This window comes from Alphaproteobacteria bacterium, from assembly GCA_025210155.1.
Classification (GTDB): Bacteria; Pseudomonadota; Alphaproteobacteria; order Rs-D84; family CASDRH01; genus JAOASE01.
The window spans coordinates 57,672-173,014 of sequence record JAOASE010000006.1; the positions used below are offsets into that span (position 1 = coordinate 57,672).

A 115,343-nucleotide genomic window follows, 5' to 3' on the forward strand; every position below is an offset into this window, starting at 1 on the left:
TAGATATCTGAATTACTTAAAACCGCATCTCTAAATATTGAAGAGTTGTTAAATGCTGTTGTTTCAAGGGCATTGTAAATTCTTAAATTTAACATATCATATCTATTAGCTAAATCTTCTTCATCACTAGCAAATACAACTCCATTTATAACTCCATTCATAGCCTTAGAAGGAGCTTGAGTTGATCTATTATTTTCCAGTCCTTGAATAAAGTTTCCTAATGTTAATTCATTTTCTGACATGGTTGCAGGAGCAATCATACTATCTGTATCTATCTCCACTCTGTAAGAAAGTTGAGTATTGTCTGCTGTATTTTTCTCTAGCGACACCAAGTAATAAGACTCTGTTATATTGTCGGAAATCTCTAAGTTTGTTGTATCTATTGCATTGTTAGAGTTCATTACCAATATATCATCTTTTCTATCTGATACTATAGAACTTTCTAGATTAAGCTGAACTGTAACGCCATTTCCATCTGCTGTAGCTCCGGAATCAGCCTTATCTTCAAATACTATTGTATCTGAATCTATTGCTCCTGTTGTGCCATGTTTTGTTTCATCATAATTAATTATAACTTTACCCTCATTATAGAATGTAGTTGTACTAGATATATTTTGAACAGATCCTGTTTTATCAACAACCATATCTCCTGAGTTACCAAAATCATCATTTAAAGTAAGTGTTCCATCTATATCTAATGAACTATCTTTAGTTGTAGTAGTATTTCCTCCAACAACATTTAGAGTGTCTCCCTCTGTTATTCTTATATCAGAGTCTATATTTGCTCCTGATGTCGATGTTAATGTTGAAGTTTTTCCTGTATCAAATGTTAAATTATGTTCAACATCACCACTAGCATCTACCACAACGTTTACAGTATCTGTTTCTGAGGTGAAAATAACATTTGCTTCTTCCCCAACAGTAATATCTCCAAATGAATTAAGGTCGAAGTTATCTGATCCTAACATTTTTCCATTTAAAATTAAATCTCCACCGGCCATATTTAGATTTCCATTTATTGCAAATTCTTCATTACTTGTGAAAGTCGCATTTTCTGATATGCTTAGAGTTGCTCCAGCTCCAATTTCAATTGCTTTGTTAGCTTCCACATAACCACTTTCTATATTCCAAGTAGCCGCTAAAGATGATATGCCTGAAATTTCTGTTGCCGAGGAAGATGTTGAACCTCCATACATGTTTATAGTACCTGCATTGGTAAATGTTCCTGTGTTATATACACTTCCATGTAAATTCAATTCTGCATTTAAAGCATTAGTAAAATCACCATCATCATTGTTATTAAAATTATTATTTATAGTAAGTATAGAGTGTGCATTATTATTAAAATCTGAATTATTATTTAATGTGCCAACTATAATTTCTGATTTATTTGCGGCGTCTACTCCCTCATTAACTATATTTCCTTCGTTATCTAAAGTACCTGAAAAAGTAATTTTATCATGATTTGTTAAATTATTATTATTGATAACTTTTCTTGAAGCAGAGCTAAATAATACATCATAAGAAATATCTCCAGAATTAGTGTTTCCAACAGTAACATCACCATCTAATTCTATATCTCCACTTTGATTTTTAACTTCATAATGAGCTGTTTTATTTGTTGTTGCAGTCGAGTCAAAATTCCAAGTTCCTTCAAATTTATTAATACCAGAAACCTCTATTCTATCATTTGCAGAAGTTACCTTAGATGTTTCACCAGTAAGAGTTACTGTTGCATCATCTCCAGATCCATATTCTTTTGTGAAATTGTTTGCTTCAGTTCCAACATAAATATTTCCTCCAACAAGTAATTCACCGTCATCTTTTAATGTAAATGTACCATATCTAAGATCTAAATCTTCTTTAACATACATTCTTCCGTCTTCTTCTATTATGAACGTTGAAGCATTAGATTGTTGTACGAAATCACCTAAAATATTTAAATAACTATCAACTCCAGATGAAGATAATGAATCATCAACACCATCACCTAATTCGAAATAAGACGAAGCGTAAGTTCCTTCTATTCCATTTATGAATTTGCCAGCTACATGCATAGATCCTTCTTCAATTATATTGTTATTAGAAACTTCTAATTGGATGCCATTTGTATAACCTATTGGAGTTAATGTTGTGCCGTCCCAATTATAACCTATTGCCATCATACCATTTTGATCTATAGTAATATTACTCTTAGATTCTACGGAATTTTTAACTATCATAGTACCTGAATTTACCCAAACTTTGTTTTTACTATTATCCGATGTTGTGCCACCCCATGTAGACGTTCCGTATGTTCCGTTAGATGTTAACTCTCCTCTTAAAGTTAAATTACCAGTTCCAACATTAAATATACCTACTCCAACATAACCATCTAAAATGTTATCACTATCAAGGTCTTCTCCTACACCAAGATTGCCGTCTTTATCAGAATCTTCTCCATATTGAGTTGTCTTTCCTATCGTAACTTTAGACCCTTTTTCAACATAGAATTCACTATCATCTTTTGTTGTAAGATTTACGAATCCTACAGGGTTATAATCCGGAGTATCATCAACTATAAAATCGAATTCAACATCTGTATTATCACCAACTCTTATAGATCCATTATTTGTAAATGTTTTAGATTTACTACTTCCTGAAATAGTCCAGTCTACACTTGCATTTTCAAATACAAGGTTTCCATTATTTTCACCGCCATTATTAGCTAGATTTAGATCAAAATAACCTCTTCCACTTGATTGGCTAGCGCTTCTTGTAAAGTTATAAGTACCATCTCCATCAAAGTTAGGAATACTTGCTATTGTAGTAACTTCATCAGCCGCATCAGAAGTTCCTCCTATAAAGTTAATTTCTCCATTATTTATGAATTTTTGTTTGTCAGGATTACCAAAACTAAGATTTCCTGAAAGATTTACTAGACCACCTGAAGCAATAAGAAAAGATCCATCTTCTATAAGCATATCTCCGCCTATGAAAACTTGTCCATCTGATGAAACGATTAGCTCAGATTCGCTTCCATGTTGAGTGAAATCTCCAGCAACATAAAGGAATGCATCTCCATATTCATCTTCAGCACCACCATCTCCTATGTATAAGTGAGATGATTTATAAGTACTTTCTCCATTAGAGTCATCTTTAAAATAGTTGTGGAAGTTTCCTGAAACGAAGATACCTCCATTATCAACTCTAACACCACCTTTTTCTATATTTTTAACATTTGTTTCTACACCATCAATGATTGTAGAAGTTTTTTCATTATATAGATCATTTGCAAAATATGCATCTTTAGGAGTTCCTGTAAAAGAAATGCTATTGTCCATCAAACCTTTATATGTATCTTCAGCACTTGTTGGAAGCCCTGAGCTTAATTGACCAACTAATATAACTGAATCGTATTTCATGTTTACTTCTGCAAATGAAGTAAGAGTTGAATTACTTATTAGTATACCAGCTATTTCTTCTTCTTCGTCAACATCTCCCTTACCTTCAACATCTGTAGTTTTTTCACCACCTAAAGACCCTAGAGATATAGATGGATCTTTTATTAAAGATTCCCCCTCTCCTGTATAAGTTGTATCAAAAAGACTTAAGTTTGCATAATCATCTTGATTTGTAACACCGATAATTGAAACGAATTGAAGCTTTCCATCTACTAATTGAACATCAATAAGCTCATCAAGAGTTATTTTACCATCAGAATTTAAGTCAAAGCCAGAGTCTGCTAATTCTGTTCCATCTATAACACCATTATCGTTAGCATCTGCCTCTGCTAAAATTATATTTTTATAATTAGAATCTGTTGATTCAACTTCTATAGTTGCCATTTCTGCTTCTATAGCATTAACAACTTGATTTCCGTTTGTATTTCCACTGAAATTTAAATCATCTACAACATATTGAATACCATTATAATTTATACCAAAAGAACCATCTGTTATATCTTCCACTTCAGATTTGATAACCCCTCCATCTTCAATAGTTGTTCCAGATTCTATTTGAACTAACCATTCGGCATCAGAGTTAATATTATGTTTTTGATTGTCATCACCTGTGTCTCTACCAAAAACACCATAATCACTAGATTCATTTTTAATTAAAGATTCTGATGAACCACTTATAGTATCAATTAGTGATATATAATAACCTTCCCCAACTTCAGTAGAGAATTTGATTTTATTATCATTTGTTAATACTGCAGTTACCGCAACATTTTGATCTATGAAGGCCTGATTTAAAATATCCACAACATCTTGAGAAGTCGATATACCTTGGAAATTTAAATCTTTAACTTGAACTAAGTCTCCATTTACGTTCATACCAAGAACCCCATCGGAAATACTAGACATACTTGATACGTTGACAGCTTCTTCAGTTACAACATATCCACTTCTTCCTTCTATAGTAGTATATTCTACTTCACCCAAGTTTATAACTGGAGCCCTATCTTCACCTCCACTTACAACTGTCACCCTAGTTCCGTTTGTAGCTGAAGCTTGATTGAAATCATCGGCATCTGTCTTTTTACCATTAATATATAAAACATCATCTGTTGGATTATTATTAAAATTATCTAATGTACCTAGATATAGTCCATTTTCATTTTCAACATTAAGATTACCTGCTATCTTAACTTCTCCAAGACCTATAACTGTAGTTCCACCATATGCATTAACTGTACCATTATTTTTAATATAAAGGGAGGCGTCATTATCTTTATTTGTAGATGTAAGATAAATTATATCATCTTTATCAGAACTGTAATCTGCTTGAATATCTGTAGTTAATGGATTATTAATAGGATCTGGATCCGATATATCTACCCCTGTTTCGTTATTAGCTTTCAAATTATCAGCATTACCTATAAAGATATTTAGTGTACCTGAATCTTTAACTAAAATGTTAGAAGTATTTTCAAAATATCTTTCTCGTTTATTTGATGGAGCACCTGTTTCTGTATCTACTATTATAGATGTTACAGAATCATTAACTTTGAAATCTATATTGTTATAAAAAGTGTAATCCGAGTCTGATGAACCATTATAATCTTGAAGATAATTTAGTGTTGCTGAATTACCATCATCCGCCTTAACATCAAGACTTATAACTATTTCATCTTTATCACTAAATACGTAACTTGATACTCCACCAAGGTATATTGCTCCATCACCTGTGATAGAATTTCCCGTTCCTATTGTTATATCATCATTAAGATATAGAGAACCATTTACTACTAAATTTTGTTGTAGATCAAAATCTCCATCAACATATAGGAAGCCGTCTTCATTTATCTCCAATGTGGATCCTTCTTCAACCGTTAAACCTCCAACATATGCAAATGAATCTTTTTTGTAAAACATTCCTGAGTATGAACTTAAATTGCTATCTAAGTCATCATCACCTAATATAAAACTAGTATCGTCTGCTAATGTTAGAGTGCCTGATAAATAAAACTGACCTTCTGTAATTTCAATCTGTTGGTTTTTATCTTCATTCAGTGTTAAATCAACTGGAGTTACATTATAATCTTCTCCTCCAATTAACTTATCTGTATCATTATCATCATCAGCATCGCCAACAAATTTATCAAATTCAAATGATGAGCTATTTATAGTTCCGTCTTTAACATCTTCAAATATTTTTTTCCCATCAAAACCAATCATTATAACGCCTCCGTCAGAATTTGTTATAGTTTTTTGATCCAATTTATTATCTGTATCAGAACCTGTATTAGTATTATCTATTAAGATTAATCCACCTTTATTATTTATTTCTGTTATATCTGTGTTTCCTGCTACATGGAATACAGGGAATGATTCTCCAACATAATTTCCATCTTCATCGTAGATCAAACCTTTTTCATTGTTTAATAAAGTGTCATCATCTCCGCTACCTAATTCTAAATCACCGTTGATTTGTACGTAACCTCTATTTCTTAAAATTTCTTGCTCTATTATTAACTTAGATGTTTCTGAATCTCCGTCTTCATCAACTAAATATAATTCAGCTTCACTTCCTATTAGGACTTCTTCACTGCTGTCTAATTTAATTCTATGCTCTTCATCTGATGCAAATAAATCAGTATCATTACTATCTTTGAATGTAGATGTAAAATACCATTTTCCTTCATTAAAGTTTTCTACATCGGCATCTCCAAATATATGAGTTTCACTGTTAGAACCACTATTAATATAGCTTCCTCCATCTAATTTTAGATCACCTGCAATATAAGTAGAACCTTTATTTTTATAAATTCCTGTATTAGATAATATTAAATCATTCTCCAAAGAATCTATGAAGTAAACCTTACCCTCATTATCAATTGTCCCCTCTATTCCAGTACTTGGACTTCTTCCTAGTGCAACACCTGTTTCCTCTATATACCAAGTTCCAGTTCCTATGAACCCACCTTCAAACTCAGAGGCAATAACCATTGTTCCATTGTTTGTAACGTCTCCCTTAATAATGTTGAATTTAAGAGATGTGTTATCTGCTGTTATAAGCTGTCCTGATTCATCCACATCTGTTGTTGCAGCATCATCTCTTCTTACAATAAGCTGCTCACCAGTTATTGCAACTTCACTAACAGTTAAAACAGCTCCATTTTCAATAGTTAAATTTTGAGCATCTCCACCATCAGTTCTTAAAGTTAAGTCAGAATTTAAAGTAACATCAACACCCTCTCCCGATAAAGTTAGATGGCTACCTAATTCAAATCTTTGACTTCCATTTTCTTTTCCAAAAACCCAAGTTCCATTTATTTTTGCACCAAGGTCAGAATCTCCTAAATCTATAATTGTAGGAAGATTAAAATCTGGAGAGCCTTCTGGAACAGTTCCTACATACACAGTTCCATTGTTATTAATTTCATCTATTGTATCAAAAGTAGCACCTCTACCTAAATACAATGAAGACCCTGAGTTTTCGATAGAACCAACATTAATTACATTTTTAGCATCTGTTGCCGTAGCATCTTCAAAAGAAACTACATCATAAAAAATAGCATCTATTCCATTTTCAACATCTAAAGTTTTACTTGCACCATCACTACTGCCAAATTTAACAGCCTCTTTAAATATAAAGTTTCCTCCAACAAGATTTAAATTTGAGGAGAAATTATTAGTCGTTGTATTAGAATACTTAATATCTGCTATTTTTGTACTTGCACCACTATTTTCAAGAGTTAGATCCGTTAGTAATGTATCATTGTGATAAAGTTCGAAACCATCTTGAGCAAAAACGTCTACTAGTGTTACGTTCCCCTCTGCAGAAACATCTCCTGAATAAGTTATCTCATCTTTTATATTTAAAGTTCCATTGCTTATGGCTATATTTCCAGTAACTTTTGAGTCATCTGCAAAAGAATTAAAAGTCATATCTCCACCTGCTGCAACAGTAAGAGTGCCAAAAGATAAATCTATTAAATTATTGTTTGAAGTTATTGTGTTGGCATTACTATTTAATGTTATATCTCCAAAATTAATATCAACATGACTTGAAGTTGGATTCACTCCTGTGAAACTTATATTTCCTGTAGTCAAATCTGGTGAAGATGTCCAGCCATCTATATTGGCATTCATGTTCATGGTAAAAGAATCTGATACTATACTACTTCCTGCAAAGGTAATAATTGCTGAACTTCCTATATTTACAGCACCACCTGTAGCATCTATACTAGCGCTTCCACCATCAAATGTTCCGTTGATAGTCACATTATCAGCTTTTAACTCACTTCCAGTAAATTTAAAATTACCAGTAGAACCAACTAAAAAATCACCTGAAATATCTATATCTGTATTTGTTCCTGTGTAATCCCCATTTATAGTAAAATTATCAACATATCCCTTATCGAAATCACCACCATAACTTCCGCCATCATTTATTGTTAAATCACCTGTAATCCTTGTTGTTCCAGTTATATGACTATAACTACCTCCACTATCTATAGTTAGATCCCCTGTAATTCTTGTATATCCAGATGTATTTGTAAAACTTGCAGCTGTCCCACCAATAGTTAAATTTCCATGAATATCTACCCCAGGATTGGAAATCCATGGAAAAGAACTTCCATCATTACCACCTGTGTTTGTAAAAGATGCATCTCCTGAGATATTCATATCAACATGAGAATCAGAATCTCCAATATTAAAAGCACTTGAACTATTTGCAAGAGTAGTGTTTCCTGAAATATCAAAAGTATTTGAAGAACCAACTGTACCAATTTCAACGCCACCATTACTTGTGAATACAACATTGTCTAGAGTTAAATCACTTTGAAACTCTGTTGTAGACCCAGAATTACCTGTAAAAGTTCCACCTGTAAAACTACTATCACCAACAACTCTAAAACTATCTCCTTGAGTAAGAGTTCCAGATCCTTGAGTATAATTTCCATTAACAACAATTTGACCTTGAGTATTAGTCAAAGTTCCTCCTGATAAACTCAAATCGTTAAAAGATACGTCCGTACCGGCATATGCTGAATCACTTGCGAAAGAAGTGCCTGATGCTATATCAAAAGTACCCCCTGAGGTAAAGAGACCGTTGTTAATAAGACTAGATGTATCAATCAAGCTACCCGAACCAACAGTTACAGTTGAATCCGCTGAATTAGTAAAAACTGTGTCACCTGTCATATTAAAGGCACCATCAATGGATAATGTAAGATTGTTTGTGAAATCGTATCCATTACTTAGCATATCTCCTGTAGCAGTAGTATTATCATTATTTATAACATCTTCCGTTAAGTCTATATCGGGGCCCCCGTTACATGAGCCAGAATCCAAAGCACAAGTAGTAGCTGAAAAAGAATTTGAAGGAAGTAAAAATAGCAAAATAGCACTAGAAAATAGCGCTGTAAAAGACAAACCTCTAAATTTTATAGGAATTTTATTATAACTCTTCCTCATAACATCCCTTCTTATTGTTTTTTTATTATACTATATTATGAGGTTCTTATCAAGTTTTTTAAGAAAAAATTTTAAGAAAAATTTATACAAGAATCAAAACGCCCCCTCGTATAAATACAAAGGGGCGTCATATAGATGAATCTTCCATTTTTAATTGTTTTTGTAAGGGTCGTAATTCGTCCCTTGTTTTTCAACAATATACTTTATTTTTCCTTCCTTATCCTTGAAGGTCAACTGAACCTTCTTGTCATCAAGAAAGGAGGCTGGAAAATGCTTAACTGCAAATTCCCAGGCTGTTTTTTCAAAGTCTTCTTCAATGACTTCTGGCAACTTATCGGCTTCCTTTTGCAAATCAAGGAACATGATACCTTTCCCCGGGATCACCTCCCAGTCATCTCCTTCGAAATGAATTTTTTCATTACCCCATTCCCTGGCGTCGGTCAATACCATCTTATATAATTCTGGTTCTTCCGGCTTCGGATCGTCGTCCTTAGAACAAGAGGTTAAAGTTACTACTATTAAAACAACAAATAAAAACGATTTTTCTAATAAATTTTTCATGACTTTACATTTTATAAATTTTACATAAGTATTATTTTTTTATAATTAAAATATACTGAAGAAAAAACATTTGTCAAGAAAAAATATTAAAAAAAGATAAAAAGTCAAGAAATCCGCTAGTTTCACGCGTATATTTTTTTTGCGATTTATTTAAAAATAATAAAAAATCTTGCGTTATAGTAAGTAATTTTGCTATAATATATCTATTAAGTAATTTTGATTAAAAAGGTTAATAAAAAAGTGATTTTATTCTACAAAACTTTTTCTAAAACGCAACGAACATTCATGCTTGTATCCTAGTGCAAAATCGCCTATTCGGATGCGAGCTTTCTAACATCAAAAATTCACATTAAAAAATAAATTTAATCTAGTTGCAACTTGCATTTAATAAACTATTGATTTTTACATATCAATTTGCAACAATTGTTAAAAATTAGTATTGGAGAAAATAAATGATTAAAGTAAAATTTCCTGATGGAAATGTAAAAGAATTTGAAAAAGGAATTAATGGATTAGAAATTGCTAAATCTATATCACCTTCCCTAGCAAAAGCGTCTTTACTTGTTGAAGTTAACGGTGAAGTTTGTGATTTAACAAGACCTATTGAAGAAGATTGTTCTTTTAGCCTACTTACAAATAAAAATATAAAAGAAGAAAAAGTTCTTGAAGTTTTAAGACATTCTACTGCACACCTTTTTGCTAACGCAATTAAGGAGCTTTACCCAGAGGCAAAAATAGCAATAGGACCTTCTATAGACAATGGATTTTACTATGATTTTGAAATGCCAGAAGGGCAAAAAATCTCTGATAAAGACTTCCCTAAAATTGAAAAAAGAATGGGAGAAATTATCAAAAGAAATCTTCCTATTGAAAGAAAAGAAATTTCTAGAAACGAAGCTATGGAAATGTATGCTGAACTTAATGAACACTATAAAATTGAGTTAATTAATGACCTTCCTCACGATGAAAAGATAACTACTTATAAACAAGGTTATTTTTCTGATTTATGTAGAGGCCCGCACCTTCCTTCTACTGGTAAAATTTCTAAGTTCTTTAAGTTGCATAAAATAGCCGGTGCTTACTGGAGAGGTGATTCAAAGAACACTATGTTAACTAGAATTTATGGTGCTTGCTTTGCATCTCAAGAAGATCTTGATAATTATTTTAAAATGCTTGAAGAAGCTGAAAAAAGAGATCATAGAAAAATTATAACTGCTATGGATTTATGCCACTTTGAACATGATTTTGCTCCTGGAGCTGTATTCTGGCATCCAAAAGGGTTAGTTCTTTATAGAACACTTGTTGAATTCATGAGAGAAGAACAAGAAAAGGCTGGATATATCGAAATTGATACTCCTAGAATTATGGATAGATCTCTTTGGGAAACTTCAGGACACTGGCAAAAATATGGAGAACATAATTTCTCCGGTAAAACAGAAGATGATAGAACTTTCTGTGTTAAGCCAATGAACTGCCCTGGAGGTATGCTTGTATTTGGAAAAGGAATTAAAACTTATAAAGACCTTCCTTTGAAAGTTGCTGAGTTCGGAAAAGTAAATAGATATGAACCATCTGGATCACTACATGGTTTATTGAGAGTTAGAGAATTCACTCAAGACGATGCACATATATTCTGCAGAGAAGATCAAATAAAAGATCAAGTATTAGAAGCTACTGAATTCTTGATGAGAATTTATCAAATATTTGGTTTTGAAAATGTTAGAATTAAACTATCTACTAGACCAGATAATAGAATTGGATCTGATGAAATTTGGGATATATCTGAAAAAGCATTATCAGATGTTTTAAATGAAAATGGATATAATTTTGAAATATTTGAAGGCGAAGGAGCTTTTTACGGACCTAAATTAGAGTTTGTTATGAAAGATTGTATAGGTAGAGATTGGCAAATGGGTACTATTCAATTAGATATGAGTTTACCTGAAAGATTTGACCTTCACTACGTTGATGAACATGGCGAAAAACAAAGACCTATTATGCTTCATAGAGCGATGCTTGGATCTGTTGAAAGATTCTTAGGAATTCTTGTTGAAAACTATGCTGGACATTTACCTCTACGGTTAGCTCCTGTTCAAGCCGTTGTTATGCCTATCGCAGATAGACATCATGAATATGCACAAAAAGTTTGTGATGCATTAGAAGATGGATTGAAGAAGGAGAACGTAGTTGGAAAATTCAGACTTGAAAAGAATTTCAAGGTTGAAAGCGTTCAAAAGAAAATTAGAGATGCACAGCTTTCTAAGGCTCCATACATGATAATAATAGGAGATAATGAAGTTGAAACTGAAACTGTATCCCTTAGACATTTTGATGGAAAGCAAGATAATGGATTGAGCATTAAAGATCTTGTTGAAAAACTTGAAAAAGAAATTAACAAAAAGAAAAAATAATTTACAATATCATTAGACAAATAAAACTTGATTTTAATAACCTATAATGGTATAAATTATTTATAAAACTTAAAAAATGGAGATTTAAAATGAAAATATTAAAAACTTTATCTGTTGCTTCTTTGGTTCTAGCAATCACTGCATGTGACAAAAACAATGAATTTGATTCAATGAATGGCGATGCTTATTCTCAAGAAATGATGAACGTTTCTCTTAAAGCTTTACCTGCTGGTGTTGAAGAAGGTTCTGTTAAAGATTTCGTTGCTAGAGCTGGTGAAAAAGTTCATTTTGACTATGACCAATACTCTCTATCAATGGATTCAAAAAGAACTATTCAAAGACAAGCTCTTTGGTTAAAAATGTTCCCAGAAGTTGCAATCACTGTTGAAGGTCACTGTGACGAAAGAGGTACTAGAAAATACAACTTCGCTTTAGGTGAAAGAAGAGCCAACGCTGTTAAAAGATACCTAGTTGCTAACGGAATTTCTTCTTCAAGAATCGATACTGTTTCTTACGGAAAAGAAAAACCTGCAGTTGCTGGTCACAACAAAGCATCTTGGGCTAAAAACAGAAGAGCAGTTTCTGTTCTAGTAAAATAAGCTTTTAGATATAGCTAATATAAAGTGTCTCGAATGAGGCACTTTTTTATTTTCCTCTTGATAGTTCTAGCAAAATTCTTTTTAGGTTGTTTTTTTTCGGCTTACTTGATATAATTTTTCTATATAAAATAGGAGATAGTTTTATGAAATTTTTAAAAGTTTTTACATTAATTTTTTCAATTATAATGTCAGTATCATCTAGTTCTTTTGCAATGAACAGAGAATTATATAATGAAATGGAAGAGCAAATAAAAGAGATGGAAACATCACTTCAAAATAATACAAATTTCATGGAAACATTTAAAAGAACTACTGAAAGCTATCTAAAGAAAAGAAAGATTGTTGTTGATGATTTAAAAAAACAATTATCTAACAACAAGATGGAACTTTATAAACTTAAAAAAGAAATGGAAATTTTAAGAAAAGAAGTTGCGGAATTTAAAAAGTTAAAGGCTCAAAATATACAGAATCCTGCAATGGATAGTAAAACTACATCACCAGTGCAATTGGATGCTAAAAACTCTGACGATGCTGTTGTATTACCTATATTGAATAACAATTCAAGCAAGCCTAAGAAAATAGATATTTTGTATATAAGAAAGAATAAAAACTCTATAAACAATGAATTTAAAGAGGATGTTAAAAAATTTAGTAAAGATCCTGCTAACTCAAAGAATGATAGAATAGAAGCGTCATTTGTTTTGGGAAATATTTATTTAACTGAAAAAGATTACGAGAGCGCATCTGTATTTTTCTCAGAAGCTTTTAAAATGGATAGCAAATCTATTTGGGCTGGGAAATCTATGTTAAACATAGGAGATTCTTTAAAAGAGCTTAAAAAGACTCCTAGTGCTTGCAATGCTTATTCTCAAATAATTTCAAAGCAGATAACTGCAGATGAAGAAACTATTAAATTAGCTAATAAAAAATATGCTGAAAATAAATGTAAATAAGGTGTTGAACTTATAATTATATGATTAAAAATTTATTGAAATTTTATATTAAAGAAGGGATAGGTTTTTCTTTTTCGGAAAAGCCTATATCCTACTTAAAAGGTGATAAAGAAGATAGTCCTTCTTATGAGATTGATGACAACTCAAATGAAATTAAAGCACAATCTAAACAAAAAAATAGTAATTTAAAATCACTTCAACAGAGACAAAACTTTGCAACCAATAGAAATATTCAAGAAGCTGAGAAATTAGCTATTAAATCTGCTTCTGTAGAAGAGCTTTCTAATTCAATTAAATCATTTGATGGATGCGACCTTAAGGTTTTAGCCTCTAAGCCTGTTGTAGGTGATGGTATTATGTCTAATCCAACTGTTATGGTTATAGGAGAAGCTCCTTCAAGGGATGATGATAGAACTGGCATTCCATTTTCTGGTGCAGAAGGAACATTATTAGATAAAATGCTTAAAAGCATTGGTTTAAGCAGAAAAGAAAATGCATACCTTAGTAACATTATTAATTGGTGGCCTCCTGGCAATAGACCTACTACTCAAGAAGAAATAGATGTTTCTATTCCCTTTATTAAAAAACATATAGAACTTGTTAATCCTAAGATGATTATCTTGCTTGGTGGAAAAACTACTCAACAAATTTTAAATACAAGAGATACTATAAACAAAACTCACGGTAAGGAATTTGATTATAAGTTTAAAGATGCAGATGGTAATGAAAAAAATATAAAATGCGTTCCTATTTTCACGCCTAATTTTATTATGAATAATGCTAAGATGAAGCCTGTTGTGTGGAAAGATCTGCTATTTATTAAAGACGTGATTGATGAGTTAAAATAAAAAAGGCATCACGACCCACATTTAAATGTTCTGGCTGCTTTCTTCCGAACCTGACCAACTAAACAATAAACATGTCCGTAATGCCTCCTACATTATATAGGAGTTAATAACTTTAATTCAAGCTTTATTTTTTCTTTTTATGGGTTTTTGCTTTAGTAAATACAATTTTATATGCTGGCTTAATAAAGAATATTAAAGCAAAGATAAGATAATAAGTATTATGAATATTTTGTAAAGGTATTATACTTAGACTTAAATATCCCCCTAAAAATATAAATCCCCAAGCGAATAACTTCAAATCTTCTTTGTTTAGATTTTTTAATTTTTCATCTGGAAATTCGCAAAATCTTTTTAACATTTTAATTCTCCCCTTTTTTATTTATGGTAATATTATTACATCTTTTAAGTTCTTTTACAACTAATTTTTAATTTTGGAAAGATAGGACTATGTACCTATTGATTAAAAGTGATATGTCCTATATAATGCAGATATGAGTGGTGATGTTTTGAAGGATTTTCAAAATGGGGAATGTGATTTATCTAAACAATAATTCTTATAAAGAAGCTTTTATTGAACTTGTTAATTCAATTATATCTGAAAAGAGTAATCTATTTATAAACTCTAAAGATTTAATATGTATTACTGATATGGTTTTTGATCAATATAAAGATTCTTATCTTAAAGATGAAATTAAAAATATATATTCAGATGAGTTTAAAAAGAATTTAGACAGATACATTGAGTTTATATTTTCGTCTGAATTTTTAAAGTTTGATGAACTTTTACTTACCAAGTCTGAGGTTAAATTGAAAGAAGTTATAAGAAAAATAAAGTTTTATAATAGAAATCCTTTAAACAAAATTAAATTACTTATATCTAAAAGATCTTTTGTTGAAATAACAATCTTAACTTCTTTACTATTGCTTATATTTACCTTAGGAAATGCGGTACCAAACAAAATGGATAATAAATTTCCTTTACAAATTCAGGTAAATAATAAAATCTCTAAAGAACAAGGGAATATTATTAAATCCATTGTTAAGGCTAAAACTGTAGAAAAAAACATACACTATTCTCTTATATATTCTGACTTAAAAAAGTTTTTAAAAAAAAGATTTAACATTTCTGTTAAATCTTATAAACAAATTCCACAGGAACATTTTGAAGCCTCTGTTGAATTTTTAAATTCTTATTAATTATTTAATCAATTCTGCTTCTAGAGAATATTTACCATTAATACATCCTGCTGAATTCCATTTTCCTGCTAGCATCCCGTTATGATCTTCTAGGCAAATAAGATTATCACTTGTGTTAAGTTTTATAATAATTTCTTCTCTGTCAGTTGATATGTTTATTTCTTTTTCTATGTTAAATAATGCGTAGAATTCTCCATCAACGTATTCGTTAACACCTGAAAGATCTTTTTCAACATGACATTTATAAACAGTATAGCTATCTCTTTTATATTTTTTATAGTCACACATAGCTTCGTACTTATCTGTTTTGATCTTTATAAAATTTTCACCAAGACTTGGAGATATAGATATATTTGAAGGATTATATCTAATTGTTGCTTTTCTTATATTATAAAACAAATCAAATGATCCCTTAGATGTCTTTTGAGGGAAACTGTACTTGTCCTTTGTTAAATTTCTGAAAGTATTTTGAATTTCAACCCTATAGAAAAATCCACCAACTATTAATAATAAAAATATTAATTTTTTCATAATTATTTTCTCCTAAAAATTATTTTTTAGATAAATTGATATTTTGAAAAAAAATGAGAGATATCCGACATTATAAGATAATGGCGGAGGGACCGGGACTCGAACCCGGGGACCAAATAAATCCGGTCACAGATTAGCAATCTGCTGCATTACCACTCTGCCACCCCTCCTTCACTATTTTGATATGCTAATGGTAGCTATTTTTTTTCAAAATGCAAGAAATATATTTGCTATTTCTTCAATTTCTCCTTTGTTTTTGTAGTCTTCGATTTATTTGAAGATTTTTTTGATGTTTTAATATCATTTTTCTTTGAAGAACTTACTGGTAGAGATGGCTTAACCTCCACGTCTTCAACTTTCTTTTCTTTAGTTCTTCTAAGAGTTTTGCCACTAACTATGGCTTCAACCTCTTTTCCACTAAGAGTTTCATACTTGATCAAAGCCTCGGCGATATTTATAAGCTTATCCTTATTTTTAGTTATAAGAGTTTTAGCTGTTTTGTAACCTTCATCTATGAAAGACTTAACTTCATTGTCTATTGCTTCAGCAGTCTTATCTGAAATATTCTTTCTAGCATCTGCTTCGTGATATCCTAAAGATGCTTCTTCATAATATACTTTACCAAGCTTTTCTGATAATCCCCACTTAACAACTGCGTTTCTGGCATAATAAGTAGCGCCTTTTATATCAGAAGATGCTCCCGTAGTAACACTTTCTTTTCCAAACATAGTTTCTTCAGCAACTCTACCCGCAAGATATATTGCTATATGAGCTTTTATTTCTTTTAGGCTCTCAGATACCTTATCACTTTCTGGAAGTTGTTGAACCATTCCTAGAGCCATACCCCTTGGAATTATAGTTACTTTATGTATTGGATCTGTATGAGGTAGTAACGCCGACACTAGAGCATGACCAGCTTCATGGTAAGCTGTATTTTTAACCACATCTTTTGTCATAGACATACTTCTTCTTTCAGAGCCCATTAGTATTTTATCTCTTGCCATATCGAAATCTTTTTGCTCCACCTTTAATTGATTATTTCTAGCTGCAAGTAAAGCGGCTTCGTTAACCAGGTTTTCCAGTTCAGCACCTGAAAAGCCTGGAGTTCCTTTTGCTATAACCCTAATGTCAATTCCCTCAACTGTTTTTACTTTTTTCATGTGAACTGAGATAATGTCCTCTCTTCCTTTTAAATCTGGTAAAGGAACATATACTTGTCTGTCGAAACGACCAGGTCTTAGAAGCGCTTTATCTAACACATCGGCTCTGTTAGTTGCTGCGATAAGTATTACACCTTCATTTCCTGCAAACCCGTCCATTTCAACAAGTAATTGATTTAATGTTTGTTCTCTCTCATCACTTCCACCACCATAACCGGCTCCTCTGTGACGACCAACAGCATCTATTTCATCTATGAAGATAATGCATGGTGCATTCTTAAGACCTTGAGCGAATAGATTTCTAACTCTTGATGCTCCAACACCCACGAACATTTCAACAAAGTCTGAACCTGAGATTGAGAAGAATGGTACATTTGCTTCACCAGCTATTGCCCTAGCAAGTAAAGTTTTACCAGTTCCTGGAGGTCCTACTAAAAGTATACCTTTTGGAACTCTACCTCCGATTCTAGTGAATTTTTTTGGATCTTTTAAAAATTCAACTATCTCTTGAACATCTTCTTTTGCCTGTTCAACACCTTTAACATCTGCAAATGTCTTTTTAATTTTACTTTCAGATGCTTCCTTAACTCTTGGCTTATCTATAGACATTTTTCCAGCACCTTTCATAGATTTAAATATGAAAAGTATTAGAGCTATCCAAAGAATTGTTGAAAAAATATTTAATCCACTTGCCCAACTTAAAGCCTTAGCAGATTCTTTCTTAACATTTGTTTCTACATTATTAGAAGCTAATAGCTCTAGAAAACCATCATAGTATATTACTTCTGTTTTAAAACTTGTTCCATCTTTAAAAATTCCTTCGGCTGTATTATCTTTTAATATAAGAGATTTTACTTTACCTGATTTAACCTCTGAGATTAGTTTTGAAAATGATATTTCTGTTTCTTTTGATGAAGTATTTAAAACTGCATCCCTTATATCTTTTCCTTCTGCTTTAGTTGTAGAAGCCTCTATTTCATTTTTAACTTCATTCAAAGGTAGTTCGACCTGGAACGAATACATAGTTAAAAAAACTAGAGGTATTATTGCTAATAAAAATTTATTACTAAAAGGATTCTTAGGTTTTTTGTTATTCTTTTTTACCATATTTTTGCAACTTTCTTTTATTCATTATTTGTTTGTATAATATAGTTTTAATAGAGGTCTTTTTCAAGTTAATTTTTCTTTTCAAGATCTATTAAAATTTTTTCTTTTGTTTTCTTTGTGAACTTACACCCTGATAGTGTCATAGCCTTTTTGTTTTTAAAATTATTTAAAATTTCAACATGAAGATTTTCTATTTTTTTAATTCTAGGAGCATAATCTTTTTTGCTAAATTCAGTTAAAACTTTTGATAAAAATCTAAGCTGAATTTCCTCAGGATATTTTTTATATTCTTCCGCATCTAAGAATGTAATTCCATTATCTTTTTTTATAATTTTTTTAAAGGCTTCTTCGGTGTAAAATTCGATAGCAGATCTTACCTTTTGAAGAGACGAAATTGTATTACTTAACCTTTCATCTTCTAAGCCCAATTTAGAAAAAATCTTTTTTAAATTTCTAACTTTAACCCTTAGATATTTTTCATCTTTATTAGAAGGGTCTTCTATCCACTTTTGCCTTTGATCTTTTAAATATTTTTTTATTTCCAATTTGGAAACATCCATTAAGGGCCTTACAATATTTAAATCATTTCTTTTAGAATACTCTTTAATACCTGAAAGACCATAAAGACCACTACCCCTTATTAGATTTAGATAAAAAGTTTCTGTTTTTTCGTTTAAATTATGACCAACAAAAATAGTTTTAATACCATGTTCATCGCAATATTTTTTTATTAAATCATATCTATATTCTCTAGCAACAGCTTCTATATTTGATGTAGGAATTTTACCATTATATTTTAAAATAACATTTTTAATTCCAAGTTTATCCATCCAAGAGGACACCCTCCTAGACTCTTTTGCAGAAGATTTCCTAAGGCTGTGATCAACATTAATAACAGATAGATTTACGCTATTTTTATCTGCCCATTTTTTAGAAAGCAAAGCAAGAGCCATAGAATCTGACCCACCTGAAACAGCTATAGCAACAGTATCTTTTTTTGATAAATTATTTTCAGAAAAGATACCTTCAAGCCTTTTAGAAAATGTTGAATAAATTGTCATTAGACCAAACCTTTCTGGATTTTACCTGCCGAATCCACTCTTTTTACCCCATTATAAATCTCTACCACTGGATTATAAGATCCTCTCACCTCTGTCTGCACAGACATCCTATCTGAAGATAACCCCATCTCAGATAACATAATTATTAAATCAGAGGCCCTATCCATAGCATCAACATTATTAGATGATATAACTTTAATTCTAAAAACTGAATTCTTTTGAGTTTTTAAAACACCATTCATTGAATTAAAAATTTCTTTTCTGTTTATTTTATTTTTAGAACTAAAATTTTCAACCTTTATTATTGGTGAAGATGTGGCTTTAGAATTGGAAATTTTCTTTTTATTTATTTTTTTAGATTTATTAAGTTGATTTTTTTTGAAAACAACCACCTCTGTTTTTATCTCGTGTCTTGGCAATTCATAGTAGCCACCTTTTGACATTCTACTATTTAGTTTTTGATATAAAATATTTTCTTTTTCCAATAGCGAAATATACCTAACGATATCTCTTTTCATCTTTGCTGAAATCATAAAATTGGAAGTTTTTATTCTTCTAAAATTAATTTCTGAGTTTTTTATTTTAGATAAATTTTCATCTGAAATATTTTCAAATGACTTAACCTGATCAATAGAAGAATCTAGATAATTAAAATATAATTTATTCTTATCCAGATCAGATAAAATACCTTTCATGTTATCAACATAACCCTCTAATTTTTTTCTTTCAATATTACCCTCAGATAAATAAGATTTTAATTCTTCAAAAACACCTTCTTCTGGTGAAATCCCCATATATAAATCCGCGTTAATTTTTGATGTTATTGCAAGATAATTTTCTAATGAGTTTTTAAACTTATTTTTTTCACTTATAAAATCATTTTTACTACTAATTATTTTAGAGTTAACTTCTTCTATAATATTAGAATGATCAGCAATTTTAGATTCAACAATTCTGTTATCTTTCTCAATCATAGCATCAATACCATTAATATTATTTGACGCACAAGAAGTTAGTAGAAATGCAAATAATATAACTAAATAATTTTTCATAACATATATCCTTTGTTTATCTCCTCATACTTTAATATTATAAAAGCCCTTCATAAAATGAAAGGCTTTTTTAAGTTTTATTTAAAATATCTATATAGTCATATCAAGGAACTTATCAGCTCTCTTCTTAACTATCTTAGATCTAGATATTTTATTTAACTCTTTAAGATTACTCTCTAGAGACTTTCTTAGATTTTCTATAGTCTTTTGAGGATTTCTTTGAGCGCCTCCAATACCTTCAGAAACTATTTCATCTATTATTCCTAATTTCTTAAGATCTTTAGATGTAAACTTTAAAGCTTCTGCAGCAGTCTCTTTTTCATCTCTTGATTTCCAAAGGATTGCTGATGCGCCTTCTGCAGAGATAACTGAATATATAGAGTTTTCTAACATTATAACTCTATCAGCGGCTCCAATTGCTATTGCACCACCAGATCCACCTTCCCCGATTATAACAGAGATAACTGGCACTTCTATTGAAAGAGTTGTTTGAATACTTTTAGCTATAGCTTCGTGTATACCTCTTTCTTCAGATTCTTTACCTGGATATGCTCCTGTGATGTCTATAAGATTTATAACTGGCATATCAAACTTTTCAGCCATTTTCATAATTCTAACAGCTTTTCTGTAACCTTCTGGTTTTGCTTGACCAAAGTTTCTGTAAACACGACTTTGTATATCATTACCTCTTTCTTGAGCTATGATTGCAACAGATTCATTACCTAACTTACCAATACCAGATATAATTGCCTTATCATCACCATATCTTCTATCTCCAGCTAATTCTTGGAAATCTGCCACGAATGAATTAATATAGTCACTTGCAAGAGGTCTTTGAGGATGCCTTGCAATTGCAGAAATTTCAACTGGTTTTAAGTTTGAATATATTTCTTTAGTTTTAGCATTTAGTTCTTTTTCTAGAGCATTTAATTTTTCTAGATCTGGAGATTTTTGTGTTTTAATTTTTTCGATCTTACCAGATAATGCCTCTAATTCTTTTTCAAAGAAAAGAAATTCCATCATTTATCTCCTTAACTATTTTTTAGCCTTAAGCAATAAGCTCATTACGTTACTTAGAGTTGATTTCATATCTTGTCTATCTATAACGATATCAACCATTCCTTTTTCTTTTAAGAATTCTGCTGTTTGGAATTCTTTAGGTAGCTTTTCTCTATTAGTTTCTTCAATAACTCTTCTACCAGCGAAACCAATTCTTGCGCCTTTTTCGGCAATATGAATATCACCAACCATTGCGAAAGAAGCTGGAACTCCACCATATGTAGGATCTGTGAATACAACTATGTAAGGAAGTTTTGCTTCATCTAACATGTTTACACCAACAGTAGTTCTTACCATTTGCATTAGAGATAAAACAGATTCTTGCATTCTTGCTCCACCTGATGCTGTTAAAACAACGAATGGCACTTTTTTACTAACTGCTAATTTCATGGCTTGAACAAGAGCCTCTCCTGTTGCAACGCCCATAGATCCAGCCATAAATCTAAAATCGAATACTGAAATAACAGCTTCTTGACCATTAAGCTTTCCTATAGCAGATTTTATAACGTCTTTTTCACCTGTTTTTGCTCTTTGTTGAGCCAATCTATCTGAATATTTTTTTAAATCCGTAAATTTAAGAGGATCTTCTTTAACTTCTGGATGAGGTAAAGCTTTATACTTTGAATCATCAAACAGTATATCAAATCTCTCTACTGGAGTTAACATCATGTGATAGCCACATTTAGGGCAACTATTTTGAAATTTTTTAAAGTCTTTATGGTGAACCATTTCCCCACATTTAGGGCATGATATCCAAAGGTTTTCAGGCACATCTTTTATTTCAGTTGAAGATGTTTTAATTTTTGGCCTATCTTTTTTTATCCAACTCATTTCTTTTCCTTATTAATTATCAGTATTTAAGCTATCGAACAATACTTTACCTGGCTTAAATCTAACTGATTTTTTAGTCTCAACTCTGATTTTTTTACCAGTTTTAGGATTAAGTCCTTCTCTAGCTTTTTTTAATGAAGGTGTGAACACACCGAAACTTCTTAATTCTACTCTTTTATCTTCTTTTATAGAATCTTTTATTATTGATAAAAAAGACTCCAATAAATATTTAATATCCTTCTCTTTAAGATGAGGATTTTTTTCAGCTAATTCCTTTATTAAATCTGATTTTAACATCTAAAACTCCTTGTTATTTCTCGTAAAATAGCAATTTCTTTTTTATAATGCAACACTTTATTTGATTTAAATATAAAAAGGAAGGCAAAATACCTTCCTTTTGAGCTCCGATTCGCTTTTTTAGAATGTATTTTGGATTTGATTTGAAATATCGAATATACCAAATAGAACCCATGCAACAACAGCAAATATGAACATTAAAGCTATACCATTAAGTATGGCTGCTTGAGCTTTTATAAGCTTAATACTATCTTCTAAGAATTCACTTGCTATCTTTTCCAAAGCTTCTTGGAAATTATCAAGCTCAGAATAAATCGTAAGGTCACCAATAATTTCTCTTGTTGGGAATTCGAATCCCGTTCTATTTAAAGCTTGTCCTAAATTGGCACCATTTCTCATGTAGGCCAATGTTAAATCCAATCTTTCTGTTAGATAGATTGTAGAATCTTTTCTAATCATTTGAACACCTTTTACAATAGGTACTCCGGCTTTAACTAGAGCTGAAAGCGAAAGAAGTAGTGACACACCACTAAACATTCTATACAGAGACCAAGGTGGGACTTTATCTAAGAATTTTCTCAAAGGACCTGTAAGGTATTTTAATGACATACCAATTACAACAAATACAGCTATTACTGCAGGTGGAATATAAAACCAGTAATGAAGCATGAATTCAGACAAATCAATCAAGGATCCTGCCATACCACCAACTTCTTTTCCTTCAAAGAATTCTGCCATAGGCGGAACCATCTTAAGACCAATCATAATAAGTAATAAAAATGTTAATAATATTAGGAATGCAGGATATGCAAGGGCAGATTTAAGAGGTTCTAAAATTCTTTTATAACCTTCTGAAACTCGTATAAGATTAACTAGGGAAACTTCTAATCTAGACATGTCTCCGGCCATTAACATCATTCGTTCTCTTTCAGGAACCCAACCTGATATTGCGTCGGCGAAACTTCTACCTTTCTGAAGTTCATAAATCCAAGCTGAGAGGGCTATTGCAGGTGCTTCTTCCACCTTTTTACCATCATAGGATTCAATCATCCAAATTCTTTCAAGAGCATCTGACAAAGAGAAATTGTTTCGTAGTAAAGAAGCTAGTTTATGGTATATTCTTAGTCTAGCTTCACTGCTACCGTTAAATGAAAATCTTGCGAATTTTACACTTAAAGGCATAATACTATTTATATTTTTTACTCTTACGTTAGGCATTTATACTCTTTCCATAAATTTAAAAGATAATTAACTATATCTATCGATGAATCCACACCATCTTTCAACTTCTTCAATACTAATAAGACCTCTAAACATCTTTTCAACCGCTGCTTCTTTCAGGGTTCTTCCGGATAATTCATTGATCCAGTACTTCATAGCTTCTTCATTTTTATTCACTGTCATAAGTTCTAAGAAATATGCATCTGGAATAATGATTTCTGAACAAACTGTTCTACCTGTAACACCTTTATAGTCACATTGTTCACAACCATCTCCTTTTAATGAAGTTTGTTGTAAACCTATATCACCATAAGCTTTTAATATTCTTTGATAGGCTTTCATTTCTGGATGATCTGCTAGCCTTTTTTTACAATTAGGACACAGTGTCTTGAATAGACGTTGAGCAGTTAATCCTCTCATAATCTCAGGATCTTTAAGCTTAAATGGCTCTACCCCCATATCCATAAGTCTCAAAATAATCGCTGAACCTGAATTGGCATGGAGTGTAGTCCAAACGTTGTGACCAGATAAGGCACCCTTAAAGGCTAATTCTGCTGCGGAAAGTGTTCTGACCTCACCAATCATTAATGAATCGGGATCGGATCTAAGAGAGGCAGCCAAGGCTTTAATGAAAGCCTCTTCTTTTTCTTCTTCGTTTTCTGCATTTGTAACGGGCATCTGTCTCGCACCTGGAATTGGATACTCAGGAGGATCTTCCACCGTAATTAGATTGATTTCATAATTATTTTCTTTTAAGTACTTAATCATATTTCTTTGAAGAGTTGTAGATTTACCCGAGCCGGTTGGACCAGATACAACAACAATACCTGTAGGTGCAGCTCTTAATTCTTGGAACTGTTTATCTTCTAGTTCTGTGAAACCACCAGCTTTTAAATCGTCATTTTTACTACTTGTATTGGCATAAAGTAGTCGCATAACTAAATATTGTGAACCAAAGGCTATGGGATTGAACTGTAAACGAATCGCAAGCACGTTACTTGGAAGATATAAATCTGTATCACCTTGTATAGGTGTATCCCCTAGTTTCTGACCCGCCTGGAATTCATTTTGAGAATAGTTAGAATCTGATATATCTGCAGATGCAAATACTGAACGGACGAATGCCTCTCCCCAGTCTCCACTATACTCTAGAACTGTTTGCATAGTACCATCAACTCTGAAAATAACTGATGTTTCTTTTCCTACTACGACGTGGACGTCGGACACGCCTAGCTTTGCTGCTTTAGCGATGATATCAACATAGGCCTTTTGCATTTCATTTTTGAAATTACCTCTTTGTTGATTTTTATTATCTATAGTTAGGAAACGAGATTCGTTTTGATATAAAGAAGATAGCAATCTCATACCAAGATAAATAGGATCATGTATCTCATAACCACTTCTTTCCATTAAGGATTTGAATGCAAATACTCTACCGTCAAACTTATGTGTTTCTGAAACTACAAATGTACCATCAGAAAATAGGGCCAAAATGTCTTGATGACCTTTTGCCATTTCTAAATCGGAGAAGTCACTTGTTAATAAGCGATTTTCATCAGCAAATAGTTTCTCTGCTAGATCTTCTTCATTTAGATTTAATAGATCTTCTTCTTTTATTATAGCCATTCATTTAACCCATATATAAAGTGTATACTTTTCCAGCTTTTTTGAAAACAACTGATTCATTAGTTATTTTGATAACTTCAAACTTATCTACAATGTTTCCTTTTGCAATTTTAGATGTTTTTCCTGATTTAATATTTTTAATTACAGCTATTAATTCACCTTTAATACCCATTATAGAATCTATAGCTATTAAATCAGAAATATCCTGCTCTTGCTCCATTTTAACAAAACCTTTTTGATTTAAAGCAAGTTGTTTTTCAGCTTCTTTTTTAGCTTCTTCATTTTGTCTTCTATCTAAGAAATCTGCCATAAAAGCTATTTCCTCTGGTAAAACACCATTATTTTCTTTTTTAACTAAAAGAGCCAAATCATAATGATCTCCCTCAGGATCTTCTAAAATAGCATTAATTAAACTATCAATTATCTCCTGCTTTTTAGCCTCGACCCTAGCCTCTTCTTCTTCCTTCAACCTTTGAGCATCCATTTCTTTTTGAAGTGCCTCAGCCCTTCTTTTTTCAGTTTCTGCTTCCATTCTTTTCTTTAAAGTTTTTGCTTCTAGCTCTAATCTAGCAGCTTCTTTTTTAGCCTTTAATTCATCTAAAGAAAGTTGAAGTTTTTCTTGTTCTGATTTTAATTTAATAAGAGCATTTTTTCTTTCAATTTCTGTCATGATAGAGAAAAGATCATCTGTTTCTTGGAATTCTCCTCCATCGAAGATGTCTTCTATTAGCATTTCTTCTGCAACAACCTCTGTATCACCATAGTCATCAAAAGTATCTTGTGAATAAGATATTTTTGCCATAGACAATACCAATAATAATGAAAACAAACTAGTCTTTACCATAGATCTCTCCTTTATATTTCCACTTCTTTCCGTTCATACTCCATTCAATTGAAGTAACTACCATTCCTCCAAAACTATCTAGGAACGGAGAAAACGTTGAAAATTTTTCTTTTGATGTAATTTCAAAACTTACAAACTTATATGTTTTTTCTTGAATACTTTTACCTTCTCCAAAAGAGAATGTTTTGCTTCCTTGCTTAACAATACTTGATATTTTGTTTTCTTGGAAGAAATCTTTTAATGACTTTTCAATATATTTAACATTTTCTCTTGGCTCTGAAACTAGTTTTTTAACTTTATCAAATTTTAAAACACCACTAGCTGAACCATTCTTACTAACTGTTAAACTCACATCTGAAGGAATATATCCCTCTTCCTGTGCTCTAAATACATACTCTTCTTTGCTAAGACCTCTTTTTCTCCAATCTATTCTAGCTCCATCTTTACTACAGCTAATACCGGAGAAACCCCAGCCAGCAAAAGGCAAATAAACGGATTTTAGCGTTGAGAAACAAACCTTATAAATTTCTTCTGGATCATAAGCATTTTTCCAAGGCTTTGCTTCGTCTATTTTCTTTTGTATCTTTCTTTTTTCTTCTTCTTCTCTAATCTTTTTTTGCTTTGCTAATCTTTGTCTTTGCTTAACAACTAATTCTTGAGCTGCCTGTCTTTTGTTCTCCATATATTGATTTTTAAATTTAAACATAGAAAAAACAACCACCATGGATATGAATAAAAATATTATAAAGCTATAAGTTTTTTGATCTGATAATGACTTGATTTTTGCTAAAGAAAAATCGTCTATCATTGTTTTTAATTCAGCACCTATATCAGCATCTGAAACATTCCAAGAAGGAGGCGCAACCTTATATCCCCAATCAGGAACTGATAACATTGTTTCAAAAGCTAACCTAGCTTCTGACTCACTTTTATAAAGAATATCCTCTTCTGGTAGAATCATGTCATTTCGAATAACAAGCATCCACCAACCTTCAGGAACTTCAAATACACAAAGAGCGCTACCTTTGTCAGAATATCTACTTGCTACAAATGGTGCCGCAGCTGACATTCCTTCTTTATACCCATCCTGAGATGACATAAGACCATATTGAGCGACCCCAACTTCTTTAACGCAATAAAGATCATATTTGTTATCTTGTAAAACTTTTGAAACAGCTTTTATTTCTTTAAGCTTATTTTCTTCATCGTTAAATGGTTGCCAGAAGATACCAACCGCATATTTTTTTCTATCTACAGTTATGTAACTTTTTGTACTAGCACCAGATCTTTTTGCTTTTTTCACGGGAGCTGTTGGCTTAGCAATTGAAACGTCTTTACTTTCGCCTTTAGAAGTTTTCTTTTCATCCTTTTCTGCGTTAGACGAGCTTGAAGAGCCACCCTTGTTCTCAGATGGCTTTTGATTTATAAATTCTTTTATTTTATCTATAAAATTTATCACTCTCTCTCCAATTTTAAATTTTATTATCTTAAGAAACTACCCTCTAGAGCTCTGTTATTAGGATGCAATGGTGAATTTATCACTTGTGGAGTAATTAATACAACCAACACATCTCTTTCCACGTTGCTAACCCTTGAACCTCCGGCAGCTATGAAATTAGGATCTCCAAGACCTGTGTTTGTGTTCTCATTCTTAACTTTTTCAAAGCCCGTAAGAACTACTGTTTGACCAGATCTAAGGACTAATTCTTGAAGGAAACTTCTTTCTTCAATTGTTGGAAGTTGGATATTTGTGATAGATTGATCATCTTCACAGTCAACCTCTGTAGTACCGTCAGCTGCATAGCAGGTATCGTCGTTTTCTTCACTACCAGTTGATGAAACAGTATCAAGAGATATTAACTCTGTATAAGAAAGGTTAAACATCATTAACAATCTACCATTATCCAAAATATTTGGAAGCAATTGAATTGAGAAACCCTCTTCTATTTCATCAGTTTGAACTTCTGTTTCAGAACCACTTTCAGTACTTACAACTTTAATTTCACTAACATACTTATATTTTTTTAAGTTATTAAATGGAACTACTTTATTATTAATAGTTGTTAAAACAGCACTTGTTAATAGAGATGTTCTTCCCTGCTTTGATATTGCAGCTACTACAGCATCTATATTAGGACTATTAACTTTATGACCGTCTCCTGCTTTATCTGTATTTCCTATCATATATTGTATACCAGAACCATTTGAAACTGCACCAGTACCACTAATACCTTTGAAATTAAGATCCTTATGAAGCAATTGGAAATTAATCCCCATAGAGTCTCCATCATTTAAAGACACTTGCATAATTTTAACAGCGACAACAACTTGTCTAGAAAATCTTTCATTTTGAATTCTAATGAACTGACCTATTTTTTTGATAACATCTGGAGATGAAGTAACAGATATTGTACCTGTTGATTTCGAAATTGTTATAGAACTCTTATCATCTTCTTCTGTTTTAATAATATCGTTAAGACCTTGCTCAACCTCAGTCCAAGCATCAAAAGTTGAAGAAGAAGAAACTGAGCCTCCCCCACTAGATGCAGATACTGACGTGCTGAAATCTGATGATGTTGATAAAGCATATAACGCAAATATTTTTGTCTTTCTTTTATAAAGTACTATTTCGTTACCTGTATATTCCCAATAGACACCTATTTCGTTTGAAATAAGATTTAATAGACCACTTAAAGAACCTGTATAAGAAAGTTGAAAATTTTCACCTTTTAAACTCTCGTCAACAGAGTCCAACCTAACTTTTAAACCTGTAAGATAATATAACTTATTAGCAAATGAAAATATATCTAATTCCTCTTTAGAAGAGAATGTTATTCCATAATCCCCCTCTAACTCTTTAGGAAGAGGTTTTCCAGAAGACAAGATAACACTTTCATCACCTAAGAAAAGCTCATCAGTTTCAGAAACTGTATCAACCTCTATTGCCTCACTAGGAAGCTTAGACTCTTCAATCCTTTCTTTTATCTCTTCAAAAGAATGATCCACGTTTTCCATGATATGCTCTTTAACTTTTTCACCATAACAACCTGTCAAAGAAACAGAAGCCAATAAAAGTATTGCTAATAACTTTACCCTACTAATTTTAACCATTATCATCTCCCAATGTTTTTATAACTAAAACCTTATTCCCCAAATAGAATTTTGCATATGGAGGTGGAAAAGCTTTTGAAAAGCTTTTTATTAAAGCAGATGTAACATCCTTATACCTACCTCTAAATATAGCTGACGCCCTTAAAGGATATTCTCTATCCGTTTGCCACAAAATCTCCCAACCAGTTTCCTCTGACCACTCTTCAAGAACCTCCCTTAAAGTAAGACCTTCTTTTGCAACCCAATTTTGAATTTGAGTTTCATAATTAACCATTTCTTGAGTTTCATCACCTTCAGCCTCTACAACCTCAACCTCAGGATTTATATAACCTTTTATATGATCGAATTTATTGCCTTGATCCCCACCAAAAGGAGATGAAACAGATAAAACTCTCATACCATCATCTTCAGCCATTTCATTATTTCCTAATGGCATAGCAGCTCCCTTAGAAGTTGCTTTATCAGAGAATACCGACGCTGGAAGCTCTGAAACTAAATCTGCCCCACCTGAAAAAGAGCCCAAATCTATACCAGCTGGGATTACCGATTTTTCTGCTGTACCGAAATTTTCATTAAAAGAACTCATTTGAACGTCTGCAGTATTAATTTCTGCCCAACTGGGAGCATTAACTACACTACCAGATTCTGCAAACGAATAATCCGCCCTTGACGGCGTGGCCATTAAAACTACTAATAAGCTTAAGGCTTTTTTAATATTTGATAAACTCATGGTTTCCCCTCTCTTTAGCTTTTAGTATAACTAATTTTCAAAAACTTTTCAAGAAACTTTTTTATTATTGTATCAAAAAAATGGAAACATTGCAAACGAAATAAAAATACATTTTTCTTGTTTTCTTTTTTTGTTTTACTTATAATGCAATTGCAAGAAAAGGATTGATAAATGAGCAAGATTATAAATGGAAAAGAGATAGCTGAAAACATATTAAAAGAACTTAAAGAAGAAGTTAAGGCTGCAGAGACTCAAATAAGCAAATCACCCCAACTTTCTATAATATTAGTTGGAGATAATTCTGAAAGCAAAATTTATGTAAAAAACAAAATTGCCAGAGCCAAAGACGTTGGCATAGAAGCAAGTTTTTATGAACTACCTGAAGATTGTTCAGAAGGCGATTTAGAATTTTTAATAGATAGTTTAAATACCGACGAAGATGTTAATGGAATTATAGTTCAACTACCATTGCCAAAACATCTAAACGAAGATAAAATTTTAAATAAAATCACCCCTGAAAAAGATGTGGATGGATTCACCGATACTAATCAAGATGCTTTATTTAAAGGAAGTTCTGACTTCATATTCCCTGCAACTCCATTAGCTGTTATAGAACTTATTAACAGATTTGATAACGATATAAATGGAAAGAAAAGTTGCGTTATTGGAAAGTCAAAAATTGTCGGGAAACCTCTGGCAAAAATGTTGGAAAACCTTGGTGCGGATGTAACTACTATAGATAGAGACACTAAAAACCCTGAAGACATTTCATCAAGTGCTGACTTATTAATAGTTGCTGCTGGAAGCAAACATTTAGTTAAAGAGAACTGGGTAAAAGAAGACGCATTAATAATTGACATTGGTATTACAAAAGATAACGATGGAAAGATTTATGGAGATGTAGATTTCGATAATGTTGTTGATAAAGCTAGAGCTATCACACCCGTTCCTGGAGGCGTAGGACCTATGACAATTGCAATGCTTCTTACAAATACTGTCAAAGCATTTGAAAAACAAAATAAACTTATTTAATTTTGGAGAATATTATGAATATTTATATACTGATCTTTATATCTTTGATTACTGCTTATGTAATTGGATCAATACCTTTTGGTATAGTAATAAACAAATTATTTAATGGACCAGATTTAAAGACTATTGGATCTGGAAGTACTGGAACAACAAATGTATATAGGGCTTCCGGCGCCGTTGCTGCCTTATTAACACTTCTGCTGGATTCATTTAAAGCTGTAATCGCAATATTAGTTGTTAGATTTTTAATTTCTGGAGATGCTGTTGCAAATTTAGGACTAGAAACCAATCTTGCAGACTTCATGATTTCATTTGTAGCCGGCTTTACAGCATTAATAGGGCATTGCTTTTCACCGTTTCTTAGATTTAAAGGGGGAAAGGCAGTAGCCACTTCTGCGGGATTAATATTTTATTTAAATCCTAAAACTGCATTAATAGCCTTACTTGCTTGGATAATCTTATTTTCATGGAAAAGATATGTATCTTTAGCCAGCATATCAGCTGCATTTGCATATCCTTTGATATTATCTTTCATGGACACTTCAATGATAACTTGTGAAAAAATATATTCTTTTATTTTACTAGCAATATTTATATTAGTAAGACACAAAGATAATGTTAAAAGATTGATAAATGGGAATGAAAATAAAATATCATTTTCTAAAAAGAAATAATTAATAATTAAAATGGATAAAATTGAAAAAATAAATTCCTTAAGACTAATTAATACCCCTCAAATTGGAGGAGTAAATTTCAGACGCCTTATTAATAAATATGGAAATGCAAATGAAGCGATTAAAGCTGTTAAGGTACTCTGGGAACGAAAGGGGCTTGAAGTTTGTAGTGTAGATTTTGCCGAAGCTGAAATTAAAAAAGCTGATGAAAAAGGGATTAGAATTTTATTCTGGAAAGAAAGTGATTTCCCTAAAAAATTTTTAGAAATAGCTGATTTACCTCCCATTATATATGTTCTTGGAAATGTCAGGGCTCTATCAAACAAATCTATTGCAATGGTTGGATCTAGAAATGCATCTGTTAATAGTAGAAATCTAACTTTTAACATATCAAAAGAACTATCTGAAAAAAATATTACCGTAGTTTCTGGACTAGCCTTAGGAATTGATACAGCTGCGCATGAAGGTGCATTAGCTGGAGGTGGAAGCTTTCCAACTGTAGCTGTTTTAGCCGGAGGAGTAGATGTTATATACCCACTTAGAAATAAAGATATATATAAATCAATTATTGAAAATGGTGGTGCTATAGTTTCTGAAAACCTAATTAATGCAAAACCTATTGCTGCGAATTTTCCAAGAAGGAATAAATTAATTTCTGGATTAGCCTGTTCTGTTTGCGTAATGGAAGCTAATGAAAAATCTGGGTCTTTAATAACTGCTAAATATGCTCAGAAACAAAAGAAAAGTATTTTTGCTGTACCTGCAAACCCATTAAACCCTCAAGCTAATGGAACTAATATGCTGTTGAAGAGTGGAGCTAACATGCTTATGTCTGCAAGCGATATTTTAGAAAATATAAATAATGAAATGTCTAGCGATCTATTTGATAGCATAAATGAAGACTCCTTGTCTTTTGAAGATGAACTAGAGGTGGATAAATTGGAAGATAAAAATATTGAGAATGAAATTCTTTCTATGCTTTCTGAAAATCCAATATCACTTCATGAAATTATTGAAAAATCATCTTTAAATAAAAAAGATATAATTTCACACCTACTTTTGCTGGAATTAGATGGCAAAATTATATCTGAAAATTCTAATATGTATTCTAGAGTTTTTTAAACTATTTAAACAGAATTTGATTATATATAGATGCTATTGAAATGCAGGCCGTCTCTGCTCTAAGAATTAGAGAACCCAGATCTATGGACTTAACATTATATTTTTCAAAAAGTTCAAATTCCTGTTTTGAAAAACCTCCCTCTGGACCAACTATAAATATATTTTCACTTTTGAAGTTTATTTCTGTATTTAATAAATTAGATCCTTTACCAGCCCTCTCATCTAGCGCATATATTTCAACATTATCTTTTTTAGATTGGCCTCTTAGAAATTCCTCCAACTTTATAACGTCTGAAATTTCTGGAACTGAAATTCTTTCACACTGTTCACAAGCCTCTTTTGAAATAGCTTGCATCTTATCTTTTCTTATATGCTTGCTATAAGTATGTTCCGTTATGATTGGAGTTAATTTAGAAGCACCTAATTCTGTAAGCTTTTCAATTAGTATAGAAAGCCTATGTGGTTTTATTAAAGAAAAAGCAATGTGTAAATTTGTTTGCAATTCTTCTGATAAGTCTTTTACTTTTTTAACTGGAAGTAATGAGCAACTCTTTTTGGTTAACTGAGAAATCTCTGCAACAAACTCTCCTGATATAGAATTGAAAATATTTATTTTATCACCTATAGATTTTCTCATAACATTCTTTAGATAATGAGTTGTTTTGCTATCTAACTCTATAATTTTATCTTTAGAAATTAACTCTTCTACACATATTCTTATTTGCATTTTTATGATTCCATTTCTTCAACTTTTGTGATATAATATATTCATGATATATAAAAATTTTAATATTAAAACATTTTTTTTAAGTATAGTTGCTCTATCATCCTTTGTGATAGGTATTATTTCTTTTGAGGAAGCTAAGGAAAAAGAGATCTATAGATTTGAAAAAGTCGATATCAACAATGTTAAGGACTTCCCAATAGAAGATGTTGAGAAAAAGATTTCTAAATTCATTGGTATGAATATGGAAGATATAGATATTGAATATCTTAAAGAAGATTTATTAAACCTTGGTTGGGTTAAGAATGTATCTGTTAGAAAAAAGTTTCCAGATCAAATTATAATGACGTTTATAGAAAAAGTTCCTTTCGCAGTTTGGAAAAGAAATGGTAAATTCTTGTTTATTGAGGAAGATGGGTCTGTAATAAATTATCCTATAAAATTTTCTCACACCGATTTTATACTTGTTGAAAATAGAATCCCTCCTTCTAACTTAAAAGAATTCTTTTCAATTCTTGATCAAAGCAAATATATAAAAGAAAAAGTTCTTTCAATTAAAAAAATATCTAATAGAAGATATGATATAAAACTTAAAAGCTTTGATAACACAATACTTATAAAACTTCCTGAAGAAGAGGTTTTAAGCACCTTAAAAAGGCTTGAAAAAATGGATGTTGAAAGAGATTTTTTAAAAAGAAATGTTAATGAAATAGATGCAAGAAATTCTGATTGGATAATTAGGTAATAGAATGATTTATTATGGGAAGAAAAAAAACGAAACATCTTCTAATCTTATTTCTGGAATAGAAATAGGAACTTCTACCATATCATGTTTTGTTGGAGATTTTGACGAAGAAAAAAAGACTAGTGCAATATTAGGATTTGGTCAAAATAAAAATCTTGGAATGGATAGAAATAGAATTACAGATATAAAGAAATTTAAGAATTCTATCCAATCAGCTATTAAAAAGGCAGAAGATGAATCAGGAACTAAAATAGAAGAAGCTTTTATCACCTCTAGTTTATTAAAACCTAAAACAAAATTAGTTAATGTTTTAAGCGAAATAACCTTTGGAAAAAAAGTTTCTAACTATGATTTAAATCATGCTTTTAGAAAAATTGATCTATCTAGTTTTGAGAATGATGAAAATAAAATACTTCATATAATACCTGTTGAATATAGGCTTGACGGGAATGAAATTAAAGGTTCTCCAATTGGTTTGTATGGTAGTCAACTTCAGATAAAATATAACATTGTTTACACAAATAGATTTGCATTACAAAATATCAACAACCTTATTAAGGGATGCATGATTGATGTTAAGGCAATTACAACATCTGCATATTCATCGGGCCTAGCTTGTATGGAAAGTATAAATCATTCTGTTGGAAACTATATTGTTCTAGACATAGGAGCTTCAAATGTATCTATTGCAATGTTTTCTAAAGATTTATTACTCCACTTAGTTCAATTACCTCTTGGTAGTGAATATATAACTATTGATATTGCCAAGGTTTTGAACACTGATAAAAAAGAGGCTGAGAGAATTAAAAATCTATATGGTTCTGTCGAAATATCTGAGAATGACTTTACAAATAATGTAAACATTACATCTTTAACAGATACAAATCAAAAAGAGATTTCAACAGTATCTAAAGGTGATATTTGTAATATCATAAGACCTAGAGTTGAAGAAATCTTTAACTATGTTAGAACTTATTTAGAAAGCAGGCATGCTCTTGCCCCTATAAGTAAAATACTTATGACTGGCGGCGGTGCAAATTTAAATGGCATGAAGGATTTAGCTGAAGAAATATTAGGCAAACCTGTTTCTAAAATTGCTTATAATAAGTTTTCAACTCCTATAGAAGAATTGTCGGATCCTATGTTTGCTTCTTTATTCGGATTGATAGAATATAAAAGCATTCATGAATATGAATTAGAAAAGAAAGAAAGTCTTAAATCTAAGATTTTAGCAAAAGTTAAAAAGTGGATTGACGATAACTTTTAACTTTGGAGGTTTTAATATGTTCAAAAAAAGAAAACAAAAAATTCAAATATCTCCTTCTATATTTGCGGCAGATACTTTAAATCTTGAAAAAGAAATAAAACTAATAAACAAAACCTCTTGTGAAATGATTCATGTTGATATAATGGATGGAATATTTGTCCCAAACGTATCTTTACCATTGAGCATAATAGATGTACTAAACAAGAAATCAAATAAAATTTTAGATGTTCATCTTATGGTTAAAAAGCCAATTGATTTTATCAACAATATATCTAAAAAATTTAAAAAAGGAATTATAACAATTCATCTTGAAGCTGAAAAACCATTAGAAGCTTTGGAACTAATAAAGAAGTTAAAATTCAAAGCTGGAGTAGTTATTAAACCCGAAACTTCTTTTAAAAAAATGGATAAATTCTTAAAGGAAAACCATGAGCTAATTGATAATGTTTTGGTTATGGGTGTTACCCCTGGTTTTTCTGGTCAAAAATTTAAAAAAGAAACGATAAATACCGTTAAAAATATTAGGAATATATTAGATGAATTAAAATCTAAAATAACTATAGAAGTTGATGGTGGAGTGAATGATAAAAACATGAAATCTTTAAAAGATGCCGGAGCTAATATACTTGTTGCTGGCAGCTATATCTTTTCATCAAAAGACTATGAAAAATCAATAAAAGAATTGAGATAAATTTTATTTAGAAAATATTAATATTCTGATTATATCAGAAAAATCTTTAATTGTTTCTTCTAATTTAAAACCGTTATTTGAGAAAATCTCTTCGATATCAGATTCTTGCCCCCCTCCGATCTCAAGATATATTTTTCCAGTCGAATCCGATAACAAATCCAGATCCTTTATAACTTTAGCTATATCTCTATAGCAGTTCAACCCATCATTACCACCATCCAATGCAAACATAGGATCATACTTTTTAACTTCCAATTGAAGATCTTTTACATCTCCAGATTTTATATAAGGAGGGTTTGAAATTATCAAATCAAACTTTTGATCTTTATCAAAATCCTTATCTGAAAGATAATTCCAAGATTTATTTTTCAACAAAAATCTATCAGAAACTTTTAATAAATTTGAATTTTTGTTAGCAATCTTAACAGCCTTTTTAGAGATATCAAAACCCAAGCCTTTTGCATTTTTGAAGTGTTTTAATAGTGATAACATTATACATCCACTACCAACTCCAAACTCTAATATTGAAAGAGGTTTTTTCTTATCATTTTTTGAGACTATATCATCTACTAAAATTTCAGTTTCAGATCTTGGATCTAGAACATTTTTTGTAGTTATAAATTCAGAATTATAAAATTCCTTTCTGCCTATAATTTTATATAGAGGAATTCCTCTCAATCTCTTTTTAAGAAATATATTTAATTTTATTTTTTGAAGAATAGAAAGCTTCTTTTTTCCAAATAAAAATAATTCATTTTCTTTTATACCCAAAATATAAGATAGAATAATTTTACTTTCTAAAGAAGCCTCTTCTTTTGATATAGGCGATAACTTTTCTGCTATTTTTTTTTGCAAGCTTTTAATTGTCTTTGTCATATTTTTGTGCTATACTTTTCTTATATTAATTGAATATATAATATAGGTTTTATTATGAAAAACAAGATAAATTCACACTTTAAGATTGTTGTTACTATATGTACAGCCTGCGCTACTATGGTGTTTTTAAAGTTTGCCTTAGCTCAAAGCGAAACTCAAAAATCTATCTACAGAGAAGAAACTAAAATATCTGAGGAGATAGATAATTATGAAGCTATGGAAGAAAAATATAAGCTGGAAATAGAAAAAAAGCAGAAAATAATTAATACTGCTCAAAGCAAAATGAAAAAGCTTAGAACTGATATATTTGAAACAGTTCAAGAAATTCACATAATCAAACAAAATGTTAGAGAGCTTTTCAATAGTAAGAAAAATACATACGAAGGACTAACTACTTTATCAGCTATAAATAGTAAAATTATACCTGAAGTACTTATATCTCCTGTAGGATATCAAAAGGAAGGCACTATAGTTACTGAAAATGGAATTAAAAAGAATGTTGTTAGACCTTGGGGACAAGTCGCTATAAATAGATTTGGCGGACTTATTAGCGTTGACTCTGTAGGAGACAATTTCAAACATAAATATTTTAGAATAACGTATTCTGGATTACCTAACTATATATGTGAGGCCTTAATTTTATCTCGTTGGGAAGACAGCTATATTGGTAGCGCATGGGTTGGTGTTAATGGACATTACTTTTCTTGGGAAGAAGAATTTCAAGAAAACAGCTTGCCTATAAATCAACAAAAAGCCAAGGAAATTTGCAGAGGTGGTGGATACTTCCAAATAGGATTTGAATAGATTGAGATAATTAAATACCCTCATTAAAAGTGAGGGTATTTTTTACATAACTCAGAAACTAAATCTTTACTTTCTTTTATTAATTTATCATCTAAGCTTTCTTTGCTTTTAGCTTTTATTAACCTAGATATTATATTTGCTATTAAAACCATATCTTCCTCTTTAAATCCCCTTGTTGTACAAGCTGGAGTTCCCAATCTAATACCATTAGGGTTCATAGGAGATTTGTCACCAAATACTGAATTTTTATTACAGATAATACCAACCTCTGTTAGCAAATCTTCCATTTCAGATCCTGAAACCCCATAGCTTTTTAGATCGACCAAACAGATATGATTATCAGATCTATCTGATACAAGATTTACATCTTCTTCTTTTAACTTATCACAAAATGCTTTGTTATTTAAAATAACTTGCTTTGAATATTCTTTAAATTCTGGTTGTAGCGCCTCATAGAATGAAACCGCTTTTCCAGCTATTATGTGTTCCAGCGGACCCCCTTGGCAACCTGGGAAAATAGCCTTATCTATGAACTTGGCAATAGACTCATCATTAGATAATATCATTCCACCTCTAGGACCTCTTAGCGTCTTATGAGTAGTTGTTGAAACTATATCAGCGTATTTACATGGATTTTCTAATTGCTTTCCTGCAACTAGCCCAGCAAAATGAGCCATATCCACAAACAACAATATTTCCTTATCTAATTTTTGTAATGAATTAATTTTATTTCTAATTCTTTTATAATCTATATCCCTTGTGTAGGCAGATCCACCCAGAATAACAACAAAACCTTTTTTAACATCTTTTGGAAGAGATGAATAATCTTCTATTTCTTTTTCTATAAAATCATAATCTATTAAGAAGCTTTCATCCAAACCATAATTATATGATTTGAACCATTTTCCTGATATAGTTGGTCTTGCACCATGAGTTAAATGCCCTCCTGCATCTAGAGACATTCCCAATACTTTTAAATCTTGAGGTTTGCATTTAAAATATTCACAACATGCAAATAATACTGCTAGATTTGCAGAGGCTCCAGAATGAGGTTGTACATTTGCGAATTTACATTCAAATAATTCCTTAGCTCTTTCTATAGCAAGAGCTTCAATTTTATCTATTTCACCACAACCTGCATAATATCTTTTTGAAGGATAACCTTCTGCATATTTATTTGTTAATATAGAACCACAAGCTTCCTGAACTTGCTTAGAAACAATGTTTTCCGAAGCTATCATCTCTATAACATTTTCCTGTCGAATCTGCTCTTTTTCTATTAAATCGAATATAATTTGGTCTTTTTTATAACTCATACTTAGCACCTCACTTAAACTACATAAAATTATGCGGGTCAATGTCTATCTTTAATTTTATTGAATTAGGTATCTTTAAACTAGAAGTCCAGTTTATTATTAATTGCTGAATATTCAACCTTTTTTCTGTTTTTATTAAAAATCTTTTTCTATGATTTCCTTTTATAAAAGCAATAGGAGCATCAACTGGGCCTAATATCATATATTTACTATCTGAAGATCTTGGTATTTCCCTTGCAAGTTGATTTGCGAAAACATCTAAGGCACCCTGATCTTTTGAAGTAAGGATAACTGCTGCTAGCCTACCAAATGGAGGCATAGATAGAAGCTTCCTTTCTGATACTTCTAAATTAAGGAACTCTTCTCTATCATTTTTAAGCAGGGCTTGCATGACTTTATTTTCCGGCTGAAAAGTCTGTATTACGACTTCCCCTGATTTTTCACCTCTTCCGGCTCTTCCGGAAACCTGGCTAAGTAATGCAAATGTTTTTTCACCAGCTCTTATATCAGCACCTGTTAACCCCATGTCTCCATCCACAACTATAACTAAAGTTAAATTAGGAAAGTGATGACCTTTTGCAAAAATTTGCGTACCTATTATTATGTCGATATTTCCCTTTTCTATTTCCTCTATAGTTTCGTAAAGTTTTTTAGTTGTATTTAGAGTGTCTGAAGATAATATAGCAACCTTTTTAGTTGGGTATCTATTAGCAACTTCTTCTGCTAACCTTTCTATGCCAATACCATATAATGTGAAACTATCTTTTGCCTCACATTCTGAGCAAACATTTCTTATTCTTGAAAAATATCCACAATGATGACATTTCAACATTGGATTTTCTTTTCCGTGAGCCGTTAAATGCACATCGCAATTAGGGCATTTTTCTTTATGACCACAATCCTTACATATAGCTAAAGGAGCATAACCTCTTCTATTAAGAAATAACATAATCTGTTCATTTCTTCTTAACTTATCTTCTATCTTTTTTATTGAACTAGGAGATAAATAGCTATTGCCCCACTCTTCCTTAATGGGCTTATCAGATCTTAAATCACAAAGACTTATATCCGGCATTATAGCCTTACCAAATCTTGAATGAAGTTTTACCTCCTTAAATTTACCTGTTTGAACGTTAGCTATTGTCTCTAGAGATGGCGTTGCTGAAGCTAAGACTATTGGAATACTTTCGAATTTAGCTCTTACTACAGCCATATCCCTTCCGTGATAAACAACATTTTCTTCTTGTTTAAATGATCCATCATGCTCTTCATCGACTATAATTAGAGATAATTTGTGAAAAGGTAAAAACAATGCGGACCTTGTGCCAACTACAACTTTAGCTTCTCCACCTGCTATTGCTAGCCAATTCTTTTTTCTTTGGGATGGTGTTAATGAAGAATGCCAAAGAACTGGCTTGCAACCAAATCTTTTATTAAATTTCTTTAAAAACTGTCCCGTTAGAGAGATTTCTGGCAACATTATTAATGTTTGGTTTTCACTATTTTTTGATAGAATTTCATCTATAACCTTAAAATAAACTTCCGTCTTTCCTGAACCTGTAACACCATCTAAAAGGATGGGAGAAAAACCATTCTTTGCTTCTTCACATATAAATTTAACCGCTGAATCCTGACTTTCATTAAGAGTGAATTCCTTATCATAACTTATATTTTGGATCTCGGGTTTTATATCTTCAAACTTGATATCAAAACAGCCTGCCTTCTCCATTTCTTTTACAACTTGAGTTGAGGCTCCTGTTTTTTGAGATAGTTCCGATATAGTATAATAAAGACCTTCACCTTCAGTTTCAAATAAATCTATCACGGACCTTCTTGAATTAGTCATTCTAAATCCCTGCGGAATCCCAGATTTTGCAAATCCATAAAACCTTTCTTGCTTAGCTTCTTCAAATACCTCCTTAACGGGTATAGACATTTTAAACACATTTCCTATTTTTGAAACAGTGTAATTAGAAACCCAAGATATAAAGTCTAAAAATTGTTTGGAAAAAGTTGGTAACTTATCAAACACCCTTTCAACTTCTTTCATTTTCTTTTCGGGTAAATTATCAACTGCAGCTGATAGGACTATGCCAAACTCTTTTTTGTTTCTAAGTGGTACTTGAACCAAACTACCTTCTTGCAAATCTGAAATATGAATAGGCAAAAGATAATCATAACCTTTTTCCAGATTCAAAGGTAGTAGTATATTTTTTGATTTTCTATTGAATATTTCCATTTTAAAGAAGAACCTTTTTATCTTTTTAATCACGGTGATTTATGATATAATATAACATCTTTTATTAAAATAAAAGGAGGAAATTATGAAATTCAAAAAATTGATTTTATCAATGTTTGTTGCAATAATATTTTTGAATATTAGCAATAGACCTGCTCGTTCAGATTATGAAGAAGAAAAAGAAATAGCGAATGGAATTGCTTCTATATTTTTACAAACTGAAGATCCAGATGAAATTGAATTCGGCAGAGAAAAAATATCTCCTAGAGGTGGAAAATTTCAACTTAATGTTAATAAATCATTATGGGATGAACCAGACTCTGAACTTAAATTAGAATATATTCAAAATGAAGATAGGGAAAATGAAAAGCCTCATGTTGATTTAAACTGGGAATAAATTATTTATTCACAACCATTCTGTTTTGCTAATTTAAATTTCGTTAATCTATTTCTTAATTCTTGAGTATTCGACTTTGAAATTATCAGTTTATATGAATTACAAAACTCAGAATTGTTATAGCTATATTTTATTGATGCTTGATTTGAATTTTCTGTTATAAAATTATTTAAATGTTTTTTATAATACTTCCCATATAAACTTTTATACATATTTATTAGCTTAATATCTTGGGATTTAAAGAAGTTTTCAAAAAAGGTTATATATACCAACTCTTCTTTTGAAAAATCACAATTTCTTATAGCAAATAGTAAATTATCCTTCAGAACCCTTGTCTTAATCAACTCTTCTTCTGATGAAGTTAGACAATGAATTTCTGAAGCAGATGAAACAGAATAAAAAAATAAATTTAAAGGAATAATTATTAAAGAAATTTTCTTATAAATTAATTTACTTAAAATCATCTTATACATTCCCCTCCGTTGTTTTAATATATGCTATATAAAAATTTATTAAAAGTAAAGCCGCTTTTGGTTATTGTCTTGATTTTTCCTTTCTTATTTTGTATTGTTTATTGAAATTAAAACTAACTATTAGAGGTGCTATTATGAAAATGGATGCTGGAAGACTTAACAAAGGCAATATCATAGAATTTGAAGGTGCTCAATACTCTGTGTTGAAAACTTATACTATAAAACCTGGTAAAGGTGGTGCATTTATTCAAGTGGAAATGAGAAATGTTAAAACTGGAATAAAAAAAGAAACTAGATTTAGAACTAACGAAAGTGTTGAAAAACTTATGAATGAAAGTAAGCAATGTCAATACCTATTCTCTGAAGGGGATGATCTAGTCTTAATGGACAACAACACTTATGAACAATTTAATCTAGCTAAAGATGTTTTAGGAGGCTCACTTCCTTTATTAGAAGATGGTATGCAAGTTCATGTTCAATTCATTGAAGGAAATCCAATTGGTATTGAACTACCTAAATCTGTTGTTTGTGAAATTGAGGAAACAGAAGCTGTTGTTAAAGGTCAAACTGCTGCCAGTTCAAACAAACCTGCTACATTGACTAATGGATTGAGAGTTATGGTCCCTCCATTTATTGATGCTGGTGAAAAGATTGTTGTTAATACTGAAGATCTTACTTATATAGAAAGAGCTAAGTAATTCTTTTTATATTAAGATAGAGAAAATAAAACCTCCCAATTGGGAGGTTATTTTTATTTAATCCTTCTTTGCTTCTCTCTTTATTTCCACATATCTATTAGATGGATTGTTTTTTTCAGATATATATATTTCTTTATCTAATTTTATATCTTTATTTGATGAATTATTATTTACAACATCTATTGCTGCCTGAGCTCTATCGTTTGCTAATTTCTGATTATTAGGAGTTTTTCCACCATCAGCAGCTCCCGTTATAATATAATAACCCGAAGGAAGATTTTGTAAATTTGTTAAATTCATATCTCCAGCCTTAATTTTTGTAGCTCCTGAAGCGAAATGGATTTTTATAAACTGACCAACCTTCATTTCCGACACTGATTTTGGGGAGCCACTTCCCATCTCTTCAACGTTAAATTTATAATTTTCTATTTCTTCAAGAGAATAGTTAACGATTGTTTTTCCCATAGTTTTATCAACACTGAATTTGCCTAGTTTATTATCATCTTCGATTCCCCATTTTTTAAACTTTTCTTTAACAGCTTCCGTTGGATTGGATTTTTCTGTCTGGATTGATTTCTCTTTTCCAATAGTTAATCCATTAGATTTTAATTTGTCAGAAATCTCTTTACCTTCTTTTGATAGAGTTTGTTCTTTTGAAGTTGAAATTTCAAATTTCCCCTTATATTTTCCATCTTTAGATTCATATAAAACCTTTCCATCTTTTTCTATTAATGGAGTTTTTGGTTCAGGACATAACTTTCTTAAATATCTGGCTACCCAATAAACATTCCCATCTTTCGATGTTGTCCATTTCTTATCGACAGGACTATGTGGGTCTTTAGCATTAAGCCTATAAGATAGAACTCCTGAACCTCCAGCTGCTAATAAATCTTCACACGTTTTAGGTTCTTCAGTTTTAGCTTCTAACCCCTCTTGCCCTATAGCTAGCTTACAGGCTGTTTTGTGTTGTAACCAATATCTACCTTTTTTCTTACACTTAACTAAATTAACAGACTTCATGCCCCTCATTGCCTTATTAGACTCTCCAGTAGTAACTATAACACCTGTACCTACTGCAGTTAGAGCTGTTGCTGCTATAGTGACACCCTTATTATTTTTATATTTCTTTTCTGCTCTACCTAACTTTCTACTATAATTTTCATATTGAGATTTCAGGAATGCTAAATCCGAAGAAATTTCTTCATTATCATTATTTAACTTTGTTGAAATGTACTCTAAATCTTTTTGATCAGATCTCTCGCATTCATCATCGTAAGAATTTACAAACGCAGATAATTCACTTAATCTTGATATATGATCCTCAATTTCGTCTTTACTACTAGCAGAGGAAATATCTCCATTCTCACTTAGAATGGAATTAAAATTGCTTCTTGTTACTTCTGCTAATGCAAATGTTTGTAAAGAAAAAATGCAGCTTATTGTTGTTAATATTATTTTTTTCATTATCTATCTTCCTTTAACGAATATAAATTATATTGGGTAATCCATATTAAGATCTTTCATTAATTCTTCTTCGAACTGTTGATTTTGTTCGAATATATCTTTATCTAAATTTTTAGAGTTATCTTTACTTGTTTCTTCCTTAGACTTTCTTTTACCTGAAAATAGTCCTTTTTTCTCCTTAGGATCTTTTACTTTTGAAGTTTTCTCTTTTTTCTCTTCTGGAGCTTTAGTCTTTTGAGAAGCTTTTGAAGTCTTAGAAGACTTATTAGTATACTTCTTTTTACACATAGTTTGAAGCATTGAAGATGTTACATCTTTTCCATTCCATTTAGAAAGAATGCCATTTTCATCCCATTCTGCATGAGCTGTGCTTAATAATCTATCACATTTAGGTTTCTTCTTATTTCTATAATCTGAGCTACATAAACATTTTTTAATTGCAATATTTTTTGTTACTGAAATTGTTGCCCAAGTAGTTGCTGCTACAGCAGTAGTTCCAGAAATTATAGCTGTAGCTTGCATAGTTTTTGCTTTTTTATCCATGTCTTTGTAATCTTTTTTCACATCTGCAACTTCTTTTTTATACCAAAGAATTTCTTGAAGATTTGAAATAGTGTTATTAATAGACATTAAAGCTTCTGACCTTTGATCTGTGCAGTAAAAAACTTCTGCCGCCTCTTTACATATATGCTCTTCTTCTGAAAATACAAAATTCACGCCACAAGAACATTGTCCGTTAATCCAAGTTCCTGCTCCATTAGCTTCACATAAAGCCTGTCTTGTTTGACATTTACTTGAAGGGATAACATCGCTCCATACTAAACCAACGTTAACACAAGCTTCTTCTGTTCCACAATATATTGGAGTTTCCGCAGAACAAACATGCTCTGTATCTTCTTGTTCTACACCATTAACGTTCTTTGGAAAACACATTCCATAGATAGTTTTACCCTGTGGATTAACCCATTCTGTAATAGTTTCCGTTGGATTACTTGAGTCGTTTGGATTTGTCTTTGTCCACTTTGTTTGCCAAAGACCACCTTGAGCCTCACAATCTTGCTGAGTATAACAGTAAAGAAGTGCATCTCCACAACCCATTTGTTTTTTCTCAACCTCATTGGTGAAAACATTTGTTGCAGAAACTCTACTTCTTGCGTAAGAGTTTGTTCTTTTACCTCTAGAATAAGATGTGCTTGCCATAGATAGCAACATCATTACAGATAATGATACATATAAAACTTTTTTCATTTCTAAATATCCCTTCTTATAAGAATGATATATTTTAACATATTTTTCAATACCTTGCAAATAATTTAAACAACTGAGATTTAACAAATAAAAAACCCCTCAAATTAGAGGGGATTTTATAGAAATAACTATTTACATTATTCTGCTGAAGCTTCTTCAGTAGCTTCTGCTGCTGGAGCTTCTTCAGCTGGAGCTTCTTCAGCGATCGGAGCTGAAATTGTAGCAACAGTGAATTTGTCAGCACTTGAAAGTTTAACACCTGCAGGAAGTTTAATATCTCCACAGTGAAGACTTTCTGCAACGTTAAGGTCTTTAATGTCAACAACGATTTCTGAAGGTATTTTAGATGCAGCACATACTACTTCCAATTCTCTTCTAACGATGTTTAATACACCACCAGCTTTAACGCCTGCACAAGTGTCAGCATTTTCGAATTTAACTGGAACCGCAATCTTAACTTCTTTGTTTAAGTCGATTCTTAAGAAGTCAACGTGCATTGGAGCATCTGTTGTTTTTCCAAATTGGATGTCGTGACAGAATGCTAATTCTTTTTCCCCGCCTTCTACTTCGATTTCGAATTGCCTAGTTTTAAAACCTGGAACTTTCCATTCTTTTTCTAGATCTCTTGGGTCCATTTGAATCAATACTGGAGCTTTTTTGTTTCCATAGATTACACCTGGAAGCATTTTGTTAGCTCTAATAGATTTAACGATCCCCTTACCGCCATTTTCTCTAGCTTGTACTTTTAATGTTGATTTATTTGCCATTTTATTATTCCTTATATAATTTTTTATCAAGTGTTAGAATTAGAGGGAGGCCTCCAAGGGTGTCCGCCCTCTAATATAGTTTCTAACAATTATTTTTTAGATTTAGCTTCTTCTAAAGCAACGCCTAAGATATCACCTAATACAGCACCTGTTTCAGATGAACCATATTTTTCCATAGCTTTTCTTTCTTCGTCAGCTTCTAAAGCTTTAACAGATAGTTTGATTTTACCTGTTTTCTTTTCTACTGAAACAACCTTAGCATCGATTTTTTCACCTTCTGCGAAACGATCAGTTCTTTGTTCGCTTCTTTCTTTTGAAAGGTCGATCTTTTTGATTGTAGCTTCAGTACCTTCAACTTCAACAGTTAATTCTTTTTCATCAATTGCTTTGATTACACAAGTAACTGTAGCGCCTTTTCTTAATCCTTCAACTGAAGAACTTGCTTTAGACTCGTCCATTTGTTTAATACCTAAAGAAATTCTTTGGTTTTCTAAATCTATATCTAGGATTTTAGCTTCTATTTCTTGATCTTTAGAGAAGTCTTTGATTGCTTCTTCGCCAGATTTTTCCCAAGAAATATCAGATAAGTGAACCATACCAGTTAGGTCATCACCAAGGTCAACGAATATACCGAATTCAGTAACGTTTTTGATTTTACCTTTGATAACATCGCCAACTTTATTTGAATCGCCATATTTAGCCCATGGGTTTTCACTACATTGTTTTAGACCTAAAGAAATTCTTCTTTTAACTTCGTCAATTTCTAGAACTAGAACTTCAACTTCATCACCAATAGAAACTACTTTTGATGGGTGAATATTTTTGTTAGTCCAGCTTAATTCTGATGAGTGGATAAGACCTTCAACACCAGTTTCAAGTTCGATGAATGCACCGTAATCAGCCAAGTTAGTTACTTTACCTTTTACTTTGTTACCTGCTTTAATATCAGATGACATAGCTTCCCAAGGATCTTTTTCTAATTGTTTCATACCTAGAGATACTTTTTGAGATTCTTCATCATAGCTAATTACTTTAACTTTGATGTTTTGACCTAGAGAAAGTACTTCTGATGGGTTGAATATTCTTTTCCATGAAATATCTGTAACGTGAAGAAGACCGTCAACACCACCTAAGTCTACGAATACACCGTAGTCTGTGATATTTTTAACAACACCATCTAATACATCACCAACTTTAATAGTTTTGATAATTTCAGCTCTTTGTTTTGTTCTTTCTTCTTCTAAGATAGCTCTGTGTGAAACGATGATGTTAGATCTAACTCTATCCATTTTAAGAACTAGAACGTCTAATTCTTTACCAACCATAGCATTTAAATCTTTAACTGGAACGATATCGATTTGAGAACCTGGCATAAATGCGATTAAGCCGTCAACATCAACTGAGAAACCACCTTTAATTCTATCAAGAAGTCTACCTTTAATAATAGTACCTTCTTCTTGGATTTTTTCTAGTTTAACCCAAACTTCTTCTCTTCTAGCTTTTTCTCTAGAAAGAACGATTGAACCATCTCTTGTTTCATATCTATCTACGAATACATCTACTAGATCGCCAACTTTAATTTCGTCATTTCCGAATTCTCTTTTAGAGATTTTACCTTCTGATTTAAGACCTGCGTCTACAACAACACAGTCTTCATCTGTTGAAACTACAACACCTTTTACTACAGCACCTTGTACTTTAGCATTTTTTTGATCGTCAAATAGAGATTCAAAGTTTTCAGCATTGAAGTCATTTTCATTGATTTCTGGTAAATTGAAATCAAATACATTTTTTTTAACCATTGATTAATTCTTCCGAATTTGGCCAGACCTCCAAGCGCTTTTGGTAAGAAAATTTATTGATTACCAGCACTTCTTTCCAAAACATTTTTAATGTTTTTTCAGAGCGGACTTGCATGAATTATTTTTTATATTGAATTAGCCATGCCACAAAATACAATATTGTTTGAGTGTCATTATATATATAAGTTTAGAAGAGTCAAGGGGAAAGACCATTTTTTAACTATTTTTTATGGAGCTTATTTAACATAATAAAATTTGACTTATTTAGCCTTTTATGATACAATTTTTTTAATATAACGATGGAGGGATATTCAAAATGAATAAATTTATGATACTTACAGTTCTTATGCTTACTGCTCTTTCAGGATGTGGAACTATATATGAGCCAGATCCGGTTGGCACAGGCTATGACATAAACGAACTTAAATTATCTCCTTGTGCTTGCATGCAAGTAATGAACCTTGCATAAGTCCTTTTAAAGGAATAAACATGGGCAATAAAAAGGATAATATCAAAAAAGATAAATATCAAGAAACCCCTATATATCCAACAGAATTTCACACGAGAACCTTTCCTCAAAGAGTTTATATTTGGATTATAGAGAGGTTTGTTTCTATTGCCTGCATACTTGTTCTTTTGTCTGCAATTCAAGCTATTTATATATTTGCCAAAATCAGCACAGTTGAAAAGTCTAACATATATTTTGTATATTGGGATGAATATGAAAATAGATTTAAAGAAAAAGAATTTATTGATGAATTCCATAAAAACGAAGTGAAAATACCTATATATCAAATAACCGCTCAAGAAACTTTAGAAAAGGCTGTTGTTGATAGATATCAAATATCATCCAATGAAATAAATAATGAAAAAAAATGGTGCGGGTGTGAAAAAGAAATATTAGATAGAAAAAAAGCAGCTATATTTACTGATGACTGTTTTATATGTAGACATTCATCAAATAATGAATGGACAATATTCTCGAATGGCATTCTTCAGGAAAACTTAGAAATATTTAACTCTGGAAAAACTAGAAAAGTTGTTTTATTAGAAACAAATATTCTGAATAGTTATGATGCGTATCTTAGACCTAAAGAAACATTTTTTAATAAAATTGCTACGGAGGCTATGAATTTCTTTAATGTTACCAAAAAGAAAGAAGAATTTCTTGCTCAATATATTATGGAAGTCAAATTTGCATTGATACAATATGATAAAAATGGGAAAAAAGAATGGGCGGAGATATTATCCTCAATAGCCCAGATAACTTCTAGAAGTAAGGATTATGGAGACAGAGTTTATGGATTCGTAATAGATGAGCTAGATACTAATTTTGTACCTCAAAAAGAGATGTACTTTAAAAAATATTTAGAGGAGTTAAGAAATTATGAATAAAGCTCCTGAATTTAAATTGATATCTTTCATTGTTGTTATAGTAGCCCTTATAATGATGCTGTTGAATTCTGTATTGACTATATTTATTTTTGATATGACAAAAGGGTTTCAAACTGGTGACTTAAAAAGCCTATCAATAACTGGATTAAAAACCAAGGAAGCAATAATACCTAAAGAAATTGAAATATATTCATCTTCTGAAAATATGTTCAATGCCATACCTATGTCCAACAACATATCTCAAGAGAAGAAAACTCAATTTATCCAAAAGCTTATAAAACAATATCTTATAACTAGATATACAATAAATGGAAATCAATTCTTAATGAATAAGAACATGGGGGAGATGCATCTCAAGCATAAAAAAGGATGTCCTAGAAAACTTGTCAGTCCTATTTATATGTGGAGCATGACATTTTCTGATGCTGGAGAAAGAAAATATCCTTCCGTTTTAGGTAGCGGAGCTAAAGATGATGCATCTCAAGCCTGGATAGAATTTCTTGAAAAAGAAGTTCCAGACATAAAATCTAAAATGAATGCTGGAATAACTAGATCTGTTGAAATACTTCAAGTTCCATATAAAGACGGAGATTGGTGGAAAACAAAAATTAGATTGATATATAGAAATGATATAGAATTTACTAGAGAAGTTTACGAAGATTTCAATATATCTATGGAAGTTATTTTTGCACCAAAAGATAAGAAATTACTAAAAAAAGAACACTATCCATTTAGGCTAGCAAACCTTGCGGAAAGCTTTGGAGATCCTTATATTATGTTTGGATTTCATGTAATACAACTAGTTAAAGAAAAAGAATAAGTTTTACAAGGTTTTAAATAGGGGTAAAATTCTTGTAAAAAATCTCATTTTCTGTTATAATTGTTTTTGGTAGGGAAAAACATGAGCGAGAATAAAGTTAAAATAAAAAATACAAAGACTATGTCTGAGGAAAAAAAATTCTTTTGGATTTCAAAAGTTCTTTTTCTATTTACAGCCATAGCTGCCATTTCAAATATAATTTTATTCTTTGTCGCAACAAACTTAGTTCCAAATATTAAAGTTCAACCATTCTTTATTGAGAGTAAAAATTTAGCTGAAAAAGATATTTTAGTATACAAAGATTATAGAAAAGACCTATCTAGAAGAAATGTTAAGAATGAACAAGAATTCTATAAAATAAAACCAAATTCAGCGTCATTTAAAATTGCAGAAAACAATATCAAAAAATATATCATAGATAGAGAAACAATTGTAAGAGATACTGAGTCTATGTTTAATAACTGGGGAAATGAAAGTGATGTATTTTATTTTTCTTCAGAAGAAATATATAAAAAGTTTTCTGAGACTAAAACCTTTAGATCTGTAATTGAACAACAAAGAGATCTTGGCTGGAATAAGATTGTTGAAATAAAAGAGCTTAAATTTCATTCTAGAGCAAATGAATGGATAGCTGATGTTATATTTAGATATATTCAACCAAATGGAATGCCTTTCAAAACTCTTGAGAAAAGGATAGTTCTTGAAGTTGGTTTCAACCTTAACGAATTAAAAAGAAATAAAGACAACATGTATAAAAATCCTTTAGGATTTACTGTTGAAAAATACTTTTATACTTCAGTTAACAAGGCACCATAGTTGTTGCTAAAAAAGTCTTGTTTAGAACACCTATTTTGTAGTATAATAGTTTTAAAAGGAAGGAAATTAAAATGAAAAAGATCTTTTTATTTTTAGGAGCTTTAAATCTTTGCTTATTTTCTGGAAATAGCAAATCTTTTGCTGAGGGAGAATATACAAATTCTGGATTTGGTACTCAAACTGCATGGAGCAACCCAGAACAAAATATTGGTGAAGGACAAATTAAACCTGGATATGCCAGAATAGATTGGGAACCAGGAAAAGTTATGCCTGTTAGATTGAGAGATGGTATGATAACTCTTATAAATCTACCTACTTGGGAAAAGATTGAAGATGCATATATTGGAGATAAGGACTTCTTCGATGGTAGAGCTGTGGAAAAAAATACCTTCATGATATCTCCTGTTGATGGAAGATCAGTGGCTGATACAAATATGGTTCTATTTGGTAAATCTGGTAATAAATATGTCTTCTATCTTAAATCAGAACCAATTAATACTGGAACTATAACTAATTCTGAAATCGAGATTATAGTTCCTAATTCTTACAAAGGTAAAAAATCCGTTATTGGAGGAGCTTCTTCTAGTGCTGGTAAATCAAATTTAACTTCTCTATTTGCTAAATCAGCATCTGGATCTGCCGGTGATGAAGCTTGGGAAGGTGAAGATTTTGGTTGGATTAAAAATATACCTGTTGACCCATCTCAATTTAGATTCGATATGGATATATTTGTTCCAAATCCTGATGATTATGTAATCGCACCTGAAAGAGTTTGGAGAGATAAAATCTTTACTTACATTGATTTTGGTGAAAAAGCTTTACACATGAACCAAAGACCAGCTGTTTCAATACTTGTTGAAGGTGGTGAAGCGCCTGTTGGATTTAGAACTGAAGGACCTCTTTCTAGATTAATAGTTGTTGAAGCTATTGGTGACTTTGTTCTTAGATCTGGTCAAAGAATTGTATGTATTAAGAAAAGATCTAAGCCGTTCTTAGCTTCTGCTCCAACAATAAATAGTAACTTTACTCTACCTCAATCAGTAAAGAACTTAGCTAATGGTAATTATACAAATATTCAAACACAATCTGCTGTTTCGCAAGAAGTTAACAATGGACAAGCTGGCTTTGGGTTCTTCAATCCAAATTCAATGCCTGCCATAAATAATGTGACCTCTCAACAAAGCAATTTCCAAACATCTTCTAGTTATACTCAAGTAAACTATGATGAAGAGTACAGAAGAAATGATGCAAGAACAAATGGATCTTATCTGCCAGATCATTACGTTCCTTTAGTTGAGCAAAAGACTGTTTCTTACGCTGTTGAAATTAAAAAAGGCGATTCAATAAAAGAATTAGAAAAATCTTGGGAAGCAATGTCTGCTGGAAAAGGAAATATGCTTTCTAGATACCAAGATAGAGTTTTCTATTCTCTTGAAGACGAAGGCGTTGATGAGTTAGGTTCTAATCTATACCATGGAAATGAAGTTTATAGATTAAGAATTGGACCATTTGAAGAAATTGATGAACCAGATGAACTTTGTAAAAAACTTTCTGGATTTAGAATTAATTGTAAAGTTGTTAGAATTCAATAATTTCATAAGGAAATAAAATGCCTTTAAACAATAAAGATAATAATAAAGATAATGCTGGCTCTATCAAATCAAATGTTGATAAGGGCCATGCAGTTCATATAGACAAGAGCAGTATTATTATGCTTCTTGTTTCTATAGCTTTAATAGCTGTATTTGTTGTGGGCATAAAAAATAATACTCCTGACAACAATATTGAAACTCCAGACCTTGAAGAAATTGAAAAAAAATCAGAAAGAATTGTTTTAGCTATTGAAGATGAAGTTGAAGATATAGAAATTATCAAACCATATATTGCCCCTAGCCTTTTCATAAACAATGAAGATTCTATTAGACTAGATAATGTTGAAGCTGGAAAGCTTGAACAAGATACATTATCTTTAGAAGCTGCTGAAGCTCCTCTTAAAATAGATAGTGTTGAGTTATCCTCAGAAATAGATTCTTTAGTTTTAAATGAAAATTGCTCAGGCTCTGAAATCTTTGAGCCTGGGGAAGGTTGTTATATTTCTTTAGAATGGACTCCAAAAAAAACTGTTAATAGAAATCTGTTCATGATAATTAAATGGAAGGCAGTAGAAGCAAATGAAGATGGAGTTATATTTAAAGAAAATAAAAAAATTAATATATCTCTTTCATCTTTCGAAGCTGAATTAGAAGATGAAGTTATAGAAGAGGAAGAAATTGTAGAAGAACCTTCTATAACTGAAAGTGAAATGACTGTTTCAGTTGGACCTGCGCCTGAAAAATGGGACTTAAACTGTTATAAATTTGCGGCTGAAGCTCATGATTTTACAGGAACATTCTTAGGATGGATACAAGTTAATAGGAATGTTTACTCTCCTGATTGCTCAAAGATTATTGGTATACTTCAAGATTCTGGTGAAGTTTTAGAAGTTGGAACTGGTAAATCAATAGGAAGAGGTCCTTCTATGTCTGGAAAAGAAGGTGAAGACAAAATGAGATCTAGACAACAAATTCCAGATGATTCTATTCTATCTTTTTCTGATCAAGTTTCCGAGTCTGATAAAGAGGCTCTTTGGGTTGAAGCTATGAAAAACAGAGCTCTAGCAAAAGCTGAAGATCCTAGAAAGGATATGTCTAAGGGGGCTGATTTATATAGAGCCGATGACCCACTAGATATATTATCAAAAGTGCCTAATGAACTAAACTTATTTAAGGCTGGAGCCATTAGAGCAACAGTTCCTGTTAATGCCACATATCTATTAAGGGCTGATAAACCAATACCTGCAGTTATAAATACAGCAATAAGAACTTCTAGACTTGGAACCGGGCAACCTGTTTCTGCTACAATTGAAAGAAACGTTTATGGTGGTAAGGGCAGAGTTATAATTATTCCTGCTGGAACTCAAGTATATGGAAGTGTTTCAGGTGGAGGCAATGATTCTTCTGGCACTTCTCTGGGTGGAAAAGATTTTACAAAAGCATATGATAAAATTAATATAACTTGGAATAAAATGATTAGACCGGATGGAGCTGAATTTAATCTGAGTAATACAAGAAGTGCGGATGCTCAAGGAAGAATGGGTGTTCCTGGGAAAAGAGATACTAGTTATATAAATGATGTATTAGTAACTCCATTCCTTACGTCTGCATTACCTGCATTTATGGAATTAGCAGCTGGAGATGATAAAGATATTTCTCAAGAAGGTGTTGGTACCGTTGCTACTATAAAAACTGCTAAATCTAAAGCTGTTGGAGCGTTTAAGGATGCTTTCATGCCTGCGATGGAACAATTAATTAACCAATCATTATCTAACACCATAGATCCAGAACTTATTGTACCTGCTGGAACTAGAATTACTATTTTTGTTGGTGCAGATATGTCTGTTTGTTGGTCTGATGATCCCGACGCTCCTTGCTGGGGTGGATGATAATTAAAAACCTCTCAAAAATGAGAGGTTTATTTTTTTAATTATTTGTATTTCCATCACCTGTTTTCAAGGCTTCTATAAATGCCTTTTGTGGAATTTCAACATTACCAAATAATCTCATTTTCTTCTTACCCTTCTTTTGTTTCTCTAAGAGTTTTCTTTTACGAGATATGTCTCCACCATAACACTTGGCTTTCACGTCTTTACGGAATGCAGCGATTGTTTCTCTGGCAATAATCTTTCCACCTATGGCTGCTTGAAGCGGTATTTTAAACATATGTCTTGGAATTAGATCTTTTAGTTTTGCACATATGGCCCTACCCCTTGCCTCTGCCTGAGATCTGTGAGACATGAAAGATAAAGCTTCTACATTTTCTTCATTAACAAGAACAGATACCTTTACAAGATCACCTTCTTCAAAACCATCCATTTCATAGTCAAATGATGCATAACCTTTTGAAACTGATTTAAGTCTATCATAGAAGTCGAAGACTATTTCGTTAAGAGGTAATCTGTATACTGCCATAGCTCTACTGCCTACGTAAGTTAGATCTAATTGAACTCCACGTCTTTCAGTACAAAGACTTAGAACTCCCCCCAGATATTCATCTGGCACCATTATTGTAGCTTTAATCCAAGGCTCATCCATAGTTTTTATTTTCATAACATCTGGAAGATCTGCAGGGTTATGTATCATCTTTTCCTCACCATTAGTCATATGAAGTTTATACGCTACTGATGGAGCTGTTGTAATAAGATCTAAATTGAACTCCCTTTGAAGCCTTTCTTGAATAATTTCCATATGAAGAAGGCCTAAGAAGCCACATCTATATCCAAAGCCTAAAGCTGGTGAATTCTCTGTTTCATAGTCAAACGATGAGTCGTTTAATGAAAGTTTTGCTACCGCTTCTTTTAATTGAGGATAGTCCGAAGCATCAACTGGAAATATAGATGAGAAAACTACTGGAATAGATGGTTTAAAACCTTTTAGAGGCTCTTCTGTTCCATTTTTCTCTGTTGTTATTGTGTCTCCAATATTACATTCCGAAAGATTTTTCATACCTGTAATTATAAAACCAACTTCTCCAGATTCTATACTGTCTACTTCTTCCATTTTAGGGGTATAACAACCTACTTTTTCAACTCTATAAGATGTTGCTGTTTTAGATGACATCATTCTAATCTGATCACCTTTCTTAATAGATCCATCAAATACTCTAACTAAAACAATAATACCTAAGTAGCTATCATACCAACCATCTATAATTAATGCTTTTAGTGGGTTTTCTGGTTCTACTTTAGGAGCTGGAAGTTGTTCCACGATAGCCTCCAGAACTGCTGGAATACCTAGACCTGTCTTTGCTGATACTTCCAAGGCATTTGAAGTATCTATACCTATAACATCTTCTATTTGTCTCTTAACTCTATCTACATCTGCCGCTGGTAAATCTACCTTATTCAAAACTGGTATAATTTCATGATCGTTATCCATAGCATGATAAACGTTTGCCAATGTTTGAGCTTCTACTCCTTGAGATGCATCTACAACAAGCAACGATCCTTCGCAGGCGGCTAACGCCCTATTAACTTCATATGCAAAATCCACGTGACCTGGTGTATCAATAAAATTAAATTCATATGTTTCCCCATCTTTAGCATTGTAATTCAGCCTAACAGATTGAGCTTTTATTGTAATTCCACGCTCTCTTTCTATATCCATATTATCAAGAAGTTGTTCTTTCATCTCTCTATCTGTAAGACCTTCACATTCTTGAATAAGTCTGTCAGAAAGCGTAGACTTACCATGGTCTATATGAGCTATGATTGAAAAGTTTCTTATTTTATTATTTGTTGTCATTATTTACTTACCATTCAATATTTTATTCTTTAGTTTGGAAAGATGCCCTTTGGATTTTAGAGCATCTTTCTTTAATAATATTACTTATATATTAAATATTTTTTATAATAGCTTTTTTCTTTTTACCTGCTGCTAAAACAACTTGGCCATCATTTAAATAAGATGTATCTATTTCTAAATTTGCATCTGAGATTTTTTCATCATTAATTTTTGCACCACCTTGATCTATTAAACGACGAACCTCTTTTTTTGAAGCTCCTAAATTACATTCAATAAATAAATCCACTGCATTAAAAGGTCCTGTTGAAAAATCTTTTTCAAAAGTTGGAAGATCTCCTCCAAAATGACCTTTTTCAAAAGCTTCTATAGCTGTTTGTTGAGCTGATATTGCTTCTGCTTCACCCCTACATAGTTTAGTGCATTCAAATGCTAGAATTTTTTTAACTTCATTTAATTCAGCACCTTCATAACTTTCGTACTCTCTTATTTTATCCATAGGCAATTCTGTGAAGATTTTTAAAAGTTTTATAACTTCTGTATCTTCTACATTTCTCCAATACTGATAATAATCATATGAAGATAATTTATCTTCATTTAACCAAACAGCATTACCTTCAGACTTACCCATTTTCTTACCAGAGGCATCTGTTAATATTGGAGCTGATAATACATGGAAATCTTTTTGAACTAGTTTATGCCCAAGTTCAACTCCTGTTATAGCATTACCCCATTGATCAGAACCGCAAAGTTGCATTGTACATCCATATCTTCTGTTCAACTCCACAAAATCATAACCTTGAAGTAGTTGATAATTAAATTCTAAGAAAGACATAGATTGCTCCCTATCAAGACGACTCTTAACGCTATCTTTTGACAACATTTTGTTTATAGAGTAATTAGCCCCTACCTCTCTTAAAAATTCTAAATATCCGATACCTTTAAACCAGTCATAGTTATCAACAAGAACTGAATCCGTCTTGTTTTCACCAAAACTTATAAATTTAGAATAAGATTTTTTAAGGCCATCTGAATTGTTTTTTATAATTTCGTCAGATAGGAAAGGTCTTTGAGTGTCTTTTCCTGAAGGATCTCCAATTCTACCTGTAGCCCCACCAACTAACATAAGAGGTTTATTTCCACATTTTTGAAACCATCTCATAATCATAACTGGCACTAAATGTCCCACATGAAGACTATCTCCTGTTGGATCTGACCCTAGATAACCCACACAAGGATTTCCTGTTTTTTCAGCATCCAATAAAACCCTGTCCATTTCTTCAAAATCAGAACATTGGTTTAGAAAGCCTCTTTCCTGTAAAATATTCATAAATTTCGATTTGAAATTCATCTCCATGTTATAACCTCTTTCGTTAATTTTTATTTTATAATTAGAATGGTAATTTCATTCCACCTGGTAATGAAGCTCCGGCTTTTTCCATACCTTTCGACATAGCTTCTTCAGCTTTAAACAAAGCTCCATTCACTGTTGATAGGATCATATCTTCCAATAAATCTTTATCATCTTTAAGAGCGTTGAACCCTTCATCAGATATTTTTAAAGAAACTAATTCTTTTTTCCCTGAAACTTTAACTGAAATCATTTCTCCATTAGAAATGTTTTCAAAAATAGTATTTTCTATCTCTTTTTGTGTTTTCTCAACTTCTTTTTGCATGTTTTGAGCTTGTCTCATTATCATATTTAGATCCATTGTTTTTCTCCCTTTTTTATTTTAGATACAAACTGTTTTAATTATACTAGTTCTCTTCTATTTTATCAACTTTTAAATCCCCGAATGCTCCGAAGATAGATTTAACTATAGCAGATTCTTTTTTAACATCTTCTATAACCTTACTTTGATTGTCCTTTTCTTCATCTACAATTGTCTTTCCATCAACGCTCTCTACAAGATTAATGTAAGTGCCATAATTCTCTTCGGCATAAGACTTAATTGATTTAAATGAAGATTTCTTTGAAGGATCTTTTAGACCTATGCTAATATTCAATTTATCATTAACTTCTTCAATTGAAGATAAAATAAAGTTTCCTTCTACTTCAAGAGCTAACATCAATTCTTTATCTTTTTTCAACTCTTTAGATAATGATTTTAATGGCTCCTCTTTATCTATTATAAAAGATGGAACCTTTGGAAGTTCATTTTTAACCACTTCTTTTTCTGAAAGTTTACTAACACTAGAAGTTTCAACATTAGCTATATTTTTTTTTTGCGCCTCAATTTGAAGCTCTCCATTTTCTAACTTTTCTATCAGTTTTTCCAATGGTGGTTGTGAAGAAATATAACTTCCTTTAACTAGAATCATTTCTAAAGTTTGGAAGTTTCTATCCGTAGACTTCATTTCATCAAAACCTTTTGTTAAAATTTGCCAAAGATTTATCAACTTAGAAATTTCTATTTTTCTAGACAATTCTTCTACTTTATCAGCTTCTGTCTTTGTAAGGTGAAGATTGCTTTTGTATTCTGGTATAATTCTCAACTTAACTATATTATGAACATATTCCATAAGGTCGCTTAATATCATAAATGTATCAGCACCTTTTTTATATAATTCATTTAATATTTTTAAACTTTCTTGAACTTCACCTGAAATCATATATTCAAATATCTTTAGTATAGATTCTTTATCAGAAACACCTAAGATTTCTTTTGTTTTTTCAGAAGATAGTTCTCCATCACTATTTGAAATAGCTTGATCCAACAATGAAAGACCATCTCTGGCAGAACCACCCGCTGCTCTAGCTATGATAGAAATAGATTCTTCATCTGATTTGATTGATTCCTTGTCCAATATATCGTTAAATAATTCAGTAAGTTCTGAAACTTCTATTCTTGATAGGCTAAATTTTTGACATCTTGATAAAATAGTTATAGGAACTTTATTTATCTCCGTTGTGGCAAAAATGAATTTTGCATGAGAAGGAGGTTCTTCAAGAGTCTTCAACAATGCGTTGAAAGCACTTTTACTCAACATGTGAACCTCGTCAATTATATATATTTTATATCTAGCTACCACAGGCTTATATTGAACTTCCTCTATGATTTTTCTAACGTCATCCACTCCGGTGTGAGATGCCGCGTCCATTTCTATAACATCTATATGACTACCAGCTTCAATAGATTTACAATTTTCACATATGCCACAAGGCTTAATAGTAGGACCTTCTGTCTTTCCATCTGTGCCTGTACAATTTAAAGACTTAGCAAATATTCTTGCCGAAGAAGTTTTTCCAACACCTCTAACCCCTGTCATCATATATGCATGGGCTATTTTTTCTTGCTCTATAGCATTTGTTAATGTTTGGACAAGCACATCCTGACCCTTTAATTCTTCAAAGTTTTTTGGTCTATATTTGATGGCTAGAACTTTATAATTTTCGTTTTTTACTTCTTCTTTCTTATTCGACATTTATTTAACCTTACGATAATAACTTATATTTTCCTTGATGTTTATTATTTTACAAGCTAAAACTATAAAAAACAAGTTTAAAAAGGTGTGCCATGTCTATTTTTAATAAGGATGAAATTTCAATATACTTTCATGTACCATTTTGCAAAAACAAATGCCCTTATTGTGATTTTAACTCATATACAAACATATCTGAATTTAATGAAGATGAGATTGTTTACTGCTATAAAAAGCACATAGAATATTGGAGGGCTGCTGTTGGAGATAGATCCGTAGGTTCTATATTTTTTGGAGGAGGAACGCCTTCCATACTAAGAACATCGTCTTTGGAAAATATAATAAATTCTGTCAGGGACAATTTTAGACTCTCTGATGAATGTGAAATATCTATAGAGGTTAACCCAAATTCCGTTGATGAAGAAATATTTAAAAAATATGTGAAAATTGGAATTAACAGACTTTCAATAGGTGTTCAATCTCTAAGCAAAAAAGATCTAAAATTCCTAGGCAGATCACACTCTGTTGAAGATGCTATAGATGCTATAAAAACAGCAAAAAAATATTTTAAAAATATGTCTGCTGACTTTATTTATTCACTTCCCGAGCAAGACGCTGAGAATTGGGGAAAAGAATTGAACGAAATTATCAAATTAGATCTTCCTCACTACTCATTATACCAGCTAACCATAGAAGAAAACACTCCTTTCGGAAGGGCGAAAATAAAAATTCCACAAGATGAAAAATCTTTAAAATTATTTTCTTTAACTAGAAATCTTATGAAAGAAAACTTAATAGAAGCTTATGAAGTTTCAAACTTTTCTAAAGATGGATTTGAATGTAAACACAACAAAAAATATTGGGATGGAAGTTCTTATATAGGCATTGGCGCTGGCGCTCATGGGCGAGTATTTTTAGGAGATAAATGGCTTGCAACAGAAAATTGCAAATCACCAAAAAAGTGGATTGAAAGCATAGATAGACCTGTCGAATCATATAAAACTTTTGAACTAAATGAAAATGAACGAGTTGAAGAAATACTAATCACATCCCTTAGAACAAAATATGGATTTGAATATTCTAAATACAAAAAACAGATATCTCTTGATTCAGAAAATCTAAAAAGATTCCGAAACAATGGACTTATTGAATTTAATGAGAATAGAATAAGGTTGACTGAAGAAGGAATTCCTATGATAAATTATTTATTACCCAAAATAATATTATAGCTCTTCATGTTCATCTGGAGTTTCATTTTCTTCAGCACCATCTTTAGATTTTTTATCAGCTCGCCTTCTTTGTCTCTTGAATAAAGAATATTCATTATTTAATCCAAGCTGTTTAAGAAGCTTTTCTGTTTCAGCGATTTCATTATCAACATTTTCTTGAGAAAACAAATCATCCCCCTCAGTTTCATACATAGAAAATTCTTCTTTCTTAGAAGCCTTCTTCTTCTTTTTTACTTTCCTCTCATTTGACTTTATCAGCAGATCAATTTGCTTAATTTTCTTTTTTTCTTCTTCAGGTAAGTTTTCTTTTCCATAAAGCTCCAGCCTATCTTTATATTTATTTTTAGCATTAGAAAGAATTGCTCCTTGAGCATCATAAATTTCATCAATAATAACTTTATTATTTATCTCATCAACACCCAATCTTTTGCACTGCCTTTCGAGAACTTTATTTGATTTTAAGTTTTTAAGTTCATTTTGAAGTTCAAAAATTTCTTTAAATTCTTTTTGCAACTTTTGTTTTTTCTCATGACTAAACTCATTGGAAAGATATTCTTTCCCACCCTCTTTATTTCTAGCAACTCTGATAATATCAACAGCTTTATCTTCTATCCATTTCTCGTCATCAAGCCTTCCATTCTTACCCAGAGAAGTATCTTTTACCATATCTTTAAAGCCATCCTCTTTCATCATTTGCTTAGCTTTATGCTCGGCAAATACTTTTTCAACAGCTTCTTTATCTTCTTTTGCAACTTCTTTAGAAATATCCTTAACCTCTTTATTAATGGGACTCTCTGAATTATTCACTGAAGACTTATATTCTTTTTCTAATTCATGATAAGAATTATTATTAGATGCGTCGGCTATTTTATTTTCTATATATCGGTTTTTAACCTTATCTTGAAAATGCTGATCAGATGACATTTCTTCAGGACTTGAATAAAGAGTTCTGGATTTATTAATATCCCCACTTGAAATCATATTATTAACTGTAGATTTTTGATTCGGAGAAAAATCTTTAGCTCTTTCATCGTTAAGAACTTGCTCTTTAAATCTATCTTGACTAGTTGAATCAATGTCATCTACTGCTTTTGATATATAAGCCTCCTGAGCCTCTTCACTTAAATTGGATAAAGGCTCTCCATCATCACCTTCCCCTTGAGAGGTTTCATCCTTAACTATTTCCCTCATAACTTCTTGAACCTCTGAATCTGCAGCTTCTATTCTATTTTGAATCTCTCTCTCAATATCATTAATTTCAGATTGAACATTGTAAGCCTCTACAACCTCTTCAATATTATCAACGCTTTCAGCCTCCTCATATTTCTTCTTAGCATCTCCATACACTTTTTTAACCTTAACAAACTCTGTTTTTACCCCTGAAAATATTTTTTTCCCAGCTGTAAAAAATCTATTTAAAAAGTCATTTTCATAAGTTGTTGAAACGGGAGTTAAATAAACCCCTGTTAATTGAGCTGTCTGCTCTATAAGTCTCATACCTATAATTCCAATACCAGCCATAATGAACATTATATCTAAATTATTCCAGAAAAATAACATAAATGATGAGATGTATCCCCAGGTAGACGTTATTGCCCCTCCATAAAGAACCTCGTCTAATATACTTTTTAAAGTTCTGATATCCCCTTTATACTCATAAGGAGTTTGTAAAAAATGACTGAATATAAAATATATAAAGCTACTTATGACACAAATCATAAATAAATAGCAACAATTAGATATAAACCTATCCTCTATACCCTTTCGAAAATCACCTATTCCTAACACCCCTTTAAACGGATAAGTTATAATTGCAAAAGGAACCAATAGTGCGGCAATAGAAAATTCCATGACTACGTTTAACATTGCAAAAAGAAATTTGAAAGACATCATAAAGAATATTCCCAAAATAAACCAGCCAAATGCTATTATTTTCATATATATGAATTTTAGAGCTTCTCTTGCTTTGTCATATACAATTATTATAACTTCAACAACCTTAACAACAGCATTAACAAGCACTGAAAATGGTCCTGTTAATTTACCTGCAAGCTTAACTAACTTAGGCAATCCTTTTTTAAGAACCAGATTAATGGCCTCGTATTTTAAAAATGCTAAACCAGCCGACACCCCTATTTTGAAACCAAGCTTAAAACCATACGAATATGTTTCTGAAAATCTTTCAGTAAGATATAAAAGCTCTTTTTTTGCGCCCTCTGGAATTAAGGTATTAGTTTCTTGAGTTACGTTTGTATCTCTTTGACTAGCCTCCATAACGTCTTTATGTATCAAACTATGAATTTCTTGCTGCCTAGCTATTTGCCTCTCTCTATTTAAATCCAAGAAACCACTATCATCTTTTTCAATGAATATCTCATCATCAATCTTATTTAAAGTTACACTACCCATTGATGATGCAAAATTAACTAAAGGAGAAACCGTGTATTTAAACAATGTAGTTGATGGCATACTTAAAAATATAAATGCTATCATGATTTTTATAATCATAGTTATCATTTGCTTAACATCGCCTTTATTATCTAAGAAGGCCCCTCCGCCTCCGAAACTGACACCCATTGCTTTTTTTCTATACTCATTAACTAACCAATATAAAAATAAAAGAAATAGAAATGGCTTTAATGCGAATGCTATTTTTTCATATAAGAAAATAAATACACTACCAACCGAGTCGAAAAAGTTACTTATAAGAACACATTCCCAACAACCTAAATCTTTATACACTGCTAACTTTTCATCATTAGAAATCTCTCTTTGAGTTTGCCAGAAAGCCTTTTCCTCTGTATTAGAAACTTGACTTTCTGATGCAATAAACTCGGTATTTAAATTGTCTTGAGCAAAAGAATAGTCGCTTATAGAAAATGCTATAAGTAGAACAAATAAAAATGCTTTTATTCTTTTAAAGACTCTCATTATTTTCTCCAGCTCTTTGATAATTTACCATACCCATCTTTCGACGCTTTTCTTACTTTTGTTATCAATCCATTAGCCATAACCTCTAATGTTTTTCCGACACCTAATACTCCACCATTATATTGGCCTCCCAAAGCCCCTATATAACTATCCATATTACTAAATATCATGAGTATAATTATAGTTAGGAATATTATAGGCAAGAGATCCATGTAACCAGCCGAATCCAACTTTTTATAGCTCAAATAATCCCTATGACAAGACCTTATTTTAGACTCTGAATATCCTGCATACCCATAACTTATATCATTTTTTTCTGAAGACTTAAGGCACTGCTTAAAGAATGTTACAGCCTCCCTTTCCATATCAGAATTACCTCTAAAGTTAGCACCATTTTCATCACCCTTAAATACAAAATAATTTGGGAAAATAACGCTAAAATTATCAGCTGGCTTAGGAAAGTAATAATCGGCCATTTTAAACAAACTAAGATACATAATTGTAAGAGAAATAGAAAATATTATCAACTTTAGAGCGATCTCTTTTAATATTGGAATGGCTGTACTTGTAAATTTACCAAAAATCTCATATGCATAACCTAGGATTAAAAACGGTAAGAAAATTAATATAAGACCTATATCAAATATTATATCTATAAGTTGGAACGGAACTGTTATATAAAGGAAAAACATTAGCACTGTAAAGATTGCCCCCATAAACCAACCTGGAGTTAGAAATGAACTTGTTAATACTAGTGTCTTTCCTGCACTTACACCACTCAACATCATTGCGTCGAAAGATGCTATGTAGCAAAAAAGCTCTTTAGAAACTTCATCTTCGTATATTTTTTCACCACCCTTACTATACTGAAGATTTTTTAAATCTGTCATTTTTGAACAAACGTCTGAATTCATCATCATAGAAGCGGTTCCTGTTCCTACACTCATTATTGGCATAACAGCATACTTCATAACATCAGCTGACCTTACCACTGTTAGCGCGGATAAAACCAACATAACTCTAACTATTTTTTTTATAAGATCTTGATAAAAACTTTGTGGACTGAAACTTGGGTCTAATCCAGCCTTATCAAAAACTATACATTTAAATATTTTAAATACTTTTTCATACAAAATCCAAACAGTTGTTGCAATAAATAAAAATGCTCTCGCCATATCTAAAAGGAAAGATTGAAAATAGTTTCCCATATAAAAGAAAACATCGCTGAATATTGAAAAGATCCCGCAAGACCAGCAGATAGCTCCAGAGTTAACGTTTGAACCTCCATATCCAAGTCCTGAAAGCCAATCATCCAGTGGCATTCCAGGATACCAAGAAACCCCTGGACTTATTTTGTATATTGTAACTATAAGGGCAATTGGAATTAACACTTTAAACACTAAAAAACCAAGTATGGATTTCCACATACCGCTCAGGATACCAACCTGTTTTTTAGCAAAATCTTTTACTTTATCTCCAATAGCCATTTATTAAATTAATCCTTAATATACTTTTTAATTTTTGCTGCTGCGGCACTCTTTGCACCACCCTTAGCTTTTTTATAGTAGCTATTCGCATAGCCCTTCATTTTATCCCCCATACCAGTAACAGCATAGCTTCCTGAACCACCATATCCAAGAACATTAATCTTACCGATATAACTTCCAACTTCTTTTTTAATTCTATCTATAAATGTAAGAGATAAAATAAATATTATATTTAAACTCGCAAAGTCAAAATTATTATACTCCAGAAGATTTACTAATACGGCTGCAGAATAGTTATTATCATTAAATATTGTTTGTAGAGAGACAGGGGCTCCTGTGAAAAACGAAGACAATATAGATGTAAACACCATAGCTCCTATAAACATGACTATTATATCAGCACCAGCTTTTATGAATGAATTAACAACTGTTTTTATACTTAAGCTAGGAAGCCATTTAAATGAACCTCCATCTCCGACTGCCCACGCTATGAAAGCAAAAGGTGTGAAGAACACCGAAAGACCGATACTAAAAATAGCATCTATAAACTGCAGACCTATAAAAAATGACATGTATATAGTAAGCACCCATAGACAAGCCCATAATATACCAGATAAAAACGCATTCATACTACCATATGTAGCTACTATATTTCCTAAGAATCCAACTTGATTATTTTTTTCCTGAACCTTATAGACAGTACATATAAACTCTTTTTTCAAATCTATATCTTTATCTTTAAAGAAGTTGGTCTTTGTTTCTTTATCATATAAAGATGAATTTGTAGATGTTAAATTTGGAAGTTTGGACTGCTTATCTTTATGTTCAAAATACTTACATGTACTGTAATTTTCCTTTGTATCTTCTGTTAGATATTTTCCAACTGAAGTCCCTATCAAAACAGCAGGCCTTCCGAAATAATAAAATATCGAATTATTTAAATTTTGAACAAAAACCAATGCTATAAGAACAAGTATTACTTTTTTAGCTATATCTCTTACAAAACCTTTAAAGTCACTACCTTGATCTTTTATTTCTTTCATAGTTTCTTGATAAAATCTATGAACTATTTTTAATGCAAGTAATATAAACATTAAGCTTATTATATATTTCATAAGGTGCTTCTGACTAATATATCCGAAATAATTAACAGCATCAAAAGAGTAATCTATAATTCTACAAGTCCAGCAAGATTGGTACTTTTTACTAAACTCCTCATAATCAACTTTTATTATTGATTCATTTTTTAAAATGATGTTACTTTGCTGCCCCGTCTTTGCAAATCTTAAAGAATAAACCTTCCCAGAAATTTTATCCCCATCTTCATTATAAAATTCCTTTTGAATCTTTTGAAATTGACCAACTCTTTCACCAAATATATTAACAACATCATTCATTACTATTGCCACAGGAGCTTCGAATGGATTTGAACTTATATTTCTGTTAAATATTTCTTTGATAGTTGAATCTGAAACATGTCTAGTTATATTTCTATCTGTAGAAGAATACCAAAAGAAACTTTTTTCTGATATTTTAAAACCTATATCATTAATATCGTTCTCCTCGAATGAATATAAAGAGAACACTTTATTTTTTAAATTTTCTTTATTTGCTATAATAGGAGGTAGTATGGCATACTCATATTTTTCAGCCATTTGAACATAAGCTTCCTTATAAAGCTCATATATAATATTGTTATTAAGTGTCGATATTTTTATGTTTGTCTTTTTTTCTAGATCCTTTTGGAATGACAACAAATACTCTTTATGTGCTGGATTATCTCTCAATAATAATTCAAGATTTAATTCACCAGGATATCCAGTTGAATCCATATTTTTAGGAGCTGAGAAAGCATTGGAGAAAGATGTTGTTAAAACAAACGTTGTTAAAAACAAAACTTTCTTAAAACTCTTTAAAAAAGACATATCTCTCCTCTTATTCTATGAAGAATCCCTTCTCTTTGAAATAAATTTCTTACCAACTTTATATGCTGTTGGAGTTGCTTTAGTTAGTTTCTTCCTAGTATTTTCCACAAACTTTTCTGCAGCACCTTCATATCCACTTCTCACACCACCAATAACATTTTCAACATAATCAGGGATATTAGTTATTATATAAACATTAATTATGATTATAAACAATAAATCAAGAAAACTCAAATGAGAAATATCTATAGAATTTAGTATGTAGCTCTTACTTCCATATACAAAAGCCTGACTAATATCATTAATTGAAAGTCCTAATAAAAATGTTACACTGGCTTTATAAATCAAAAATATAAAACTCATTCTTAATGCTAACTTGAAAAATTCCAATGCAAAATTCTTCATATCATTTAATATATCTTTATGTAAATCCTTACCAAAACACCAAAATATTATTCCTATAGGAAGGATCATTATTTTAAATGCTATTTCTACCATTAATTCGAAAAATGTAAAGAATATGTAAAGAACTATTAAAAAACTAATTAGTATTAGTGCCAGCCCTAAACAAGCCTCTAATATTATTTCTGTTATAGGTGTAGAGCCCGTTAAAATTATACTTGATATCCCTATATTTGCGGCATCACCAACCATGCCGATCAATGGATTTAATTTAAACATTGCAAAAACACCTAAATTAATCAAATTAATATCTACTTTATTTATAGCATCTTCAAGCATTAGCTCTCCCAAAACCCTATTTGTAGCAAACATCTTCTTTATGCTCTTAATACCACAGGTCATTTGACCTATATAGTATTCTCCATCTGTAACTTCTATAGAGTTAATATCTTTATTTTTTAAACTAGCCTGATATGATGATGACCCACTACTTGAAAGATCAGATTTTCTTGAAAGGATTTCCTGAGATCTTGGGAATAATTTAACCCCCTCTTCTTCAGCGAACTTATCAGCTTTATTTTTTTGATTAGATAAAAATCTTCTAAATTCATTTTCTGGATCACAAAATCTTTTGTTTGTTACAATCTCTCTTTCTTCTGAAGACATAAAATTCTCTTCTGCCTTTTCAAGAGCCTCTATTGTTAATTGCATAGAAGACGTTCCTATCATTACTATAGGGTAAAAGAAAGTATTTGCTAAGAATCTAGGAGAAGAAAATATTATAGCAAAGAAAAATGCTATCCTTATTGGTTTTCTGAACATACTTGTTACATATTTTTTAGGATTAAAACTTTCAGGAATCCTTATATTTTCATAAAATTTAAGAGCAATCCAAAGCGAAAATATGATAATTAGAAACCCTACTATTCCAGACTTAATGAATTGGAAAAATAGCTCTGCGGTAGTCATAAATGTATTGTTTAAAGAATATAGATACTTACATAAATGACATTCTGAAAGCAGGTTTCTTCTAATTTCTAGAGGATTATAAGAAACAGGACACGATCCATCATTCCAATTATCTATTACATATTTTTGACTTGGATTTCCTTCAAAAGATAAATACATTTTAACAGCAGAATAGATATTGTGAGCACCCATTTTATTTTTTATTTTTTCTTTTGGATCTAAAATAAGCACACCAACGGTCCTTCCAAATAAGTTCTTTAATTCTTTTACCGTAAAATATCTTTTCTCTTTCTCAACAACCTCAAGCTCCCCTACAACAGATGGATAAAGAGTTTTCAAATTTTCAAATTTTTCTTTAAAACTTTTTCCATTTTCCGCCGACATTGTTGATGCTACAACTGGATAGTTAGAAATCCCATTATAATTATGCATAACCATATTCTTAAAACTTCTGCTAAAGACGCATTGCTCATTGTCTGAATCTATGTTATTTGTTATATCTCCTTCATTTATAAGAAGAGCATCATCCATTTTTCCCAAATCTAAGATAAGCCCATAGATATTTTTTTCTATTAGAATAGTCTCTCCAAAATTCTTTTTAAGACTCTTGTTTATATCTCTCAAATCTTTATAGAAATCTTTTTTCAACATAACTGCAAAATCGGCTCTACTTCTTTGGTTATCTATTGATGACATTAGAGACAACTTAATAGCTTCTTTTTTAGAAATAGATATATCTACTTTTGCTTTTGAAGCAGCTTCTTTTATTCTATAAAAATTTTCACATGAACTAATTGATATAGATTGCCTATCTAAAGAGTTAGCAACTCCTATTGAATTTAAATAATCATGAGAAGAAAATGTCTTCAATTCTTCTTGAGTGCATTTATCCGCAAAATTAACAGAAGAAAGATCTTCTAGAATTTTCTCCACACCCTTTTCATTATTTGTAGCGGATAGGGCAAAGGGCACATTTAAATGTGCTATTAAAAATAATGAAACGATAAATATTTTTATTTTTCTAATCATCATCGCCTCCACTTTCTTTTGCTCCATACTTCTTTAGCTTTTTAGCGCCGTATTTATTTACTGGCTTAGTTATTTTTTTCCAGGCATTCTTAGTTTGCTTCTCCAATGTATTTCCTAATTTTTCACTTACCGTTCCTAAAAGGAATTTACCCGCTATTTTATCATTACTATTTAAGAAAATAGTAACTATTATTAGTAAAAACATATTTATGAACAATGGAAATAAATCTCCATTTTGAGTGAAGGCCTCTATATTTCCAGTAGTTAGATTTTCCTTAACTGAGAACAAAACATCATCGCTATTTCTATAGTAAATTGAAAGAAAAGATTCATTCAATGTCATAACAACTATAAATGAAATACTTAATGAAAAAATTCCCATTGAGATTTTTTTAAATCTATCAAACATACTTTTCATGGATATTATTTGAAAATCACCACCTCTGTTGAATATCCACAATCCAGCTATAATAGGAAATATCATATAAAATATAGACATTATAAGAAAGTCGCCGACAAGCTTTAACCCTCCTAAAATTTTAAGATAAAAAGATAGGTACCCATAACTTAAAGCCACAAGTAAAAATCCAAAATTGGTAAATAGAAGTAAAAATATTAAAGCTATCTGTAATATGGGAACCAACCAAGCTATCAACATCATAAACTTTCTACTTTTTATACAATAGATAATAAAAATTATTATGGAAACTAAAAATAATATTAATAAGAAGCTTCCACCAAGATCAGAGGTTAAAAAATTTGATATATAAATATCTCCCATATTTATTGCATATGCATCAAAAGAACTTATTAATTTTTGATAGGCACCTATTAAACACATAAACTCTATCTTTATAGAGTCGTTTAAAAATTGACTACTTACGCCATTTGAATATCTAGGATCTTGCAACCTACCAGGCTCTTCAAAAGTACTCCATTTATTAATTTCATTCCTACAAAAATCTCCCTGGAGAAGTCTGTCCTCGTATCGTTTCTTTATTTTTGGATCAGTTTCTTTATTTATATAACTTTCAGAATATTGATTCATGACATACCTTGATGTGGAAGTTCCAATTAATATTATTGGATCATAGATATATTTAAATATGATTCTAGGAGGTACTGCAACCTTGGTTCCACCCTTTTCAAAATTCCCCCTAGGAGATATTAAAAGAACGGTTGAAGTTATTATTATTGCCTTGAATATCATTTGAAAAAGATTTTTCCAGTAGTCTTTTACATCAAACTCACCCATTTCAAGACCACCACCAGCTTCTATTAAATTTTGCCACATATATTTAACTATCCAGAATGCAAAACCAAAAAATAAAAAAACATAAACATACTCTATCATTATTTCATAAAATGAAAAAAGGCTACCAGATATAAAATCGAAAAATTGCGCGAAAAATCTAGCAACAATATTTGATTCCCCGTCGAATACATGTTTAGTCAATTCATCGTTTGTCATAGAAAATGATGTTTTTGAAAGTAAAAACGAAAAAAGTAAAAAGATGTTAAATTTTATCTTTTTCATTTAGACCCCTTTTTAGACATTATGTGAGAAGCAAATTTTCTTAAATCTTTAAAGAAGATTATAACTCTATTTTCTTTTATTTTTTGCTTATATTCCAAAGAAACCTCTCTCATAACCTCATTATAATCAGGGGATCCAATATATTTATGAGATATATAAAAAGTTAAGACCAAAGTTAACACAAAAAACAAGGCTGAAAACACAAGAAAACTAGTGGATAAAATCCATGCTAAAACAACTAATAATGCAAAGATTGCTAATGTTGATTTTTCTCTTTCCATAAGACCTCTCTTTATGTTATAATATTACTTATTAAGGAAAAAATCAACTATATTTATTGATTCATAAGGAAAATTTTTATGGCTGAAAAAGATTTTGAAAAGGAAGAAAATTTTATTGATAAAATTATTTCAAAGCTTGCTAAAGAATCTGAGGATGGCAGGACCTTTTCTGCTAAATATTCTGGATGGAAAAATGAGATTATTTCAAAGGAAGAAAATCAGTCTATATCCGAAGCACTAGAAATTCTTTTTAAGGAACTCTCTTCCAATGAAAACTCCAGTGAAAAGCAAAATGAAATTCTCGAAAATATCAATAAAAATATCGATATATTACTTCCCGAGGTTGTTAGAAAAGAATTTGATATACTTTTAGACTCGTCTAAAGAATTAGAAAGCGACAATTTAATTGAATTAATTCAAAATGACATTAGTAATGAAGTGGAAACTTCTAATGAAAAAGAAATAGATAATTTTGAAGTTGCTAAAAAAACAATGAATAAGGTTCTTGAAAAAACCTCTGATGACACAGAAAAAAGAGAAGAATTTTCAAAAAAATTCTTAGAGCTAACTAAGAATAGAGACTTCAAAAACCATCTAGATGGGATTAAAGACAGCAACCTTGAAATACAAAACAATCTTAACAATCTCAATCTTAGATACAAGGAATCTTTAGAAAAAGGTGATAAGGTAGAAGAAAGCGACCTTCAATCTATTGAATTAGAAATAGAACAAAACCTAGAGAAGTTTGAAAAGAATATAGAAGGCATAATTCCTGATGAATTAAAAGAAGATTTTAATGAAATATTTAAAAGCTATTCGACTCAAGACAAACTTGAAATTGGTGGAATTTTATTAAAAATATGGGCCGAACTAGATAAGCAAAATCAAGGGGAGATCACCCTAGATGAACAAGAGATGGAAGAGCTCGTTGGAAATCTTCTTGCGGAAGTTAATCTAGATGAAAACACGGCAGAACCTCAAACTGGCGAGATAGAACAAGATGCTGAAGCCGATGAAGGCGCTGAAATTGAGCAGGAAGAAGATTTAACTCCACCAGAAGAAAACAAGGGATATCACTCTATAAAAACAATATTTAGAAAGTCTCATTATGAATTTTCTTCCATAGGTGCCGGTGGAAACAAATATTTAGAGGTTGTTAATAGATTGGTTATTGATCCCGTTTTAGATTTTGGTTTAAATGGTATTTATCAAGGATGGGACGGAATTCTAAATGCAACTGAGAACTTTAAAGATTGGAGAAGGCAAAAAGAAGCGTTTAATAAATATGTCGAATGGATGAAGAAAACTATCAATGATCCAGATATTAAAACCCCTGGCTTTGATGGAGTTGATCCAGATCAAATGAATGAAGAATTCGATAAAATATTAAAAGCTAAAAGTATTCTAGGACAAAACAGACAACTAAACAAATCTAGCATTTTAGCCAACAAAGAAAATAATCCTTTTGCTAATACAGATGCGCTTAAGAAATACTGGAATGAAAGAAAGGCTGTATTCAAGAAAAGAGTTGAAGATGAAGCCAGGTTACACGGAGATCATGAAAAAGTTTCTGCTAAAAATGAAGATGGAGAAGTTGAATATAACTATGCTGTTTGGGGTAAATATCCGGTGAAAAAGGATGCTGCGAATAACAATAAAATTCTTTATTTTGAAGATAATATGGAAAATATTCCCGAAGGAATGTACCCTGGAATGCCTATCCCAGAGCATTGGGATGAAAATACCCCATTTGATTTTGCAATGCTAAGAGAAGATACGACAAAGCCATTAGTAAAAAATGGTAAAAAACTTTACAAACTAGATGCTGACGGCGAAAAAATACATTTAGATGAAAATGGTGATGAATTAACAATAAATACGGATGGTGAATTTATTAATTCTGTAGGAGAAGTATCTGAACCAGCGGTTGCAGATCACGGAATAACAAAAACTTATGATGAAGATAAAATAAAAGATATTGAAAAAGACTTCAGAAAAGAAGCTAAAGAATTTTTCGACATATTTTCGGAAGTAGACCTGCTAGATTTAAAAAGCGATGGAAAAGAAAAAGAAATGGAGAAAGTAAAGTCTTCAATAATGGATATTGTTAATTATGGACAAGATACTTTTAATAAAGCAAAAAGACAAAGGGATTTTAAAGAGAAAAATCTTTATAACAAAATATCTAACGACATGCTAAACGCAATAGATTCTCATAGAGCTAGAGGCGGTTAAAATAAAATTGGAGAGGGAAATGAATTTTAAAAGACATCACAGAAGTATATCTTTTATGATATTGTTGTTTACGACAATGTTTATTGTTGACTTCTGGTTAGAGAGCACATGGGGTGCTAGTTTATGGAATAAAGATACTTGGTTTTATATAGAGAAAAACCTTCATTTCTATTCTTCTATAGCGTTAATAGGATGGATACTGTTTTTATCCTTTAAGTTTTTAATGGTTGTTGAAGAAGAAATTATGGATATAGAACCTTATTATCATCCCATAAGTAAATTAAAGGTTGCTAATGATAATGACCACCCAGAAATTCATAAAGAAATTGAAAAGCATGAAGACAAAGAGATATTTTATCACGATGAAAATAACAAGCAAAATGCCGTTGAAAGAATGATAGATGAAACATCTTTTAGGAAAAATGATATTGATATATCTGAAGGCGAATCAAAAAATGATGAAAATAAAGCATTAAAAAGCGCCCTTTCTTTCAAGATAGATGAACCCAAAAAAGAAAATAAAGAAATCCCTGATTTTTTAAAGAAGGATGCAGGAGTTGTTAAAAAGGATAATGTTGAAAAAATTTCATCTAGAAAAGATACTTCTACCGAAAAAATATTGAAGGATAAAAAATTCAAATCATTTGAGTTAAATTCCATAAACCAGACTCCTATTGAATTCTTCGCTGTCAATAATAAGGATCTTTTTATAGGATTAAAGTTTGAAAATAAGAATGAAATTCTAGTTAACGAGAAGGAAAATATAAATGATATAGAACCTAGATTCTGGTTTACTAAAAACTCGCGTGTTGAATCACCTATCGCAAAATTAAATTCAATAAGAAAGTCAGCTGAATCTATAATTTCTGAGGTATTACCAAACACTACTAAAGTAAATGTTAACACTATTATAATACTAGAAAACACGAAAATTAGCAATGTTGAAAACGCTAAAAAAGTATTCTCTAGAAATAAAATTTTAGCAACTAGCAATGATATATCAGAAAAAGACTTTCCTTTATTTGAAAAAGCTTTAAAATATAATAAAGAAGATATTAATAAATCTTTTGTTGAATTTATAGAGACTCTTGTTAAGTATTTTGATCAACAAGAAAAACTAAAGGCCGCATAGAATGTTAAGAAGAAAAGAATATTGGCTGGAGAGACTTGATAACATGGGAATGGCAGAAGTACCTCTAAAAGAGATACAACTAAACTGCAATCCCTATGAAGTTTTCAAAGATATAGATCTATCATCATTCATGCATATACAAAGAGAATTCTTAAAATTCTGTGTTAGCAAGGCTCTTTCTAAATTAGTTAAGGCAAATTTTTCTAGAACAGATGTAAAAAGAATGAGAGATGGTATATTCCCTGAAAATGTATCTATCTTTTTTAAGACACCTATAGAATATGGTGGAAGCCCCTCTTTTGATAATATGTTCCTAATGAAAACAAATCCATTTGCCAATATAATATCTGATTTTTATATGGAGCAGATATCTATCTTCCAAACAGATGAAGGAACCAATGAAGTTCCCAGACAATTTTACACAATAGATCCTGAAGGATATGTCTTTATACCCATATCATCTCCTGGACTAAATGGTGGTAAAAAGAAAAATGATAAATCTCAACAATTAGTTGCAGATCAAATTCAAGTAATGAAACATGCAGAAAAATCTTGGTCAATATAGCTATGGTATTAGATAAAAAGTATAAATTAACATTGTTTCCGCCTATCCCTGAGGATAAAATATATCCTTTAAGGTCTAAGATGGAAAAAAGCTTTAAATGCGCTGTTCCTGATGAATATTCTAAACTATTTTCCATTACAAATGGTATGCTTTTTGATAATGTTGTTTTCTATGGAGATAAAGAGCAGAAAAGAATAGATTATGAACTCCCATCAATATTTGAAATAAATGAAGTATTTGAAAGGATTGGAGTTGGAGAAAAATTTATAATTGGAAAATGGCTAAATCTTCTAATAATATATGATGGACTTGAAATGAAGTATAAAATCGTATCCAAGATAAATCTTATGGAAAACGAGAGTTTCACATCTATCTATGAATTAATAAAATATTTAAAAAACATTGTTGAGTAAGGTATTATTATGAATAAAATATCAATAAACATAGATGGACACAGCACTTCTATATCAATAGAAAAAGAATTTCTAGATGAGCTAGATAAAATTTCTAAAGAAATGAAAATATCTAGAAACAAACTAGTTAGTAATATTGATAAAAACTTCAACGCAGACACTATAAATCTTTCTTCAAAAATAAGAATTTATATCTTGAAATACAGAATAGAAAACAATTAATTATAAAAGTTTTTCATTCTTACAATTGGGATTTCTTTTACGTTACTATTTATTTCTAATTCTTTATTTATTTTGCCCTTTAAAAACCCACCTAGAGATAGATTTCCTAAGATGCTATAACTATCATAAAAGTTATTTATAGTATAATCTCCATTAAACCCTATCATTTTAGCCTTAAGGTCCCCAAGAAGGTTTCCTGAAACCAATATATTATGAAAATCACCTTCCAGACTACATTCATTTAACTCCCCATCTAAAATATTTCCATAGACAACAATTGACTTTATATCAGCCATTCCACTCAAAGGTAAATCCGATAGAAACCTATCTAGCAATGAATAAGTCATTCTTTCTTCAGAAGATAATATTTTTTGTATTTGATCTTTAGAGGAAAGACCTATAATATTTCCACCCGTTATTTTCATTTCAAAATTACTGCTTAAATTTGCTATTATTTCATCATACTTTTTACCAAAAAATTTAACCTCAGCTCTTATATCTATATTTGACCCCACTATATCTAAATCTTCAGAATTAAACATTCTGTCTTTGATATAAGTATTTATAAAAATATTACCGTCGAATCCTGTGTTCACATCATAATATCCATCCAAAGTAAACTCTGAATTCTTATTCTTAAAATAAGAAAATTTTAAAAGCCCATCATCTATATGCCTTGATATAGATAAATTTTTATATTCATCATCATAATCCAAAACCCTATTTAATTTTAAGGAAAGGTCCCCACCAAAAGAATTTATAGCATAAACTAATATATCTGATTTATAAGCCGTAGATGACTTCTTTATAAAATCTCCAAGATTAAGAGTATCTGAAGAAATATTTATTACCGGAACATCCCCCTCAAAAGATATGTCTAGATTTAAATTGCTATCACCTTTTAAAAGACCAATATTAGATATATACCCTGTCTTTGAATCCAATGAAACCTTCATATCTAAAGACACACTATCTTTCACTAAATTGGTATTTATGTTCTTTAGAGCAGAACTTTTTAAATCATAATTTCTAAGAAATTCCTTAAAATCATCTATGACAAAGTTCATATCTATATTGGAAGCACTTCTATTTGACATAACACTATTTAAAGAAAATTCTATTCCATCTCCAAGCCCAATTATGTCAATCGTTGGCCCTATCACAGGACCATCTACATTCATCTTTATATTACCTGATTTTTCCTTAAGAACATTTTGTAGAAATGGTAGGGATAAATTATATAATTTGAACCTACTAAAATTTTTTACATCAACATCAAAAAATAAATTATCAAATAGCTTTTTACTATTTCCATCCAGACCCTTTATAACCCCATCTACCTTTACAGAGTTATCTTTATCTGAAAATGTAAGGTTATTGACAACTAACCTATCTCCATTTAGAGAAATATTCATATTAATATCGTTGTAATCATTTGAATTATATGAAACCTTTTCAAAGATGCCTCTAAAAAATATCTCTTTATTATTGTTATACAAATTAACGTTTTGAGAAATACAATCGAGAAGATTTCCCTTGCAAACATGATCTAGAGATAAATTAGATGATAAAACACTAATCTCAACTCCATCCTTATTTATAGAAACATCTCCCTCGGCAACATCTGAACCAAGTAAAAATATGGTATCATATAATTGAATTTCATCAAAATCATATATCATATTTCCTTTTAATGATTTAAAATCTAACTTTCTTATAAAATCACTAGAAAATCCATGCCCTGGAGAAAATTCTACTTTACCTTCAATATCTCCTTCAGATAAAACTCCATCAAAAGAAAAGCTTTTAAATTGAGGACTTTTAAAGTGTAGATCTTTTATATTAACTCCACCAACATTATTTATTTTAAATTCCAAATCATTTATAAGACCATTATCCTTACTAAGATGTAAAAATCTTATTTTTGAATTCATATAAAAATTATCATATTCCTTAAAAAATTCTAAAAGGCTACTTCTTATATCTCCCTCAGACCCTTCTTCTATATAAATGTTTTTCATATCAAGATCTAAAGAATGCCTTTTGGCTCCTTTATTATAATAATAATTTATTTTTCCATTAGTTGCACCATAATCTAACTTAGCATCTTCTATTCTAAAACTACCATTTGAATATTGAAAACCTCCAGATAATTTAGCCTTTTCCCTAGAGTTTAGTTCATGCAATTTAGATATCAAATCTTCAGATAATATATTTTCAAACTTGTCATTTTTGATTTTCTTAAAGTAGAACCCTCCTTTAACAAGGATATTATTGTAGTCCTTATTAAATTTATAATTCACTCCATAATCAAGCTTTTTACTTTTATAAAAAACATCTCCTTCACCAGATATATTATAGATATCCTTTAAAATAACCGTCGAATCAATATCAAACTCTAAATTATTATGAGTTCCACCCCCTAATAAAGAAACCTTCCTTCCTGACACATTTATTTTAGCATCTAAATTTTCAATCTCTCTATTTTTATCTAAAACAGGAAATTTGATTTTTGATTTTTCCAGATAAACAGTTGTATCAGCTCTATTAAATTCTAACTTTTCATTTAAAAGCTCTCCAACATATTCTTTTTCTTCCTTTGTAAATGAGGTTAAATCTAAATCCGCGCCCCTTAAAACTATCCTATCAATGGAGTTAAATTTTCCCTTTATTAAATTAGCAAGCGAGATTTCAAAAAAAAGTCCTTTTCCATCACCTACCTTAATCAACTTACTTTCATCATCTTTATCTGATATATTTATTGTTATATCTTGGAGATGAACCCTAACTTTTGGTAATATGGAAAAGTTGGTAGTACCTTTTGCCTTTACATATAATCCAGTTTTCATTTCTATCTGAGATGAAATTACCTCGTTATATTTTGTTATATCAAAAAATCTTGGCAAAAAGAATAAAGTGCTAATAAATAGCGCAATAAACATTGCCAATATATAAATCTTTCTAATTGGTTTATTCAATCTTATTTCTCCCTTTATATATTTTAACTTTTTTGAAGAGTTAAATCAATGAAAAATAAAAGCATTAATTATAACTACCCTTTATAGAAGACATATGTTATAATATGAAGATATTAAGTAGGTAGAAAATGTTTTTAATAGAAGATAAAAAACTTGAGAAGCAAGTTGCTAAATGGATAGAATTTTTAAGAGATATTAAAAATATGTCTTCTAATTCTTTTGAGAGCTATTTGATTGATTTAAAAATATTCTTTTCATTTATAGAGAAATATAACGAAGAAAAAGTCTCCTTGAAATCCCTTGAAAAATTAGAAATCACATCTTTCAGGTCCTTTATAACAAACAGAGTTTCTAAAAAGATATCTAAAACATCAATAGCTAGAAATTTATCATCAATTAAATCATTCTTTAAATTCTTAGAAAACAATGATGTCATAAAAAACAAATCTGTTCATTCAATCACAGGCCCTAAAACAAGAAAAAAATTTAAAAAACCAGTCGAATCAGAAGATATAATAGAGTTTTTAAACTCTTTTGAAGATTGCATAAAAGATAGATGGCAGGCTCAAAGAGATAAAGCTTTATTTACATTAATATATGCTTGTGGGCTTAGAATTTCTGAAGCAATTAATTTAAATATATCTGATGTTGCTAGGGGTGATTTTTTAGTGATAGATGGTAAGGGAGGCAAGGAAAGAATAACCCCAATACTTCCAATTGTAATAAACGAAATTAAACTATACAAAGAATTAGCTCCATTTTCATTCAGTAAATCTGAAGCACCTTTATTTCTTGGAGCAAGAGGAATGAGACTAACTGCTAGGGTAGCCCAAAGGGATTTTGAAAAGGTGAGAAATTACCTAGGACTTCCGGATGAAACAACACCCCATTCACTTAGACATTCTTTTGCTAGCGACATGTTAAATTCTGGAGTAGATTTAAGAACTGTTCAAGAACTATTGGGACACAGCTCTTTATCAACAACTCAAATATATACAACTATAAGTAAAAAACAACTTGCTGAAAAGTTTAATAAAGTTGCGCCTAAATAAAAAATTCAAAAAAAGCTTGAAAAATATTTTTTCATATCTATAATATCATTAGATTTTAAGGGGATACCCTGGAATGATTATTATTCTAGGGGGATGTGGCGGAATTGGTAGACGCTCGAGACTTAAAATCTCGTGACCATTAGGTCGTGGGGGTTCAAGTCCCCCCATCCCCACCAATTGATATTAAGATCTTTTCTTCGGAAAGGGTCTTTTTTTATTACCAATTGAAAAAAAATTACTTTAAAAAAAGCCCGCTATTGCGAGCTTTAAATTTAGTTTTTAATTTTACTATCTAACGCTTTCACTTAGAAATAAAGCAAACTTAACTAGATTTGGCATATAGATTATAACCAATGAAAAAGCTATAACTAAGAACATTAAAGCTCTCTTGATATTACCTTTTAATCCAAATACTAAGATATTATATAGTAAGTAGATGTAAACTAATGAAATTGACAAGTTAAATACATAGCTTAATAATTCAGTTCCAAAATTTAAATTAGATAAAGCTATTGCAATTGGGAATAAAACTGTTGTATAAGAAACTGCCTTAAGAGTTTTCTCAAAGTTTAACTCACCTTTACAAGCGTAAGATGCAAACATTAAAGCTCCAGCAATTCCAAAACCTTCTATAATAGCAAGTAGAGGATAAGTCACTACACTTAATGCTGCTGACATAAGCTTAATATTAGCTAGGTTAAATATGATTTGCATAGCTGCTGCTATAACACCCATCAATCCAATAAAGAAAATTGATGAACTGAAATCTTTAGAACCTTTAATTGTTGCAAAGAACTTATCTGGTCTTGAGAACATAAGAGCCAGCTCTTTATATAATTTACTAGATTCAACTTTTTTAATTTCTTGTTGAATTTCTTTTTCAACCTTTTTAGTGATATTTTTAGCTTGTTTAGATACTACTTTAGCTTCTTTTTTCAAAGTTGTTTTAGCTTTTGAAATCGTAGTCTTTTTAGCAGCTACTTTTTTAGGAGTGCTTACTTTCTTTACAGCTGGTTTTTTAGCTGTAGTTTTTTTAACTACAGGAGCTTTTTTAGTAGTTTTTACTGTTGTTTTTTTTGCAGTAGTTTTTTTAGCTGCTGGTTTCTTTACAGCTGTTTTTTTTGTGCCCGCCATTTTTTCCTCCTTAAATGGTTGAAATTTGTAGAATACTATTATATTTTATATCAAGACATGCACCAAATCAAGAAAAAAGGATTTTTTATGTTAAAGATTGCTATAGTAGGAAGGCCCAATGTTGGTAAATCTACTTTATTTAATAAATTATGTGGAAGAAAGAAAGCCATAGTGCATAATGCACCTGGCGTGACTAGAGATGCAAAATCCACTAAAGCCAAAGTAAATGATAAAGAATTTATCGTTGTTGATACTGCTGGATTAGAAGATAATTCTAAAGATGCTATGGAAAATATGATGTTCGATAGAACTATGAAAGCTATAGAAGAAGCTGATGCCGTTTTCTTTATGATGGATATGTCAGCGGGTGTTACTCCAGATGACATTACATTCTCAAATATGGTTAGAAAATTTGAAAAACCAGTTCTATTATTGGCTAACAAATGCGATATTAAAAAAGCTAAGGAAAACATAGCCGAAGCATATTCTCTGGGATTGGGAGAACCAGTTCCCTTATCAGCAGAGGCTAAATTAGGCTTTTATGAGATAGAAGAATTCATTCAAGAATGGGATGAAAAAATCCAAAAAGATGATGACATTGACGAAAGCCAATTCAAAGAAGAGAACAAGTATGTTAAGATATCTATAATAGGAAGACCCAATGTTGGTAAATCTACTTTGATAAATTCAATACTTGGAGAAGAAAGATTTATTACATCTGACTTTGCTGGAACCACTAGAGATTCTGTTGAAGAATATTTTAATTATGAAGATTATAGATTTAAGATTGTTGATACAGCTGGTGTTAGAAAAAAATCTAAAACTGTAAAAGAAAATCTTGAACAAATGACAGTTCAACAAACATTTGAAAATATAAGATATTCAGACGTTGTTTTACTTATAATTGATGGTACTAGAAAAGTTGATAAACAAGATTTAACTATAGCAGACTATGCTGTTAGACAGGGTAGATCACTTATAGTAGCTGTTAATAAATGGGACTTAGTAAAAGATAAGACTGAAACTCTAAAAGAAATAGAAGAAAAATTCCAATACTCTTTTAATCAAGTTAAAAACCTAAACCTATTAACTATATCTGCGTTAAAAAACAAAGGTGTTGATAAAGTTCTTAACTTTATTATTGAAATGTTTGAAATGTTCAATAGAAAGATATCTACTGGAAAACTCAATGGTTGGTTGAAAGATGCTGTTTCTCAAAATCCACCTCCACTGAGCAGATTGAAGAGACCTATGAACTTGAAATACATAACTCAAACAGCAAGTAAGCCACCTACATTTACTATATTTTCTAGTGGAGCAACTGACTTACCAGATTCTTATATAAAGTATCTTAAGAACTCTTTGGTTCAGGAATTTGGATTTGAAGGAACACCTATAAGATTTAATGTTAAGTTAGGTGATAACCCTTACAAAAATAAAGCTAAAAAGAAATAAATTAAAAGGAGTTATTAAAACTCCTTTTTTACTATTTATACTTATCTAATTCCAAAGATAAATTTTCTATTTCTTTTTCTATTGTTTTTAGATTCTCAGTTAAAGATTTTATAGAATTCCAGTCCGCAGATTTCTTCAGCTCCTTATTTATCTCATCCCTTTTTATGGATTTTATTAACCTACTCAATTCTATTTGTAAAACATTGTTGTCTTGACCCATTATATGATTATATTCATTTCTAATACTTTCTAATACTCCATCTAATCTACCATCCTTAAGAGTATTAATAGCGTCATTTGTTTTTAAGTCAGGATTCTCAAACAATGAATTCTTTAGAATATCAAAGGCTTCTTGCATCATATCATCATCAGAATTAAATAGAGACGTATCTTCTAAATAATCTGAAAAAAGCGATGGATTAAATACAAGGTAAGCTAAAAATATTTTATCCCTCGAATTACTAACGGTATCATTTTTTGAAACAAATGTTTCTTTGGGCTTTGGTTTAAATCCCATTGCCTTTGATTTATTCTCTTGGAACAACTGCCACATTTGATCTCTAAAGTATTTTTCATAAAACTTTTTAACTGTAGTATTTGCTATTTGATCAGTTATAGTTTTTATTTCTTTCTCTACAGAAGCTTTTTCTTCCGGCGTTTTATATTGAATCCTTGTTTTAAGATCCCTCCAAAGAAGTTCTGATAAAGATATCGCATTTTTAAAATACTCTTGAAGTCCTTGCTTTCCTCTTTCTCTAAGGATATCATCTGGATCCTTTTTTTCATCTAAAAGAACAAACTTTAATGATTTACCCTCTTTTAAAACTGGCAATGCTCTCATAGCAGTTCTTATACCTGCTTTATAACCAGCCGCATCTCCATCCAAACAGAAGTAAGGTGTGTCAGCAACTCTCCACAATAGGTTTAGATGATGTTCTGATATAGCTGTTCCCATAGGAGCTACAACATTTTTAATTCCATGTTGTGATAATGCTATAACATCTATATTACCTTCTACAGCTATTATACCACCCTTATTAAAAGCTTCATCCCTTGCCTGGGAAAGACCATATAAAATGTGCGCCTTTTGGAATAAATCACCTTCTGAGGAATTCATATATTTAGGCATAGTATCATCGAGAACCCTTCCTGTAAAAGCAACTGTCCTACCCTTAGAATCTAGAATCGGAAACATGACTCTATTTCTAAAGTAATCATATGGCTCTCCATTTTTAACTGATTTCTTAACAAGACATGCATCTTCCATTTTTTCCAATGGGATTCCTAATTTTTTAAGATGTTTGTATAGTTGATTTCCTCTAGGAGCAAATCCTAGTTTAAAATTAACTATAGTTGTTTCACTTAGCCCTCTTTTTCTATTAAGGTAATCTAGGGCTTCTGCACCATCCTTATCTAATAACTTTTCTTCATAGAATTTTGTAGCCATTTCTAAAACTTCTCTAAGATCTGACTGTTTCTTTGCTTTTTCTCTATCCTCTGGAGTTGTTTGAGGCATCTCTAAGCCGGCTTGTCCAGATAATTTTTCAACAGCTTCAAAGAATGATAGATTATTTGTTTGCATTTCGAAAGTTATTATATCTCCATGAGCTCCACAGCCAAAACAGTGATAAAAACCCTTATCCTCATTAACTGTGAATGAAGGAGTTTTTTCATTATGAAAAGGACATAAACCTAAAAAGTCCCTATTCCTTTTAGTTAATGTTACTTTTTTAGAAACAACATCATGAAGGGGGACTCTATCTCTCAATAAATCTAAGAAATGCTTTGGAAAAGCCATTAAGTTTTATTCCTTTCTATTTTATAATAAGAGAATTAATAGTTTCAGGATTTAGAAGTAGTATATTTTCTTTTACCTCTTCTAAACTTCTTGGGTAGTTAAAATATCCTAAAGACATATTTTTTTCATATTCTTTTATTGCATTTTCTGAACTAGAAATATTCTTACCATATATTCCGCTATAATATTCTTGAAATGATTTTGGTGATTTAGAAACCATACCAACTCTTCTTGAACTTAAGATCTTTTTAACAGCAACACCTCTTTCAGTTTCACCATTATATTTCAATCTGAATAAACCGCTTGAGCCTAAAAATCCTGATGGAGCCAATAAATACTCTTCAGAGATATATCCACCCATATCAGATGATGATATCAAATACATGGCGTCATATGCTATTTGAGATATTGATATTGGATTTGAACCGTAAGTATTTTTATACTTTCTTTTGAAAGATGAATCTATTGTAGAATTTGGAGATGTGTATAAGCTACCCCTAAAAATACTTTCAGATTTTATCTTTTTGTTTTCGAAATTAGATAATCCAAATATTTTCGTTTCAGAACCTTTGACATCATAATATGCTAAGAAAGCACCTATAGATATTATACTATTATTACTTCCTGCTATAAATATGGCATCTTTATCAAATTTACCTAAAGAGGTTTTTTTATCTAGATTCAAACTTATATCTTCATATTTTTTACAAGTTTCAAACTCTGATCTGTTTGATGCAGTATAAGATATAGTGTTATCTTCGTCATACTTTCCTTTTTCATCTACTTTATATCCTATACTTTGGCAATATTTCATTTTGGGATTTATAAAAGCCTTCATAGATTTCAAATCTTTTTCTCTCTTTGAGAAGTTAGTTATTTTTTTAACCATAGAATTAAGTTCTTTTTGATTTTTTTCATCAAAGAAAACTATTTCAGCATCAATATTAAACTCCCTACTTTTTTCAAGAATTGTTTTCTCTAATATTTCCCCTAGATCTCCTTTCGGAAGAAGAAATACTGAGTCATCCAAATTGTTTGATCCCATATAAGAGATTATTCTTTCCATTTCTTGAGACTTTAAATAGTTTATTGAATATGTTTTATCACTTAGAACAGATGTATCCGTTGTGAACGATATAACATATTTGCTTCCAGCAACATTTGAAACGGCCTTTACACTATCTGAAAACAGAGGTCCTAGGAAAATATCAGCACCTTCAGAAACTGCCATTTCAGCCTTTTCTTTTGCAACACTAGCATCTCCCTTTGTATCATAAAAAGATAATTCGATATTTTCATTATTAATATCATAATAGGCCATCTCTATAGAATTCTTAAGTGAATTACCTACTTTTTTAGCACTTCCTGAAAGAGGTAAAAGAACCGCTATTTTTGTAGCCCCTTGACTTTCCATTCTTTTTTGAGCCCTTCTATCCATAAGCTCTCTTTCTTTATCTTCTATCTTTGATATATCTATTCTATCTAAAGTTTCACCTCTATATTGAAAATCTCTATCATAAGATATATCACGACCTCTAGAAGTACTAATATCGCTTGATTTTTTAGCGCTTAAAACCCTTGGATTTGCAACCCTAGGAGTTCTCTCATGATAATATTGTTTAGCACAACTTGATGCCATAAAAATGAAAATTATAGGTAATACTTTTTTAAACATTTAAGCCTCTTTTATTATAACGAATACAAGTATATTACTACTTATTTTTTTGGAAAACAAGAGAAAGGTTGAAAAATTATTTGTCAGATTATTACCAAGAAAGTGTGTTGTAGTATCTTCTATCTACTTCTTCACCAAATATATTTATACCACCACTTCTTTTTGTAGTTCGGAAATTATCCATATCGAATATATTTAAAGAAAAAGAATCTTCCGCTCTATCAGTTAAAACAGGTATGATATTTTTTTCTTTAATCCCCTCTTCTCTAAGAATTTTATGCAATATAGAATATCTTCTTGCGGCAAGCTGCTTTGAAGATTGAGATTGTAAAGATCTTGAGCTAACCCCAACCTTAACACCTTGATTTGGACTATCAAGAACCGTACCAGCAAAACTTCTTAAGTTGTTAATATTTCTACTATTTAAAGCAGAGCTTTCATCTGAAAAACCAACTTTCATTTGAAGGATATTTAATTTACTGTTATTTTTATTAGCTTTTATAGTTATGCTTTTGTAAATACCTTTTTCAGATTCCCTATTTACATCTTCTAGAGTTAAAGGTGATACATATCTATTTTGAGCAATATAATTATTTTTTAATTCTTTTTTAAGATTTTCACTTTTGATTCTTGCATCAGAAATAAAAGCGTTTGCTTGATATTTTTTAACTGAAGATTTTGGTTTAGTTAATCTATCCATACTTAAATCGTAAATTTCTTCATTTTGAGACTTTGCCATGTTAGAAAAAGCATCTGAAAAAGATGATTTTTCAACAGCTGCCTTTGACTTTTCAGAATCTTCTTTAGATATAGCAAATGCGTTGCTTAATACTTTTGTTGATGAGGAAATTAGATCCGAGAAAGAATCCTCTTCATTTTTAACAACTTCATTAATTTTTTCAGAGATAGTTTTCTTACTCTCTATTCTATTAACAGATAGCTCTTTGATGTCATCTTCTTTTTGAGCCATATTACCTATAACCCTAACTCTCTTAGAAGATTGTTTTACTTTTGGCTTATTAGTAATTAATTTACTTTTTTTCTTTGCTGGATAAAACCTTTCCGAATCTTTTTTAGAATCATTGGACGCCAACTCAACCACATTTAAAGAGACTTTTTTTGATATATGAGATTTTACAGAAGGAGTCTCTGAAACTTTTGCGGAAAAACTAAAAACACTAGGTTTTTTGGGAGCCAGAACCATACCAGAAATATCGCCCATATTTCCGAAACTGCTATTTATTTGAAAAAAAACAGCTAAAAATGATATTTTGAAAATTGTTTTTCTCACTACTAGTCCCTTCTCCTTAAGACTTAGTATATCAAATTTTTAGCCTAAAATCAAATTTTTTTCTATTATAGATCTTTCTTAACGTCGTCCGAATTTAAAATATCATTGATTTTACTTGCGTAAAAACCTGTTAAATCAGCCTCAAAAACTATATTTGGAACAAATCTACTTTCAAGATGCTTTGCCAAGACAAATCTCACATGCTTTTTATTTTCATTTAACAGTTTAACTTTTTTCTTAGTCTCTTCCTCACTTAAACAACTTATAAATATACTTGCATGTTTAAGTCCAGATGCGATTTTAACCTCAGAAATTGATACGTTTTTACTCAAATCCTCACCGAAATCACCTGAAAGAAAAAGCCCTGCCAAAACTCTCTTTATATGCTCACCAACTTGTAACTGTCTTAAATTGAATTTACTCATATTTTAATAATCCTATTTGCAATATCTTTGTATATATAGAATATAGATATATAATTTGACTCAAAAAGTACAGTGTTTTTTATAGTAAAAATTATATTGATATTATTTATATATTTGATATTATGTTCAGCATGATTAGAAAAACTTACAATTGGACAATGGAACAATCTCAAAAAAAGCATGCCATGGTTATGCTTGCTTTTATTTCTGTAATAGAAAGTATATTCTTTCTAATACCTTCTGACGTGTTTATTATGGCCATTGGTCTTTCTGATAAGAAAAAATCATTTAAAGCAGCTGCAATTGCTACTGTATTTTCTGTTATTGGAGGTCTTCTAGCATATTTAATAGGAGCTTTCCTATATGATTCTGTGGGACAATTTATTATTTCTTCTATGGGATACACTGATAAATTCTCTAAATTTACTGAACTTTACTTACAATGGGGTCCTTGGATAGTTGCTCTTGGAGGATTAACTCCTTTTCCATATAAAGTAATTACTTTAGCTTCTGGCTTTTCTAGATTAAACATATTTGTATTTATATTCTCTTCACTTATTGCAAGAGCTATGAGATATTTCCTAATAGCATTTTTAATTTGGAAATATGGAGAGAAAGCAAGAGAAATAATCGATAGACACCTTGGAAAACTTACGATAATCTTTTTTGCATTGCTATTTGGTAGCTTCTATCTAATAAAGTATATATAAAAATATTCTGTGTCATTCTAACTATTTTCTTGATTTAAAAGAATTTTTTTATTATTTTATAATTATCCAATCAATTAATTAATAAACGAAAAGAGACACTATGGTTGAAGTAATTTATAAACAAAATGACAACAATAAAGCCAATGAAAGCAAGAAAACTCTTACAGAAGATGTTATAGTTTTTAAAAAGGGAAATAAGGCTTTAGATAATGGGAATTACTCCGAAGCAATGGAAAGATTTCAAGAGGCAGTATCTATAAACCCTCAATATGAAAGAGCTTGGAATTGTTTAGGATTTATATTACAAAAATTCAAAAAATATGATGAAGCTATAGAATGCTACAAGAAGGCAATAGAAATTAATCCAACTTCTAAGGCTTCTAACAACCTGGGATTAACACTATCCGTTATGGGTGATCATATTGGTGCTATGGAATATTTTGATATGATGACAAAATTCCATCCAGATTCTACAGAAGCTTGGCAAAACAAAGGTATTGTTTATCAAAAAATGGGTAATATTGAAGCTTCTATCAGCTGCTTTCAAAAGGTTATAGATCTAAAACCAAAAGATCCAAAAGTTCTTGTTAAGGCGCATGTTTCTAGAGGTGTTTCGTTTCAAAAATCTGGTGATTTTAAAAATGCTTATGAAGAATTTAATAAAGCATTAAAAGTAAATCCTTTTTCCGTTAAAGCATGGAATTCTAAAGGTATTACATTACAAAGATTAGGAGAATATATGGATGCTATATTCTGCTTTGATAAGGCTCTAGAAATAGATCCTAAAAACATTCAAGCGTTAAACTCTAAAGCATTTACATATCAAAAGTTAGAAGAGTTTGATAAAGCTCTTGAAGTTTATTTTAAAGTAGCGCTTATGGATGGTGGTTACAACTACGAAGCATTTAATGGAATTGCTACATGTAAAGCAAAATTAGGTGATTTTGATAAATCTTTAGAATATTACAATAAAATCTTGAAAAATGAAAAGAATCCGTATAAACTGGCAAAAACTGAAAAACCTATCGCTTTTGTTACTAAATTAAAAGCTAGGGAAGAATTGGCTAAGAAGGCTGAAGAAGAGCAAGAAGCTGCTGATCAAAAAGCTTTTGCTGAAGCCTCTGATCAAGATTAAAAAATAACTAAGGAGTATATAATGCAAGGTATTAAAAGAAAAGCCGCTAAAGTTAAAAGACATAAATTCAAAAAAAGACTTAAGGCTATGAGAAATAAAAACAAATAGTTTTTAGTCTAAAAAGGATCATAGTATGAGCGATAATAAAAAAATATTGCTTTCGGGTTTAAAACCTACAGGTACTCCTCATATAGGTAACTATATGGGGATGATTCGTCCTGCGATAGAGATGTCTAACTCAGGAAAATTTGATGAAAGCTATTTGTTTATAGCTGACTACCATGGTATTAATACAATGAAAGATCCTAAACTGTTAAAATCACTTACTAGAGAAGTTTGTGCAGTTTGGTTGGCTCTAGGACTAGATCCTGAAAAAACAGTTCTTTATAAACAGTCTGATATATCAGAAATATTTGAGCTTAATACTATTATATCAGCCTTTACATCAAAAGGCTTAATGAATAGAGCTCATGCATATAAAGATGCTGTTCAAAAAAATAAAGATGCTGGTAAGTCTGAATTGGATGATGGAGTTAATATGGGACTTTATAACTATCCCATTCTTATGGCCGCTGATATAATGATCATGGGGTCAAATACAGTACCTGTCGGTAAAGATCAACTTCAACACCTTGAAATGCAAAGAGATATTGCAGGATCATTCAATGCTAATTATGGTAGAGAAGTTCTTGTTAAGGCTGATGGTATTACTGTTGAAGGTGGGGTTATGTTTACCGGAACTGATGGTAGAAAGATGAGTAAATCCTATAACAATGTTATTGGAATATTTGATTCTGAAAAATCTATCAAGAAAGCTGTAATGAGCATTAAGACAGATTCTAAATTACCTGAAGATCCTAAAAATCCTGATGATATAGTTATATTTGATTTCTATAAGCATTTTGCAAAGCCTGAAGATGTTCAAAAAATGAAAGAAGGTTTTGAAAATGGCGGACTTGGATATGGAGATGCAAAAAAGATGCTTCTTCAAGCTATACTAGATTATTTTGCACCCTATAGAGAAAAATATGAATACTATATGAGCAATCCTTCTGAGCTAGATAAGATCCTTGAAGAAGGAGCTTTAAAGGCCAAAAGAAAAGCTCAAAAAGTTTTAGGAAAAGTTAAGAAAGCTGTTGGTGTAGCTTAACTTCAATTACAAATCATTAAAAGGTTCTGACCCCGTCGTCTAGCGGTTAGGACGCCGCCCTCTCAAGGCGGAAACGGGAGTTCGATTCTCCTCGGGGTCGCCATTACTCTGTTTCAACATCAATTTTATAGAAAAATTATTAATAAACTCATGGCTTTATCCCATAATTATAAAGATGGGTAAAATTAATATTTGACTAAAGTCACTAATATAAATAGAATTTGAATTAGTTAATTTAAAAAGGAGCTGAAAAATGAAAAAAATACTTTTATCTGCTGTAGCAGTTTTAGGCGTTACATCTTGCGCTGTAATACCTTCTCAAAATGGAATGGCTATCGTTGGTGATACTAAAGAAGCTGTTATTGCAACAAATAACTCTGCCGCAACAAAAACTGGTAAAGCATGTGCTAAAAACTACCTAGGTATTTTTGCTTCAGGCGACGCTTCTATTGAAGCTGCTAAAAAGAATGGCAGAATCACTAGAGTTTCTTCTGTTGATAGAGAAGTTAAAAGAATGTTAATCATTGCTGAAAACTGTACTATCGTTAAAGGTAACTAATTATACCTAAATATTAATAAAACCTCTCAATTGAGAGGTTTTTTATTTTCTTAAATATAAATCTATATATCTAAATCATCTATTTCATCAGCTAGAGCTTCTATCTCTTTTCTAAGAGCCTCGTCCTCCATAGACATATCTTTTTCACCAGATTTCTTAGATGACTTTGCCATAATTTTTTCTAGCTTTTCTTCTGCTTCATCAGAAGGTATGCCATGTACAGCTGCATATTCATCTGCTAATCTTTCTAAAGCTTCTTCATAAATTCTAGCTTCACTATAAGATTGATTTTCGCTATTAGCTTTTTTATTTAAATCTCTAACAACTTCAGCCAAAGAAACAACGTTACCTGAGCGGATTTTTTCATCATATTCTGCGGCTCTTCTAGACCACATCATTCTCTTTAACTTTGGTGTTTCTTTTATTGTTGAAATAACTTCTTCTAAATCTTTTTCTGTAGAAATTTTACGTAAACCAGAAGTCTCTACTTTAGAGATAGGAATTCTTATAGTCATTCTGTCTTTTTCAAACGATAAAACAAGGAAATCAATTTCTTGACTTCCAAACACTTGTTTAGTTATCTCTTTAACCTCACCCAATCCATGTGTTGGGTATATTATTTTGTCGCCTATATTAAATTTTTCTTTATCAGCCATTTATTAACCTAACAAATTTTCTATTTACTTCTTAATATTATAGTGATATTCTTAGAAAAAACAAGTTTTTATTATTATTGGGGTTTTCAGGGGATGTTCTACATTATATTATTAGCTATAATTCAAGGTATAACAGAATTCCTACCTGTAAGTTCATCAGCCCACCTAGTTATATTTCATAAAATATTTGGAAATCTTGAAAATTATTTACTTTTAGACATAGGTTTGCACCTAGGATCTTTGTTTGCAATATTACTATATTACAAAGAGACTTTATTTAATAGCATTTCAAATATAACCAAAGATAAAATGAGCAGTAAAAATCTTATAAACAAAGTTTTTATAGCTTTTATGGGCTTCATTCCTATTGCTGCCCTAGTATTTTTTACAGTTATAAATATCAAAACTGCTAGAGATATAAGATCTTCATATATGCTACTTATATTTAATTCAATAGTGTTTGCGTTAATATTATACAAACATGACGTTAAAAGAGAAAATAGAGATATAAATGAACTATCATTAAAAGAGTTATTTTCTATAGGACTGTATCAATCCTTATCTGTATTTCCAGGTGTTAGTAGATCTGGAATATCAATAACTAGAGCTAGAATGCTTGGATTAAGCAGGGATAAATCAGTTGAATTTTCAATGCTTTTAGCCATACCAACGATAATTGCAGCTGGGGGAGTTTCAACAATAAGAATTATAATGTTAAACGATTTTGCTATGACAACATACTTTCTAACTGCAATCATAACGTCATTTATATTTTCATATATTTCGTTATCATTATTTGTTAAATATATTAAAAAACATTCTTTCAAACCATTTATAGTATATAGAATAGCAATCTCTATAATACTTGCAATGATGGTTTTATCTGATAAAATCTAATAAGGAGCTTGAAAATGAAAAAAATAATACTATTTCTAACCTTATTAATGATTTCTTCTTGCGGAGTGAAATCGGACCCAATAAGACCGGATAACTCTATATACCCAAGGAACTATCCGGCAAAATAAATATTTACACAGGTTATAACCTATGAATAAAATGGATAATAAAAAAAATAATATTGATAATAAAGGCATTCAAAGGAAAGAAAATGCCTCTTTATCTGTATACGATCCATCCTTAGGTATTAAAAGCTATCTTAAAATGGTGAAATCAATACCAAGACTATCCATTGAAGAAGAAAAAAAGCTAGCTATAGCATTTAGAGATGATTCCGATATTGGTGCTGCTCAAAAATTAGTTCAATCACATCTTTACCTTTCTACATCTATAGCATTTAACTACAAAAACTATTCTCTTCCTCTTGAGGATCTTATTAGTGAAGCTAATATAGGACTTATGAAGGCTGTTAAAAAGTTCGATGTTGATAAAGGCTTCAGATTATCAACCTATGCATCATGGTGGATAAAAGCGGAACTACATGACTATATTTTAAGTAACTGGTCTCTTATTAAAATAGATAAAAGCGCTGCAAACAAAACTTTATTCTTTAATTTTACTAAAAAACTAAAGGATATAGGAATTAACTATTCTGGAAACCTTACGGATGAAGAAATTAAGAAAATAGCTGATCACTATAGTTTTAAACAAGAAGAGATTATGGAGATTGAGAACAGAAGAAAATCTGGAGGAGGAACATCCTTAAATAAAACTATTTCTAGCGAAGGAGATTCTGGTACAGAAATACAAGATTTAATAGCATCTGAGCAGCCAAATCAAGAAGAGATTATGGAAAGAATTTCTGAAACCGATCTTAAAAGAAAGATTTTAGGTGAATTTGTTAAGACTATAAATGATAAAGAAAAAGTTGTTATAACTGGGAGATTTTTATCACCAAAGCCTAAAACCCTTGAAGAAATAGGAAATGAATTAAAGGTTTCTAAGGAAAGGGTTAGGCAAATAGAAGTTGCTATTAAAGAAAAACTTAAGAAGTTTGCCGTTAAAAACTATAATTATCGCTCGTAAGGACCTTTGCAATGAATGAATTTTATAAAAAAAGAGTTGATATAATGAGCGAAGATTATATAGAAAAAGAGGTTGCTGACAAAAAGGACCGTGTTTCTTTTGGTTTAAATCCACTATCTATAATCTCAACAAATTTTATTAAAAAAGCTGGATCTAATAGCAAAGGCTCTTTCCTACAAAAGGATATAATGATAAATTGGAAATCTATTGTAGGCGAGGCTTTTTATGAACAAATAAAGCCAGTTAAGCTGGCTTTTAAATCTAAAAACCATGCTGTTTTAGAGGTGGCTCTAAAATCATCATCTTTAGCTGGCATAATTCAATATGAAAAACAAAATATAATAGATAAAGTAAATGCCTTCACAGGAAATGACGTCGTTAAAGATATTAAATTCATGCATGGCAAATAAACCTTTACAAAAACTGTATTTTTTGATATAATTTTTCTATAAATTAGGAAGAAAGGATATTATCATGAGAAAACTAATTATTGGACTATTTGCGTTAACTCTAGTTTTTGGAGTAACTCTTTCTCAAAAAGATTCAAAAGCGGATGAAAGATCTGCTATTGCAGGATACACTTGCAGAAAGTTAGAAACTTCTATGAATAATGGCTATATTATGCTAGATACTAAAAAGAAAATAACTGGTGCCAATTTAAAATTTGCACAACAAAGATATAATAAATGCATTAACAAATAGGAGATTTATAGATGAAACTTAGATTAACTATATTTGCCTCTCTTTTAATGTTATTTGCCATAAATAATTCGTCTTTTGCTGCAATTGAACAATCAGATATTCTTACCTTTAATTGCTCTGAATTAAAGACATTTTCAAAAACTGGAAATAAGAATAAAGATCTTGTTAAATTTGCAGAAAGATTAAAAAAGAGAAAATGCAAATAATAAATTTATTACTTTATTAGACTAGATGGATCTATTGCAGTTCCATCTTTTCTTATCTCAAAATGAACTTGAGGGATGCTAACTTTACCAGTCTTTCCAACTGTAGCTATTTTTTCCCCCTGCTTTATTAATTCGCCCTTCATAACAAGATTTGATTTGTTATGAGAGTAAATTGTTTTATAACTACCCTTATGAGATAATATAACTGTATTACCAAAACCAGGGAAGTTAGATCCTGAATAAGAAACAATACCATCTTTTGATGCCACTATGCTATCCCCCTCTTTTCCAGCTATATTAACTCCACGATTCTTTCTATTTTTTAAATTATTTGAAAAATCAGAAATAATATTTCCTTTAACTGGAAGAATAAAACCTCTAACAGATCTTATAATTTTATTGTCAGACTTTGCTAATGAATGAGATGTTGTTAATGATGATTTCTTTAGATAAATCTTTTGATTTATATCTATAGAATAAGGATACTTCATATTATTAGTGTCTACAAGATAGCTAAATGATAGATTGTTATCTCTAGCTATTGAATATAGCGTATCACCAGGCTTAACTATAACAAAATCCTTATTAGAAGACTTTTCAACAATATCCTTAGATTCTTTTTTTCCTAGATATAATTTCTGCCCTAACTTTATTTGATTATCCTCTATAGAATTTATAGAAATTATCTTATCAACAGATACATTTGTTTTTCTACTTATTGAATACAGAGTATCTCCTGGTATAACAACATGATAATTTTCATTAGAGTAAGACACCCCTTCAAATGAAAGGGTTAAAAGACAGCTTGTAAATATCGTTAATAACTTTTTACCCATAATGTAGATATTTTATCAGAAAAATTATCTAAAATCTAGTATTTTTAGATATTATTTTTGAGATACTTATAGATAGTTCATATAATAAATATAGTGGTATAGCTAATATCATTTGAGAAATTATATCAGGAGGTGTTAACAATGCTCCAAATACAAAAGACCCAAGGAAAAAGTATTTTCTCCCCTTTCTCAAAGTATGAACTTTTACAAGTTTGAATTTAACAAAACTAATTATAAATATAGGTAACTGAAATATTAATCCAAAAGAAGTTATCATCTTAGTTATCAAACTAAAGTAATGAGACATGTGAGCTTCTAGTTCTATAGGCATTATAGTGTTTGAAATTGCAGATGTCTGAAATGATAAAAAGAATTTCCAAATAGTTGGAACTACTATTTTATATGCAAGCAAAGCCCCTATTAAAAATAAAAATATTGATGAAAAAATCATAGGAACAATAAATTTTTTCTCTTCTTTATACAAAGCTGGGGATATAAACATCCATAATTGAAGCAAAATAAATGGAATTGATAAGAAAAATGCTCCGAACATTGCTGTTTTTAAATAGGTCATAAACCCATCAGATAGATTTGTAAATATAACTCTATTTGTTCCACCAGTGGATTTCATTATATTTTCCAGTGGAATCAACAATAAATCATAAATATTTTCAGCTAAAGAATATGTTAATAAAAAAGCAGCTCCAAAAAACAATAAAGATAACAACAACCTTTTTCTCAACTCTTTAAAGTGGAAAAGTATTGTATGTTTTTCAGAATGAATATTTTCTATGTTATTTTTCATCACTATCTTCACCCATTATTAAATCAAGCTCTTTTTGAACTTCTTTTTCATCTGGAATTTCGCCTTCTATCTTAAGAGAGGGATCTTTTGATTTAGAAAAATTAGATTTACTAGACTGTTTAAATTCCTTGGAGATATTCTCTAGCTCCTTTTCAAAATCAAAACTCTCTTTCATTTCTCTTTCTATTTCAAGCTTAGCATCTTTAATATCTTCAATAGAACCTGAAATTTCAGATCTTATATTAACTATATGAGACTTAGCTTTAGAATAAAATCCACCCAACTTTTCTAATAAGTCAGGTAGATCTTCTGGTTTTACGAAAATTAGAACCAATAATGCTATTAATATAATTTCATAAGTTCCAATAGAAAGCATATTTATTCCTCTATCTCGTTTTCAACTTCTTGAACTTCTGTTGAATCGATGTTTTCTGAAGAAACCTCTATATCTGCGTTTTCAACGCCATCTAGAATTTCATCTTCATTCTCATCTTCAGCATCAACTAAAGTTGCAGAGATTACTTTTTCATTTTCAGAAACCTTGAATAAGGTTACACCCATAGTTTGTCTACCAGCTATTCTTACATTTTTAATTGGCATTCTTATTATTTTACCAGCATCAGTTATAAGAATAATCTGCTGATCCTCTTCTATAGGGAAGGATGCAACTATATGATTTGATTTATTACCTAACTTCATGTTTGCAATACCAGAACCTCCTCTGTGAGTTGTTCTATATTCAAAAGATGAAGTTCTTTTACCAAACCCTGTATCCGTTATAGACAATAGGAATTGTTCTTCTTCAGCAAGCTGTTGATAAGTGTTTTCTGAAATTTCGATATTTGTTTCGATATTTTCTTCACCATCAAGATCTTCTGAATTTTCTAACCCTCTTAGAGCTTTTGATTTCTTAAGATAAGCTGCTCTAGTTTCTGGATCAGCATCCGTGTGATTAATTATTGCCATAGATATGATTTTATCACCTTCATTCAGCTTAATACCACGAACACCCATAGAATTTCTAGAGTTAAACACTCTAACTTCAGGAACTGGGAATCTAATACATCTACCACCTTCAAGAGAAAGTAGAACATCTTTATCCTCTTCACAAGTTGCAACACCAACTAGCTCATCACTTTCATCCTCTAACTTCATCGCAATTTTTCCGTTAGCACGAACTGATATGAAATCTGAAAGTCTATTTCTACGAACTGTACCACGAGATGTAGCAAACATTATAGATAGCTACTCCCATTTGTTTTCATCCTCTGGCATTGGCATAACTGTAGTTATATGCTCGTCTTGTTCTAATGGAAGCAAGTTTATTAAAGCCTTTCCTTTTGTTGCAGGACCACCCACAGGAAGTTTATAAACTTTCAATTTATAAGCTATACCTTTGTTAGAGAACATAAGCAATGGAGTGTGAGTATTTGCAACAAATACATTCGTTACGAAATCTTCATCTTTAGTCTCCATACCTTTACGACCTTTACCACCCCTTCTTTGAGCTCTGTAAGTATCTAAAGGAACTCTCTTAATATAACCTGTGTTAGTCATAGAAACTACAACATCTTCTTTTGCAATTAGATCTTCGATATCAGCTTCAAATTCCGTATCTGTTATTTCAGATCTTCTTGGAGTAGCGAATTTCTCCTTAACTTCATTAAGTTCATTTCTCATAATTTCAAACATTTTTTCTCTATTTGAAAGTATGAATAGTTGTTCATTAATGAATGCTGAAATTTCTGCTATTTCATTTTGAAGTTTCTCTCTTTCTAGACCAGTAAGCTTATTAAGTCTCAAATCTAGAATAGCTTTTGCTTGTTGCTCTGAAAGCATGTAATGACTATCAACTACTTCGTTTTCAGGATCATCAATCAATCTAATGAAAGCTTCTATTTCATGAGCTGGCCAGTTTTTAGACATCAGAGCTACTTTTGCACTTTCTGTATCTCTTGAACTTCTGATTATTTCAATAACTTCATCAAGATTTGCAACAGCTGTAATTAAACCAGCTAAGTTATGAGCCCTTGTTCTTGCTTTATTCAATTCGAAAATAGTTCTTCTTCTAATTACATCTTCACGGAATTCAATAAATGCTTTAATTATCTTTTGAAGATCTAAAGATTCTGGCTTACCTTTGTTAATAGCCAACATATTAGCACCAAAAGATGTTTGAAGCTGAGTATATTTAAATAACATATTTAGAACAATCTCTGGAACCACGTCTTTTTTAAGCTCCATAACAACTCTAATACCATGTCTATCAGATTCATCTCTAATATCTGAAATACCTTCTATCTTTTTATCTTTAACAAGTTCAATTGTTTTTTCAATCATAACTTTTTTATTAACCTGATAAGGAATTTCTGTAATAATAATCGCTTGTTTAGACCTAATTTCTTCAAAATGTGTTTTACTTCTCATTATGATAGAACCTCTACCAGTGGTAAGAGCTTTTTTAGATCCATTTCTACCCAAAATTATACCACCTGTAGGAAAGTCTGGACCAGGGATATATTCCATTAACTCTTCACTAGTTATAGCTGGATTCTCTATATAAGCTAAACAACCATTTAAAACCTCTCCTAAATTGTGTGGAGGAATATTTGTTGCCATACCAACTGCGATACCAGCAGTACCATTTACTAATAAATTAGGGAACTTTGCAGGAAGAACTTCTGGCTCTTTTAAACTCTCATCATAATTTGGTCTCCAATCAACAGTATCTTTATCAAGATCATCAAGAAGAGATGAAGCCACTTTTGCTAACCTTGCTTCTGTATATCTCATAGCCGCAGGACTATCTCCGTCCACAGAACCATAGTTACCTTGACCATTCACCAAAGGAACACCTAAAGACCAATCCTGCCCCATACGAACCATAGATTCATAAACAGCTGTGTCACCATGAGGGTGATATTTACCGATTACGTCACCAACGATTCTCGCTGACTTTTTAAATGGAGTTCCGAAGTTACAACCCAAGTCTTTCATAGCATATAAAATTCTTCTGTGAACTGGCTTTAGACCATCCCTTACATCTGGCAAAGCTCTTGATACGATAACGCTCATTGCATAGTCTAAGAAAGACGTTTGCATTTCCTTTACAATTGGAACTATTTTTATGTCTTTAGAAAGAGTTTCCTCTCTATTATTTTCAGTCATATTTTTAACCTTTCCTATTATTAAAAATTCTATGAGATATTATACATAAAACAGGGGTGAAAAACAAGGAAAAAACCGATATTTTTATAAAAAAATCCATACTCAAAAACCACCTCAAAGAAAAGACTTGTTTTATATGTTTTTTTAAGGTATAATTTAGTTAAAATAATGAGACTTTTCAGAGGTCTTTTTAGAAACTTTTAGGAGAATATTATGAAAAAATTAAACAAATTAATGGTTATGTTTGGACTAACATCTTTAGTATTAAACCTTACAACTACAGGTGCTTTTGCCGCAAGTGACCTTTTAACAGGTGAACTTGCTCCATTTTGGGCTAAAGTAATTCAAATTTTTGGATACTTAAAAACATTATTCTATATCGGATTTGCATTTAAATTCATAGAAGAAATGTATGACAAAGCAAAATCAGGAGACGCGCTTGGCAAAGGTGATTTCACTAAGTGGGGATGGTGGATTTTCTTACTATTCGTACTTCAAATGATTGGAGTTCTGCTAAACTTCCTAGCTGGCGGAGATACAGGCGTTAACTTTAATGCATTTGGCGGATCATAAATCAAGATAAATGAAAATTATATCCCCTCTTAACCGAGGGGTTTTTCTTTACAAAAATTAAATTGAAATAAAAATAATATTTTGATAGAATATATTTTAAAGAGGAATTGGTATGAAAAAGTATTTTTTAATGTTATTTTTTATCTTGTGTTCGATAACTATTTCGACACCTGCTTTTTCTGCACCTGGAGATAATCCCGGACTAACAAATGCTGTTTACAATCAAGATTACTCTCAAACCTCTGCTCAAGATTCCAATATGAAACCAATTAAGGCATTGGATAGACTTATGATAAGACTTACTGAGCTATTTAATATGGCAAGAGAGGTCATATATATATTATCCGCCTTTGTCCTTCTTTCATACTTGTGGAAGTGGGTGCAAAAAGGATCTATGGATAAAGAGGATTTTAAAACCCTTGCTTGGTTTATGGTTGCATTAGCTATACTTGGAATGGCTAGAAGCTTTGCTGAATTTGCCGTTGGAGGTGAAGTAGATTTTATAAATCAAATAGAGGAAAGATATTATAATGAAACGGGTGAAAGAATTGTTATTATGGGCAATTCTATAAAATAAAAAGAGGATAAGATGAGAAGAAGATCAACATTTGGTAGAAATTTAAACAAATCAGATGATTTAAAAAAATACATTGGCGTAGCTATTGCAGCATTATTTCTATTTTTATTAGTTTGGAAACCTACAAATCAACAAACTTCTGTTGAGACTAAAATAGATATACCAACTCCAAAAGTTTATAAATAATCTTTCTATCTTAATAAAAATAAGAGATGCAAAACGCGGTAAATCATTTTATTGAAAATATGATAGCAGAAAAAGGAGCTATGGAAAATACAATCATATCTTACAGAAAAGATATGGAGGATTTTTCTTATTTTTTGAGTTCCAATGGACTTAATTATAAAAAACTTAAGAAAAAAGACATAGAAGATTTTATAAAACTATTAAAAGATAGCTTTTATTCTGAAAAAAGTATTAATAGGAAAATTTCATGCATCAAACAGCTTTTTAAATTTTTATTTTCAGAAAAAGAAGTTGAAAACAACCCAGCGGAATCAATCTTTTTACTAAAACAAAGACACTCCCTACCAAAACATCTTACTAAGGATGAAGTGGAAAAAATACTTTCTAAAGCAAAAGATCATAAAGAAAGCAAATATAAGATAATATATGCAATGGCAGAGACTATATATGCCACTGGACTAAGAGTTTCTGAATTAGTATCCTTAAAGGTTAATAATGTAGTAAAAAATGGAAGCATACAAGATTCTTTCTATGTTGTTGGAAAGGGCGATAAAGAAAGATTCGTTCCTATATCTGAAAGGTTGAAAAAAGTTTTAGGACAATATATATTTATTAGATCATCTCTAATATCTAACCAAGAAAAAGAAGGCGATGAATTTCTTTTTCCATCAAAAGAAAAAGGTAAGCACATTACAAGAGATACTTTTTTTAAGTATATAAAAAAGTTAGCTGTGGAAGCAGAAATAAATCCTATTTTAGTTTCTCCACATGTATTTAGACACTCTTTTGCCTCCCATTTATTGGAAAATGGAGCTGACTTAAGAATGGTTCAGGAGCTATTGGGTCATAGCGATATATCAACAACTCAAATTTATACACATATAATGAGTGATAGACTTAAAAGTGCTGTGACTGAAAATCATCCACTAAATAAATTAGGAAAATAATTTTAAAAATGAGAACTAGAAAAGCAACATTTGAAACAAAAGCTGATATTAAAAGAAATTTTAGAGTTTGTGATGCTAAAGGCTGTAAAAACGAGGGCCTTTATAAAGCTCCTAAAGATAGAGATCTTAAGGAGTATTATCATTTTTGCTTGGATTGCGTAAGAAAATACAATAAAGATTGGAATTATTTTAAAGATCTTTCTTTTGAGGAAATTGAAAAAGAACAAAAGGAAGAGATATATGGAGCTAAAACTAAAAAGTTTGGCGTTAAAAATATGGACGATATAATAAATAACTCCGATGATGTTCTAAATATATTTAAAAGATTCAAATCTTCTGCTGGAAAAACAGATAGAATCAAAGCTGAAATTAAAAAATCTGCTAAGGAAAATAGGGCCTTAAAATTATTTGGTTTAAACTTTCCTTTTTCAGCTAGCGATCTCAAAAAATCATATAAAGATCTTGTTAAAAAACACCATCCTGATAAACATCAAGGATCTAAAGATAAAGAATCTCAATTTAAAAAAATTGTGGAATATAAAGATGTACTTGATAAACTTCTTAAAAAAATTGAAAGTTGTTAAGTTTTTTGCTACAATTGTTTTATTAAAGAGGTTTAATATGAAAAAAATAAATCTATATATATTAACTTTTATGTCTGTTTTTTGTATACAAAGAGCTTCTTTTGCCGAAGAAGAAATTGTAATTGAAGAGTTTTCTGAAGAAATGATAGATGAAACATCTTCTCCGTTCAATGAAAACATTGATGAAAGAGTTAAAAGTTTTGATATATCCAATATTAAACTTGGGATGAAAATAAAAGATGTTAGAAAAGCCATTAAAAAACTTAAATTTAAAGAAGTTAAATCTAAAACCAATGTTCCTGAATTTTTCAAATATAACTACGATTTAGAGTGTAGAAATAGAAATATTCTAAAGCCAGATAATTTAGAAATGTGTATAAATTCTTTTGCCAGAAGAGACAATATTGAATATGTTCAGCTACTTCAATTTAAAAAAGCAGATAGTGATGAGGCGGTAGATATTTATTTTACAAGCAATCTAACAGGGAATGTTGTTTATAAAATCCAATATAAAAATGACCTAAATAAGATTTTAGGAGATGGAAAGAATTTTAAATATCAAAGAGAAGAAAATAGAAGAGCTTTTTGGTATAAAGTTGTTAAAAAGTATGGGGAACCTAATGTAGAAGGTGATTTAATTTGGAGATATGACGTATCCAATGAAAAATCTGTGACATTAAAAGCTAGTTTTGAAGGACTTATTCTTGAATCCACAGGAATGAATGAACAGGATACTCTTGAAGGTATTCAAAAGGCTAGAGAAATGTTTAAGCCTAATCAATTTACATTCTAAAAAATTAAAATATAAGCATTAAAAAAACCTGCGGAATCAATTGAATTCGCAGGTTTTATAATTAATATAGATTATAAACTATTTTCTTAAACCTAATTTTTTGATTAAGTCTTGGTATTTAGCTTCATCTTTACCCTTTAAGTAAGAGATAAGTTTCTTTCTTTGACCAACCATTTTTAAAAGACCCATTCTTGAATGATTATCTTTTTTATTTGTTTTTAAGTGTTCTGTTAGGTTTTTAATTCTTGTAGTTAATATAGCTATTTGAACTTCTGTAGAACCTGAATTAGTTTCTTTTCCACCAAAGTCTTTAGCGTGTGTTTTTTTCATTTCTTTAGTTATACTCATTACATTATTCCTTGTATTTTAAGAGATATTAAAAACTCTTAATGGTTTTAATTCTAATTGCTCTAATTTACATATTGCAACTAGGTGATTATTGTAATGACATCTGATTATTTGATTTTGATCGTTTAATGAATTATTTCTTTTAATACTTCTACCTGTTTCAAGCAAGTATTTATCATTTTCATTAATACTCAGTACCGGGATGCCGTCCAGCGGTGAGTCAATCTTATCTAAAATCTTAATCATAGAATCAGCATCATTTTTTGATTCGCCCTCATTTTGCAACATTTTTTTGATATTATCAAGAGAAATCGATTCTTTCTTATCAAAGCCACTATTATAAGTTCTTTCAAGAAATGTTAAATGCCCTAAGCTATTTAAAGATTTGGCAATATCAGCACCAAGAGTTCTTACATATGTTCCCTTTGAACATTTAACTGAGATTTTATACTCATAGTCTGAAATTTTTTCAAGAAACCTTAATTCTCTTATTAAGATTTTTCTCTTTTTTATTTCAAATTTCTTGCCTTCTCTTGCTAATTTATAAGCTCGCTCTCCATTTATCTTCAATGCTGAAAATGCTGGGGGAATCTGCTCTATTTCACCTAAAAAATTAGTTAAAACATCTTTTACTTCTTTTTCAGATGGAATTATATCCGTTGTATTTGTTACCTTCCCTGTATTATCTAATGTATCAGTTTCTTCACCAAATTTTAAAATAAAATCATAAGACTTATCTTCATTAGGAATAAACTGAATTGTTTTAAGAGCTTCCCCTATAGCTATAGGCAAAATTCCCTCTGCAAATGGATCTAAAGTTCCTAAATATCCTATTTTAAACATCTTTCTAGTGTAACCCATAGAATAAAAAATCTTCTTAACCTCTGTTAGATTTTTATTTGAAGACTGACCTCTTTCTTTATAAAAGTTTATCCAACCAGATATTTTAGGTAAAGAATTAGTCATCTCTTTCTATCCTCTGCATATCTTTTAATTCATAAAGCTTATCCAGAGCATCTCTTGGAGATAAGGTGTTTGGATCTATTGTTTCTAACATCATTTCTACTTTAGATTCCCTAACCTCAAATTTAGTCTCTTCTTCTTTAAGATAATCATCAAATAAGTTCAAGTTATTAGAAATCTTTTCCACCGTATTATTACTGTTTGTACTTTCTAAATTATCTAATATATCCCCTGCTCTATTTATAATAGAAGAAGGAATTCCTGCTATTTTTGCAACGTGAAGCCCATAAGACTTATCGGCTGTACCTGGAATAACTTTATGCATAAAAATAACTTCATCTTCCCATTCTTTTATGGAAACAGTGTGATTACTAACTAATTCTAGTTTCTTAGAAAGATCTGTTAATTCATGATAGTGAGTTGCGAATAAACATCTACACTTACTTTTATTATTAAGATACTCCATAACCGCCCAAGCAATAGATAAACCATCATATGTGGCTGTTCCTCTGCCAATTTCATCAAGAATTACTAAAGATTTATCAGTAGCCTTATTAAGTATTGCTGAAGTTTCTATCATTTCAACCATAAAAGTAGATTGCCCCTTAGCTAGGTTATCAGATGCCCCAACCCTAGAGAATATTTTATCAACAATTCCAATTTCAGCTATCTCTGCAGGAACATAACAGCCAACATGGGCTAAAATTGTAATCAAAGCATTTTGTCTTAAAAAAGTTGATTTTCCAGCCATATTTGGTCCTGTAAGAATCCAAATTTTACTATATTCTTTGGACTTATTATTTAAAACACAGTCATTTCCTATAAAATCATCTTGAGCTGATTTTTTAATATTATACTCAACAACAGGATGCCTTCCATTTTTGATATAAAAATCAGTCGAATCACTCATTTTAGGCTTACAATAATTCTCCTCTATTGCTAGCTCAGACATAGATGTAAATATATCTAGCTTTGAAATAATATCTGAACAATTTCTTATTTCATCAGCCTTTTCAAGAACTTTTTCTTTTAATTCTTCAAATATTTTAAGCTCTAATCCCTGCTTCTTACTCTCAGCCTCTCTTATATTTTTTTCTAATTCCGCAAGCTCTGTTGTAGTAAATCTAACAGCGTTTGCCATAGTTTGTCTGTGAATGAAAGTTTCAGGCATATCAAATAATGATTGAGCTTGTTTACTAGGAACCTCTATATAATATCCCAACATATTATTGAATTTTATTTTTAAAGAGCTTGTTTTGGACTTATCTGAATACATAGCTTGTAGATTTGCTATAATACCCTTATTGTCTTTCATAAGATTAATACATTCATCTAAGGCTAAGTTAAAATTCTCTTTTATAAAATCACCATCTCTAGCTAATAGAGGAATCCCATCTTCCTTTATAGCCGAAGCTAGATACTCTTCCAATAAGTCAAAATTATTTATATTGTTTATTAAAGTAGTTATGTTTGTATTTTCTTTAGAAAAAGATGAAATATAAGCATTATAATTACTTTTTAGACTTGGTAACTTTTTTATAAATAGAAGAATATTTAATATATCTCTAGGCCCACCTCTATCAAAAGCAAGTCTAGAAATACTTCTCTCTATATCTGGAGTGGACCCTATTATCTCCTCTAAAGCTACCTTCAGACTTTGATTTTCAACAAAAAATTCTGTCGAATCCAACCTATTATTTATTTCTTGAATATTTCTTATTGGAGTTTTTATCCAATTTTTAAACATTCTTCTTCCATTAGATGTTTTTGTTCTATCTATAACTGAGAATAAATTAGATCCTTTTCCACTATCACCATTTATATTTTGAACTATTTCTAAATTAGAAAAAGAAAATGCATCTATTTCAACAAATGATTTTTCGGTCTCTCTAGACAACATCTTTATATTTTTTATATCATTTTTATTTGTTAATACGGCATATTGAACTACAACCCCTGAAGATATAATTTCATTATCGTACATAGTTCCGAAAGAATCTTTATTGGATATATTAAAAACTTTTAATAGCTCTTTTTCGCAAATATACTTAGAAAATTTGCTTTCTGGAAAATAAGTAACTTTCTTTTGGAAAAAGTCTTGAACATCCTTATTTTCTTTAAAATTTTCAGCCGAATCTGATATAATTATTTCAGAAGGATTTAATTTAATTAAAAAATCTAGTAGATTTTCGTTAATTGTTTTAACATTAAACTCTCCAGTTGAAATATCTATCCAAGAAACTGAATTTTTATAAACTGAACAAAGGTAATTACTGTCATTTTTAAGAAGATTTTCTTCTATAAGGGTTCCTTGAGTTATTATCCTAACAACCTCCCTTTTTACAACAGCTCCACTACCTCTTTCTTTTCTAGCCTCTTCAGGCGTCTCTGTTTGCTCACAAATAGCAACTTTATAACCAGCCTCTATAATTCTACCTATATAATTATCATAAGCATGGAAAGGAATTCCACACATAGGTATATCTTGGCCATTTTTTTTACCTCTCTTTGTAAGAGCAATACCAACTGTTTCTGAAACAATCTTAGCGTCATCGAAAAACAATTCATAAAAATCACCCATTCGATAGAATAAAAGGCAATCACTATGATTATCCTTAATAGACATATATTGTTGCATCATAGGTGTTAAACCATTTGAATTACTAGCCATTACAAAGCTCCTGAAAAACTAATCTTCTACTCTTACCGTTTCTACCTCACCAGACGAATCCATTATTTTATCTAATTTTAGTTTAGATTCTTTTAATTTTTTCTCTGAAGTAGAAATTAATTTAGAACACTCTTCATAAATTTTAATAGATTCTTCTAACTCTATATTCCCAGATTCTAACTTAACAACTAAAGTATCCAGCTCTTTTAGAATAGTTTCTAATGTTTTTTCTTGCATAATAAAACTCCTTATTTATATAAGAAGATTATTAAAGAAACCCATTAAAATCAAGATAAAAATAAACTAAGATCCGCCATAAGATTTGGCAAAAGTCCTATGCTCTATATGAGCCTTAGGTAATTCAGATAAAAACTGAGATGGGAGATTTTGTTGCCACTTTCCAAATTGGAGTCTACTTCCTGCATATGTTATAAAGACAGCTTTTTTTCCACGAGTTATACCAACATATGCAATACGTCTTTCTTCTTCCAATCCTTTGTCACCGCAATCCTCTATAACCTTTCCATTAGGAAATACACCTTCTTCCCAACCAGGAAGGAATACTACATCAAACTCTAACCCTTTACCTGAATGAAGTGTCATAACATTAACAGCATTATCATCTGAAAGATCATCAGTATCTGAAACAAGAGATATGTGGTCTAAAAATTCAGGAATACTATCAAAATTTTTAGAAATAACACCTATAAGCTCTTGAATATTCTCAATTTTTCCCTCATCTTCTGATTTTTTAGAATTTTTTAACATATCTAAGTAGCCAGAACTTTTTATTATGTAATCAACCAACTTTCCATGATGATACTCTTCACCATTATCATCCAATTTATCTCCGGAAATTATATTTATCCACTCATAGTAATTTTTAAGAAAGTTTTTTGCCTGATCTCCAGCCTTACCCTTTAGATAATTGTTATCTATCATTTCAGATAATGCAAAAATTATATTCTTCCCTAATTCTCTAGAGTATTCCACCATTTTAAATACTGTCTTTTCTCCAAGACCTCTTTTGGGAGTGTTTATAACTCTTTCAAATGAAACTATATCTGATGGATAATAAAGTATCTTAAGATAAGCAATAATATCTTTTATCTCTTTTCTTTCATAGAACTTCATTCCACCAATTATCTTATAATTAATACCTCTTTTAATAAATACCTCCTCGAAAGCTCTGGTTTGCCATCCAGCCCTAACCATGACAGACATTTTTTTCAGCGGAATCCCTTGCCTTTCTATATTTTCTAATTCATCTGCAATATATTTAGCCTCTTCTTCACCGCTAAAACATCCCCTAACCTGAACCTTTAAAGATGTGTCTTTATTATTTTTATCACAAGGTTTTAACTCTTTTCCTAAGCGATTAGAATTATTATCAACTAGGTGAGAAGCTGACGCCAATATATGCTTTGTAGATCTATAATTAGTTTCAAGTCTAACTATTTTAGTACCACTAAAATCTTTTTCGAATCTAAGAATATTCTCAACTTCAGCACCTCTCCAAGAATATATAGATTGATCATCATCACCAACAACACAAATATTTTTATTTTTTTGAGCCAGAAGCCTTATGATTAAATACTGAACAACATTAGTATCTTGGTACTCATCTACCAAAATATACTTAAACTTATCCTGGTAATATTCTAATATATCATCATTGTTTTTTAATATCTCATATGTATATAAAAGGAAATCTCCAAAATCTATAGCATTCATTTCTTTCAATCTTCTTTGATAATGCATATATATATCCTGCATTTTACCATCAAATAAAGCTATATACTCCGGAGGAATTGAATCAAAATTTCTACCTTTATCTTTAATTCTGGAAATAACATCTAAAACATATCCCGCTGGATTATCGGTCGAATCCAAAAATACATCCTGCTCCAACACCTTCTTCACAACCCTTTTAGAATCTGACTGATCTAATATTGTAAAATTATCTTGAAAACCTATTTTATCATAGTATTTTCTCAAGATTCTTAAAAACATCGAATGGAATGTTCCAACCCACATATTTTGAGAAAAACCACCCACTATATTGGAAATTCTTTCTTGCATCTCTTTACCCGCCTTATTAGTAAAGGTCAATGCTAATATATTGCTTGGAGAACATTTTCCTGAGTGTAAAATATATGCTATCCTAGAAGTTAGAACTTTTGTTTTTCCTGTTCCAGCTCCAGATAAAATTAATAAAGGCCCATCCGTTTCTAATACTGCCTCTCTTTGTTCTGAATTTAACTCTTCAATCCACTTAGGATCCTTACTTTCTAATACTTCTAGCACTATCTCTCACCATGTCAAATATATGAAAAACTATAAAATTTTGTTTGATTTTTGTTCTAAGGTAATGTATCATATAAAAAAATAAATGACTAGTAAAAAATTAATATTTTAAGGGGATTTTCATGCATTTTTTACTTTATCCAATATTCCAAATATCTGATATTGTATTGAACCTAATATACTATGTAGTTTTAATTGATTTGATACTTAATTGGCTTATGAATTTTAATATAGTAGATAGAGGAAATGAAATTGCTATAAAAGTAGTTAGACTTACAAATAGTATTTTATACCCTATATATAGTAGAATAAGACGAGTTTTAAGGCCAATTAATGGATTAGACTTCTCACCCTTAGTATTAATTTTAGCCATATCATTCGCTAAAAATTTACTATTCTCTCTTTACAAGATGTTATAAATTTAACTGAAAGGCACTTTTATGAAAAAAGATATTAGAGAAATTGTTTTTGACACAGAAACAACAGGTTTCTATTATGATAAAACCGATAGATTAATTGAAATAGGTGCTATAGAGCTTATAAACCATATTCCAACAGGAAGAACATATCATTCATATATAAATCCTCAAAGAGATGTGCCTGAAGCAGCCTATAAAATTCATAAATTATCTACCGAATTTCTTAGAGATAAAGCTTTATTCTCTCAAGTGTATAAAGATTTTCTTGATTTTATAGGTGATGATACTTTAATTGCGCATAATGCTAGTTTCGATATGAACTTTATTAATGCTGAACTTAAAAGAATTGGAGAACCAACTTTAGAAAATAAAGTTATAGACACCCTAACACTAGCTAGGAGAAAGTTTCCTTCTGCCAGATCCAACTCTTTAGATGCCTTATGTAATAGATTTGGTATATCTTTAGCACAAAGAAATAAAGATGGCCACGGAGCTTTATTAGACTCTGAAATATTGGCAAAAGTTTATATAGAGCTTATTGGCGGAAAAGAAATAAACATGTTTGCTGAAACAGAGCAAAAAAAAGATAAGAAAAAAGAAAAAAAGGTAGTAAAAACAAAGAAGATAAAAAGAGAATTTAAAGCTGCTAGAGAGTTTAAATTAAAAGAAAAGGAGTTAGAAACTCATAACTCCTTTATAAAAAACCTTGATACAGATGCTATTTGGAACAAACGCCTATAGTTCTTAAAATATCTTGAAGATTATCTATATCTTTAAATTTAATTTCTATTTTACCACTTGGCTTTTTAGTTCTTTTGGAGAATTTTAAAGCCACTTTTGTATCTAAATACTCACTTATATCATTTTCAATAGATTTAAAATCATCACTTAATTCATTTTGAAGTTTATTTATTGGATTAGTATAATTTATACCTTCCTTCTCAACTTCTTTATTACCCAAAGCTTCTACTAAAATCTTTCCTGTTAATATATCTCTAATTAAAGCTTCTGTTTCTCTAACAGAAATACCTTCTTTTATAATATGATCAACAACTTTATCAGCATCATCTTTTTCAAGCCTTAATAAGGGTCTAGCATGACCTTGAGTTATAAAATCTTCTTTAATTAGATTTTTAACTTTTTTAGATAGATTTATTAGATTTAAAGCATTTGATATATAGGCTAAACTCTTAGATAACTTTTTAGCCAACATATCTTTTGAATAACCGTATTTCTCCATTAAAAAGTTAAAAGCATATGCCTCATCTATAGAGTTAAGGTCTTCTCTTTGTAAATTTTCAATAATACCTATTTCCCAAGCCTCTTTATCTTTAGCTTCTAATATTATGGCCGGAATAGTATCTAAGTTAACTTTTTTAGCAGCTCGCCATCTTCTTTCACCAGATATAATATAAAAACCAGCAGAATCACCCTCTCTTTTTCTAATAAATATAGGTTGTAAAACACCCTTTTCTTTTATAGAAGAAGCTAACTCATCTATAGTACTTTCATGAAAAGTTCTTCTAGGTTGCTTTTGTTCTGGATCTGGGTTAATTAAACTAACCTTAATCATTGATATTTTAGGATTTTTAGAGTCACCTAAAGAAGTATCTTTAGATTTATTAAAAACCTCTTCCTGCTTTCTTATTTCATCTATAATATTATTATCTCCAATTAAAGCAGATAAACCTTTTCCTAATTTTCTTTCTGACATAATTTTCTCCTTATTACACGTGTAAATGTTATTAAATTCTCTTCAAAAGCTCATTAGCTAATCTTATATAAGCCTGACTTCCTGGACACTGTTCATCGTAAGTTATAACAGGCTTTCCATAAGAAGGCGCCTCAGAAACCCTAACATTTCTTGGAATTCTAGTATAAAAAACCTTATTACCAAAAACCTCCTCTATATCATCTTTAACCAAGGAAGATAATCTATTTCTTTTATCATACATAGTCATAACCAATCCTTCTATAATAAGATTGGGATTAGTTGTTTTTTGAACAACAGAAATAGTCTTAACCAAATGAGTAATTCCTTCTAAAGCAAAAAACTCACATTGAACAGGTATCAAAACCCCAGTAGAAGCAGTTAAAGAACTTAATGTAAGCAAACCCAAAGAAGGAGGACAATCCAATAAAATAAAATCATACAAATTTTCAAGCCCTTCCAACCTCTTCTTTAAAGTGAAAAGCTTGTGTTCTGTTTCTGATATTTCAACTTCAGCTCCCGCTAAGTCAACAGTTGCCGGGACTATATCTAAATTTTGAACAGATGTTTTTTTAATAGATGTCTTTATACTATCATTACTAACCAAACAATTGTATATATTTTTAACTCTATTATTTTCATCAATACCCAATCCAGTCGATGAATTTCCCTGGGGATCTAAATCAATAATTAAAACCCTTTTTCCCTTTATTGCTAAAGCAGAAGCAAGATTAATAACAGTGGTAGTTTTCCCAACACCACCCTTTTGATTTATAACTGAAAGTATCTTAGTATCCATTTAATTCTCCAATTCATCCTAATAAAATTATTTTATTAAATAGATCTGGATTTTGCAAGACTTTTTCAAAAAATACCGTCGAATCTACGTATATTTTATGAAAAACAAAAAAACATCATTACACGTGTAAACGCACATTTTTTATTATTACTATCTTCACTGAGCTATAAACAGAACTATCTACAATATCATAATCAAACAAATATTTTGTTTCAGCTTCTTTTATTTCTTGCTTTATATTTTCACCTTTTAATAAAATATATTCTGTGTCTTTAGATCTCATTCCAGAACTTAAATCAAATATATTTAATAAAGAAGAAAATGCTCTGCATGTTATAACATCAGCTATATCATCAATCCTTTCAACTCTTTTATTTAATATATTTGTCGATTTTAGAGAATATGCTATTTTAACTTGCTGCATAAATGCACATTTCCTAACATCACTCTCAACCAAATTTATATTACTATAACCCTCTATAGCTAAAGGAAGTCCAGGGAAGCCACCACCAGCACCTAAATCATATATCTTAACAGTCTTATCTTTTATATAATTACCTAACTCTATCGAGTCTTTGATATGCCTTTTATAGGCCTCACTTAATGTAGTAGAACTAACTAAGTTAATTTTACTTTGCCATTTATTTAGTAAATCTATATATTTTTGATATTTTTCTTCCATTATTATCAATCCTTTGCTATTTTATAACTGAATTATTATAATAAAAAGGTTATAAAAAATGAACAAAAAAAATATATTATTTTTATCAATAGTTTTTCTACTTATTATTTTTGCCCTTAGCAACAGGAATGGAAAAGTTATCAAATTAGATAATTCTACTAAAAAGAGTAATTACTCTGTTATATATAGGGCTAATTATGGTTTTAAAAACAGTGACTATTTAATGATTAGAGACTTAACTAATAGCGAAATATTAAACACCCTATTCTTAGATAAGTACTATGACTATATCATGACATCACTAATAATCAACAACATGGATGATCTCGCTGAAAAATATGCTAAAAAGGTTTTAGATAAAGAATATAATGATATTGCTATATCTATAATATTATTTAATTCATTATCAAGCAAAAACTCTGATTTAGAACCCATTTTAAATAGATATAAAGATGAAGATTCTATCTACCTTAAAAAACTTAAATTTATTATAGATAATAAGGATAAAAAAATATTTTTAGATGAAAATAATATTTTTAATAAAGAACTTCTAACAAAATATAACGCAATGAAATTAGAAATTTCTGGGAATATAGATGAGGCTATAAAATTATATAAAACATCCCTAGATGAAAAGTTTTTAATGAATACCCTACTTTTATTTGCCAATTTAAATATTAAAAATGGTGATAAAGATGCCCTTTCTGAATTTGATAATTTAACTAAAACTGCAAACACGTTTATATATGATGAATTTATTTCTAAAATTAAGATGGGTAAATTTAATATAAATCAAATAACTTATAAAAATATAGTAGCTGAATTTATGTTTGATAATTCTTTTATAAATAAAGAGCTGGAAATTGTACTACCATATTTATCTTATAAGCTTGATAAAGCATATGAATTACCTTTAATACTTGAAATATCTAATTTAGATAGCAAAGATCTTTTTGCAGAAGCTCTATATATGATTGATAAAAATATAGATAAAGTTGTCATGAAAGATATTTTAGAAAGTCAAAGAATTAATATTCTATTAAAGAATGGTAATAACTCAAAGAAAACACTAAAATCCTTTAAAGAGCTATCTAACAAATACCCATCGAATCTATTTAATTATATTAAAATAGCTTATATATATGAAGAAATGGGTAATATTAAAAAAGCTATTAGAATTTATGATGACGCTTTAAACAATTTAAGCTACAACGATAGAAAAAATTGGATAATATATTTTAATAGAGGGGTTTTATATGATAAAATTGGTGATTGGGATATGGCTGAATTAAATCTGAAAAAGGCCCTGCAATTAAATCCTAATAACCCTGCTTTATTAAATTATTTAGGATATTCTTGGTTAACTAAAAATCAAAACAAACATATAGCAGTTAATATGATCAAAGCATCTCTTAATTCAGAACCTTTTAATTCAGAATTTATAGATTCCTTAGGATGGGGACTATATTTA

General features: G+C 30.6%; 99 protein-coding genes, 3 tRNA genes, 1 other RNA gene and 1 pseudogene (2 of these 104 cut by a window edge). 48 read left to right on the forward strand and 56 right to left on the reverse strand.

The window, feature by feature from the left end:
- Positions 1 to 8,909 carry the 5' portion of a hypothetical protein gene (locus N4A44_01970; protein MCT4552411.1) on the reverse strand. The gene continues 946 nt to the left of window position 1, outside the view, so 8,909 of the gene's 9,855 nt are visible here — the first part of the coding sequence; its start codon is at positions 8,907 to 8,909; its stop codon lies beyond the left edge, outside the window.
- Between the two features lie 150 nt (positions 8,910 to 9,059).
- On the reverse strand, positions 9,060 to 9,470 hold the full coding sequence (locus N4A44_01975) for a hypothetical protein (protein ID MCT4552412.1): 411 nt from the start codon (positions 9,468 to 9,470) through the stop codon (positions 9,060 to 9,062).
- Between the two features lie 452 nt (positions 9,471 to 9,922).
- On the opposite strand from N4A44_01975, the gene thrS reads away from it, so the two are divergent.
- The 4 genes from thrS (at position 9,923) to N4A44_01995 (ending at position 14,281) form a co-directional block, all read left to right on the forward strand.
- Positions 9,923 to 11,881: a threonine--tRNA ligase gene (thrS, locus tag N4A44_01980; protein ID MCT4552413.1), complete on the forward strand. Its 1,959-nt coding sequence runs from the start codon at positions 9,923 to 9,925 to the stop codon at positions 11,879 to 11,881.
- Positions 11,882 to 11,970: 89 nt separating this feature from the next.
- Positions 11,971 to 12,480 (forward strand): peptidoglycan-associated lipoprotein Pal, encoded by a 510-nt coding sequence (pal, locus tag N4A44_01985; GenBank protein ID MCT4552414.1) that lies wholly within the window; start codon positions 11,971 to 11,973, stop codon positions 12,478 to 12,480.
- Positions 12,481 to 12,623: 143 nt separating this feature from the next.
- Positions 12,624 to 13,433 carry a hypothetical protein gene (locus N4A44_01990; GenBank protein ID MCT4552415.1) on the forward strand — a complete coding sequence of 270 codons (810 nt, stop codon included), beginning with the start codon at positions 12,624 to 12,626 and terminating at the stop codon, positions 13,431 to 13,433.
- A gap of 20 nt (positions 13,434 to 13,453) precedes the next feature.
- Positions 13,454 to 14,281 carry a uracil-DNA glycosylase gene (locus tag N4A44_01995; protein ID MCT4552416.1) on the forward strand — a complete coding sequence of 276 codons (828 nt, stop codon included), beginning with the start codon at positions 13,454 to 13,456 and terminating at the stop codon, positions 14,279 to 14,281.
- Here the strand turns inward: N4A44_01995 and ffs are convergent.
- Together ffs and N4A44_02005 are read right to left on the reverse strand one after the other, a co-directional pair.
- Positions 14,278 to 14,371: signal recognition particle sRNA small type (ffs, locus tag N4A44_02000), an RNA gene on the reverse strand. The genes N4A44_01995 and ffs overlap by 4 nt on opposite strands.
- A 34-nt stretch (positions 14,372 to 14,405) precedes the next feature.
- Positions 14,406 to 14,639 carry a hypothetical protein gene (locus tag N4A44_02005; GenBank protein MCT4552417.1) on the reverse strand — a complete coding sequence of 78 codons (234 nt, stop codon included), beginning with the start codon at positions 14,637 to 14,639 and terminating at the stop codon, positions 14,406 to 14,408.
- Positions 14,640 to 14,803: 164 nt separating this feature from the next.
- Between N4A44_02005 and N4A44_02010 the strand changes: the two genes are divergently transcribed.
- Entirely contained in the window at positions 14,804 to 15,478 is a 675-nt protein-coding gene (locus N4A44_02010; GenBank protein MCT4552418.1) for an ORF6C domain-containing protein, read from the forward strand.
- Here N4A44_02010 and N4A44_02015 read toward each other — a convergent pair whose 3' ends face one another.
- From N4A44_02015 to N4A44_02080, 14 genes are all read right to left on the reverse strand, one after another.
- Complete coding sequence (locus tag N4A44_02015) at positions 15,479 to 16,009, reverse strand: hypothetical protein (protein ID MCT4552419.1); 531 nt, start codon at positions 16,007 to 16,009, stop codon at positions 15,479 to 15,481.
- Between the two features lie 81 nt (positions 16,010 to 16,090).
- Positions 16,091 to 16,179: transfer RNA gene (locus tag N4A44_02020), tRNA-Ser, on the reverse strand.
- Positions 16,180 to 16,239: 60 nt separating this feature from the next.
- Positions 16,240 to 18,276: an ATP-dependent zinc metalloprotease FtsH gene (gene ftsH / locus N4A44_02025; protein MCT4552420.1), complete on the reverse strand. Its 2,037-nt coding sequence runs from the start codon at positions 18,274 to 18,276 to the stop codon at positions 16,240 to 16,242.
- A 68-nt stretch (positions 18,277 to 18,344) separates the two neighbouring features.
- Complete coding sequence (gene tilS / locus N4A44_02030) at positions 18,345 to 19,337, reverse strand: tRNA lysidine(34) synthetase TilS (GenBank protein ID MCT4552421.1); 993 nt, start codon at positions 19,335 to 19,337, stop codon at positions 18,345 to 18,347.
- Complete coding sequence (locus tag N4A44_02035; GenBank protein ID MCT4552422.1) at positions 19,337 to 20,389, reverse strand: hypothetical protein; 1,053 nt, start codon at positions 20,387 to 20,389, stop codon at positions 19,337 to 19,339. The genes tilS and N4A44_02035 overlap by 1 nt, the downstream gene beginning before the upstream one ends.
- A gap of 90 nt (positions 20,390 to 20,479) precedes the next feature.
- On the reverse strand, positions 20,480 to 21,409 hold the full coding sequence (locus N4A44_02040) for an acetyl-CoA carboxylase carboxyltransferase subunit alpha (GenBank protein ID MCT4552423.1): 930 nt from the start codon (positions 21,407 to 21,409) through the stop codon (positions 20,480 to 20,482).
- 15 nt (positions 21,410 to 21,424) lie between these two features.
- A complete protein-coding gene (accD, locus tag N4A44_02045) occupies positions 21,425 to 22,279 on the reverse strand; it encodes an acetyl-CoA carboxylase, carboxyltransferase subunit beta (GenBank protein MCT4552424.1) in 855 nt (284 codons plus the stop codon).
- Positions 22,280 to 22,291: 12 nt separating this feature from the next.
- The gene (locus N4A44_02050) at positions 22,292 to 22,576 is read right to left on the reverse strand and encodes an integration host factor subunit beta (protein MCT4552425.1); all 285 of its coding nucleotides are present in this window, start codon (positions 22,574 to 22,576) and stop codon (positions 22,292 to 22,294) included.
- 120 nt (positions 22,577 to 22,696) lie between these two features.
- On the reverse strand, positions 22,697 to 23,794 hold the full coding sequence (locus tag N4A44_02055; protein MCT4552426.1) for a type II secretion system F family protein: 1,098 nt from the start codon (positions 23,792 to 23,794) through the stop codon (positions 22,697 to 22,699).
- Between the two features lie 30 nt (positions 23,795 to 23,824).
- Positions 23,825 to 25,423: an ATPase, T2SS/T4P/T4SS family gene (locus tag N4A44_02060; GenBank protein MCT4552427.1), complete on the reverse strand. Its 1,599-nt coding sequence runs from the start codon at positions 25,421 to 25,423 to the stop codon at positions 23,825 to 23,827.
- A 4-nt stretch (positions 25,424 to 25,427) separates the two neighbouring features.
- Positions 25,428 to 26,267, reverse strand: a complete 840-nt coding sequence (locus tag N4A44_02065) for a hypothetical protein (protein ID MCT4552428.1) — start codon at positions 26,265 to 26,267, stop codon at positions 25,428 to 25,430.
- On the reverse strand, positions 26,254 to 27,726 hold the full coding sequence (gene pilO2, locus N4A44_02070) for a type 4b pilus protein PilO2 (GenBank protein MCT4552429.1): 1,473 nt from the start codon (positions 27,724 to 27,726) through the stop codon (positions 26,254 to 26,256). The genes N4A44_02065 and pilO2 overlap by 14 nt, the downstream gene beginning before the upstream one ends.
- 23 nt (positions 27,727 to 27,749) lie before the next feature.
- On the reverse strand, positions 27,750 to 29,378 hold the full coding sequence (locus tag N4A44_02075) for a hypothetical protein (protein MCT4552430.1): 1,629 nt from the start codon (positions 29,376 to 29,378) through the stop codon (positions 27,750 to 27,752).
- The gene (locus tag N4A44_02080) at positions 29,371 to 30,108 is read right to left on the reverse strand and encodes a toxin co-regulated pilus biosynthesis Q family protein (protein ID MCT4552431.1); all 738 of its coding nucleotides are present in this window, start codon (positions 30,106 to 30,108) and stop codon (positions 29,371 to 29,373) included. Before N4A44_02080 ends, N4A44_02075 begins: the two co-directional genes overlap by 8 nt.
- A gap of 171 nt (positions 30,109 to 30,279) precedes the next feature.
- Here N4A44_02080 and N4A44_02085 point away from each other — a divergent pair, with 171 nt between their 5' ends.
- The 3 genes from N4A44_02085 to dprA are packed head-to-tail and all read left to right on the forward strand — an operon-like array spanning position 30,280 to position 32,936.
- Complete coding sequence (locus N4A44_02085; protein ID MCT4552432.1) at positions 30,280 to 31,140, forward strand: bifunctional 5,10-methylenetetrahydrofolate dehydrogenase/5,10-methenyltetrahydrofolate cyclohydrolase; 861 nt, start codon at positions 30,280 to 30,282, stop codon at positions 31,138 to 31,140.
- A gap of 14 nt (positions 31,141 to 31,154) precedes the next feature.
- Positions 31,155 to 31,814 (forward strand): glycerol-3-phosphate 1-O-acyltransferase PlsY, encoded by a 660-nt coding sequence (gene plsY / locus N4A44_02090; GenBank protein MCT4552433.1) that lies wholly within the window; start codon positions 31,155 to 31,157, stop codon positions 31,812 to 31,814.
- A gap of 12 nt (positions 31,815 to 31,826) precedes the next feature.
- Complete coding sequence (dprA, locus tag N4A44_02095) at positions 31,827 to 32,936, forward strand: DNA-processing protein DprA (GenBank protein MCT4552434.1); 1,110 nt, start codon at positions 31,827 to 31,829, stop codon at positions 32,934 to 32,936.
- 1 nt (position 32,937) lies between these two features.
- Here dprA and N4A44_02100 read toward each other — a convergent pair whose 3' ends face one another.
- Positions 32,938 to 33,663 carry a 16S rRNA (uracil(1498)-N(3))-methyltransferase gene (locus N4A44_02100; GenBank protein ID MCT4552435.1) on the reverse strand — a complete coding sequence of 242 codons (726 nt, stop codon included), beginning with the start codon at positions 33,661 to 33,663 and terminating at the stop codon, positions 32,938 to 32,940.
- Between the two features lie 43 nt (positions 33,664 to 33,706).
- Here N4A44_02100 and N4A44_02105 point away from each other — a divergent pair, with 43 nt between their 5' ends.
- Genes N4A44_02105 through rpe form a run of 3 tightly spaced genes read left to right on the forward strand, consistent with a single transcriptional unit; the run spans position 33,707 to position 36,363 of the window.
- Complete coding sequence (locus N4A44_02105; GenBank protein ID MCT4552436.1) at positions 33,707 to 34,405, forward strand: FtsQ-type POTRA domain-containing protein; 699 nt, start codon at positions 33,707 to 33,709, stop codon at positions 34,403 to 34,405.
- A gap of 4 nt (positions 34,406 to 34,409) precedes the next feature.
- Positions 34,410 to 35,672, forward strand: coding sequence for a cell division protein FtsA (ftsA, locus tag N4A44_02110; GenBank protein ID MCT4552437.1), 1,263 nt, complete (start codon positions 34,410 to 34,412; stop codon positions 35,670 to 35,672).
- A gap of 16 nt (positions 35,673 to 35,688) precedes the next feature.
- Positions 35,689 to 36,363, forward strand: a complete 675-nt coding sequence (rpe, locus tag N4A44_02115; protein MCT4552438.1) for a ribulose-phosphate 3-epimerase — start codon at positions 35,689 to 35,691, stop codon at positions 36,361 to 36,363.
- A gap of 3 nt (positions 36,364 to 36,366) precedes the next feature.
- On the opposite strand, the gene prmC is transcribed toward rpe, so the two are convergent.
- Positions 36,367 to 37,239 (reverse strand): peptide chain release factor N(5)-glutamine methyltransferase, encoded by an 873-nt coding sequence (prmC, locus tag N4A44_02120; GenBank protein MCT4552439.1) that lies wholly within the window; start codon positions 37,237 to 37,239, stop codon positions 36,367 to 36,369.
- 54 nt (positions 37,240 to 37,293) lie between these two features.
- On the opposite strand from prmC, the gene N4A44_02125 reads away from it, so the two are divergent.
- Positions 37,294 to 38,043, forward strand: a complete 750-nt coding sequence (locus N4A44_02125; GenBank protein ID MCT4552440.1) for a hypothetical protein — start codon at positions 37,294 to 37,296, stop codon at positions 38,041 to 38,043.
- Between the two features lie 23 nt (positions 38,044 to 38,066).
- Here N4A44_02125 and N4A44_02130 read toward each other — a convergent pair whose 3' ends face one another.
- Entirely contained in the window at positions 38,067 to 39,359 is a 1,293-nt protein-coding gene (locus N4A44_02130; GenBank protein MCT4552441.1) for a serine hydroxymethyltransferase, read from the reverse strand.
- Positions 39,360 to 39,378: 19 nt separating this feature from the next.
- Positions 39,379 to 41,598, reverse strand: a complete 2,220-nt coding sequence (priA, locus tag N4A44_02135) for a primosomal protein N' (GenBank protein ID MCT4552442.1) — start codon at positions 41,596 to 41,598, stop codon at positions 39,379 to 39,381.
- 85 nt (positions 41,599 to 41,683) lie between these two features.
- On the opposite strand from priA, the gene N4A44_02140 reads away from it, so the two are divergent.
- Positions 41,684 to 41,995: a hypothetical protein gene (locus N4A44_02140; protein ID MCT4552443.1), complete on the forward strand. Its 312-nt coding sequence runs from the start codon at positions 41,684 to 41,686 to the stop codon at positions 41,993 to 41,995.
- 5 nt (positions 41,996 to 42,000) lie between these two features.
- Here N4A44_02140 and N4A44_02145 read toward each other — a convergent pair whose 3' ends face one another.
- Positions 42,001 to 42,459, reverse strand: a complete 459-nt coding sequence (locus tag N4A44_02145; GenBank protein ID MCT4552444.1) for a hypothetical protein — start codon at positions 42,457 to 42,459, stop codon at positions 42,001 to 42,003.
- A 143-nt stretch (positions 42,460 to 42,602) separates the two neighbouring features.
- Here N4A44_02145 and efp point away from each other — a divergent pair, with 143 nt between their 5' ends.
- Positions 42,603 to 43,166, forward strand: a complete 564-nt coding sequence (gene efp, locus N4A44_02150; protein ID MCT4552445.1) for an elongation factor P — start codon at positions 42,603 to 42,605, stop codon at positions 43,164 to 43,166.
- Positions 43,167 to 43,223: 57 nt separating this feature from the next.
- Here efp and N4A44_02155 read toward each other — a convergent pair whose 3' ends face one another.
- From N4A44_02155 to N4A44_02170, 4 genes are all read right to left on the reverse strand, one after another.
- The gene (locus N4A44_02155; GenBank protein MCT4552446.1) at positions 43,224 to 44,630 is read right to left on the reverse strand and encodes a hypothetical protein; all 1,407 of its coding nucleotides are present in this window, start codon (positions 44,628 to 44,630) and stop codon (positions 43,224 to 43,226) included.
- A 27-nt stretch (positions 44,631 to 44,657) separates the two neighbouring features.
- Positions 44,658 to 45,878, reverse strand: a complete 1,221-nt coding sequence (locus N4A44_02160) for a hypothetical protein (protein MCT4552447.1) — start codon at positions 45,876 to 45,878, stop codon at positions 44,658 to 44,660.
- Between the two features lie 137 nt (positions 45,879 to 46,015).
- Positions 46,016 to 46,645: a 50S ribosomal protein L25/general stress protein Ctc gene (locus N4A44_02165; protein MCT4552448.1), complete on the reverse strand. Its 630-nt coding sequence runs from the start codon at positions 46,643 to 46,645 to the stop codon at positions 46,016 to 46,018.
- A gap of 89 nt (positions 46,646 to 46,734) precedes the next feature.
- The gene (locus N4A44_02170; GenBank protein MCT4552449.1) at positions 46,735 to 48,447 is read right to left on the reverse strand and encodes a 30S ribosomal protein S1; all 1,713 of its coding nucleotides are present in this window, start codon (positions 48,445 to 48,447) and stop codon (positions 46,735 to 46,737) included.
- 316 nt (positions 48,448 to 48,763) lie between these two features.
- On the opposite strand from N4A44_02170, the gene N4A44_02175 reads away from it, so the two are divergent.
- The 6 genes from N4A44_02175 (at position 48,764) to N4A44_02200 (ending at position 54,959) form a co-directional block, all read left to right on the forward strand.
- Positions 48,764 to 48,916 (forward strand): hypothetical protein, encoded by a 153-nt coding sequence (locus N4A44_02175; GenBank protein MCT4552450.1) that lies wholly within the window; start codon positions 48,764 to 48,766, stop codon positions 48,914 to 48,916.
- A 20-nt stretch (positions 48,917 to 48,936) separates the two neighbouring features.
- Entirely contained in the window at positions 48,937 to 49,842 is a 906-nt protein-coding gene (locus N4A44_02180; protein MCT4552451.1) for a hypothetical protein, read from the forward strand.
- Positions 49,835 to 50,662: a hypothetical protein gene (locus N4A44_02185; protein MCT4552452.1), complete on the forward strand. Its 828-nt coding sequence runs from the start codon at positions 49,835 to 49,837 to the stop codon at positions 50,660 to 50,662. The genes N4A44_02180 and N4A44_02185 overlap by 8 nt, the downstream gene beginning before the upstream one ends.
- 81 nt (positions 50,663 to 50,743) lie before the next feature.
- On the forward strand, positions 50,744 to 51,478 hold the full coding sequence (locus N4A44_02190) for a type IV secretion system protein (GenBank protein MCT4552453.1): 735 nt from the start codon (positions 50,744 to 50,746) through the stop codon (positions 51,476 to 51,478).
- 71 nt (positions 51,479 to 51,549) lie between these two features.
- The gene (locus N4A44_02195; GenBank protein MCT4552454.1) at positions 51,550 to 53,070 is read left to right on the forward strand and encodes a TrbG/VirB9 family P-type conjugative transfer protein; all 1,521 of its coding nucleotides are present in this window, start codon (positions 51,550 to 51,552) and stop codon (positions 53,068 to 53,070) included.
- Between the two features lie 17 nt (positions 53,071 to 53,087).
- Positions 53,088 to 54,959, forward strand: a complete 1,872-nt coding sequence (locus tag N4A44_02200; GenBank protein MCT4552455.1) for a TrbI/VirB10 family protein — start codon at positions 53,088 to 53,090, stop codon at positions 54,957 to 54,959.
- A gap of 37 nt (positions 54,960 to 54,996) precedes the next feature.
- Here the strand turns inward: N4A44_02200 and lepA are convergent, their stop codons facing one another.
- The 4 genes from lepA to dnaX form a co-directional block, all read right to left on the reverse strand.
- A complete protein-coding gene (gene lepA, locus N4A44_02205) occupies positions 54,997 to 56,817 on the reverse strand; it encodes a translation elongation factor 4 (protein ID MCT4552456.1) in 1,821 nt (606 codons plus the stop codon).
- Positions 56,818 to 56,908: 91 nt separating this feature from the next.
- Complete coding sequence (gene tyrS / locus N4A44_02210) at positions 56,909 to 58,165, reverse strand: tyrosine--tRNA ligase (protein ID MCT4552457.1); 1,257 nt, start codon at positions 58,163 to 58,165, stop codon at positions 56,909 to 56,911.
- A 40-nt stretch (positions 58,166 to 58,205) separates the two neighbouring features.
- Entirely contained in the window at positions 58,206 to 58,526 is a 321-nt protein-coding gene (locus tag N4A44_02215) for a YbaB/EbfC family nucleoid-associated protein (protein MCT4552458.1), read from the reverse strand.
- Between the two features lie 46 nt (positions 58,527 to 58,572).
- Positions 58,573 to 60,240: a DNA polymerase III subunit gamma/tau gene (gene dnaX / locus N4A44_02220; protein ID MCT4552459.1), complete on the reverse strand. Its 1,668-nt coding sequence runs from the start codon at positions 60,238 to 60,240 to the stop codon at positions 58,573 to 58,575.
- Positions 60,241 to 60,332: 92 nt separating this feature from the next.
- On the opposite strand from dnaX, the gene hemW reads away from it, so the two are divergent.
- On the forward strand, positions 60,333 to 61,466 hold the full coding sequence (gene hemW / locus N4A44_02225; protein ID MCT4552460.1) for a radical SAM family heme chaperone HemW: 1,134 nt from the start codon (positions 60,333 to 60,335) through the stop codon (positions 61,464 to 61,466).
- On the opposite strand, the gene N4A44_02230 is transcribed toward hemW, so the two are convergent.
- The 6 genes from N4A44_02230 to N4A44_02255 are packed head-to-tail and all read right to left on the reverse strand — an operon-like array spanning position 61,461 to position 72,027.
- Positions 61,461 to 64,397, reverse strand: a complete 2,937-nt coding sequence (locus tag N4A44_02230) for a hypothetical protein (protein MCT4552461.1) — start codon at positions 64,395 to 64,397, stop codon at positions 61,461 to 61,463. The two genes, hemW and N4A44_02230, sit on opposite strands and share 6 nt — an antisense overlap.
- Positions 64,397 to 65,884: a hypothetical protein gene (locus N4A44_02235; GenBank protein ID MCT4552462.1), complete on the reverse strand. Its 1,488-nt coding sequence runs from the start codon at positions 65,882 to 65,884 to the stop codon at positions 64,397 to 64,399. The genes N4A44_02230 and N4A44_02235 overlap by 1 nt, the downstream gene beginning before the upstream one ends.
- A gap of 8 nt (positions 65,885 to 65,892) precedes the next feature.
- Entirely contained in the window at positions 65,893 to 67,809 is a 1,917-nt protein-coding gene (locus N4A44_02240; GenBank protein MCT4552463.1) for a hypothetical protein, read from the reverse strand.
- Between the two features lie 15 nt (positions 67,810 to 67,824).
- Positions 67,825 to 70,236, reverse strand: coding sequence for a hypothetical protein (locus N4A44_02245; protein MCT4552464.1), 2,412 nt, complete (start codon positions 70,234 to 70,236; stop codon positions 67,825 to 67,827).
- On the reverse strand, positions 70,202 to 71,746 hold the full coding sequence (locus tag N4A44_02250; GenBank protein ID MCT4552465.1) for a hypothetical protein: 1,545 nt from the start codon (positions 71,744 to 71,746) through the stop codon (positions 70,202 to 70,204). The genes N4A44_02245 and N4A44_02250 overlap by 35 nt, the downstream gene beginning before the upstream one ends.
- Positions 71,743 to 72,027, reverse strand: a complete 285-nt coding sequence (locus tag N4A44_02255; GenBank protein MCT4552466.1) for a hypothetical protein — start codon at positions 72,025 to 72,027, stop codon at positions 71,743 to 71,745. Before N4A44_02255 ends, N4A44_02250 begins: the two co-directional genes overlap by 4 nt.
- Positions 72,028 to 72,105: 78 nt before the next feature.
- On the opposite strand from N4A44_02255, the gene N4A44_02260 reads away from it, so the two are divergent.
- Genes N4A44_02260 through N4A44_02280 form a run of 5 tightly spaced genes read left to right on the forward strand, consistent with a single transcriptional unit; the run spans position 72,106 to position 76,594 of the window.
- On the forward strand, positions 72,106 to 74,262 hold the full coding sequence (locus N4A44_02260; protein MCT4552467.1) for a hypothetical protein: 2,157 nt from the start codon (positions 72,106 to 72,108) through the stop codon (positions 74,260 to 74,262).
- Positions 74,263 to 74,281: 19 nt separating this feature from the next.
- Positions 74,282 to 75,394 carry a hypothetical protein gene (locus tag N4A44_02265; protein ID MCT4552468.1) on the forward strand — a complete coding sequence of 371 codons (1,113 nt, stop codon included), beginning with the start codon at positions 74,282 to 74,284 and terminating at the stop codon, positions 75,392 to 75,394.
- A 1-nt stretch (position 75,395) separates the two neighbouring features.
- Positions 75,396 to 75,959 (forward strand): hypothetical protein, encoded by a 564-nt coding sequence (locus N4A44_02270; GenBank protein MCT4552469.1) that lies wholly within the window; start codon positions 75,396 to 75,398, stop codon positions 75,957 to 75,959.
- Between the two features lie 2 nt (positions 75,960 to 75,961).
- Positions 75,962 to 76,372 carry a YrhA family protein gene (locus N4A44_02275; GenBank protein ID MCT4552470.1) on the forward strand — a complete coding sequence of 137 codons (411 nt, stop codon included), beginning with the start codon at positions 75,962 to 75,964 and terminating at the stop codon, positions 76,370 to 76,372.
- A 9-nt stretch (positions 76,373 to 76,381) separates the two neighbouring features.
- Positions 76,382 to 76,594, forward strand: coding sequence for a ribbon-helix-helix domain-containing protein (locus N4A44_02280; protein MCT4552471.1), 213 nt, complete (start codon positions 76,382 to 76,384; stop codon positions 76,592 to 76,594).
- Here N4A44_02280 and N4A44_02285 read toward each other — a convergent pair.
- Positions 76,591 to 79,572 carry an AsmA family protein gene (locus tag N4A44_02285; protein MCT4552472.1) on the reverse strand — a complete coding sequence of 994 codons (2,982 nt, stop codon included), beginning with the start codon at positions 79,570 to 79,572 and terminating at the stop codon, positions 76,591 to 76,593. The two genes, N4A44_02280 and N4A44_02285, sit on opposite strands and share 4 nt — an antisense overlap.
- A 128-nt stretch (positions 79,573 to 79,700) precedes the next feature.
- Here N4A44_02285 and N4A44_02290 point away from each other — a divergent pair, with 128 nt between their 5' ends.
- Both N4A44_02290 and N4A44_02295 read left to right on the forward strand, forming a co-directional pair.
- Positions 79,701 to 80,624 (forward strand): tyrosine recombinase XerC, encoded by a 924-nt coding sequence (locus N4A44_02290; GenBank protein MCT4552473.1) that lies wholly within the window; start codon positions 79,701 to 79,703, stop codon positions 80,622 to 80,624.
- 89 nt (positions 80,625 to 80,713) lie between these two features.
- A tRNA-Leu gene (locus tag N4A44_02295) sits at positions 80,714 to 80,800 on the forward strand.
- A 112-nt stretch (positions 80,801 to 80,912) separates the two neighbouring features.
- Here the strand turns inward: N4A44_02295 and N4A44_02300 are convergent.
- On the reverse strand, positions 80,913 to 81,758 hold the full coding sequence (locus N4A44_02300; protein ID MCT4552474.1) for a hypothetical protein: 846 nt from the start codon (positions 81,756 to 81,758) through the stop codon (positions 80,913 to 80,915).
- Between the two features lie 87 nt (positions 81,759 to 81,845).
- On the opposite strand from N4A44_02300, the gene der reads away from it, so the two are divergent.
- On the forward strand, positions 81,846 to 83,213 hold the full coding sequence (gene der / locus N4A44_02305) for a ribosome biogenesis GTPase Der (GenBank protein MCT4552475.1): 1,368 nt from the start codon (positions 81,846 to 81,848) through the stop codon (positions 83,211 to 83,213).
- Positions 83,214 to 83,244: 31 nt separating this feature from the next.
- On the opposite strand, the gene dnaG is transcribed toward der, so the two are convergent.
- From dnaG to N4A44_02325, 4 genes are all read right to left on the reverse strand, one after another.
- Complete coding sequence (gene dnaG / locus N4A44_02310) at positions 83,245 to 85,011, reverse strand: DNA primase (GenBank protein ID MCT4552476.1); 1,767 nt, start codon at positions 85,009 to 85,011, stop codon at positions 83,245 to 83,247.
- A gap of 16 nt (positions 85,012 to 85,027) precedes the next feature.
- On the reverse strand, positions 85,028 to 86,686 hold the full coding sequence (locus N4A44_02315) for a penicillin-binding protein activator (GenBank protein MCT4552477.1): 1,659 nt from the start codon (positions 86,684 to 86,686) through the stop codon (positions 85,028 to 85,030).
- Between the two features lie 91 nt (positions 86,687 to 86,777).
- Positions 86,778 to 87,977, reverse strand: coding sequence for a hypothetical protein (locus N4A44_02320; protein MCT4552478.1), 1,200 nt, complete (start codon positions 87,975 to 87,977; stop codon positions 86,778 to 86,780).
- 65 nt (positions 87,978 to 88,042) lie between these two features.
- Positions 88,043 to 88,402 (reverse strand): ribosome-binding factor A, encoded by a 360-nt coding sequence (locus tag N4A44_02325; GenBank protein MCT4552479.1) that lies wholly within the window; start codon positions 88,400 to 88,402, stop codon positions 88,043 to 88,045.
- Positions 88,403 to 88,560: 158 nt separating this feature from the next.
- Here N4A44_02325 and N4A44_02330 point away from each other — a divergent pair, with 158 nt between their 5' ends.
- From N4A44_02330 to N4A44_02350, 5 genes are all read left to right on the forward strand, one after another.
- Entirely contained in the window at positions 88,561 to 89,112 is a 552-nt protein-coding gene (locus N4A44_02330; protein ID MCT4552480.1) for a VTT domain-containing protein, read from the forward strand.
- 100 nt (positions 89,113 to 89,212) lie between these two features.
- A complete protein-coding gene (locus N4A44_02335; protein ID MCT4552481.1) occupies positions 89,213 to 90,247 on the forward strand; it encodes a tetratricopeptide repeat protein in 1,035 nt (344 codons plus the stop codon).
- Positions 90,248 to 90,380: 133 nt separating this feature from the next.
- Complete coding sequence (gene trpS / locus N4A44_02340) at positions 90,381 to 91,397, forward strand: tryptophan--tRNA ligase (protein ID MCT4552482.1); 1,017 nt, start codon at positions 90,381 to 90,383, stop codon at positions 91,395 to 91,397.
- Positions 91,398 to 91,425: 28 nt separating this feature from the next.
- Positions 91,426 to 91,500, forward strand: a tRNA-Glu gene (locus N4A44_02345).
- 150 nt (positions 91,501 to 91,650) lie between these two features.
- Positions 91,651 to 91,956 carry a TRL-like family protein gene (locus N4A44_02350; GenBank protein MCT4552483.1) on the forward strand — a complete coding sequence of 102 codons (306 nt, stop codon included), beginning with the start codon at positions 91,651 to 91,653 and terminating at the stop codon, positions 91,954 to 91,956.
- Positions 91,957 to 92,018: 62 nt separating this feature from the next.
- Here the strand turns inward: N4A44_02350 and N4A44_02355 are convergent, their stop codons facing one another.
- On the reverse strand, positions 92,019 to 92,612 hold the full coding sequence (locus N4A44_02355) for a CarD family transcriptional regulator (GenBank protein MCT4552484.1): 594 nt from the start codon (positions 92,610 to 92,612) through the stop codon (positions 92,019 to 92,021).
- A 93-nt stretch (positions 92,613 to 92,705) separates the two neighbouring features.
- On the opposite strand from N4A44_02355, the gene N4A44_02360 reads away from it, so the two are divergent.
- The 5 genes from N4A44_02360 to N4A44_02380 all read left to right on the forward strand — a co-directional run bounded on the left by N4A44_02360 (position 92,706) and on the right by N4A44_02380 (position 95,503).
- Positions 92,706 to 93,509: an undecaprenyl-diphosphate phosphatase gene (locus tag N4A44_02360; GenBank protein MCT4552485.1), complete on the forward strand. Its 804-nt coding sequence runs from the start codon at positions 92,706 to 92,708 to the stop codon at positions 93,507 to 93,509.
- Between the two features lie 150 nt (positions 93,510 to 93,659).
- Positions 93,660 to 94,595, forward strand: coding sequence for an RNA polymerase factor sigma-32 (locus N4A44_02365; protein MCT4552486.1), 936 nt, complete (start codon positions 93,660 to 93,662; stop codon positions 94,593 to 94,595).
- An 11-nt stretch (positions 94,596 to 94,606) separates the two neighbouring features.
- Complete coding sequence (locus N4A44_02370; protein ID MCT4552487.1) at positions 94,607 to 95,005, forward strand: DUF721 domain-containing protein; 399 nt, start codon at positions 94,607 to 94,609, stop codon at positions 95,003 to 95,005.
- Between the two features lie 64 nt (positions 95,006 to 95,069).
- Positions 95,070 to 95,297 carry a hypothetical protein gene (locus N4A44_02375; protein ID MCT4552488.1) on the forward strand — a complete coding sequence of 76 codons (228 nt, stop codon included), beginning with the start codon at positions 95,070 to 95,072 and terminating at the stop codon, positions 95,295 to 95,297.
- A gap of 11 nt (positions 95,298 to 95,308) precedes the next feature.
- Entirely contained in the window at positions 95,309 to 95,503 is a 195-nt protein-coding gene (locus N4A44_02380) for a hypothetical protein (protein MCT4552489.1), read from the forward strand.
- Between the two features lie 8 nt (positions 95,504 to 95,511).
- Here the strand turns inward: N4A44_02380 and N4A44_02385 are convergent, their stop codons facing one another.
- From N4A44_02385 to gyrA, 4 genes and pseudogenes are all read right to left on the reverse strand, one after another.
- Positions 95,512 to 96,339 carry a M23 family metallopeptidase gene (locus N4A44_02385; GenBank protein ID MCT4552490.1) on the reverse strand — a complete coding sequence of 276 codons (828 nt, stop codon included), beginning with the start codon at positions 96,337 to 96,339 and terminating at the stop codon, positions 95,512 to 95,514.
- Positions 96,340 to 96,367: 28 nt separating this feature from the next.
- Positions 96,368 to 97,144, reverse strand: coding sequence for a twin-arginine translocase subunit TatC (gene tatC, locus N4A44_02390; protein ID MCT4552491.1), 777 nt, complete (start codon positions 97,142 to 97,144; stop codon positions 96,368 to 96,370).
- Complete coding sequence (locus N4A44_02395; protein MCT4552492.1) at positions 97,134 to 97,520, reverse strand: hypothetical protein; 387 nt, start codon at positions 97,518 to 97,520, stop codon at positions 97,134 to 97,136. Before N4A44_02395 ends, tatC begins: the two co-directional genes overlap by 11 nt.
- A gap of 2 nt (positions 97,521 to 97,522) precedes the next feature.
- Positions 97,523 to 100,312: pseudogene (gyrA, locus tag N4A44_02400) on the reverse strand (DNA gyrase subunit A).
- Between the two features lie 213 nt (positions 100,313 to 100,525).
- Here gyrA and N4A44_02405 point away from each other — a divergent pair.
- From N4A44_02405 to N4A44_02430, 6 genes are all read left to right on the forward strand, one after another.
- A complete protein-coding gene (locus N4A44_02405) occupies positions 100,526 to 100,885 on the forward strand; it encodes a hypothetical protein (GenBank protein MCT4552493.1) in 360 nt (119 codons plus the stop codon).
- A gap of 112 nt (positions 100,886 to 100,997) precedes the next feature.
- Entirely contained in the window at positions 100,998 to 101,462 is a 465-nt protein-coding gene (locus N4A44_02410) for a hypothetical protein (GenBank protein MCT4552494.1), read from the forward strand.
- Between the two features lie 12 nt (positions 101,463 to 101,474).
- Entirely contained in the window at positions 101,475 to 101,648 is a 174-nt protein-coding gene (locus N4A44_02415) for a hypothetical protein (GenBank protein MCT4552495.1), read from the forward strand.
- Between the two features lie 26 nt (positions 101,649 to 101,674).
- The gene (locus tag N4A44_02420; protein ID MCT4552496.1) at positions 101,675 to 102,595 is read left to right on the forward strand and encodes a tyrosine recombinase; all 921 of its coding nucleotides are present in this window, start codon (positions 101,675 to 101,677) and stop codon (positions 102,593 to 102,595) included.
- An 8-nt stretch (positions 102,596 to 102,603) separates the two neighbouring features.
- A complete protein-coding gene (locus N4A44_02425; GenBank protein MCT4552497.1) occupies positions 102,604 to 103,179 on the forward strand; it encodes a DnaJ domain-containing protein in 576 nt (191 codons plus the stop codon).
- A 37-nt stretch (positions 103,180 to 103,216) separates the two neighbouring features.
- The gene (locus tag N4A44_02430; protein ID MCT4552498.1) at positions 103,217 to 103,972 is read left to right on the forward strand and encodes a hypothetical protein; all 756 of its coding nucleotides are present in this window, start codon (positions 103,217 to 103,219) and stop codon (positions 103,970 to 103,972) included.
- Between the two features lie 78 nt (positions 103,973 to 104,050).
- Here the strand turns inward: N4A44_02430 and rpsO are convergent, their stop codons facing one another.
- The 5 genes from rpsO to N4A44_02455 all read right to left on the reverse strand — a co-directional run bounded on the left by rpsO (position 104,051) and on the right by N4A44_02455 (position 110,261).
- Complete coding sequence (gene rpsO, locus N4A44_02435; GenBank protein ID MCT4552499.1) at positions 104,051 to 104,320, reverse strand: 30S ribosomal protein S15; 270 nt, start codon at positions 104,318 to 104,320, stop codon at positions 104,051 to 104,053.
- An 18-nt stretch (positions 104,321 to 104,338) separates the two neighbouring features.
- Positions 104,339 to 105,286, reverse strand: a complete 948-nt coding sequence (gene truB / locus N4A44_02440) for a tRNA pseudouridine(55) synthase TruB (GenBank protein ID MCT4552500.1) — start codon at positions 105,284 to 105,286, stop codon at positions 104,339 to 104,341.
- Positions 105,279 to 107,954: a DNA mismatch repair protein MutS gene (gene mutS, locus N4A44_02445; protein ID MCT4552501.1), complete on the reverse strand. Its 2,676-nt coding sequence runs from the start codon at positions 107,952 to 107,954 to the stop codon at positions 105,279 to 105,281. Before mutS ends, truB begins: the two co-directional genes overlap by 8 nt.
- Positions 107,955 to 107,972: 18 nt before the next feature.
- Positions 107,973 to 108,191: an exodeoxyribonuclease VII small subunit gene (xseB, locus tag N4A44_02450; protein MCT4552502.1), complete on the reverse strand. Its 219-nt coding sequence runs from the start codon at positions 108,189 to 108,191 to the stop codon at positions 107,973 to 107,975.
- Positions 108,192 to 108,257: 66 nt separating this feature from the next.
- Complete coding sequence (locus tag N4A44_02455) at positions 108,258 to 110,261, reverse strand: UvrD-helicase domain-containing protein (GenBank protein ID MCT4552503.1); 2,004 nt, start codon at positions 110,259 to 110,261, stop codon at positions 108,258 to 108,260.
- A gap of 122 nt (positions 110,262 to 110,383) precedes the next feature.
- Between N4A44_02455 and N4A44_02460 the strand changes: the two genes are divergently transcribed.
- The gene (locus tag N4A44_02460; protein MCT4552504.1) at positions 110,384 to 110,680 is read left to right on the forward strand and encodes a YggT family protein; all 297 of its coding nucleotides are present in this window, start codon (positions 110,384 to 110,386) and stop codon (positions 110,678 to 110,680) included.
- 21 nt (positions 110,681 to 110,701) lie between these two features.
- The gene (dnaQ, locus tag N4A44_02465; protein MCT4552505.1) at positions 110,702 to 111,421 is read left to right on the forward strand and encodes a DNA polymerase III subunit epsilon; all 720 of its coding nucleotides are present in this window, start codon (positions 110,702 to 110,704) and stop codon (positions 111,419 to 111,421) included.
- Here the strand turns inward: dnaQ and N4A44_02470 are convergent.
- From N4A44_02470 to rsmG, 3 genes are all read right to left on the reverse strand, one after another.
- Positions 111,399 to 112,394: a ParB/RepB/Spo0J family partition protein gene (locus N4A44_02470; protein MCT4552506.1), complete on the reverse strand. Its 996-nt coding sequence runs from the start codon at positions 112,392 to 112,394 to the stop codon at positions 111,399 to 111,401. The two genes, dnaQ and N4A44_02470, sit on opposite strands and share 23 nt — an antisense overlap.
- Positions 112,395 to 112,425: 31 nt before the next feature.
- Positions 112,426 to 113,190, reverse strand: coding sequence for a ParA family protein (locus N4A44_02475; GenBank protein ID MCT4552507.1), 765 nt, complete (start codon positions 113,188 to 113,190; stop codon positions 112,426 to 112,428).
- Between the two features lie 118 nt (positions 113,191 to 113,308).
- Positions 113,309 to 113,872, reverse strand: a complete 564-nt coding sequence (gene rsmG, locus N4A44_02480; GenBank protein MCT4552508.1) for a 16S rRNA (guanine(527)-N(7))-methyltransferase RsmG — start codon at positions 113,870 to 113,872, stop codon at positions 113,309 to 113,311.
- Between the two features lie 58 nt (positions 113,873 to 113,930).
- On the opposite strand from rsmG, the gene N4A44_02485 reads away from it, so the two are divergent.
- A protein-coding gene (locus tag N4A44_02485) for a tetratricopeptide repeat protein (GenBank protein MCT4552509.1) crosses the window boundary here: on the forward strand, positions 113,931 to 115,343 show its 5' portion. It continues 234 nt past the right edge of the window; 1,413 of the gene's 1,647 nt are visible here — the first part of the coding sequence; it begins with the start codon at positions 113,931 to 113,933; its stop codon lies off the right edge, out of view.

What these genes read in the sequence shown, in the direction of transcription:
- N4A44_01975 (MCT4552412.1), bottom strand. Translation starts at nt 9,470, where the DNA reads ATGAAAAATTTATTAGAAAAATCGTTTTTATTTGTTGTTTTAATAGTA.
- thrS (MCT4552413.1), top strand. Translation starts at nt 9,923, where the DNA reads ATGATTAAAGTAAAATTTCCTGATGGAAATGTAAAAGAATTTGAAAAA.
- pal (MCT4552414.1), top strand. Translation starts at nt 11,971, where the DNA reads ATGAAAATATTAAAAACTTTATCTGTTGCTTCTTTGGTTCTAGCAATC.
- N4A44_01990 (MCT4552415.1), top strand. Translation starts at nt 12,624, where the DNA reads ATGAAATTTTTAAAAGTTTTTACATTAATTTTTTCAATTATAATGTCA.
- N4A44_01995 (MCT4552416.1), top strand. Translation starts at nt 13,454, where the DNA reads ATGATTAAAAATTTATTGAAATTTTATATTAAAGAAGGGATAGGTTTT.
- N4A44_02005 (MCT4552417.1), bottom strand. Translation starts at nt 14,639, where the DNA reads ATGTTAAAAAGATTTTGCGAATTTCCAGATGAAAAATTAAAAAATCTA.
- N4A44_02010 (MCT4552418.1), top strand. Translation starts at nt 14,804, where the DNA reads ATGGGGAATGTGATTTATCTAAACAATAATTCTTATAAAGAAGCTTTT.
- N4A44_02015 (MCT4552419.1), bottom strand. Translation starts at nt 16,009, where the DNA reads ATGAAAAAATTAATATTTTTATTATTAATAGTTGGTGGATTTTTCTAT.
- ftsH (MCT4552420.1), bottom strand. Translation starts at nt 18,276, where the DNA reads ATGGTAAAAAAGAATAACAAAAAACCTAAGAATCCTTTTAGTAATAAA.
- tilS (MCT4552421.1), bottom strand. Translation starts at nt 19,337, where the DNA reads ATGACAATTTATTCAACATTTTCTAAAAGGCTTGAAGGTATCTTTTCT.
- N4A44_02035 (MCT4552422.1), bottom strand. Translation starts at nt 20,389, where the DNA reads ATGAAAAATTATTTAGTTATATTATTTGCATTTCTACTAACTTCTTGT.
- N4A44_02040 (MCT4552423.1), bottom strand. Translation starts at nt 21,409, where the DNA reads ATGGAATTTCTTTTCTTTGAAAAAGAATTAGAGGCATTATCTGGTAAG.
- accD (MCT4552424.1), bottom strand. Translation starts at nt 22,279, where the DNA reads ATGAGTTGGATAAAAAAAGATAGGCCAAAAATTAAAACATCTTCAACT.
- N4A44_02050 (MCT4552425.1), bottom strand. Translation starts at nt 22,576, where the DNA reads ATGTTAAAATCAGATTTAATAAAGGAATTAGCTGAAAAAAATCCTCAT.
- N4A44_02055 (MCT4552426.1), bottom strand. Translation starts at nt 23,794, where the DNA reads ATGCCTAACGTAAGAGTAAAAAATATAAATAGTATTATGCCTTTAAGT.
- N4A44_02060 (MCT4552427.1), bottom strand. Translation starts at nt 25,423, where the DNA reads ATGGCTATAATAAAAGAAGAAGATCTATTAAATCTAAATGAAGAAGAT.
- N4A44_02065 (MCT4552428.1), bottom strand. Translation starts at nt 26,267, where the DNA reads ATGGTAAAGACTAGTTTGTTTTCATTATTATTGGTATTGTCTATGGCA.
- N4A44_02075 (MCT4552430.1), bottom strand. Translation starts at nt 29,378, where the DNA reads ATGGTTAAAATTAGTAGGGTAAAGTTATTAGCAATACTTTTATTGGCT.
- N4A44_02080 (MCT4552431.1), bottom strand. Translation starts at nt 30,108, where the DNA reads ATGAGTTTATCAAATATTAAAAAAGCCTTAAGCTTATTAGTAGTTTTA.
- N4A44_02085 (MCT4552432.1), top strand. Translation starts at nt 30,280, where the DNA reads ATGAGCAAGATTATAAATGGAAAAGAGATAGCTGAAAACATATTAAAA.
- plsY (MCT4552433.1), top strand. Translation starts at nt 31,155, where the DNA reads ATGAATATTTATATACTGATCTTTATATCTTTGATTACTGCTTATGTA.
- dprA (MCT4552434.1), top strand. Translation starts at nt 31,827, where the DNA reads ATGGATAAAATTGAAAAAATAAATTCCTTAAGACTAATTAATACCCCT.
- N4A44_02100 (MCT4552435.1), bottom strand. Translation starts at nt 33,663, where the DNA reads ATGCAAATAAGAATATGTGTAGAAGAGTTAATTTCTAAAGATAAAATT.
- N4A44_02105 (MCT4552436.1), top strand. Translation starts at nt 33,707, where the DNA reads ATGATATATAAAAATTTTAATATTAAAACATTTTTTTTAAGTATAGTT.
- ftsA (MCT4552437.1), top strand. Translation starts at nt 34,410, where the DNA reads ATGATTTATTATGGGAAGAAAAAAAACGAAACATCTTCTAATCTTATT.
- rpe (MCT4552438.1), top strand. Translation starts at nt 35,689, where the DNA reads ATGTTCAAAAAAAGAAAACAAAAAATTCAAATATCTCCTTCTATATTT.
- prmC (MCT4552439.1), bottom strand. Translation starts at nt 37,239, where the DNA reads ATGACAAAGACAATTAAAAGCTTGCAAAAAAAAATAGCAGAAAAGTTA.
- N4A44_02125 (MCT4552440.1), top strand. Translation starts at nt 37,294, where the DNA reads ATGAAAAACAAGATAAATTCACACTTTAAGATTGTTGTTACTATATGT.
- N4A44_02130 (MCT4552441.1), bottom strand. Translation starts at nt 39,359, where the DNA reads ATGAGTTATAAAAAAGACCAAATTATATTCGATTTAATAGAAAAAGAG.
- priA (MCT4552442.1), bottom strand. Translation starts at nt 41,598, where the DNA reads ATGGAAATATTCAATAGAAAATCAAAAAATATACTACTACCTTTGAAT.
- N4A44_02140 (MCT4552443.1), top strand. Translation starts at nt 41,684, where the DNA reads ATGAAATTCAAAAAATTGATTTTATCAATGTTTGTTGCAATAATATTT.
- N4A44_02145 (MCT4552444.1), bottom strand. Translation starts at nt 42,459, where the DNA reads ATGATTTTAAGTAAATTAATTTATAAGAAAATTTCTTTAATAATTATT.
- efp (MCT4552445.1), top strand. Translation starts at nt 42,603, where the DNA reads ATGAAAATGGATGCTGGAAGACTTAACAAAGGCAATATCATAGAATTT.
- N4A44_02155 (MCT4552446.1), bottom strand. Translation starts at nt 44,630, where the DNA reads ATGAAAAAAATAATATTAACAACAATAAGCTGCATTTTTTCTTTACAA.
- N4A44_02160 (MCT4552447.1), bottom strand. Translation starts at nt 45,878, where the DNA reads ATGAAAAAAGTTTTATATGTATCATTATCTGTAATGATGTTGCTATCT.
- N4A44_02165 (MCT4552448.1), bottom strand. Translation starts at nt 46,645, where the DNA reads ATGGCAAATAAATCAACATTAAAAGTACAAGCTAGAGAAAATGGCGGT.
- N4A44_02170 (MCT4552449.1), bottom strand. Translation starts at nt 48,447, where the DNA reads ATGGTTAAAAAAAATGTATTTGATTTCAATTTACCAGAAATCAATGAA.
- N4A44_02175 (MCT4552450.1), top strand. Translation starts at nt 48,764, where the DNA reads ATGAATAAATTTATGATACTTACAGTTCTTATGCTTACTGCTCTTTCA.
- N4A44_02180 (MCT4552451.1), top strand. Translation starts at nt 48,937, where the DNA reads ATGGGCAATAAAAAGGATAATATCAAAAAAGATAAATATCAAGAAACC.
- N4A44_02185 (MCT4552452.1), top strand. Translation starts at nt 49,835, where the DNA reads ATGAATAAAGCTCCTGAATTTAAATTGATATCTTTCATTGTTGTTATA.
- N4A44_02190 (MCT4552453.1), top strand. Translation starts at nt 50,744, where the DNA reads ATGAGCGAGAATAAAGTTAAAATAAAAAATACAAAGACTATGTCTGAG.
- N4A44_02195 (MCT4552454.1), top strand. Translation starts at nt 51,550, where the DNA reads ATGAAAAAGATCTTTTTATTTTTAGGAGCTTTAAATCTTTGCTTATTT.
- N4A44_02200 (MCT4552455.1), top strand. Translation starts at nt 53,088, where the DNA reads ATGCCTTTAAACAATAAAGATAATAATAAAGATAATGCTGGCTCTATC.
- lepA (MCT4552456.1), bottom strand. Translation starts at nt 56,817, where the DNA reads ATGACAACAAATAATAAAATAAGAAACTTTTCAATCATAGCTCATATA.
- tyrS (MCT4552457.1), bottom strand. Translation starts at nt 58,165, where the DNA reads ATGAATTTCAAATCGAAATTTATGAATATTTTACAGGAAAGAGGCTTT.
- N4A44_02215 (MCT4552458.1), bottom strand. Translation starts at nt 58,526, where the DNA reads ATGGATCTAAATATGATAATGAGACAAGCTCAAAACATGCAAAAAGAA.
- dnaX (MCT4552459.1), bottom strand. Translation starts at nt 60,240, where the DNA reads ATGTCGAATAAGAAAGAAGAAGTAAAAAACGAAAATTATAAAGTTCTA.
- hemW (MCT4552460.1), top strand. Translation starts at nt 60,333, where the DNA reads ATGTCTATTTTTAATAAGGATGAAATTTCAATATACTTTCATGTACCA.
- N4A44_02230 (MCT4552461.1), bottom strand. Translation starts at nt 64,397, where the DNA reads ATGAGAGTCTTTAAAAGAATAAAAGCATTTTTATTTGTTCTACTTATA.
- N4A44_02235 (MCT4552462.1), bottom strand. Translation starts at nt 65,884, where the DNA reads ATGGCTATTGGAGATAAAGTAAAAGATTTTGCTAAAAAACAGGTTGGT.
- N4A44_02240 (MCT4552463.1), bottom strand. Translation starts at nt 67,809, where the DNA reads ATGTCTTTTTTAAAGAGTTTTAAGAAAGTTTTGTTTTTAACAACGTTT.
- N4A44_02245 (MCT4552464.1), bottom strand. Translation starts at nt 70,236, where the DNA reads ATGGAGCAAAAGAAAGTGGAGGCGATGATGATTAGAAAAATAAAAATA.
- N4A44_02250 (MCT4552465.1), bottom strand. Translation starts at nt 71,746, where the DNA reads ATGAAAAAGATAAAATTTAACATCTTTTTACTTTTTTCGTTTTTACTT.
- N4A44_02255 (MCT4552466.1), bottom strand. Translation starts at nt 72,027, where the DNA reads ATGGAAAGAGAAAAATCAACATTAGCAATCTTTGCATTATTAGTTGTT.
- N4A44_02260 (MCT4552467.1), top strand. Translation starts at nt 72,106, where the DNA reads ATGGCTGAAAAAGATTTTGAAAAGGAAGAAAATTTTATTGATAAAATT.
- N4A44_02265 (MCT4552468.1), top strand. Translation starts at nt 74,282, where the DNA reads ATGAATTTTAAAAGACATCACAGAAGTATATCTTTTATGATATTGTTG.
- N4A44_02270 (MCT4552469.1), top strand. Translation starts at nt 75,396, where the DNA reads ATGTTAAGAAGAAAAGAATATTGGCTGGAGAGACTTGATAACATGGGA.
- N4A44_02275 (MCT4552470.1), top strand. Translation starts at nt 75,962, where the DNA reads ATGGTATTAGATAAAAAGTATAAATTAACATTGTTTCCGCCTATCCCT.
- N4A44_02280 (MCT4552471.1), top strand. Translation starts at nt 76,382, where the DNA reads ATGAATAAAATATCAATAAACATAGATGGACACAGCACTTCTATATCA.
- N4A44_02290 (MCT4552473.1), top strand. Translation starts at nt 79,701, where the DNA reads ATGTTTTTAATAGAAGATAAAAAACTTGAGAAGCAAGTTGCTAAATGG.
- N4A44_02300 (MCT4552474.1), bottom strand. Translation starts at nt 81,758, where the DNA reads ATGGCGGGCACAAAAAAAACAGCTGTAAAGAAACCAGCAGCTAAAAAA.
- der (MCT4552475.1), top strand. Translation starts at nt 81,846, where the DNA reads ATGTTAAAGATTGCTATAGTAGGAAGGCCCAATGTTGGTAAATCTACT.
- dnaG (MCT4552476.1), bottom strand. Translation starts at nt 85,011, where the DNA reads ATGGCTTTTCCAAAGCATTTCTTAGATTTATTGAGAGATAGAGTCCCC.
- N4A44_02315 (MCT4552477.1), bottom strand. Translation starts at nt 86,686, where the DNA reads ATGTTTAAAAAAGTATTACCTATAATTTTCATTTTTATGGCATCAAGT.
- N4A44_02325 (MCT4552479.1), bottom strand. Translation starts at nt 88,402, where the DNA reads ATGAGTAAATTCAATTTAAGACAGTTACAAGTTGGTGAGCATATAAAG.
- N4A44_02330 (MCT4552480.1), top strand. Translation starts at nt 88,561, where the DNA reads ATGGAACAATCTCAAAAAAAGCATGCCATGGTTATGCTTGCTTTTATT.
- N4A44_02335 (MCT4552481.1), top strand. Translation starts at nt 89,213, where the DNA reads ATGGTTGAAGTAATTTATAAACAAAATGACAACAATAAAGCCAATGAA.
- trpS (MCT4552482.1), top strand. Translation starts at nt 90,381, where the DNA reads ATGAGCGATAATAAAAAAATATTGCTTTCGGGTTTAAAACCTACAGGT.
- N4A44_02350 (MCT4552483.1), top strand. Translation starts at nt 91,651, where the DNA reads ATGAAAAAAATACTTTTATCTGCTGTAGCAGTTTTAGGCGTTACATCT.
- N4A44_02355 (MCT4552484.1), bottom strand. Translation starts at nt 92,612, where the DNA reads ATGGCTGATAAAGAAAAATTTAATATAGGCGACAAAATAATATACCCA.
- N4A44_02360 (MCT4552485.1), top strand. Translation starts at nt 92,706, where the DNA reads ATGTTCTACATTATATTATTAGCTATAATTCAAGGTATAACAGAATTC.
- N4A44_02365 (MCT4552486.1), top strand. Translation starts at nt 93,660, where the DNA reads ATGAATAAAATGGATAATAAAAAAAATAATATTGATAATAAAGGCATT.
- N4A44_02370 (MCT4552487.1), top strand. Translation starts at nt 94,607, where the DNA reads ATGAATGAATTTTATAAAAAAAGAGTTGATATAATGAGCGAAGATTAT.
- N4A44_02375 (MCT4552488.1), top strand. Translation starts at nt 95,070, where the DNA reads ATGAGAAAACTAATTATTGGACTATTTGCGTTAACTCTAGTTTTTGGA.
- N4A44_02380 (MCT4552489.1), top strand. Translation starts at nt 95,309, where the DNA reads ATGAAACTTAGATTAACTATATTTGCCTCTCTTTTAATGTTATTTGCC.
- N4A44_02385 (MCT4552490.1), bottom strand. Translation starts at nt 96,339, where the DNA reads ATGGGTAAAAAGTTATTAACGATATTTACAAGCTGTCTTTTAACCCTT.
- tatC (MCT4552491.1), bottom strand. Translation starts at nt 97,144, where the DNA reads ATGAAAAATAACATAGAAAATATTCATTCTGAAAAACATACAATACTT.
- N4A44_02395 (MCT4552492.1), bottom strand. Translation starts at nt 97,520, where the DNA reads ATGCTTTCTATTGGAACTTATGAAATTATATTAATAGCATTATTGGTT.
- N4A44_02405 (MCT4552493.1), top strand. Translation starts at nt 100,526, where the DNA reads ATGAAAAAATTAAACAAATTAATGGTTATGTTTGGACTAACATCTTTA.
- N4A44_02410 (MCT4552494.1), top strand. Translation starts at nt 100,998, where the DNA reads ATGAAAAAGTATTTTTTAATGTTATTTTTTATCTTGTGTTCGATAACT.
- N4A44_02415 (MCT4552495.1), top strand. Translation starts at nt 101,475, where the DNA reads ATGAGAAGAAGATCAACATTTGGTAGAAATTTAAACAAATCAGATGAT.
- N4A44_02420 (MCT4552496.1), top strand. Translation starts at nt 101,675, where the DNA reads ATGCAAAACGCGGTAAATCATTTTATTGAAAATATGATAGCAGAAAAA.
- N4A44_02425 (MCT4552497.1), top strand. Translation starts at nt 102,604, where the DNA reads ATGAGAACTAGAAAAGCAACATTTGAAACAAAAGCTGATATTAAAAGA.
- N4A44_02430 (MCT4552498.1), top strand. Translation starts at nt 103,217, where the DNA reads ATGAAAAAAATAAATCTATATATATTAACTTTTATGTCTGTTTTTTGT.
- rpsO (MCT4552499.1), bottom strand. Translation starts at nt 104,320, where the DNA reads ATGAGTATAACTAAAGAAATGAAAAAAACACACGCTAAAGACTTTGGT.
- truB (MCT4552500.1), bottom strand. Translation starts at nt 105,286, where the DNA reads ATGACTAATTCTTTACCTAAAATATCTGGTTGGATAAACTTTTATAAA.
- mutS (MCT4552501.1), bottom strand. Translation starts at nt 107,954, where the DNA reads ATGGCTAGTAATTCAAATGGTTTAACACCTATGATGCAACAATATATG.
- xseB (MCT4552502.1), bottom strand. Translation starts at nt 108,191, where the DNA reads ATGCAAGAAAAAACATTAGAAACTATTCTAAAAGAGCTGGATACTTTA.
- N4A44_02460 (MCT4552504.1), top strand. Translation starts at nt 110,384, where the DNA reads ATGCATTTTTTACTTTATCCAATATTCCAAATATCTGATATTGTATTG.
- dnaQ (MCT4552505.1), top strand. Translation starts at nt 110,702, where the DNA reads ATGAAAAAAGATATTAGAGAAATTGTTTTTGACACAGAAACAACAGGT.
- N4A44_02470 (MCT4552506.1), bottom strand. Translation starts at nt 112,394, where the DNA reads ATGTCAGAAAGAAAATTAGGAAAAGGTTTATCTGCTTTAATTGGAGAT.
- N4A44_02475 (MCT4552507.1), bottom strand. Translation starts at nt 113,190, where the DNA reads ATGGATACTAAGATACTTTCAGTTATAAATCAAAAGGGTGGTGTTGGG.
- rsmG (MCT4552508.1), bottom strand. Translation starts at nt 113,872, where the DNA reads ATGGAAGAAAAATATCAAAAATATATAGATTTACTAAATAAATGGCAA.